Annotated in this window: 127 protein-coding genes and 1 pseudogene (2 of these 128 cut by a window edge); 19 read left to right on the forward strand and 109 right to left on the reverse strand. The window is 39.4% G+C overall.

Translation table 11 applies throughout. From position 1 onward, the window contains the following. Together AC0VXV_RS11540 and AC0VXV_RS11545 are read right to left on the reverse strand one after the other, a co-directional pair. On the reverse strand, positions 1 to 286 hold the 5' end (the start) of the coding sequence (locus tag AC0VXV_RS11540) for an SDR family oxidoreductase (RefSeq protein WP_475528305.1). The gene continues 608 nt to the left of window position 1, outside the view; only the first 286 of its 894 coding nucleotides appear in the window; its start codon is at positions 284 to 286; its stop codon lies off the left edge, out of view. 177 nt (positions 287 to 463) lie between these two features. Continuing rightward, entirely contained in the window at positions 464 to 2,080 is a 1,617-nt protein-coding gene (locus AC0VXV_RS11545; protein ID WP_475528307.1) for a thiamine pyrophosphate-binding protein, read from the reverse strand. 246 nt (positions 2,081 to 2,326) lie between these two features. On the opposite strand from AC0VXV_RS11545, the gene AC0VXV_RS11550 reads away from it, so the two are divergent. The 3 genes from AC0VXV_RS11550 (at position 2,327) to AC0VXV_RS11560 (ending at position 4,347) form a co-directional block, all read left to right on the forward strand. After that, positions 2,327 to 2,752: a hypothetical protein gene (locus AC0VXV_RS11550; RefSeq protein ID WP_475528308.1), complete on the forward strand. Its 426-nt coding sequence runs from the start codon at positions 2,327 to 2,329 to the stop codon at positions 2,750 to 2,752. 402 nt (positions 2,753 to 3,154) lie between these two features. Then, the gene (locus tag AC0VXV_RS11555; RefSeq protein ID WP_475528309.1) at positions 3,155 to 3,550 is read left to right on the forward strand and encodes a phosphatase PAP2 family protein; all 396 of its coding nucleotides are present in this window, start codon (positions 3,155 to 3,157) and stop codon (positions 3,548 to 3,550) included. Between the two features lie 95 nt (positions 3,551 to 3,645). Next, entirely contained in the window at positions 3,646 to 4,347 is a 702-nt protein-coding gene (locus AC0VXV_RS11560; RefSeq protein WP_475528311.1) for a DUF421 domain-containing protein, read from the forward strand. On the opposite strand, the gene AC0VXV_RS11565 is transcribed toward AC0VXV_RS11560, so the two are convergent. The 21 genes and pseudogenes from AC0VXV_RS11565 to AC0VXV_RS11665 all read right to left on the reverse strand — a co-directional run bounded on the left by AC0VXV_RS11565 (position 4,323) and on the right by AC0VXV_RS11665 (position 20,049). Next, positions 4,323 to 4,805, reverse strand: a complete 483-nt coding sequence (locus AC0VXV_RS11565; RefSeq protein ID WP_475528312.1) for a GNAT family N-acetyltransferase — start codon at positions 4,803 to 4,805, stop codon at positions 4,323 to 4,325. The genes AC0VXV_RS11560 and AC0VXV_RS11565 overlap by 25 nt on opposite strands. Positions 4,806 to 4,983: 178 nt before the next feature. Further along, positions 4,984 to 5,280: a hypothetical protein gene (locus AC0VXV_RS11570; RefSeq protein WP_475528313.1), complete on the reverse strand. Its 297-nt coding sequence runs from the start codon at positions 5,278 to 5,280 to the stop codon at positions 4,984 to 4,986. 178 nt (positions 5,281 to 5,458) lie between these two features. Then, positions 5,459 to 5,776 (reverse strand): hypothetical protein, encoded by a 318-nt coding sequence (locus AC0VXV_RS11575; RefSeq protein WP_475528315.1) that lies wholly within the window; start codon positions 5,774 to 5,776, stop codon positions 5,459 to 5,461. A 182-nt stretch (positions 5,777 to 5,958) separates the two neighbouring features. Further along, positions 5,959 to 6,528 (reverse strand): dihydrofolate reductase family protein, encoded by a 570-nt coding sequence (locus tag AC0VXV_RS11580; RefSeq protein ID WP_475528316.1) that lies wholly within the window; start codon positions 6,526 to 6,528, stop codon positions 5,959 to 5,961. Positions 6,529 to 6,554: 26 nt separating this feature from the next. Next, positions 6,555 to 7,067 carry a GNAT family N-acetyltransferase gene (locus AC0VXV_RS11585; protein ID WP_475528317.1) on the reverse strand — a complete coding sequence of 171 codons (513 nt, stop codon included), beginning with the start codon at positions 7,065 to 7,067 and terminating at the stop codon, positions 6,555 to 6,557. A gap of 129 nt (positions 7,068 to 7,196) precedes the next feature. After that, entirely contained in the window at positions 7,197 to 8,852 is a 1,656-nt protein-coding gene (locus tag AC0VXV_RS11590) for an alkaline phosphatase (RefSeq protein WP_475528318.1), read from the reverse strand. A 163-nt stretch (positions 8,853 to 9,015) separates the two neighbouring features. Further along, on the reverse strand, positions 9,016 to 9,801 hold the full coding sequence (locus tag AC0VXV_RS11595) for a sulfite exporter TauE/SafE family protein (protein WP_475528319.1): 786 nt from the start codon (positions 9,799 to 9,801) through the stop codon (positions 9,016 to 9,018). A gap of 92 nt (positions 9,802 to 9,893) precedes the next feature. Then, a complete protein-coding gene (locus tag AC0VXV_RS11600; RefSeq protein ID WP_475528320.1) occupies positions 9,894 to 10,121 on the reverse strand; it encodes a sulfurtransferase TusA family protein in 228 nt (75 codons plus the stop codon). Between the two features lie 54 nt (positions 10,122 to 10,175). Next, a complete protein-coding gene (locus AC0VXV_RS11605; RefSeq protein ID WP_475531457.1) occupies positions 10,176 to 11,303 on the reverse strand; it encodes an MBL fold metallo-hydrolase in 1,128 nt (375 codons plus the stop codon). Positions 11,304 to 11,365: 62 nt separating this feature from the next. Continuing rightward, positions 11,366 to 11,926, reverse strand: a complete 561-nt coding sequence (locus AC0VXV_RS11610; protein WP_475528321.1) for a sulfurtransferase TusA family protein — start codon at positions 11,924 to 11,926, stop codon at positions 11,366 to 11,368. Between the two features lie 53 nt (positions 11,927 to 11,979). Beyond that, positions 11,980 to 12,276: a rhodanese-like domain-containing protein gene (locus AC0VXV_RS11615; RefSeq protein WP_475528322.1), complete on the reverse strand. Its 297-nt coding sequence runs from the start codon at positions 12,274 to 12,276 to the stop codon at positions 11,980 to 11,982. Between the two features lie 13 nt (positions 12,277 to 12,289). Next, the gene (locus AC0VXV_RS11620) at positions 12,290 to 12,631 is read right to left on the reverse strand and encodes a rhodanese-like domain-containing protein (protein ID WP_475528323.1); all 342 of its coding nucleotides are present in this window, start codon (positions 12,629 to 12,631) and stop codon (positions 12,290 to 12,292) included. A gap of 10 nt (positions 12,632 to 12,641) precedes the next feature. Then, positions 12,642 to 13,118 carry a DsrE/DsrF/DrsH-like family protein gene (locus AC0VXV_RS11625; RefSeq protein WP_475528324.1) on the reverse strand — a complete coding sequence of 159 codons (477 nt, stop codon included), beginning with the start codon at positions 13,116 to 13,118 and terminating at the stop codon, positions 12,642 to 12,644. Between the two features lie 51 nt (positions 13,119 to 13,169). Beyond that, the gene (locus AC0VXV_RS11630) at positions 13,170 to 13,430 is read right to left on the reverse strand and encodes a metal-sensitive transcriptional regulator (protein WP_339194770.1); all 261 of its coding nucleotides are present in this window, start codon (positions 13,428 to 13,430) and stop codon (positions 13,170 to 13,172) included. A 627-nt stretch (positions 13,431 to 14,057) separates the two neighbouring features. Beyond that, positions 14,058 to 14,423, reverse strand: a pseudogene (locus AC0VXV_RS11635) (HAD family hydrolase); the annotation flags it as partial. A gap of 189 nt (positions 14,424 to 14,612) precedes the next feature. Continuing rightward, positions 14,613 to 15,044: a GNAT family N-acetyltransferase gene (locus AC0VXV_RS11640; RefSeq protein WP_475528325.1), complete on the reverse strand. Its 432-nt coding sequence runs from the start codon at positions 15,042 to 15,044 to the stop codon at positions 14,613 to 14,615. Between the two features lie 264 nt (positions 15,045 to 15,308). Next, positions 15,309 to 15,731, reverse strand: a complete 423-nt coding sequence (fosM, locus tag AC0VXV_RS11645; protein WP_475528326.1) for a FosM family fosfomycin resistance protein — start codon at positions 15,729 to 15,731, stop codon at positions 15,309 to 15,311. Between the two features lie 485 nt (positions 15,732 to 16,216). Then, on the reverse strand, positions 16,217 to 17,143 hold the full coding sequence (locus tag AC0VXV_RS11650; protein ID WP_475528327.1) for an aldehyde dehydrogenase family protein: 927 nt from the start codon (positions 17,141 to 17,143) through the stop codon (positions 16,217 to 16,219). Beyond that, on the reverse strand, positions 17,098 to 17,604 hold the full coding sequence (locus AC0VXV_RS11655; protein WP_475528329.1) for a hypothetical protein: 507 nt from the start codon (positions 17,602 to 17,604) through the stop codon (positions 17,098 to 17,100). Before AC0VXV_RS11655 ends, AC0VXV_RS11650 begins: the two co-directional genes overlap by 46 nt. Beyond that, positions 17,574 to 18,839, reverse strand: coding sequence for a hypothetical protein (locus AC0VXV_RS11660; RefSeq protein ID WP_475528330.1), 1,266 nt, complete (start codon positions 18,837 to 18,839; stop codon positions 17,574 to 17,576). The genes AC0VXV_RS11655 and AC0VXV_RS11660 overlap by 31 nt, the downstream gene beginning before the upstream one ends. Positions 18,840 to 19,062: 223 nt before the next feature. Beyond that, complete coding sequence (locus AC0VXV_RS11665; protein WP_475528332.1) at positions 19,063 to 20,049, reverse strand: YhdH/YhfP family quinone oxidoreductase; 987 nt, start codon at positions 20,047 to 20,049, stop codon at positions 19,063 to 19,065. A 102-nt stretch (positions 20,050 to 20,151) separates the two neighbouring features. Here AC0VXV_RS11665 and AC0VXV_RS11670 point away from each other — a divergent pair, with 102 nt between their 5' ends. Next, the gene (locus AC0VXV_RS11670) at positions 20,152 to 20,571 is read left to right on the forward strand and encodes a MarR family winged helix-turn-helix transcriptional regulator (RefSeq protein WP_475528334.1); all 420 of its coding nucleotides are present in this window, start codon (positions 20,152 to 20,154) and stop codon (positions 20,569 to 20,571) included. A 114-nt stretch (positions 20,572 to 20,685) separates the two neighbouring features. Here AC0VXV_RS11670 and AC0VXV_RS11675 read toward each other — a convergent pair whose 3' ends face one another. From AC0VXV_RS11675 to AC0VXV_RS11730, 12 genes are all read right to left on the reverse strand, one after another. After that, positions 20,686 to 21,507 carry a MetQ/NlpA family ABC transporter substrate-binding protein gene (locus tag AC0VXV_RS11675; protein ID WP_475528335.1) on the reverse strand — a complete coding sequence of 274 codons (822 nt, stop codon included), beginning with the start codon at positions 21,505 to 21,507 and terminating at the stop codon, positions 20,686 to 20,688. 10 nt (positions 21,508 to 21,517) lie between these two features. Continuing rightward, a complete protein-coding gene (locus AC0VXV_RS11680) occupies positions 21,518 to 22,180 on the reverse strand; it encodes a methionine ABC transporter permease (RefSeq protein ID WP_475528336.1) in 663 nt (220 codons plus the stop codon). Beyond that, complete coding sequence (locus tag AC0VXV_RS11685) at positions 22,173 to 22,919, reverse strand: methionine ABC transporter ATP-binding protein (protein ID WP_475528337.1); 747 nt, start codon at positions 22,917 to 22,919, stop codon at positions 22,173 to 22,175. The genes AC0VXV_RS11680 and AC0VXV_RS11685 overlap by 8 nt, the downstream gene beginning before the upstream one ends. 240 nt (positions 22,920 to 23,159) lie before the next feature. Further along, on the reverse strand, positions 23,160 to 23,684 hold the full coding sequence (locus AC0VXV_RS11690; protein WP_475528338.1) for a GNAT family N-acetyltransferase: 525 nt from the start codon (positions 23,682 to 23,684) through the stop codon (positions 23,160 to 23,162). Between the two features lie 5 nt (positions 23,685 to 23,689). Continuing rightward, positions 23,690 to 24,085: an HIT family protein gene (locus AC0VXV_RS11695; RefSeq protein ID WP_475528339.1), complete on the reverse strand. Its 396-nt coding sequence runs from the start codon at positions 24,083 to 24,085 to the stop codon at positions 23,690 to 23,692. Positions 24,086 to 24,094: 9 nt separating this feature from the next. Then, positions 24,095 to 24,625, reverse strand: coding sequence for a GrpB family protein (locus AC0VXV_RS11700; RefSeq protein ID WP_475528340.1), 531 nt, complete (start codon positions 24,623 to 24,625; stop codon positions 24,095 to 24,097). Positions 24,626 to 24,641: 16 nt separating this feature from the next. Beyond that, positions 24,642 to 24,923 carry a hypothetical protein gene (locus AC0VXV_RS11705; RefSeq protein WP_475528341.1) on the reverse strand — a complete coding sequence of 94 codons (282 nt, stop codon included), beginning with the start codon at positions 24,921 to 24,923 and terminating at the stop codon, positions 24,642 to 24,644. Continuing rightward, positions 24,924 to 25,172, reverse strand: a complete 249-nt coding sequence (locus AC0VXV_RS11710) for a hypothetical protein (RefSeq protein ID WP_475528342.1) — start codon at positions 25,170 to 25,172, stop codon at positions 24,924 to 24,926. Between the two features lie 31 nt (positions 25,173 to 25,203). After that, positions 25,204 to 26,169 carry a M23 family metallopeptidase gene (locus AC0VXV_RS11715; protein ID WP_475528344.1) on the reverse strand — a complete coding sequence of 322 codons (966 nt, stop codon included), beginning with the start codon at positions 26,167 to 26,169 and terminating at the stop codon, positions 25,204 to 25,206. A 140-nt stretch (positions 26,170 to 26,309) separates the two neighbouring features. Beyond that, positions 26,310 to 27,185 (reverse strand): dehydrogenase, encoded by an 876-nt coding sequence (locus AC0VXV_RS11720; protein WP_475528345.1) that lies wholly within the window; start codon positions 27,183 to 27,185, stop codon positions 26,310 to 26,312. Beyond that, complete coding sequence (locus tag AC0VXV_RS11725) at positions 27,175 to 27,669, reverse strand: RNA polymerase sigma factor (protein WP_475528346.1); 495 nt, start codon at positions 27,667 to 27,669, stop codon at positions 27,175 to 27,177. Before AC0VXV_RS11725 ends, AC0VXV_RS11720 begins: the two co-directional genes overlap by 11 nt. A 353-nt stretch (positions 27,670 to 28,022) precedes the next feature. Next, entirely contained in the window at positions 28,023 to 28,523 is a 501-nt protein-coding gene (locus AC0VXV_RS11730) for a DUF1648 domain-containing protein (protein WP_475528348.1), read from the reverse strand. 106 nt (positions 28,524 to 28,629) lie between these two features. Between AC0VXV_RS11730 and AC0VXV_RS11735 the strand changes: the two genes are divergently transcribed. Beyond that, positions 28,630 to 29,283: a DedA family protein gene (locus AC0VXV_RS11735; protein ID WP_475528349.1), complete on the forward strand. Its 654-nt coding sequence runs from the start codon at positions 28,630 to 28,632 to the stop codon at positions 29,281 to 29,283. 41 nt (positions 29,284 to 29,324) lie between these two features. Here AC0VXV_RS11735 and AC0VXV_RS11740 read toward each other — a convergent pair whose 3' ends face one another. Genes AC0VXV_RS11740 through AC0VXV_RS11760 form a run of 5 tightly spaced genes read right to left on the reverse strand, consistent with a single transcriptional unit; the run spans position 29,325 to position 33,465 of the window. After that, positions 29,325 to 29,807: a chemotaxis protein CheW gene (locus AC0VXV_RS11740; RefSeq protein ID WP_475528350.1), complete on the reverse strand. Its 483-nt coding sequence runs from the start codon at positions 29,805 to 29,807 to the stop codon at positions 29,325 to 29,327. 11 nt (positions 29,808 to 29,818) lie between these two features. Further along, a complete protein-coding gene (locus AC0VXV_RS11745; RefSeq protein WP_475528351.1) occupies positions 29,819 to 30,928 on the reverse strand; it encodes a M20/M25/M40 family metallo-hydrolase in 1,110 nt (369 codons plus the stop codon). A 47-nt stretch (positions 30,929 to 30,975) separates the two neighbouring features. Beyond that, on the reverse strand, positions 30,976 to 31,956 hold the full coding sequence (locus AC0VXV_RS11750) for a hypothetical protein (RefSeq protein WP_475528353.1): 981 nt from the start codon (positions 31,954 to 31,956) through the stop codon (positions 30,976 to 30,978). A gap of 42 nt (positions 31,957 to 31,998) precedes the next feature. After that, complete coding sequence (locus AC0VXV_RS11755; protein WP_475528354.1) at positions 31,999 to 32,742, reverse strand: AAA family ATPase; 744 nt, start codon at positions 32,740 to 32,742, stop codon at positions 31,999 to 32,001. Positions 32,743 to 32,772: 30 nt separating this feature from the next. Further along, positions 32,773 to 33,465, reverse strand: coding sequence for an AIM24 family protein (locus tag AC0VXV_RS11760; protein WP_251687110.1), 693 nt, complete (start codon positions 33,463 to 33,465; stop codon positions 32,773 to 32,775). Positions 33,466 to 33,611: 146 nt separating this feature from the next. Here AC0VXV_RS11760 and AC0VXV_RS11765 point away from each other — a divergent pair, with 146 nt between their 5' ends. Next, complete coding sequence (locus AC0VXV_RS11765; protein WP_475528355.1) at positions 33,612 to 34,001, forward strand: YflT domain-containing protein; 390 nt, start codon at positions 33,612 to 33,614, stop codon at positions 33,999 to 34,001. A gap of 219 nt (positions 34,002 to 34,220) precedes the next feature. Here AC0VXV_RS11765 and AC0VXV_RS11770 read toward each other — a convergent pair whose 3' ends face one another. From AC0VXV_RS11770 to mce, 4 genes are all read right to left on the reverse strand, one after another. Further along, positions 34,221 to 34,352 carry a hypothetical protein gene (locus AC0VXV_RS11770; protein WP_475528357.1) on the reverse strand — a complete coding sequence of 44 codons (132 nt, stop codon included), beginning with the start codon at positions 34,350 to 34,352 and terminating at the stop codon, positions 34,221 to 34,223. 46 nt (positions 34,353 to 34,398) lie between these two features. Next, positions 34,399 to 34,890 carry a tetratricopeptide repeat protein gene (locus AC0VXV_RS11775; RefSeq protein WP_475528359.1) on the reverse strand — a complete coding sequence of 164 codons (492 nt, stop codon included), beginning with the start codon at positions 34,888 to 34,890 and terminating at the stop codon, positions 34,399 to 34,401. 235 nt (positions 34,891 to 35,125) lie between these two features. Further along, positions 35,126 to 36,694: an acyl-CoA carboxylase subunit beta gene (locus AC0VXV_RS11780; RefSeq protein WP_008404193.1), complete on the reverse strand. Its 1,569-nt coding sequence runs from the start codon at positions 36,692 to 36,694 to the stop codon at positions 35,126 to 35,128. Positions 36,695 to 36,696: 2 nt separating this feature from the next. Next, positions 36,697 to 37,110, reverse strand: coding sequence for a methylmalonyl-CoA epimerase (gene mce / locus AC0VXV_RS11785; RefSeq protein WP_251687099.1), 414 nt, complete (start codon positions 37,108 to 37,110; stop codon positions 36,697 to 36,699). Positions 37,111 to 37,310: 200 nt separating this feature from the next. Between mce and prli42 the strand changes: the two genes are divergently transcribed. Beyond that, on the forward strand, positions 37,311 to 37,406 hold the full coding sequence (prli42, locus tag AC0VXV_RS11790; RefSeq protein ID WP_008404197.1) for a stressosome-associated protein Prli42: 96 nt from the start codon (positions 37,311 to 37,313) through the stop codon (positions 37,404 to 37,406). A gap of 24 nt (positions 37,407 to 37,430) precedes the next feature. Here prli42 and AC0VXV_RS11795 read toward each other — a convergent pair whose 3' ends face one another. From AC0VXV_RS11795 to AC0VXV_RS11840, 10 genes are all read right to left on the reverse strand, one after another. Beyond that, positions 37,431 to 38,387 carry an aromatic acid exporter family protein gene (locus tag AC0VXV_RS11795; protein ID WP_475528362.1) on the reverse strand — a complete coding sequence of 319 codons (957 nt, stop codon included), beginning with the start codon at positions 38,385 to 38,387 and terminating at the stop codon, positions 37,431 to 37,433. A gap of 77 nt (positions 38,388 to 38,464) precedes the next feature. Then, positions 38,465 to 38,905, reverse strand: a complete 441-nt coding sequence (locus AC0VXV_RS11800) for a BrxA/BrxB family bacilliredoxin (protein ID WP_251687094.1) — start codon at positions 38,903 to 38,905, stop codon at positions 38,465 to 38,467. Between the two features lie 74 nt (positions 38,906 to 38,979). Then, on the reverse strand, positions 38,980 to 40,068 hold the full coding sequence (gene meaB, locus AC0VXV_RS11805; RefSeq protein ID WP_475531458.1) for a methylmalonyl Co-A mutase-associated GTPase MeaB: 1,089 nt from the start codon (positions 40,066 to 40,068) through the stop codon (positions 38,980 to 38,982). Between the two features lie 2 nt (positions 40,069 to 40,070). Continuing rightward, a complete protein-coding gene (gene scpA, locus AC0VXV_RS11810) occupies positions 40,071 to 42,221 on the reverse strand; it encodes a methylmalonyl-CoA mutase (protein ID WP_475528365.1) in 2,151 nt (716 codons plus the stop codon). Further along, entirely contained in the window at positions 42,218 to 43,894 is a 1,677-nt protein-coding gene (locus AC0VXV_RS11815) for a methylmalonyl-CoA mutase family protein (RefSeq protein WP_475528366.1), read from the reverse strand. The genes scpA and AC0VXV_RS11815 overlap by 4 nt, the downstream gene beginning before the upstream one ends. Before the next feature lie 132 nt (positions 43,895 to 44,026). After that, the gene (locus AC0VXV_RS11820) at positions 44,027 to 45,385 is read right to left on the reverse strand and encodes a dihydrolipoamide acetyltransferase family protein (RefSeq protein WP_475528367.1); all 1,359 of its coding nucleotides are present in this window, start codon (positions 45,383 to 45,385) and stop codon (positions 44,027 to 44,029) included. Between the two features lie 72 nt (positions 45,386 to 45,457). Continuing rightward, positions 45,458 to 46,441 carry an alpha-ketoacid dehydrogenase subunit beta gene (locus AC0VXV_RS11825; RefSeq protein WP_339171688.1) on the reverse strand — a complete coding sequence of 328 codons (984 nt, stop codon included), beginning with the start codon at positions 46,439 to 46,441 and terminating at the stop codon, positions 45,458 to 45,460. Further along, positions 46,441 to 47,451, reverse strand: a complete 1,011-nt coding sequence (locus tag AC0VXV_RS11830; protein ID WP_475528368.1) for a thiamine pyrophosphate-dependent dehydrogenase E1 component subunit alpha — start codon at positions 47,449 to 47,451, stop codon at positions 46,441 to 46,443. Before AC0VXV_RS11830 ends, AC0VXV_RS11825 begins: the two co-directional genes overlap by 1 nt. 20 nt (positions 47,452 to 47,471) lie before the next feature. Continuing rightward, entirely contained in the window at positions 47,472 to 48,881 is a 1,410-nt protein-coding gene (gene lpdA / locus AC0VXV_RS11835; protein ID WP_475528369.1) for a dihydrolipoyl dehydrogenase, read from the reverse strand. 55 nt (positions 48,882 to 48,936) lie between these two features. Then, positions 48,937 to 50,031: a Leu/Phe/Val dehydrogenase gene (locus AC0VXV_RS11840; protein ID WP_475528370.1), complete on the reverse strand. Its 1,095-nt coding sequence runs from the start codon at positions 50,029 to 50,031 to the stop codon at positions 48,937 to 48,939. A 401-nt stretch (positions 50,032 to 50,432) separates the two neighbouring features. On the opposite strand from AC0VXV_RS11840, the gene AC0VXV_RS11845 reads away from it, so the two are divergent. Further along, positions 50,433 to 50,666, forward strand: a complete 234-nt coding sequence (locus tag AC0VXV_RS11845; RefSeq protein WP_251687080.1) for a DUF2627 domain-containing protein — start codon at positions 50,433 to 50,435, stop codon at positions 50,664 to 50,666. Between the two features lie 159 nt (positions 50,667 to 50,825). Here AC0VXV_RS11845 and AC0VXV_RS11850 read toward each other — a convergent pair whose 3' ends face one another. From AC0VXV_RS11850 to AC0VXV_RS11860, 3 genes are all read right to left on the reverse strand, one after another. Further along, positions 50,826 to 51,551, reverse strand: a complete 726-nt coding sequence (locus tag AC0VXV_RS11850; protein ID WP_475528371.1) for a glycerophosphodiester phosphodiesterase — start codon at positions 51,549 to 51,551, stop codon at positions 50,826 to 50,828. Continuing rightward, on the reverse strand, positions 51,551 to 53,122 hold the full coding sequence (locus AC0VXV_RS11855) for a DUF342 domain-containing protein (protein WP_475528372.1): 1,572 nt from the start codon (positions 53,120 to 53,122) through the stop codon (positions 51,551 to 51,553). The genes AC0VXV_RS11850 and AC0VXV_RS11855 overlap by 1 nt, the downstream gene beginning before the upstream one ends. 148 nt (positions 53,123 to 53,270) lie before the next feature. Continuing rightward, on the reverse strand, positions 53,271 to 53,705 hold the full coding sequence (locus AC0VXV_RS11860) for a hypothetical protein (protein ID WP_475528373.1): 435 nt from the start codon (positions 53,703 to 53,705) through the stop codon (positions 53,271 to 53,273). Between the two features lie 355 nt (positions 53,706 to 54,060). Between AC0VXV_RS11860 and AC0VXV_RS11865 the strand changes: the two genes are divergently transcribed. Continuing rightward, positions 54,061 to 54,534: a DNA polymerase III subunit alpha gene (locus tag AC0VXV_RS11865; protein ID WP_475528374.1), complete on the forward strand. Its 474-nt coding sequence runs from the start codon at positions 54,061 to 54,063 to the stop codon at positions 54,532 to 54,534. A gap of 794 nt (positions 54,535 to 55,328) precedes the next feature. On the opposite strand, the gene spo0A is transcribed toward AC0VXV_RS11865, so the two are convergent. The 17 genes from spo0A to AC0VXV_RS11950 form a co-directional block, all read right to left on the reverse strand. After that, a complete protein-coding gene (spo0A, locus tag AC0VXV_RS11870) occupies positions 55,329 to 56,120 on the reverse strand; it encodes a sporulation transcription factor Spo0A (RefSeq protein WP_079527582.1) in 792 nt (263 codons plus the stop codon). A 347-nt stretch (positions 56,121 to 56,467) separates the two neighbouring features. Continuing rightward, on the reverse strand, positions 56,468 to 57,394 hold the full coding sequence (locus tag AC0VXV_RS11875) for a SpoIVB peptidase S55 domain-containing protein (protein ID WP_475528375.1): 927 nt from the start codon (positions 57,392 to 57,394) through the stop codon (positions 56,468 to 56,470). Between the two features lie 191 nt (positions 57,395 to 57,585). After that, complete coding sequence (gene recN / locus AC0VXV_RS11880; RefSeq protein ID WP_475528376.1) at positions 57,586 to 59,277, reverse strand: DNA repair protein RecN; 1,692 nt, start codon at positions 59,275 to 59,277, stop codon at positions 57,586 to 57,588. 16 nt (positions 59,278 to 59,293) lie between these two features. Then, positions 59,294 to 59,743, reverse strand: a complete 450-nt coding sequence (gene ahrC / locus AC0VXV_RS11885; protein WP_079527588.1) for a transcriptional regulator AhrC/ArgR — start codon at positions 59,741 to 59,743, stop codon at positions 59,294 to 59,296. A gap of 276 nt (positions 59,744 to 60,019) precedes the next feature. Next, on the reverse strand, positions 60,020 to 60,838 hold the full coding sequence (locus AC0VXV_RS11890) for a TlyA family RNA methyltransferase (RefSeq protein WP_475528377.1): 819 nt from the start codon (positions 60,836 to 60,838) through the stop codon (positions 60,020 to 60,022). A gap of 3 nt (positions 60,839 to 60,841) precedes the next feature. Beyond that, positions 60,842 to 62,740 carry a 1-deoxy-D-xylulose-5-phosphate synthase gene (gene dxs, locus AC0VXV_RS11895; protein ID WP_475528378.1) on the reverse strand — a complete coding sequence of 633 codons (1,899 nt, stop codon included), beginning with the start codon at positions 62,738 to 62,740 and terminating at the stop codon, positions 60,842 to 60,844. 89 nt (positions 62,741 to 62,829) lie between these two features. After that, positions 62,830 to 63,714, reverse strand: a complete 885-nt coding sequence (locus tag AC0VXV_RS11900) for a polyprenyl synthetase family protein (RefSeq protein ID WP_475528379.1) — start codon at positions 63,712 to 63,714, stop codon at positions 62,830 to 62,832. Positions 63,715 to 63,717: 3 nt separating this feature from the next. Further along, complete coding sequence (gene xseB, locus AC0VXV_RS11905) at positions 63,718 to 63,945, reverse strand: exodeoxyribonuclease VII small subunit (RefSeq protein ID WP_008404237.1); 228 nt, start codon at positions 63,943 to 63,945, stop codon at positions 63,718 to 63,720. Continuing rightward, the gene (gene xseA / locus AC0VXV_RS11910) at positions 63,942 to 65,300 is read right to left on the reverse strand and encodes an exodeoxyribonuclease VII large subunit (protein WP_475528381.1); all 1,359 of its coding nucleotides are present in this window, start codon (positions 65,298 to 65,300) and stop codon (positions 63,942 to 63,944) included. Before xseA ends, xseB begins: the two co-directional genes overlap by 4 nt. A gap of 193 nt (positions 65,301 to 65,493) precedes the next feature. Continuing rightward, positions 65,494 to 66,357: a bifunctional methylenetetrahydrofolate dehydrogenase/methenyltetrahydrofolate cyclohydrolase FolD gene (gene folD / locus AC0VXV_RS11915; RefSeq protein ID WP_475528382.1), complete on the reverse strand. Its 864-nt coding sequence runs from the start codon at positions 66,355 to 66,357 to the stop codon at positions 65,494 to 65,496. A gap of 142 nt (positions 66,358 to 66,499) precedes the next feature. Next, entirely contained in the window at positions 66,500 to 66,886 is a 387-nt protein-coding gene (gene nusB / locus AC0VXV_RS11920; protein WP_079527600.1) for a transcription antitermination factor NusB, read from the reverse strand. Positions 66,887 to 67,348: 462 nt separating this feature from the next. Next, complete coding sequence (locus AC0VXV_RS11925) at positions 67,349 to 67,615, reverse strand: aminopeptidase (protein ID WP_475528383.1); 267 nt, start codon at positions 67,613 to 67,615, stop codon at positions 67,349 to 67,351. Positions 67,616 to 67,724: 109 nt separating this feature from the next. Further along, positions 67,725 to 69,215, reverse strand: a complete 1,491-nt coding sequence (glpK, locus tag AC0VXV_RS11930) for a glycerol kinase GlpK (RefSeq protein WP_475528384.1) — start codon at positions 69,213 to 69,215, stop codon at positions 67,725 to 67,727. Continuing rightward, on the reverse strand, positions 69,215 to 70,024 hold the full coding sequence (locus tag AC0VXV_RS11935; RefSeq protein WP_079527606.1) for an MIP/aquaporin family protein: 810 nt from the start codon (positions 70,022 to 70,024) through the stop codon (positions 69,215 to 69,217). Before AC0VXV_RS11935 ends, glpK begins: the two co-directional genes overlap by 1 nt. A gap of 18 nt (positions 70,025 to 70,042) precedes the next feature. Next, positions 70,043 to 71,683 carry a glycerol-3-phosphate dehydrogenase/oxidase gene (locus tag AC0VXV_RS11940; protein WP_475528385.1) on the reverse strand — a complete coding sequence of 547 codons (1,641 nt, stop codon included), beginning with the start codon at positions 71,681 to 71,683 and terminating at the stop codon, positions 70,043 to 70,045. 171 nt (positions 71,684 to 71,854) lie between these two features. Continuing rightward, positions 71,855 to 72,259, reverse strand: coding sequence for an Asp23/Gls24 family envelope stress response protein (locus AC0VXV_RS11945; RefSeq protein ID WP_008404246.1), 405 nt, complete (start codon positions 72,257 to 72,259; stop codon positions 71,855 to 71,857). Between the two features lie 132 nt (positions 72,260 to 72,391). Next, positions 72,392 to 73,465 carry a mechanosensitive ion channel family protein gene (locus AC0VXV_RS11950; RefSeq protein ID WP_475528386.1) on the reverse strand — a complete coding sequence of 358 codons (1,074 nt, stop codon included), beginning with the start codon at positions 73,463 to 73,465 and terminating at the stop codon, positions 72,392 to 72,394. Between the two features lie 116 nt (positions 73,466 to 73,581). Between AC0VXV_RS11950 and AC0VXV_RS11955 the strand changes: the two genes are divergently transcribed. Continuing rightward, positions 73,582 to 73,926 (forward strand): nuclear transport factor 2 family protein, encoded by a 345-nt coding sequence (locus AC0VXV_RS11955; protein ID WP_475528387.1) that lies wholly within the window; start codon positions 73,582 to 73,584, stop codon positions 73,924 to 73,926. Between the two features lie 32 nt (positions 73,927 to 73,958). Here AC0VXV_RS11955 and AC0VXV_RS11960 read toward each other — a convergent pair whose 3' ends face one another. The 17 genes from AC0VXV_RS11960 to AC0VXV_RS12040 all read right to left on the reverse strand — a co-directional run bounded on the left by AC0VXV_RS11960 (position 73,959) and on the right by AC0VXV_RS12040 (position 88,666). Then, the gene (locus AC0VXV_RS11960) at positions 73,959 to 74,954 is read right to left on the reverse strand and encodes a VanW family protein (protein WP_475528388.1); all 996 of its coding nucleotides are present in this window, start codon (positions 74,952 to 74,954) and stop codon (positions 73,959 to 73,961) included. 145 nt (positions 74,955 to 75,099) lie between these two features. Further along, a complete protein-coding gene (locus tag AC0VXV_RS11965; RefSeq protein WP_475531459.1) occupies positions 75,100 to 76,101 on the reverse strand; it encodes a M23 family metallopeptidase in 1,002 nt (333 codons plus the stop codon). After that, a complete protein-coding gene (locus tag AC0VXV_RS11970; RefSeq protein WP_475528390.1) occupies positions 76,101 to 76,868 on the reverse strand; it encodes a polysaccharide deacetylase family protein in 768 nt (255 codons plus the stop codon). The genes AC0VXV_RS11965 and AC0VXV_RS11970 overlap by 1 nt, the downstream gene beginning before the upstream one ends. A gap of 148 nt (positions 76,869 to 77,016) precedes the next feature. After that, positions 77,017 to 78,318 carry an NCS2 family permease gene (locus AC0VXV_RS11975; RefSeq protein ID WP_475528392.1) on the reverse strand — a complete coding sequence of 434 codons (1,302 nt, stop codon included), beginning with the start codon at positions 78,316 to 78,318 and terminating at the stop codon, positions 77,017 to 77,019. Positions 78,319 to 78,630: 312 nt separating this feature from the next. Then, positions 78,631 to 80,169 carry an SH3 domain-containing protein gene (locus AC0VXV_RS11980; protein ID WP_475528393.1) on the reverse strand — a complete coding sequence of 513 codons (1,539 nt, stop codon included), beginning with the start codon at positions 80,167 to 80,169 and terminating at the stop codon, positions 78,631 to 78,633. Positions 80,170 to 80,425: 256 nt separating this feature from the next. After that, on the reverse strand, positions 80,426 to 81,790 hold the full coding sequence (gene accC, locus AC0VXV_RS11985; RefSeq protein WP_475528394.1) for an acetyl-CoA carboxylase biotin carboxylase subunit: 1,365 nt from the start codon (positions 81,788 to 81,790) through the stop codon (positions 80,426 to 80,428). 15 nt (positions 81,791 to 81,805) lie between these two features. Beyond that, complete coding sequence (gene accB, locus AC0VXV_RS11990) at positions 81,806 to 82,309, reverse strand: acetyl-CoA carboxylase biotin carboxyl carrier protein (protein WP_475528395.1); 504 nt, start codon at positions 82,307 to 82,309, stop codon at positions 81,806 to 81,808. A gap of 191 nt (positions 82,310 to 82,500) precedes the next feature. Further along, complete coding sequence (locus AC0VXV_RS11995; RefSeq protein WP_008404261.1) at positions 82,501 to 83,034, reverse strand: SpoIIIAH-like family protein; 534 nt, start codon at positions 83,032 to 83,034, stop codon at positions 82,501 to 82,503. Further along, positions 83,031 to 83,408: a hypothetical protein gene (locus AC0VXV_RS12000; RefSeq protein WP_475528397.1), complete on the reverse strand. Its 378-nt coding sequence runs from the start codon at positions 83,406 to 83,408 to the stop codon at positions 83,031 to 83,033. The genes AC0VXV_RS11995 and AC0VXV_RS12000 overlap by 4 nt, the downstream gene beginning before the upstream one ends. 66 nt (positions 83,409 to 83,474) lie before the next feature. After that, the gene (locus AC0VXV_RS12005) at positions 83,475 to 83,609 is read right to left on the reverse strand and encodes a hypothetical protein (RefSeq protein WP_303047327.1); all 135 of its coding nucleotides are present in this window, start codon (positions 83,607 to 83,609) and stop codon (positions 83,475 to 83,477) included. Beyond that, positions 83,606 to 84,517 carry a stage III sporulation protein AE gene (locus tag AC0VXV_RS12010; protein ID WP_475528398.1) on the reverse strand — a complete coding sequence of 304 codons (912 nt, stop codon included), beginning with the start codon at positions 84,515 to 84,517 and terminating at the stop codon, positions 83,606 to 83,608. Before AC0VXV_RS12010 ends, AC0VXV_RS12005 begins: the two co-directional genes overlap by 4 nt. Beyond that, positions 84,517 to 84,894, reverse strand: a complete 378-nt coding sequence (locus tag AC0VXV_RS12015) for a pyruvate formate-lyase (protein WP_079527636.1) — start codon at positions 84,892 to 84,894, stop codon at positions 84,517 to 84,519. Before AC0VXV_RS12015 ends, AC0VXV_RS12010 begins: the two co-directional genes overlap by 1 nt. A 4-nt stretch (positions 84,895 to 84,898) precedes the next feature. Then, positions 84,899 to 85,105 carry a hypothetical protein gene (locus AC0VXV_RS12020; RefSeq protein WP_008404269.1) on the reverse strand — a complete coding sequence of 69 codons (207 nt, stop codon included), beginning with the start codon at positions 85,103 to 85,105 and terminating at the stop codon, positions 84,899 to 84,901. A 105-nt stretch (positions 85,106 to 85,210) separates the two neighbouring features. After that, entirely contained in the window at positions 85,211 to 86,215 is a 1,005-nt protein-coding gene (locus tag AC0VXV_RS12025) for an NAD(P)H-dependent flavin oxidoreductase (RefSeq protein ID WP_475528399.1), read from the reverse strand. 157 nt (positions 86,216 to 86,372) lie between these two features. Beyond that, a complete protein-coding gene (gene efp, locus AC0VXV_RS12030) occupies positions 86,373 to 86,930 on the reverse strand; it encodes an elongation factor P (protein WP_008404273.1) in 558 nt (185 codons plus the stop codon). A 17-nt stretch (positions 86,931 to 86,947) separates the two neighbouring features. Further along, complete coding sequence (locus tag AC0VXV_RS12035; RefSeq protein WP_475528401.1) at positions 86,948 to 88,006, reverse strand: M24 family metallopeptidase; 1,059 nt, start codon at positions 88,004 to 88,006, stop codon at positions 86,948 to 86,950. Between the two features lie 252 nt (positions 88,007 to 88,258). Beyond that, the gene (locus AC0VXV_RS12040; protein ID WP_475528402.1) at positions 88,259 to 88,666 is read right to left on the reverse strand and encodes a DNA helicase; all 408 of its coding nucleotides are present in this window, start codon (positions 88,664 to 88,666) and stop codon (positions 88,259 to 88,261) included. 229 nt (positions 88,667 to 88,895) lie between these two features. Here AC0VXV_RS12040 and AC0VXV_RS12045 point away from each other — a divergent pair, with 229 nt between their 5' ends. The 3 genes from AC0VXV_RS12045 to AC0VXV_RS12055 all read left to right on the forward strand — a co-directional run bounded on the left by AC0VXV_RS12045 (position 88,896) and on the right by AC0VXV_RS12055 (position 93,461). Then, positions 88,896 to 89,783: a DUF1385 domain-containing protein gene (locus tag AC0VXV_RS12045; RefSeq protein ID WP_475531460.1), complete on the forward strand. Its 888-nt coding sequence runs from the start codon at positions 88,896 to 88,898 to the stop codon at positions 89,781 to 89,783. Between the two features lie 166 nt (positions 89,784 to 89,949). After that, on the forward strand, positions 89,950 to 91,665 hold the full coding sequence (locus AC0VXV_RS12050; protein WP_475528403.1) for an ABC transporter ATP-binding protein: 1,716 nt from the start codon (positions 89,950 to 89,952) through the stop codon (positions 91,663 to 91,665). Beyond that, positions 91,665 to 93,461: an ABC transporter ATP-binding protein gene (locus tag AC0VXV_RS12055; protein ID WP_475528404.1), complete on the forward strand. Its 1,797-nt coding sequence runs from the start codon at positions 91,665 to 91,667 to the stop codon at positions 93,459 to 93,461. Before AC0VXV_RS12050 ends, AC0VXV_RS12055 begins: the two co-directional genes overlap by 1 nt. Positions 93,462 to 93,691: 230 nt before the next feature. Here the strand turns inward: AC0VXV_RS12055 and AC0VXV_RS12060 are convergent, their stop codons facing one another. After that, a complete protein-coding gene (locus AC0VXV_RS12060; protein WP_475528405.1) occupies positions 93,692 to 94,564 on the reverse strand; it encodes a lysostaphin resistance A-like protein in 873 nt (290 codons plus the stop codon). 162 nt (positions 94,565 to 94,726) lie between these two features. Between AC0VXV_RS12060 and AC0VXV_RS12065 the strand changes: the two genes are divergently transcribed. From AC0VXV_RS12065 to AC0VXV_RS12080, 4 genes are all read left to right on the forward strand, one after another. Beyond that, entirely contained in the window at positions 94,727 to 95,431 is a 705-nt protein-coding gene (locus AC0VXV_RS12065) for a response regulator transcription factor (RefSeq protein WP_475528406.1), read from the forward strand. Beyond that, complete coding sequence (locus AC0VXV_RS12070) at positions 95,421 to 96,773, forward strand: sensor histidine kinase (RefSeq protein WP_475528407.1); 1,353 nt, start codon at positions 95,421 to 95,423, stop codon at positions 96,771 to 96,773. The genes AC0VXV_RS12065 and AC0VXV_RS12070 overlap by 11 nt, the downstream gene beginning before the upstream one ends. Then, positions 96,763 to 97,311 carry a PepSY domain-containing protein gene (locus tag AC0VXV_RS12075; protein ID WP_475528408.1) on the forward strand — a complete coding sequence of 183 codons (549 nt, stop codon included), beginning with the start codon at positions 96,763 to 96,765 and terminating at the stop codon, positions 97,309 to 97,311. Before AC0VXV_RS12070 ends, AC0VXV_RS12075 begins: the two co-directional genes overlap by 11 nt. Positions 97,312 to 97,401: 90 nt before the next feature. Next, complete coding sequence (locus AC0VXV_RS12080) at positions 97,402 to 97,977, forward strand: PepSY domain-containing protein (RefSeq protein WP_475528410.1); 576 nt, start codon at positions 97,402 to 97,404, stop codon at positions 97,975 to 97,977. Between the two features lie 55 nt (positions 97,978 to 98,032). Here AC0VXV_RS12080 and AC0VXV_RS12085 read toward each other — a convergent pair whose 3' ends face one another. Further along, positions 98,033 to 98,773: a class I SAM-dependent methyltransferase gene (locus AC0VXV_RS12085; protein WP_475528411.1), complete on the reverse strand. Its 741-nt coding sequence runs from the start codon at positions 98,771 to 98,773 to the stop codon at positions 98,033 to 98,035. A gap of 229 nt (positions 98,774 to 99,002) precedes the next feature. Between AC0VXV_RS12085 and AC0VXV_RS12090 the strand changes: the two genes are divergently transcribed. After that, entirely contained in the window at positions 99,003 to 99,635 is a 633-nt protein-coding gene (locus AC0VXV_RS12090; protein WP_475528412.1) for a heat-shock protein, read from the forward strand. Positions 99,636 to 99,649: 14 nt separating this feature from the next. Further along, entirely contained in the window at positions 99,650 to 100,099 is a 450-nt protein-coding gene (locus tag AC0VXV_RS12095) for a cAMP-binding protein (protein ID WP_475528414.1), read from the forward strand. 58 nt (positions 100,100 to 100,157) lie between these two features. On the opposite strand, the gene AC0VXV_RS12100 is transcribed toward AC0VXV_RS12095, so the two are convergent. The 16 genes from AC0VXV_RS12100 to AC0VXV_RS12175 all read right to left on the reverse strand — a co-directional run. Further along, a complete protein-coding gene (locus tag AC0VXV_RS12100) occupies positions 100,158 to 101,639 on the reverse strand; it encodes a methyl-accepting chemotaxis protein (protein WP_475528415.1) in 1,482 nt (493 codons plus the stop codon). Between the two features lie 157 nt (positions 101,640 to 101,796). After that, positions 101,797 to 102,426, reverse strand: a complete 630-nt coding sequence (kynB, locus tag AC0VXV_RS12105) for an arylformamidase (protein ID WP_475528417.1) — start codon at positions 102,424 to 102,426, stop codon at positions 101,797 to 101,799. 10 nt (positions 102,427 to 102,436) lie between these two features. Then, on the reverse strand, positions 102,437 to 103,783 hold the full coding sequence (locus tag AC0VXV_RS12110) for a sodium-dependent transporter (RefSeq protein ID WP_475528418.1): 1,347 nt from the start codon (positions 103,781 to 103,783) through the stop codon (positions 102,437 to 102,439). A 32-nt stretch (positions 103,784 to 103,815) separates the two neighbouring features. Further along, positions 103,816 to 104,673 carry a tryptophan 2,3-dioxygenase gene (kynA, locus tag AC0VXV_RS12115; protein ID WP_475528419.1) on the reverse strand — a complete coding sequence of 286 codons (858 nt, stop codon included), beginning with the start codon at positions 104,671 to 104,673 and terminating at the stop codon, positions 103,816 to 103,818. Between the two features lie 11 nt (positions 104,674 to 104,684). Then, on the reverse strand, positions 104,685 to 105,944 hold the full coding sequence (gene kynU, locus AC0VXV_RS12120) for a kynureninase (protein WP_475528420.1): 1,260 nt from the start codon (positions 105,942 to 105,944) through the stop codon (positions 104,685 to 104,687). A 109-nt stretch (positions 105,945 to 106,053) separates the two neighbouring features. Continuing rightward, positions 106,054 to 106,941: a signal recognition particle gene (locus AC0VXV_RS12125; protein WP_475528421.1), complete on the reverse strand. Its 888-nt coding sequence runs from the start codon at positions 106,939 to 106,941 to the stop codon at positions 106,054 to 106,056. Further along, positions 106,934 to 107,410, reverse strand: coding sequence for an RNA polymerase sigma factor (locus AC0VXV_RS12130; RefSeq protein WP_475528422.1), 477 nt, complete (start codon positions 107,408 to 107,410; stop codon positions 106,934 to 106,936). The genes AC0VXV_RS12125 and AC0VXV_RS12130 overlap by 8 nt, the downstream gene beginning before the upstream one ends. Positions 107,411 to 107,515: 105 nt before the next feature. Further along, on the reverse strand, positions 107,516 to 107,698 hold the full coding sequence (locus AC0VXV_RS12135; protein WP_008404313.1) for a hypothetical protein: 183 nt from the start codon (positions 107,696 to 107,698) through the stop codon (positions 107,516 to 107,518). Between the two features lie 128 nt (positions 107,699 to 107,826). Beyond that, on the reverse strand, positions 107,827 to 108,537 hold the full coding sequence (locus AC0VXV_RS12140; RefSeq protein WP_079527676.1) for a response regulator transcription factor: 711 nt from the start codon (positions 108,535 to 108,537) through the stop codon (positions 107,827 to 107,829). A gap of 238 nt (positions 108,538 to 108,775) precedes the next feature. Next, positions 108,776 to 109,429 carry a phosphate signaling complex protein PhoU gene (gene phoU, locus AC0VXV_RS12145; RefSeq protein WP_475528424.1) on the reverse strand — a complete coding sequence of 218 codons (654 nt, stop codon included), beginning with the start codon at positions 109,427 to 109,429 and terminating at the stop codon, positions 108,776 to 108,778. Between the two features lie 15 nt (positions 109,430 to 109,444). Further along, the gene (pstB, locus tag AC0VXV_RS12150; protein WP_079527680.1) at positions 109,445 to 110,257 is read right to left on the reverse strand and encodes a phosphate ABC transporter ATP-binding protein PstB; all 813 of its coding nucleotides are present in this window, start codon (positions 110,255 to 110,257) and stop codon (positions 109,445 to 109,447) included. A gap of 16 nt (positions 110,258 to 110,273) precedes the next feature. Beyond that, positions 110,274 to 111,098, reverse strand: a complete 825-nt coding sequence (pstA, locus tag AC0VXV_RS12155; protein ID WP_340718714.1) for a phosphate ABC transporter permease PstA — start codon at positions 111,096 to 111,098, stop codon at positions 110,274 to 110,276. 1 nt (position 111,099) lies between these two features. Continuing rightward, positions 111,100 to 112,014 carry a phosphate ABC transporter permease subunit PstC gene (pstC, locus tag AC0VXV_RS12160; protein WP_340718715.1) on the reverse strand — a complete coding sequence of 305 codons (915 nt, stop codon included), beginning with the start codon at positions 112,012 to 112,014 and terminating at the stop codon, positions 111,100 to 111,102. 21 nt (positions 112,015 to 112,035) lie between these two features. Continuing rightward, complete coding sequence (locus AC0VXV_RS12165; RefSeq protein ID WP_475528425.1) at positions 112,036 to 112,866, reverse strand: phosphate ABC transporter substrate-binding protein; 831 nt, start codon at positions 112,864 to 112,866, stop codon at positions 112,036 to 112,038. Between the two features lie 419 nt (positions 112,867 to 113,285). Then, positions 113,286 to 114,239: an oxygen-dependent tRNA uridine(34) hydroxylase TrhO gene (trhO, locus tag AC0VXV_RS12170; RefSeq protein WP_475528426.1), complete on the reverse strand. Its 954-nt coding sequence runs from the start codon at positions 114,237 to 114,239 to the stop codon at positions 113,286 to 113,288. A gap of 335 nt (positions 114,240 to 114,574) precedes the next feature. Further along, positions 114,575 to 114,928, reverse strand: the 3' portion of a protein-coding gene (locus AC0VXV_RS12175; RefSeq protein WP_475528427.1) for a VOC family protein. The gene runs 9 nt beyond the window's last position; the window shows 354 of its 363 coding nt (coding positions 10-363); its start codon lies off the right edge, out of view; the stop codon is at positions 114,575 to 114,577.

Consider the following 114,928-nt stretch of genomic DNA (forward strand, 5'->3'; position numbering starts at 1 on the left):
ATGCTTTTACTTCATTTGCGTCTTCTTCTTCACCAGGGAAGAACTGAATTGCTACATTTGCTCCTTCGCGTGCATAAGCAATCGCGGCAGCACGGCCAATTCCGGAATCGCCACCGGTAACTAATGCATTTCGTCCTTCCAGACGATTATGCCCTTTATATGATTTTTCTCCACAATCAGGTTTTGGACTCATTTCATTTTGTAGCGCTGGAGTACTCTGTTCTTGATCCGGGAATTTCTCCGTATGAAATTTTTTTCGTGGATCGTTAAGATTTGGGTTTCCCATCAAAAATCATCTCCTATCTAGTTAGTACATTCATTGCGAGGATAAATTCCGTAAGGTTTAAAACTGCTTATCAGATTTTCCTTCACAAAAACTGTTACATTTTTTTGAATACCCTGTATGATTTACTTTAAACAGTTTCAGACTTTATTCTTCAATTAAATCAATTGTGCTCATCTTTTATGTTGTTTCCGGGAAAAATACTTGTGCTGTGCTGATATCCACCAGTGTAGGACCCTTCGTATTGAGTGCTTCTTCTATCACAGAGTCCAGCTCGTTATCTGAAGCAGGTCGTAATCCTTTCCAACCGCAAGCTTCTGCCAATTTCACAAAATCAGGGTTAGTTAAATCAACTCCTACTTCTTCCTTCTTCGCAACTTTCAGCTTATCCCTCTCCATTTGCAGACTTTCATTATTCAAGACAACGACCGTAATATCAAGTTCGTAGCGAGTTGCTGTCAATAAATCTGCAAGCACCATTTGAAGCCCTCCGTCCCCTACAATCGCCACTACTTGTTTTTCTGGCTTAATGAGCTTGGCGGCAATTGCTGCTGGAAGACCAAAGCCCATTGTTCGCCAGTAACCGGAAAATAATACAGATTGATTTTTTTGTTTGAAGTTACGATTCGTCCATACTGTATTATCTCCTGTATCCAGTGCGAGAATAGCATCCGGTGCTACTGTTCGGTCAATGGCACGTATTATTCGGGAAGGATGAACAGGATAACCTTTAATATTGCCCTCCTCCTCATTTTGCGCTGCCCATTTATCTTTTGCTTGCTGTAAGTGGGCTACCCAGTCCTCAGAGCGGGAGAATTCTTGCAGGCTCTCCGTTAAAATTGGAATAATTTCTTCTGTTTTACCCATGATTCCTAGTTCTGTCGGAATTTCTTTTACAAACTTATCAAATTGGCGATCGATCTGAATAATTCGTGCATCTGTTGGCACAAACCCTTCCGGCCACCAAGTCGTGCCCGCAAGAAGTACTACATCTGCCTGCTTAAATACATCAGCAGCATAAGGATTCCCGCCTTCGCCAATCCCTTGTAAAACAAGCGGTGAAGATTCATCAAACAAACCTTTTCCGCCTAAACTTGTTAAAATGCCGGCTCCCCATAAATCCGCCAGTTTTTCCAAATCCGCTGAAACAGAAGTGGCACCTAATCCAGCCAGAATCATTGGTCGCTTCGCTGTTCTCATAATGTCTGCTGCGTGTTTCAGACTTTCATTAGTAAAGCTGGAAGTACCTTCAATTACATCCGGCAATCGACGCGGCTCACCCTTTGCAGGCATCATCATAATATCCTTTGGTATCGAGATATGGGTTACAACCCTTTGTCCGAGAGATGTTCGCGCTGCTTTTTGCAGAACTTCAATCGTCGCATCCGGGTTAGCCAGATTTGCAGAATAAGCTGCAAAAGGCTTCACAAGCTCCTGCTGGTCAATATATTGCGGATATTCCGTTCCAATCTTACTGCTTTCGGCCTGACCGGTGATTGCAAGTACAGGCGCTCTATCTGCATGCGCATCACCAAGACCATTTATAAGATTTGCTGCACCTGGACCCATCGTTGCAGTACACACACCAAGACCACCAGTCAATTTGGCTTCTGCAGATGCCATAAAAGCAGCTGTCGACTCATGTTTGACAGCAATGTATTTAATCTTATCCTGTTTTGCCAGTGCATCGATGAGCCCGAATGTCGCATCCCCTACTACCCCATATATCCGTCTTACACCGAACATATACAATTGATCGAGCATTAATTCAGAAACTGTTCGCTCTGTATTTCCCATGACATATGAACCTCCTTGATAGACTTTGCTAACCTGCCAGTTATAAAGTCTAATTTATATTTTTTGTTCATATTTTTTAACTTTCCCTAAATCATTCGAGTTAATCTTCCTTTTTTCAAACGAGCTTATCTAATATCGCGTTGGAAAATTTAATAAAAAAATATATAATGAATGAACTTATGGAAACATCTTTTCTTCGTGGTTTTTTAGAGTTTGTGCTATATTCAAATTGTCAGGAGTGATTTGATGAAGAAATTTTTAACTGTTACTGTAATTATTCTTGTTTTACTCGGAGCAGCTGGTTATGCTGTGTGGCATTTTGGGACAAATATTGCTTCCGAAAAAATCGTCGAACAAGTAGAAGCTAATTTAAATGATGAAGATAAAGAAGAAGTGAAATCCTATATCGCAAAAGATCCGAAGCTACAGGAAATAGTAAACGAAGCGGCAACTACGGATCCCGATTCTCTCCCCTTCCAAACGAAGGAAGAAGCTACTCGTCTGTTAATAAAAAAAGTAGGCGTTAATCGATTACTAGCGATTCAGGAGCAGGCGCAAAACGGTTCAATTAGTATCGATGAAGTAGTTTCTGAAATGGAAGGTACACTGTCAGAAGATGAAATTGCTGCGTTAAAATATGTTTTATATAAGGAATTGTATAACCAGAATTAGTCGACTCGCAGTCTTTAGCAGCATCTTCAAATTGGTGAACTCAAAAATAAAACTCGATTTCGTTTAAACGGAATCGAGTTCTTTTTAATTCAATGTATTTTTCTTTGCAGATAGCCATAATAAATTATATTTACTTTGCATTATCCTAAATTTTTTTAGTTAGGAGGAACTAATATAAAAAAGTGGTCATACATTTTAGGCATTTTTACTTTCATTGTATTCTGTTTATTATGGATAACGTTTGAAACAGCTTTCATTCAAGCTTTTGACAAAGGCACTTTTGAATTATTGTACGGAAACAAATTCTTTACTCTGTTTCATCATTTAGGTGAAACTAATTTTATTTTTACTGTCGCAATAATTCTTTGTATCATTATTTGGATTCGCAAAAAAGACTATAGATTGATTGGGTTTGTTATTTTTTCCGTAGGTGGTGGATACGGGTTATATCAACTATTAAAGCGCATAATTGAAAGGCCGCGTCCGGATATAACAGATCAATTTTCTACATTTAGTTTTCCTTCAGGACATGCGGTTCATGGTTTATTGTACTTATTTACGATTGCATATGTACTAAACCGTCTTTACACATTAAACAAAGCCTCACTGATTGTTTGGATTGCAGCTATTATCTTAACTTTACTAATTGGAATTTCTCGAATTACAGAGGCACGTCACTTCGCTTCAGATGTAATAGCTGGTTGGTCACTTGGCTATAGCTGGTTTATTCTTTGCGTATGGTTTTATATAAAAAGCCAGAAAGTCGGATGCTCAGAGGATAACCTTTCGGATTCTTAGTTTAGTGGAAACGGTACAGTGTAGGCCCTCCTTCGAATAATTTCAGAAATTTAGGTGAGAATAGAAACAACACTAGGTTCGAAGGATGTGACACAGTGGATTTTTTTTACGCACAAGAATCTCTCACTGCATTTCAATGGATATTAAGGGCAATTATCGCCTTTATCTTCTTATTTTTTGTAGTCAAAATAATGGGATTGCGTTCGTTTTCCCAACTTCGTTTACTTGATTATGCTATGGCAATACTCATTGGCAATATTATTGCCCATCCATTATCAGATGAAGGGCTAGGATTAGAAGGTTCCTTAATTTCCATGACTGTTTTAGTCGTCCTTTATTTAGGTTGTATATATGTAATGAGAAAGTTTATCCCGTTTAGAGAATTTGTAGCGCCTCCACCAATTCCCCTCGTTAAAAATGGAGAAATTAATGTAAAGAATTTAAAAAAAGCAAGAATTACAATAGATGTTATTTTATCTGAAATGAGAAAACAAAGTATTTCGGATATCAATAAAATTGCATTAGCACTATGGGAACCGGATGGAGAGATTTCAATTTTTCTGTCACCTGACCATCAGCCTGTAACAAAGTCAGATCTCAAAATTACATCCCAACCTTTTTCCTATCCAATGACGATTATTAAAGAGGGAAAGATTAATTATGAGGCGTTAAGTAATTCCGTCTATACTGAAGAAACCCTTAAAAGCACTGTAAACAAAACTTATAACGTAGAATTTAATGCGATATTGCTTGCAACAATCGATCAAAATAATCAACTGCAAATCTTCCTCAAATAGTTAGATTCTTTTGCATTGTTAGTGCTGGAATCATCACCATTTTTATTAATGATGATTTCTTCCTTCACGATTTTATATCCTAGTTTTGAATAAAGCGCGATATTATTCTTTTCACTTTTTCGAACTTTGCATTTTGAAACAAATATATTATTTTGCACAGCGTAGTCTTCTAAGTATTTCACCAAGTTAGTTGCTACGCCCTTCCCCTGGTTTTTAGGTAACACAGACAATCTTGAGAAATAAATGAATTCCTCATTTAAAATACATTTCACGAGTGCTATTAATTCATCGTTATCGTATACCCCGAACATTTCTGTCCCTTGTTTTATCTCAGTAATAATGGAGTCTGCAGTTTCATTCAAAGCACTGGACGGTTGTGGATCTGTTTCGTAACGCTTGAACGCTTGATGGATAACTTTAACCGCTATGGCTGGGTCAATACTCATTTCAATTTTCAAATTAACACTCCCCCTAATAATAATAAATTATTAGTTATAATTATACATAAAAAGCAAAATAAGTAAATTGAAAAAAGAACACTTTCCTTATACTATCCAAAACTGTAGTAAATCATATACCCTTTCTTTTTGGAAAGCAACCTATTTATCATAGATAATTTAAATGCGTTTTTATGGATTATCTTTCAATATAGATTACATCATTTGTAGGCTCAAGATACTCTTTATCTCCTAAAGAAAAAGTGGTATGTAAACGTTCAATTTCCGCATACTGAACTGCTTTACCCTCATCGACAAAAACTAAAAGATAAATATCATCTCTTGAATCAATATTGCTTGGATCCGTAAATTTAACGCCGATTTGTTTTTCTATATCTGCTTGTGTCGTATAAGGCTGAACTAAAAACGCCTTGTCCCATTCGAAATCGTCAAATGTGTTTAGATAAGTTTTGCTTGTACTATTATCGGATACCATAATATCGATGAATGGAGTCTTTTTTCAATTTCTGTATTCCGTATAGTATCGCTATTATTACACCCGTTTATCAATAGCAAGGATAACAATATAACTGCAATTTGTTTGATTACCAATATATCCCCTTTTATAAAAATAGACGCGAATTCTTTTACAAGAACCGCTCCTTTCAATTAAGTTATGGAGCAAAATCCATTAGACCTGTAAACAATAAGAATAGCGCTAATAGCCAAAAAATAAAGAGTGATGAGGAAAGAATTAAAGAGAGAACGGGAATTAACTTCTTCTCCTTTTCTTTCGATAGCGCCACAAGTGACAATAAGACCCCTATAAATGTCATGACATAGGTGATATAATCTCCAGTCAAATTCCCAGTGTGGGCTAACCTTGTCGGTGTTACAAAGACGATAAAGAAACAAATAATACCGATTAGAAGTGAACTATAGCTGATTAAACTATGTTCCCTTTTTGGCGCTCTTTTTTCAATATTTTGCAAATAAACCCTCCAAAATTTGTAATTATCTTCATACTACTTTCTTATACAACGTTAAGCAAATATCGGCCTTTAATTAAACCTTAACCATTCTATACTATGCCCCTTTATTGAAATTGAATGAGACTATTTAGGAGCACAACAGTTAACTGATTTAAGCCTGTCACCTGTAATTTACGATGATATTAGTTCCCCTCATAATGATAAATGATTTGTACAACACCGGAAGAGAATGTTCTTGTATTCACTACTTTTAAATTTAACCTCTCTTTAATATCGATAAACAGCGGTTTCCCTTCTCCCAATACGACTGGATGAATGGATAATCTAAATTCATCAACAAGCCCTAAATCGATAAAAGTTGTAATAAGGCTTGCTCCGCCATATAGCCAAATATCTTTTCCAGGTTTATTCTTTATTTTAATCACTTCTTCACGGATGTTATCATTTATAAATATTGCTTCATTACCGGTCCCGTTTTGAATTCTGGAAAACACATATTTCTGTTTACTATGAACCAAATCCCACATTTCTTTTTCGGTTTCGGAGCAACCTTCTTCTGGAATATATTGTCCCCATAAGTCGTAGCTTTTTCTGCCGTAAAAAATTGTATCAACTTGATTCAAAAAGTCGTTAAAGTTCATTTCGGGGTCCATAATGCACCAGTCTATTTCACCATTTTTTCCTTCGATCAATCCATCCAAAGTGATTGCCAAATCTAAAATTACTCTTCTCTTAGTTGTATGATATGCCATAATTTTTTCTCCCTCTTTGATGCAGCTTACTTCCACTCTTCACCCAGAATCGCGTAATAATATTCATCCCACCACTCATCACCGTTTGGAATGCATTTTTTGAAATACCCTTCCACTCTCATGCCGATCTTCTCCATTACACGATACGATGGCGGATTTTGTGGCTGGCAAGTTGCGATCACTCTATGTAGCTTCATTTCTTCAAAGGCATATTGTAACATTGCTTGAGCCGCTTCAGTAGCATAGCCTTTATTATAAAATTTCGGATTGAATACCCAGCCAATTTCATATGTATGGTCGCCAAAATATTTACCGAAAAACATATGCCCAATTAAAGTATTTTCACCTTTCAATATGACCGCGAACTTTTCCGCTTCATCCCCCATATTTTGTTCGATAAATTCTTTTGCAATTTTTTCTGTAAAAACCCCTTCAGGTATATATTTCATCACATTGGCATCGGATGTATATTCATATACCGCCTGTAAATCGTTCCTGTTAAATTTCCGTATTAATAATCTTTCAGTTTCGACGTGCATTCCCTTACCCCCATGTTAAGTCTATTTTCTAGTTTCGACATCGAATGATTGTTTACCTTTAAATAAATGCCCCGACTACTTCAAACAAAAAATCCTCACCAATCGAGCTGGCGAGGATATTTTTAGTATTTACTTCAAATTCTTAATCGTTTCTTTTGAAATATAAAATCCGCTTTCATTGTATACACTGATTGTATTTGTCTGAATTTCACTTGTTGTTACTTTGCCTGATTTACCCGTTTCTTTTTTAATGATTATGTCCTTATTTTCAGGGATTTCAAACGTAGTCGAACCTTTCTTCACTACAAGTACCGCGTTTTCCTTGTCCGATAGGTCGATTGAAGTCGTCATTCCTTTACCATTCAGCGCTTCTTCTGCGTTCGTGTAAAGATCCTTTGTTAATTTATCCAATTTAATCCCCATGAAGCTGGCCATTTCTTTTGCTAAATCGGTATTATCAACTAATCCCGAAATTCGTTTTGGTCCATAAGAGTACAGGAATACGTCATCGCCTGTATGTCCTCCAGTGGTGTATCCTAAATCCGCACGTTTTGATAAAAGATTGACGAATGTACCGGCAAGCTTCTTCGTTTCTGTTGCGTTCAGGGCAGCCGTTTCCTCTGCAGTTAAATTATCCAGTCCGTATAGCTTCGCTACATCCACTAAATTCGAACGATCTGGCTTTAAGTGGCTGAGTGCGCCTTCGACTGTCATCGTTGCCTTCTTCAATGGGTTAATATAATTGGAAATATTTATTTTGTCATATGTAGAGCTCGTATTTTCATTACCAATCGTAATCCCGCTGTTGCCGTGGTCTGTTACTGCTATAACCATCGTATTTCTATCTTTTTTTGCAAATTTCAGCGCTTCATTTACCGCATCATCGAATGACAAAATATCCGTAACCATTCCGATTGGATCATTCGCATGGGCTGCCCAGTCGATTTTACTGCCTTCGATCATAAGGAAGAACCCATCCTTGTCTTTGTTCAGCGTATTAATCGCTGTAGACGTCATTTCTGCTAACGAAGGCTCATTTGGATTTGTTTTCGTACGATCTAGTTCATATGCTAAAGAACTACCGGCAAAACTCCCGTAAATTTTATCGGATTTAGTTGTTAATAACTCATCACGTGTCGTAATGAGGTCATATCCTTTCTCTTCAATCACACTAACTAGATTTTCGCCATCTTTCCGGTTTTCTGATTTTAAATAATCATATCCACCGCCAAGTATCACATCCATATTTTGATACAATTGCTGCTCACCGATATCGTCATAGTTACTGCGAGAGGTTACATGTGAAGAAAAGCTTGCTGGTGTCGCATGTTGAATTTCGGAAGTAGAAACAATTCCTGTTGATTTGCCAAGTTGTTTCGCTCCTTCTAACACATTAGCAACTGGTGTAAATGCATCGTCCGGATTCCCGTTAACACCTGGCATATCAATTACGGATGGCAATACCCCTACATACCCGCTATTTGATTTGTGACCCGTAGCGAGAGCCGTTCCAGCTGGTGCAGAGTCTGTAATCGCTGATTCAGCCGAGTGTGTTGTCACACCACCTGTTAAAATTTCATCCATTGCGAGACTCTCGCCTTTGTACCAGCGTGCCAACGATACCGCATTATTGCTGGAACCGTCCATCACAAGCATGATGACATTTGTCGGATCCTTTTTCGCCTGTTTAGCTTCAGCCTCTGAATTGAACTGCATAACCGAAAATGATGATACTGCTACTGTCCCTGCAAGTGCATAAGTAAACCATTTTTTCTTGTTCTTCATCAATGAAATATCCTCCTAAGCAACCGCTAATTTGTAATTCGATTTCATTGTAAAGTTCTTTTGTAAATCTGGAATGCTAGATTTGTAAAAATGTATTGAGCCAATGTGAAGGTAATAAAAAAGAGTGAAGCTCAACTTGCCGCTTCACCCTTTCCTAATTTAATTATTGTAAAATATCTATCCATATTTTAATAGCTGTAGCACCAATCATGATTGCAAGCAGCCATTGCAGTATTTTAACATTCATTTTCTGACCGACTTTTGCACCAATTGGAGCTGCGATGATACTTGCAATGATCATAATGAAAGCCGGCCAATAGTCGACCTGGCCTGTCATAACTTTACCGACACTGCCACCGATTGATGAGATGAATGTAATCGCCAAACTTGTCGCGATTGTAATACGTGTTGGAATTTTTAACACTGTCAACATAATCGGTACGAGTAAAAACCCGCCGGCTGCTCCGACAATGCCTGATCCGATACCTACGATGAGTGCAAGTATACTCGCCAATGCTTTATTGAATGAAATTTCTGTAGTATCTTCAACTGTTTTCCTCGGTATAAACATCATCACCGCGGCAATGACAGCTAATAGCCCATACACAATATTCACGGCATCTTCAGATAAAAATCCCGAGCCGTAACTGCCAATGAAGCTGCCGATTAATATCGCCACCCCCATATATAGGATAAGCTCTCTATTTAACAATCCGCTTTTCCGGTAAGCCCAAACCCCTGCAAGCGATGCGAATAACACTTGTACGGCACTAATACCGGAAACTTCATGTGCGGTAAATGCGACTAAACCGAACAATGGTGGAATATAGAGCAGTAGCGGATATTTGATGATCGAACCACCAACTCCGAGCATACCGGAAAGAAACGATCCGATAAATCCAAGTGCAAAGATGACCGTTATATACATTAATGATAAATCGATTTCCATATGCTTTCCTTCTTTCAAAAATTCATTTATGCCATTGCTAATACACTGTCGAATAAAGAAAGTGGATAGAAGTCTTTTCTACCCGCTATTTTTTATGCTTTTTGAATATAGAAGTACAGGACACCTGCTTCTTCTTTTTGTTCAACGATTGAATGGCCTCCAGCTCCTGCCCATGCAGTAAAATCATTTAAAGCCCCTTTGTCTGTCACTAATACTTCCAGCACGTCTCCGGAATTCAGAGTATCAATCGCCTTTTTAGTTTTGACAATCGGCATTGGGCAAGCTAAACCTTTAGCATCCAGTGTTTGTTTAATATTCATGTTTATTTCCTCTTTACTTTAAATTAGAATGTTATATTAATAATGTTTTAATCGTTATCTTACTGCACAGCGGTTTGGACCGATCTCCATCTCTGTCTGTTCCTCATCGCTTGGCGTCAATTTCCCCATATTCACGATACGGATTTCCTGATAAGCATTCGGTTGCAGTGGTAAATTGTCCGTTACCATTGAACGGAACTGTTCTTCATTTTTCACATTTAAACCATGGTTTTCAGCGAATAAATCACCTAGTCGTTTTGCCACGGTTCCATCTTCATTCAGTTCATCGATGATCATGAAGTGCGCCGGCAACACGATTAAATCTTCCGACAATGTACGGTAGCGTTTATATAATGTTTCGCGTAAGTCACCTACCCAATCCTCCGTTAAACCGGCTAAGTCCGGACGTCCGATTGAATCGATGAACAGGATGTCTCCTGTTAATAAATACTTTCCGTCAATTACAAATGATGTTGAGCCAATCGTGTGACCTGGTGAATACATCGCACCTACTTCAATCTGCGATGTACCTAAATTTACTGTTAGATCATCTTCAAGTGCTGTATAGTCGAAAACGACTTCTTCTGCGTCTTTTGGAGGCAGGTAGTACGTTGCACCCGTTTTTTCTGCAATATGACGTCCGCCGGAGATGTGATCTGCGTGCAGATGTGTATCGAAAACATGCTTAATCTCGACGCCTTTTTCTTTTGCGAAGTTAGTGAAGATATCCGTGAAGCGTACTGCATCAATAATCGCTGCTTCCCCGCCATTTATTGCCATGTATGAAAGACAGCCCTTCCCTAAACGTACGAACTGATAAAGTTCACCACCATTATCCAAGTCTCCAACTTTAATCGGCACAAGGTACATCGACCAAGACTTCATGCCACCTTCAAGGTAACCTACATCAAGACCCGCATCCGAAAGCATTTCAGCTATCATGATGGAAGAACCCTCTTTAGCACAAACAACCAAAACCTCTTGATTCTTAGGAATTTGCGGTAAAATTCCTTCTACACCATCCAACAGTTCAAAGTAAGGAATATTTAAATGATCAAACTTATGACCTTCGATTTTCCAGTCCATAAATGCATCTGCATTACGAACATCTAAAATAAACAATTCTTTGTTTTCAATTACTTTGCGCGCAACTTGTGCGGCTGTCCTTGCTGTTACTGCCATCATCATTACCCCCATAGGTATAATTTTATATAAATTTTTTTTCAGAACCTTTTTCAAAAAAATTACTCTATTTCTTTCTGTAACGCACCTTCATGACCCATCATACCCGGCAAGACATTGTATACTTTTGTAAATCCTGCTTCAGCCAGTTGTTTAGCTGCCAAATCCGAGCGTGTGCCTGTTCGGCAAATGACATAAATTGTTTCGTCTTTATCGAGTTCATCTATTCGTGTTGTTAATTCGCCCATAGGAATTGATTTTGCTCCCGGAATATGACCGAAAGCATATTCTGCTGCTTCACGGACATCTAAAATCAAGCCTTCTCGTTTCACGGCATCTTCATTTGAAATCGTTGCTTCAAATGTTTTTTCTGCTGTTTCACTCAATTCCGGATTACATTTTCGGATATAGTGATAAAACACACCATCTACTTCATTTGAGCCGATATATTGATGACCGACTGTTTTCGACCATGCGGCTAAATCCGCGACAGAACCTTTGTCTGTCGCCTGTATTTCCAGCACTTGCCCTTCTTCAACATTATTCATCGCTTTTTTCGTTTTGACAATCGGCATCGGGCAAACTAAACCTTTTGCATCAAGTTGTACGTCTGATTTAATCATCGTTATCCTCCATGTATACCGGTAAGGGTATAATTTATTTCAAAATTTTTTACTTACTTAACTTCGTCATTCCATTCAAGCATGCCACCAGTCATATTTGTCACATCAAATCCTTGTGACTGTAAAAAGGCTGTTGCCTGACCACTGCGTGCACCAGAACGGCAAACCATTATATACGGTATTTTTTTATCTAACTCGTGCATACGGAATTCCAGTAATCCTAATGGTATATGGGTAACACCAGGGATATGACCTGCCTCTACTTCCGCTACTTCACGAACGTCGATTAAATGAAGCGCTTCACCGCCTTCTAATTTTTCTTGTACTTCTTTTGGTAAAATAGTTTTCATCACGATTTCCTCCTTAATATGCACTCATACCGCCACGAACATTTGTAACTTGTTTATAGCCTAATTTTTTAAGTTGATTGCATGCTTGCTTTGAACGCATGCCGCTCTGACAAATGACGACAATTTCTATATCCTTTGGCAGTTTTGTCAAGTCCGAACCAAGCGGAATATTTTTAAATTGCTTTACATTACGTGCTTTATACTCAGCAGCTGTACGTACATCAACAAACACTTTATCTTTGTCGTTAATCATTGCTTTTAGCTGTGCCATTGAAATGGTTTTAACACCTTTTACTGGCTTCATGCGCCAGGCAAAAAAGGTCACAATCACGGCAATTAATAATATTGTTTCCATATGTCACCCCCTATATGAATAGGTTTACGTTCCCGTCTTCCGCATCCGCTAAATAGGCCGCTACACCCGCGTATTCAATGCCATCCAGCAATTCTTCTTTTTGCAGTCCCAATAAATCCATCGTCATCGTACATGTCACAAGCTTAATGTCCTGTTCCTGCGCCATTTCTACGAGTTGTGTCAATGTTAAAGCGTTATGGTTATTCATTACATGTTTGATCATTTTTGGCCCCATGCCGAGCATCTGCATTTTTGATAGCCCTAGTTTTTCCGCACCACGCGGCATCATTTTGGCAAACATTTTTTCAAGGAACCCTTTTTTAACAGTTACCGGTTCTTGTTTTCGTAATGCATTGATACCCCAAAAGGTATGAAAAATTGTTACTTCATGATCATATGCGGACGCACCGTTAGCGATAATGTATGCAGCCATTGCCTTATCGTAATCACCGCTGAATAATACGATTGTTGTTCTTTTCTTTTCCAATTAAAGTCCCCCTACCCCTATAGGTATAATGTATTTTAAAAATAAAAAGCCTTATCGACTTTTTACTAGTAAATCTACTGCCTGTTTGACCATAGCATTTTTATCGATAGTATCAGCATCTTCTTTTGAAAGACATTCGACTAAATTATCCGTCACAATGACACCGATTGTACGGTCGACAGCAGACCTGACAGCACTTAGCTGCGTAATGACATCTTTACAGTCCTTTTCTTCTTCCATCATCCGTAAAATACCGCGAAGCTGACCTTCTACTTTTTTCATGCGTGCCAACACTTTTGGATCATATTGCATACGCTCACCTCATTTGGAATGATTTATTAATCACACTATACTACCCCTATGGGTATGTGTCAAATGTTTAATTTTCTAAAATAGCTGGCATGTTTCAACAAACAGTCCAACTATTGCTTTCTACATATTATACCCCAATAGGTATACTGTCAACAAAAAAGGAACTCGCACTATTGTGCAAGTCCCAAAACGAGCGCTCTTGCCTTTCCTCTTCTTCTTGTTTGGTTGAAAAGAAAGGAACGCCTTGTCATTATTACCGGCTCCCAACAGGCAACTCATATTTAATCCGCCATGCCATTTCCAAACGTAAGGATGATCGATGCCTTACAGTTAAATAAGATTACAACGTTGGGAATTAAATTAACAATTCAACCGTCTTTTTGCATCGCTTTTCTATTTATTCCGGCATATTGTAGCGAGGGAAAAAGTTATACACCAAAAATGCACCGAACAGTATGAACTAGGTTCAGATCACTCTTAATTTATTCAATCGTATCCATCCATTCCACATCCACTTTTTCAGTATCCATCCATTCGTAAAATCTTTCTATATGCCACCTATTTTTTAACCTGACATATTGGTTGTCTTCAATCCAATTATGTAAGTCATTATATGCATCCACTGGGTGTTCCGTTTGTGATGAGTGCAAATCTAGCTCGCTGCTTTATCGTATTTAATATATTTAAAGTATTTTGATCTATAGAGAAGCAGTTGGGAAAATTGGTATTCCAAAAATCTTGAATATTATTACCTGGCAATCTATTATATGGTGGGAACTCATCAAAAAATAATTCAAAAACCCCTGTTTTATCACTCTTACCATAGTCTCTGCGATCATATTCTTTGAATTCCTGCAACATTTGATCACGTCGAGTATCTTCTACATCTACATAACATTTATCTAAAATGATAAAAAATATTTTATCTACTGCATCATCCCTGTTAAGTAAAGTATCATCTAAATCGAATATGATTGCTTTATAGCCTCCCATATAAATACACCCCCATAACATTTAAAATTTAGAGATTTCTCTCTTTGCTTATTTATGAAATATTATGAGAATTCATTTGACAATCCGGTCCCATTCATAAAGAAAGACATTTTCTAGATTTCAGACAAACAATCGTTTATTGAACACTTTTACTAAACGAATCAGGTTGGTTAGTAACAAAGAATTTCGTTAAATATTCTTTAAATCTTTTTTCAAGTAATAATGTTTGAACTCCCTTCCTACATTATCTAAACTTCCGAAAACTTGATACCCATTCTTTTTATAAAAATCCAATGCTTGAAAACTCAAAGTATCTACTTTTATGAAATCACATTCTTTTTCCAATGCTATTTTCTCAAGTTCTGTTAATAATTTAGTTCCATAACCTGATTTTCTTAGATCCTCATCTATCATAAAAGTATGAATTTCCAGCCAGTTCCAGCAGATCTCGCTAAGGATTCCACCTCGAACAGTGCCATCGTCATCTTTTAGAAATAGACAGACTTCTTCATATCTGCCGTTTAAATCATCTGGAAAGTGCCTTAAATTAAACTTGTATAGTTCATCGTTAATATATTGCTTATCCTTACTTTCTAATTCTTTAATAATACGAATGGACATTATACATTTCCCCCATTGTTTAATTTATAATTTTTAAAGTAACTATTAATATTTAATCCTGTTTGTATTTTTATATTTTTATAAACATTGGAACCTCCCCAGCGCACCGATTCCTATTTATAGATTTTAGTGAATAATATGCAATTAAAAGCTTTCCCATGCAATGTATTATACTGAACACACTGCAGTAGTTGCGTTTCAATTACATGTGCTTTGTATTGTACATTATCCAGTCTATAGCTAAGTGATGCGTTTTTATCTAGATCAATTGTAAAATTCCATATAAGTTTTTTCTGCTTTATAATAGTCCAGTCTATCTTTCAAAGTCCCCGAATGAAATTCAAATTTATGACCGTCTAAATCGGTAAAATAAATTGATTTTCTATCCCTTTCATCTCTTGGTCGTCCTGATAAAATATTTACGTTTAAGGCCACAAGTTTTTGATAAATCGTATCTAACGCTGTTTCCTCAACTGAAAATGCGATATGTGTATATGAGAGGAAAATTTCACTACGAGGGATATCTTTTTCTTCATTTAGAGCAAGCCAGATGCCATTTAAATCAAAATATGCAGTCCGCCTTCCTTTAACCAATAATTTTGCATCAAATACATTTTTATAAAATTCTATCGATTCTTCCAAATTAGAAACTGAAAACAGGAAATGGTTGACACTTTTTATTTCCACCGATTTTCCTCCTATTATATAAATTATCTATGATAAAAAAAACGTTGCATACAAATCCCTGAAGAGGTGTTTTATAACAACTCATAAAAGATTGTTTTCCAAAAAAAGTACCAAATCTATAAAATAGTGTCCACTTTCTTCTTGAGGTAAGCGCCATTTAGCTGAACAAAACTCTATTTATCATCGTATTGGAAATTTATTGATTGTGGGAGCATAAAACCTCATCAACAATACAGTTTTTTCTTTTCCTGAATACTTTTCAGCTCCTCTTTATGCAATGTAACGTAATCACTCATATTACCATTCAGCATAAATGGCTTTCCTCCTATTTACAATTGAATACTCTTAGTTGATTTTTTCATGCACCTAATCAAAGAGGGAACGCCAAAACAAAAAATAACACTTCCTTTATAGGGAAAAGTGTTATTTTTGCTTCCGCTAAAATTGTTTCCGCTGCGGGGAAGCTTTCGCAGTTCTTCGGAATATCATGAAAGAACTTTATAAACAGCACGCTGATGCGAGAAGGTTTTAAAACCATGAATTCCATGGAAATTTCCGCTTCCCGAGTTATTGACACCGCCAAATGGTAAATGCAGATGCGTATTGTGCATAAATATTCCGTTGATCGTCACCCCGCCAGAAGACGTCGTACGGAGCACCTGCTGTTGGAAATGTTCATCCTCACTATAAATATATAGCGCTAAAGGCTTTGGATTTTCCTGAATATGAAGAATCGCCTCGGACACATCTTTATACGTTTTCACAAATGTGAGCGGCCCGAAGATTTCCTCATCCGCAATCCACATATCGGGCATAATATTTCCTAATAATGTCGGCTCGATTAAACGATTTTCATCATCGAATATACCTCCGCTTAATACGCTTGCTCCTTTATCCACTGCATCCTCGAATAGCCCCTTAATCCGATAATTGTGTGCATCATTGACAATTTGAGTGCGCTCGTTTGTGCGTAATTTACCATTATCATAGAGCATACCTAACGCCATTTGCTGAAAAGCCCGCACAAAATCTGTTACATCGTCTTCGTGAACAAATAAATAATCGGGTGAAATACAAAATTGGCCAGCCATCATTACCTTGCCGAAAACAATTGTTTGCGTCGCTTTGACCGAATCATACCCCTTATCTACAATAACGGGAGATTTTCCGCCAAGCTCAAGCGTTACGGCTGCCAGATGCTCGGCCGCTTCACGCATGACTATTTTGCCGACACGGGGACTGCCCGTAAAGAAGAAATGATCGAATGGCAGCTTCAGCAATTGCTCGGATACATCGGCTTCCCCCTGAACGAACGCGACCTCCTGCTCATCAAATACCGATATAATTATTTCTTGCAAGCACCTGATTAAGGATCGATAATGATGGAAGTATTTAGCCAATATTTGGCCCATCCCTTTCCTTCTGCTCTATTTTCATCCCAGTTGATATAGTACCAGTCGGCAATGATTTTATCCTCCACTAATTTATCCAGCGCCTTTTCAAACCGCTCCCTTGTTCTGATGGGCAGACGATTATTTAGCCCCTGCCCACACACTTCCAACAGCGTATTCACACGGTTTAATTGCTGGTAGTCCCCTTTATATGCCTGCGTCCTCCATCTCCAGCTTAAATAGCGGCATAATTTTTTCTCTAAGTTAAAACGTGCGGCGTGATAATGCATTGCTTTTAGCGGAAGTAATGCCATCTGCCGCTTCGAGGAGACTAAATATTTCGCGAATACTTTATCGACCGTAAATGTAATGGACTTACCGCAAGTCTCCTCATTCACTTCATATTCCTCGCCGTTTGCATGTTTAAATAAAAAGGTTCTGCCTTGGACTTCTACGTGAATTGGCTTGTTATTTTTGTACATACGGTTTTATCAATTGTTAGCCAAAGACTTTGAATCACCTTTAAGGAATGGATGACCTGATCCCTCTGTTTTGTTTCAAAGCCTCCACGTCGCCCGTCACCACTGAGTTTAGGCCGGAGCCCCCTCATTGTTAAAATATCCCTTAATTCAATTTCAACAATATCGTCGAGATTTTTAGCCAGCTGTAAATAAAGATGACAAAGAATATCCAGCACATCCACATCGAGAATGGACATTTGCCGGACTATATTTGACGCAATTTGTTGCATATTTTCATAAGTAGAATTAAAGTTCCGGTTTTCCTTAATAAACGGAATGATTTGAAGATTTCCGCTCGTATTGCCCTTCTCAAAAATATATTTAGGCCAAATACCTTCATCACCTATCACAAATTTCTGTTTATAAATCGCTTCTCTTACTACATGGTAGGCTACATTATTTAGAACATTTGCATAGTTGGACATGTATTTCGGTTGAAGTGCATCACTGCCTGCCCCACCATTTTCAGGCTGTTCGATGACACTGCCGAGTTGTAAAGAGGCGGAAACATTATTATTTATTTCATTGATCAGTCTTCTTTGCCATTCTTTAAGATAATGATCGACATTATGACTAAACTTTCTAATAAATGATTTATTAGCTGCCAGATTAAAGCGCAGTAATTCAAAAAATTTCACATTTAACTCTTCTAACGTCAATTCTTTGATACCTCTGATTCCGTCCAGCAGAATCATTTCCTCTAAAATAAAGGTTTTTAATTGATTCTGGAGCCAAATATAAAAATTATCCCACGTATCTTCTTTACCTATAAATGTTTCATTCTGTATAATTGCCTTCGTTTCCTCAATAGAATTCTCTAGCAATTGATCGTTATTTAAAATTGCATTACTTCCCTGAGTGCTATGGGCTACAATATAAAAGTTAATGGAAATCGCCATCTTTTCAATTATTCTTTTTCGCAGCTGTAACCGAATCTTGTAATATAACTCCTTATTTCTAACATACTCCTCCTCATCAATAATATAGCTTGGAGTATTCGTATTGCCTTCATCCTGTTCCAGATTGACAATGGAGCCCTCCTCAATATGTCTGTCGAAAAAAAGACTGTAATTCATTTTTTCAATAGGAGCATCATTGACCGAAAGAACATAAAAATTTTTTATTCTATGCTTTTCTTCCTCCATTGTACGTTCCAAATACACCTGCGTAGATTCATTTGTTATATAATTAAACATAGCACCCTCCCACCGTACGAAGAAAAAGTAGTATAAATAAGAATAATTTTATCATAATGCAAGAGTTTTCTTAATATTCATATTTATCATATATGACTTTGTGGATTTTTTGACTTATTCTATTGATTTTAAGGGATTTGTTATTCTAGATTGGTAGATGTCTAGAATATAAAAAAGTGCTTCTCTTTCATTGAAGAAAAGCACTCGTTTTATGGTATTCTATTTAAATTTTAATAATTGTTCTTCCCAAATGCTGACCATTTTTAATTGCTTCAATCGTTTGAGGGATTTCTTCTAGTGAAATTTCGCTTATTAATGTGGTTTGAGCAATATTCCATTCATTCGCTATTTTATCCCAAGTATAACCTCGATCTTTAATTGGCACATTTACTGAATCAATTCCTAAAAGGTTAATTCCTCTAAGTATGAACGGCAGCACTGTCGATGTTAGTTTGATTCCGCCTGCATTTCCACACATACTCATACTTCCTCCATAGGAAATTTGCGGGATTATTACAGAAGCAATTTCTCCACCTACAGTATCTAGTACATAATCAAATTTTTGCTTATTCAAAGGTTTATTGAGTTCTCCTAATTCATTTGCAAAAATGACATCAGTAGCTCCTAAAGATTTTGCTACGTCGATCTGATTTTCTTTCCGAACTAAAGCAGAAATATTTTTGTAACCAATTTTTGATAAAATTTGCACAGCTATACTACCTACTCCGCCAGTTGAACCAGTGACCAGAATCCTCGGATCTTTGTTTAAATCCATACCTTTCTCCTCTAATGCCCTGATAGAAAGAGCAGCCGTAAATCCGGCTGTTCCAAAAACCATCGCATCTTTTAAAGATAAATTGTCCGGTAAAGGAACAATCCAATCTGCCGGAACTCTGGCATATTCCGAAAAACCTCCTGTGTGGCTCATACCCATAGCAAAACCTGTCACAATTACTTTCTGTCCTTCTGTATAGCGATTATCTGTAGAATGAACAATAGTTCCGCTTAAATCTATTCCAGGGATAAGCGGATAATTCCTGATAACGCCTCCATTTTTTTGAACAGCCAACATATCTTTATAGTTTATTGAAGAATAGGAAACCTTAATTAAAACTTCGCCATCCGAAAGACTGTCGCGATTAACATCCTCCAAACCGTAAATTACCTGATCTTGTTCTTCTTTTACAATAATTGCCTTGAATTGATCCATAACTATCTGCCCCCTTCTGCAACAAAACATTTCGATACCAAAAATGTTTTATTACAAAAACTAACATGATATGATAGGGAATGTCAATATGGAGGAGATAAAATGGAATTAAAAGATTGCATAAATTTTTTGCTGAGTGCCAGTCAGAATAAGGTTTTTAAATATTTCAGCAAGCTTTTGGAGGATTACGGAGTAACGCCCGCCCAATATGGTGTGCTGAATTGTTTGTGGAGAGAAGGACAATTATCGCCTAAACAAATTGGTGAAATGGTATATTTAGAAGCCTCTACTATCTCGGGAATATTAGATAAAATGCAAAAAGCTGAACTAATAGAACGATCAATTGATCCAAACAACCGTAGAAATGTTTTAGTAATGGCGACTCCTAAATCCGAGGAAATTAGAGATGAAGTGGAAGCTGCAACAATTAAGTTGAATAATCAGGTTCTTGTAAACTTGACAGATAGCGATACACAAGTGCTGAAAAAAGCATTGGAAATAATAGTTAAGTCTGATTTTTAATTATAGATACAATTTTGATGGGGAATCGTTTAAGTGTGCACCACAGATTAATCCATCCAAAAAAACACCGAAACGCAAAATCTAGCCGCGTCTCGGTGTTTTCAGGTTATTCATCTATTCGAACGCAGGAGTAGCCGTTTCATCGTAGTTTTCTGTCAGGAAATTACGTACTTCTTCACTCGTCATCGCTTCTGCAAGCTTTTTGATTGCTTCATCGTCTTTGTTGTCTTCACGTGCCACTAATGTAATGGCAAAGTCGTTTTCCACACCTTCAGTTAACAGCGCATCACTTTTCGGTGTTAGACCAAGTGGTGCCGCATAGGCAGGTGTCATAACAACCGCATCCGCATCATCGTACATACGCGCAAGCATTAACAGATCGACTTCTTTAAACTGAAGATTTTTCGGGTTTTCCTCTACGCTTGCTAATGTGTAATACACATCCGTTTTTTCCTTCAATGTAATGACACCGTGCTGGGCAAGCAGCATTAACGAACGGTCAACATTTGAAATATCATTGGCAATCGCAACAGTCGCTCCTTCTGGCAACTCTTCGATTGAATCATAATTTTTAGCATACACACCGTAATTCGCAAAGTAAATCGGCTGGATCGGTACTAAATTTGCGTCATTGTTACGATTGAATTCCTCCATATACGGTACGTGCTGGAAGAAGTTTGCATCAACTTCCTTTGCAGCTAGTGCACTGTTTGGCTGTACATTATCACCTAATACAACAATTTCCAGATCAATGCCCTGTTCTTCTAATTTAGGCTCGACTAGCTCCAAAATATCTGTCATCGGTGAAATTAATGATGCAACTTTTAAAGTTGTCTCTTCCTTTTTCACTTCTTTATTCGTTTCTTTTTCTTCATTCTGTCCGCAACCTACTAAAGCAAGTACTGCTGCTACACTTAACATCCATCTTTTTTTCACAATTATTCTCCTATCTTTTGTCCAACCATCTTGCTGCAGTCGTCCCAATCATTTGAATAAGCTGCACCAAAACAATCATAATTAAAATCATGTAAAACATTAGATCTGTCTTGAATTGCTGATAACCATAACGAATCGCAAAGTCACCGATTCCGCCACCGCCAACTACACCCATTATTGTGGAATAAGAGATGAAGCTGACAATCGAAGTCGTCAAGCCGAGCACTAGGCCTGACCGTGCTTCCACAAAAAGAAAACTGAAAATAATCCGCCGCACTGAAGCACCCATTGAAACTGCAGCCTCAATTACACCTTTCGGCACATCAAGCAGCGACTGTTCGACAAGCCTTGCATAATGGGCAATGGCAATAATCGATAACGGAACTGTTGCCGCAACCGTGCCGATTGCCGTACCGACAATGAGCCTTGTAAAGGGAATCAAGAATACGACTAGCAGCAGAAATGGAAACGAGCGAATCGTATTCACCGCTAAGTTTAGTATGTTGTAAACGACACGGTTTTCAAGCAACTTTTCTTTCCCGCAAAGAAATAAATATGTACCGATTGGTAATCCGATTAATACAGCAGCTACAATTGACACACCGACCATGAAAAATGTTTCGCTGATCGCCTGCCAAATTTCGGCTTCATATTGACGTAATACATTAGGCATGTCCGATTCCACCTTTCACGAGCTGATCGACGAAGCTTTGAGGATGATGGCTCGTTTCAAGTATGCCACTAGGTGTTAAATCAACTGTTTCGTATATTTGCCCTGCATCCAGCACCGTAGACCGATGACAAATACTTTTAACAACATCAAGCTCATGGCTGACAAGCACAATCGTCACACCGAGCTCAACATTGACCTTCTGTAAGACGCGCAATATTTCCGCAGAAGTGTTTGCATCGAGCGCAGAGGTTGGCTCATCACAGAGCAGGACCGCTGTTTCGTTCGCAAGGGCTCTTGCAATCGCCACCCGCTGCTTTTGACCGCCGCTCAGCTGGGCCGGATATTGACCTGCAAACTGTTCCAGCCCGACAAACTTCAGGCATTCGATTACACGCGCTTTCCGCAGCTTTTTCGGATAGTTTGCCAGGACAAGTGCAATTTCTACATTATCATGGACGGTTTTATTTGCGACGAGGTGAAAATGTTGGAAAATCATTCCGATTGATTTTCTCGCTTCACGAAGTTCTGCATTTTTTAAAGCTGTTAGTTGCTGACCATTGATGACAACAGCTCCACTGTCCGGAACTTCCAGCAAGTTCATCAGACGCAGCAACGTTGATTTTCCTGCACCGCTCGCCCCAATCAAACCGTGAATTTCCCCTTTAGCAATCGTTAACGTCACATCCTGCACAGCGACGAAAGAACCGAATTTTTTTGTGACTTGCTGTAATTGTATCACCTGTTTAAACACCTCCACTGCATACCCAATCGATTTCTAATTATAGTAGATATTGCATCAGCTACCAAGAGAAATGTTTATTGCAAAAATTACCAGGCTTTAAAATGTTTGCAAGGATAGAAGGAGTAAACTTAAGTATCCATTTTTCCCATAAAAAAGGCTGCCGGAAATTAGAATTACTTCTAACATCCGGACAGCTGGTCTTGACGTTGTATTTTATGGGGTATGTATATAAATAACTTAGTAAGGGACTTCATCGAATTTAATCGGCGTTGTTTTATTTTCTTTCCAGTCATCATAAATGGATGCATACAAGACAGTATCTGAGATAGAACCGTCTTCATTTTCCCATGCATTTCGTAAATAGCCTTCTTTTACGAAGCCTGCCTTTGTAAAGCATTTTCTCATCGCTAAATTATCTGCTCTAGTATATCCTTCAATTCGAGTCTTACTTTTTTCACCATACAAATAATCTTTTAGCCAACTTAACGATTTTTGACCGATGCCTTTTCCTCTTGCTTCTTTCGTTACACGGAGATCAAATAAAGGGATTGTATCTTCAATATCATCGATAATTAAAATTCCTACTTTTTGTTCGTTATCAGTAATCCAAAATGTTTCTCTTCCTTCAGAGTAATAGCCATTCTCGATCGCTCTTTTAATCGCTTCCGGCTCTAGCTGAACTTTCACATGAAATGGCCATTCATTGGAACATAATAGATTAATCAATTCTTCATTTTCTAAGTTAAATTTTCTTATTTCCAAGACAGTCACTCCATTTCATTTTGAAGCTGCTTAACAAGTTCTTGAATCAATATAGGACGGCAATTGACCTCCTGTTGTGTCCAAAAGTCATCCCCTTTATAACGAGGTACGATATGGATATGAAAATGAGTCCCTTCATCCATAATCGACCCGTTATTTTGAATAACGCTTATCCCGTCTACTGAAAAATGCGTATCAAAAACATTAACAATCCGTTTCTGCAGCTCAAATAGCTCTATAAATTTTGAATCAGGAAGTTCACGGACATCCATAAAATGCTGTTTCGATATAATCAATAAGTGTCCAGACTGGATTGGGTCAATGTCTAAAACTACTCTATAATTTTCTGTTTGCAGTAGTATTTGTTTCTCTTCAATTCCTTCACAAAAAATACAGTTCATAATAATCCCTCATTTATCCATTTTCATAGAAATTGACTGGACAAATTGCTCTTTATAATTTGTATACTCATTAATCCCTTCCTTACCTGTCTTAAAGAAAGCATCTTTCAAAGTCTCATATTCCTTTTTCGCCGCTTCATTTGCATTCAAATAATCTCGGAAAAAGCGCATCTGATGCCATTTTTTCTTATTCAATTCTACAAGATGGATGAAATGTGTTTTCATTTCAAATGTAGTATCAGTAAATTTCGCGCAAACAATTTCATCGGGTCTATCCACTTGCAAGCGGTAAAAACCGGCTTCCTTGAGTCCCGTGAAAAAAGCTTTATCGAGCGAGTCAAGATTTTCAACACCAATTACAATATCAATTACCGGCTTTGCGTGAATCCCTTCAATAGATGTGCTGCCGATATGTTCTATTTGATTGGGCTGTAAACTTGTGTGGTTTAGTATTTTTTCTTTAGTCTCAGCAAATTCTCTCTTCCAACCCGCTTCATGCGGAACTAGTATAACTTCATCCTTTTTTAATCCGAGTTTCATAATGAAACATCCTTTATCAAGGTTCTGAAGGTGGTTGTTCCTCAATCAGCTCCTGATCAAATGCCCAACGGTACGTATCATTCTCTCCATCATAATAACTTGAATCACTAAATTCGATGACAAAACCGCATTGCTGGCAAATAGCTGTGTTGTGAACAAAAAGCACTTTAATGCCGGGTTTTTCAACATCTGTATACGTTTCGTGTGGGATAAAAATATCGTGTGCGCATATATGACAACAGATTGGTTTTTTAAAAATATATAAACGACTTTTCTCTGCTAAAAAATAATCTACCACTTACTCACCTACCTGCACATATTCAATCGTACTTGCACCATCCCGTAGTTGTTCTTCAAATTTCATTTCATGTGCACATGCATTACAGGTAAAAGATTGCAGGGTTAATTTCTTTTTCTGGACACCTGGCTCATGATTCGTCAATTTCACATATACTTCACGGTGCCTGAATTTCGTATCTTGGCAAAATAAACAAACAAGCGGCTTGCCAATAACGTTTACTTCATATATGCCTCTTCTTCGTACCATTTCATGACCCCTTTCATTTCTAGGTTCACTTTTACTTAAAAAACTGGCCAATAATTCGAGGGAGCAATAACAGCAGTTCTCCAGCGGTAACAGAGTTTTCAATTTTATCAAAAGAATCGGATTCTGCTTTGCTTGCCGAGCTCGGTTGTACAAAATCCCCCTGAATTGGTTCTGCACCGCCATGAAACTGAATACGCAGTGATTTGGCTTGCAAAAAATCTTGATGATCCATTACTTGAAAATGGATATGTGCTTCTGAGGAATTGCCCGAATTCCCGCATAAGCCGAGCAGTTGACCTGCCTTCACCTTATCCCCTGTTTTCACACAAATCGAATCCTTCTTGAAATGGGCAATCATACTGTATTCATTGTGTTCGTGTGCAATAATGCAATAGTTTCCCGCTAGGTTTTCTTCATCCATTTTTCCCGGTATATTATCTTTAATTCCATCATTCACTTCGACCACCACACCATCAGACGGTGCTACGACTTCAGCTCCAAATGCATAGTAGCTTTCATTTTGCTGTTTCGAGTTTTTATAGGTTTCGTTATAGACCATTTTGACTAAATCGTAAGCATAACGCTGCTGTTCATACGGATAGTGATAATTGATAAATTCGTTCGTGCCGCCCCAAAAAACATACCATTCGTCATTAATTGGCATACTGTATGTATTTTTTGTCCATATTTGATCACTGATCGGATAAGTTTCAAACGGCTTTAAATAGATCGCCTGAATAATATCCTGCCCGTCGAACGCGATGACCACTGTTTTGGAATAAGTATCATCAACCCATATATACCGTTCCAGTCCTTGAAATGTATTGGACACGATACACGTATAACTGCTCACATCTGAATTATAGTCTAAAGAAAGCTCGTGAAATTGTTCAAACGATACAAGGTTCTGAAACGACTTTGCTGTTTTCCTGTAGATTTCCTCAAATTCACCGTTTAAAAAATACCGACCGAACTGCTCTTTAAATTGATTATTCACTCAAATGCCTCCTCTTTTTAGCTTCTTAATTTATACGAATTTTCCGACAAAAGGTTTCAAATAAATTCCTTTTTGATTTTGATATGCAAAAAAAATGGCCGCTTCTTTATGAAGGACCATGCATTTTCGTTATTATATATTTACGCCATGACAATCCAAAAAAGGATCAGCAGGACAATAAATAGGATTTTGTACTTTTCGACTTTCAGCATATTCAAGTTTGTCACTTCTTTTTTTATCAGCCACCACATGCTGAATCCATATCCAAACAATAAAAGTAAAAGCATTGGCTTATAAAACGGTCCGATCATGAAATAGTAATATCCCATAAGCGCCACACCGATCAAGTAAATTGTTATAGCAATTCCTAATCCGCGAATTTTTTTCGGCTGTTCAATTTGGCGTCGACTATAATAGCTGGAAGCCGCCAAGTTCATCAGCAGAACGCCCAGCGCAATAAATATTGCAGGAAAGTGTTGTCGATCATGTGCATATTCCAGGTCAGATAAAACAGTGGACGGATATTGATCATATCCAGGATAATACGCATCATTGCTAACGTCATATAAATAGTTCCATGCCAATTCAAATTTTCTCTGGTCTCCGTTTTTATACAACACGACAATATCATAATGCACGTCGCTCTTTGGAGGAGCCATAACAGCAGGAAGCTCAGAAATATTTTCGAATAAAGTGACCATTTCATCTGTCGTCACATTTTCAACACCAACGAAAAGTGTCGACGTTCTGCCCCTAAACCCCTTTTCTCCGTTATTTTCATAAGAAGTAATTTTGGCAGTTTCGCCTGATGTTGCCTGATTATTATGAATATCCGAAGTGAACAGTAAAAATAGGACGATGAAACAAATTGCCGCCATTACGCCTATTTCACGGAATGTTTTCAATGGATGACGTGTTTTCACAGGTTTTTTATGGATGTTCTGATAGATGGATTTTTTTAATGCTTCATTTTCAGGAAATTCATTTAACTGTTTTAAGCGATTATCAAGCTTCATAAATTTCACCTCCTAAAATTTTCTGCAATGCCTGCATCGCACTTCGCTGTGTATTTGCAATCTTCACCGAGGATAATCCCATAATGTCGCACGTTTCCTGAATCGAGAGCTCCTCGATTTTCCTGTATATGATGACTTCCCGTTGCACTGGTTTTAACTTTTGCAGTGCCTCGTATAATCGTTTTCGGTCTTCTTCCTGAATGAGCCATTCATGCGGTACGTAGTGAAAATCCTGCTGCTCCGGGACATTTGTAAACGGAAGCCACTTAATTAATGCTTTCTTCCGATAATAGTCATAAACAAGATTCCTAGCGACTTGCCTAGTATAAGTCTGGAAATTGGTTACTTTGGTCAAATCCGTTTTATAAATTCGCACAAACGTATCCTGCGTTAAATCTTCGGCGACTTGTGCGTTCGATACCATGTAGCGTATGTACTGATAAGTCTTGCGGAACTCCTGCTCATAAAGCTCATCAAAATCCATGTCCATCACCTCTCTTACTTCTATAGACGAATGAAAATTAAAAATATGTAATTTAATGTGAAAGTTTTTAACTGAAAAAAGCATCTCCTTAATGAGATGCTTTCGGTCTTTGATGAGGAATCTGCTTTTTCAATGAAATTTCTACTTTTCAATTGAAGTATTCTACTTTTTACGTGCCATTTTCTACATTTCGAACGGGTTGTTCTACTTTCACTCCGCCATGTTCTAATTTAAATCGTGGTTCTACTTTCTTCGTAAAAGATTCTACTTTTCGACCGAAGTGTTCCACCTTTGCCTATAAAACTTCTAATTTCCCTCCGCAGTATTCCACTTCCCACCTACAAACTTCTACTTTACTTAATCCTAAAAATCTTAATCATCTTCCAAATCAGCACAGCAAACAGCGCTGCCAAAATTACGAAAAACGGCCAGCCAATCGTTGTTGCTTCTTCTAAAGCAATCACAATAGTGCGGTACACGATGTAAGCGAATAATATATTTATAATGTTACGCATATAATTTAGTGTTTGGCGACTATTTCTGTAAAAGACCTCGGCATTCAATTCATTGATGCGTGCTGGATAGTTGTGCGTTTCAGGGAATTTTTCTAAAATCATTAAAAAGAAATGCATTGCAATGCCGATGCCCGGTAAAATTAACAGCTCCCATTTAGAGCCCCAGCGGTCGACATTGCCGCTGCCGTTAAAGTGGGCAGGTACTTCATTTGGCAGTTCGCGCCAGTTCATGAACAGTACAACAAGCATAATCGCTAATGCTATATAACCGATAATATCCATCAGCCATTCGGATTTCGTTTTTGGGATCTCAATTTTGGGGCGTTTTGTCAAACTCATTTCCATCACCTCTTTTAGTTTTTTTTACTTAGCACTTTTTATAACAATAATTTTCCAGTATCCGCTATACTTGAATTTAATCATCCTCTTGATAGGAGAACTACTTATGCTACTTGACATTATTCAATTTTTACGGGAAATCGACCAAGTCATATTTTATTACATAAAAGAGCTCGGACTGTATATTTATATTCTGTTATTTGCGGTTGTTTTCACAAAAACTGCATTTGTAATTTTAACATTTTTACCCGGGGACAGTACTGTGTTCACAAGCGGTACTTTAGCTGCGATCGATAAGCTAGATTTTCTGACATTACTAATTATCTTTATCGTTGCGACAACACTTGCCGACAGCAGCAACTACCTTATCGGAAAATCGATACGGAAAATTCCACCGAAGCGCAATATTTTTATGCGTTTTTTAAATGAGGAAACTACTGAAAAAGCCCTGAAATTCCTGGAAGACTATGACCGGGTTGCCATTACGTTTTCACGGTTTGTGCCGTTGATGCGGACAATGACACCTTTTATTTGCGGATATTCCGGCTTTTCATATGGGACATTTTTACGCTATAACTTCATGGGGGCCGTACTTTGGACAATTGTTTGGCTTGGCGGTGGTTTTATACTCGGAAATATTCCCTGGGTTGAAGAAAATCTCGTTCTGACACTTACGATTATTTCAATCTTCGTATTTAGCTTCACAGGTTATGCGTACGCAAAACAAATCAAAAAAAAGAAAGCGGTTACTGCCGATTGAAAAAATGGAGCCTATCACGTTCAGATGATAAGCTCCTTTTTTCAGTTTGCCTGATTTTCCTGCTGATTCATTTCATGTAAGTATTCGATAATTTCACGGATGCCGTCTAATGAATGCACGAGAATATTCGGGTCGATACAAGAAATCATGCGGTCTTCCAAATTGGCAACCGCTGTAAAATATTTCGTCTTTTCATAATTGACAAGCCCCATCTGTTTTAAAACGCCTTCTTCAAAGTCGATAATTTCTTTCGCATCGGCAACGACCAATCCGTAATTAATCAGCTCTGTCTTCAACACAATGATTTTAGCCGTTTGTGTATTTGTCGGGCGATTGTATAAAATGGTCTGAAAATCGATTATTGGTGTAAGTTCCCCTCGAATTCGCGTAAAGCCGAGCAAGTAGTTCGGTAAATGAGGAATCGGAGTTACACGCTCCAGCTTTTCAATCGAAACAACCTGCTCAACCGGCACAGCATATTGTTCTGTGCCGCATAAAAATACGACTGCTTTTTCAATGCTCATATTGATACCTCTTATTTCGTTGTTTGAACAACGATTTCTTCCAATAAATCAGCCAGTTTTTCCAGTTCCTCAACCGGCATTCTTTCGTTAGTTGTATGAATTTCCTCATAGCCAACCGATAAGTTTATAGTAGGAATACCGAACCCAGCGATAACGTTTGCATCACTACCACCGCCTGAAATACCGAGCTGTGGTGTACGACCGATTGCTTCAACCGCTGCTTTAGCAACTTTCACAACTTGATCTTCTTCTGTCACACGGAAGCCAGGGTATATTAATTTCACTTCTACTTCAGCACGCGCACCCATTTCTTGTGCAACACGTTCAAATGTTTCTTTCATATGGTCAGTTTGGGCATTCAGTTTTGTTTCATCAATCGAACGGGCTTCCGCAAGAATTGATACTTCATCACATACAATATTTGTTGCTTTACCGCCTTCAAAACGTCCGATATTCGCTGTTGTTTCTTCATCGAGACGACCTAATTTCATTTGGGCAACCGCTTTTGCTGCAACAGTAATTGCGGAAATACCCTTTTCTGGTGCAACGCCTGCATGTGCTGTTTTACCGATGATTTTCGTAAATACTTTTGCCTGGAATGGTGCTGCAACTACAATGCCGCCTACTTTGCCGTCACTATCAACCGCAAAACCGTATTTGGCGATGATTTTTGAAGGATCAAGTTCCTTAGCACCGACTAATCCGCTTTCTTCACCTGCTGTAATGATGAACTGGATGGTACCGTGTGCGCTGTCTTTTTCTTTTATACGACGTGCCATTTCGAATAATGCTGCGATACCTGCTTTATCATCCGCGCCAAGAATCGTTGTGCCGTCAGAATAAATATAGCCGTCCTCACGAATTTCCGGTTTAATGCCTTTGCCCGGCACGACTGTATCCATATGTACTGTAAAATAAATCGGCTCGACCCGCTCATCACCTTTTAATGTTGCGATAATATTGCCTGCACCGTGACCATTGCGTGTATGCGCATCATCCTGAAAAACATCAAAGCCCATTTCTTCTAATTTTTTTACTAAAATTGGCGCAATTACTTCTTCATGTTTTGTTTCAGAATCAATTTGTACTAATTCCAGAAACTCTTCTACTACTCGGTTCATGTTCGATAACCCCTTTAAATAACTAGTTTACGCTTTATTGTACGCCTCTATTTTTGAAAAAACAATGATTGATCATCGGCATTTAAAATGCTTTGTTTTTCTACTTGCAAGGCCTGTTCTTTTTCGATTGTTATGCTCAATTTTTGCTTCAAATCGCGAAGTGTATTCGCCACATCATCCTGTACACGCAAGAGTTGATCAATCGCAGTTGTAATTTTGGAATGAACCGACCAATCGGTGAAAATATTATCGAAAAAGTAATCCGTAAACATAACAAAACCATCTGTATGAACTTCCAATGTATTTTGGCGCATCTCTTTAATATCGAGCAGTTCGTTTTGGAAACGTTGCAGGGCCATCTGTGCTTCATGCAAATAGCTGTTCGTTTCTTCCAGTTTGTCGTGCTTTAACGCCGTTGCGATAAAGCCCCCACCTAAAAATGTATCCCATGTTGAATAGGATTTGGCATCCTGCAATTTGTAGCCCGCATCGGTCAGCTTATTAAATGCCTGTTTGCCTGCATCAATCGCTTCATGGATTTCGGTTTTCAGCTGTTTGCAAAAAAGCACCTGTTCAATGATGCCCGTTAATTCCTTCGCTGCTGCAGGTGCATTCGCCATCAGCCACACTTGTTTTTCGTTTTCTACTTTCTTCAGCTCTTCACGGATAGTTGAAACATTTATCTTGCTCAATTGTTGAACTAGTTCATCCTGATCTTCCTGTAAATCTTTATTCGTTAACTGCGCTTCGACCAGCTTCAGCTCCGTAACTGCAACCTGGTCCATATTTTGCTCGATCAGCTCATCCTTTTTCCCTGACCAGCCACGGAATAGATTCACGAACGAAAACCCCTCAAGCTTATTCAATTGTTGGCGCGCCTTTTGCAGAGCTTGTTCATGCTGCTTAATATCCTGTTGGGCATGCTGGATCTGTTGTTCAAGGCTTTCGATTTTCTTGTTCAGTTTTTCCGATTCCAAAAGTTGAATGTGATACTGTTCTGATTGCTGTTGCAATTGCTGCCATCCCATATTCTTCACTCCTTTTTAAATACATTTTAGTTATCAATATCCTTAATCGAGTTCGTCCTCATCCTCTTCAAACAGATCCTGCAGCATTTTTTCACGGTGCTGTAAAAAATACGAGGTTACCTGATAATGCTCGGTTTCTTCATACTTCACCTGCTCGATGCCATGTTCATCAAATTGATAAATGACCGCATCCGGAAATCCGAGTAAAATTGGCGAATGTGTTGCGATAATGAATTGGACATTGCCCTTCTTCACTAAATCATTCATCAGTGTTAGAAACGCCAGCTGTCTTGTTGGGGATAATGCGGCTTCCGGCTCATCCAGTAAATAGATTGCCTGCCCTGTGAACCGGTGCTGGAACAGCGAGAAAAAAGATTCCCCGTGTGATTGGTGGTGAAGTGATCTCCCTCCATATGCTTTATAGCCGTTCTGATCGATCTCATCCAAATGCGACGCAAACTGATAAAATGTCTCGGCGCGAAGGAAAAAGCCGGTCGTTACTTTTGGCCACCAGGAGAGCTTCACATAATCGCCAAGCGCAGATTCGGATTGATCCACATCATATGCCTTATAGTTTTGCGTGCTGCCCCCTGCCGGATTGAAGCCGATCTGATCTGCAATGGCTTCGAGCAAAGTTGATTTACCCGCACCGTTTTCTCCAACGAAAAACGTAACCCTTGCGTCCACATCCAATTCATCCATATGGCGAATAAACGGAATCGAAAAAGGGTATTCGCTATAATCCGTTATTTCTTCTTTTTTAAGTTTGACTGATTTTAAAAACATCTGTTTTCTCCTTACTTTATACCGCAGCCCTTATGATTCCGACGATAAATACACTTCTTCAAATGGCTGAATGATGACGAATCCTTCACCGGAAAAAGCCATTTGGATCGATTCATTGCTGCCGCGTCCAATAAGTGTTCTGAACGTAATATCTGTTACAAACTCCGGCTTCAAATTACCGGACCACGCAACGGTTGCATTTGGGTCAGTATACACTGTTTCACCTGGCTTAACGATTAATGTTAATGGCTCAAAATGGGTTGTAATCGCCACTTTTCCTTTACCGTCCAGCATGACATTGAATAAACCGCCTGCCATCATACCGGCCATTTTGCGCATAAGTCGAATATCCCAATTAATCGATGGCTCAAATGCAAGCAGGTCATTGCCGTTCACGCACAGGCTTTCGTTCTGCAAATCAAAAATTGTAATCTTTTTACCTTGGTCTGCTAAATATAACCGGCCCTTCCCTTTCGCCTTCATTAGCTGCGTACCTTCTCCGGTCAATGCTTTCTTAAACATTTTCGACACGCCATGCTCCAGCATGCGCTCACGCTCAAATTTAATCGAACCGACATAGGCGATCATCGCACCCATTTTCGACCATACTTCCCCGTTCAGATTCACTTCGAGTACACGATCGGTTTCCAATTCAAAATAATCATTTTCATTCTGGTCTTGCTGCGTCTTGTTGACAAAATCGCGAATGGAATAGTTCCCCATAAGTAAAACCTCCCTTTTTATGTTCTACGTAATAAACACTGTATAAGTTTCGAATTTTCTGCATTTTATAATTGTATTGATGTACGATTGTTACCAATCACTACCATCTCAATAAAAATTCCATTACAATAAAAAAATAGGTGATCATGATGGAGTATAGACGTGAAATCGCTTTAGTGTACAGTGTTGAGGAAGCTATGACAAAGCTGAACATTATTAGAGGGCACGGTTTTTCCGAACATGAAATCCATGTGTTTTCAAAAGATATACACCCTTTACAATCACTGAAAATATATACCGACATTCAAGTACATCTTGCCGGCAACTGGCTCGACCAGCTTATCAGCTTTGTCACACGAAAAAATGTGTATGAATTGAGTTTACGAATTTTGCACTTAACTCCTGAAGAAACCGCCCGTTACGGGCATGGCATAGAACTTGGGGCAATCTTCCTGTTTGCGGAGCACGAACACCCGTATGAAAAGGAACCGAAAAAACAGCAAGCAGCATTTAATCTGTCTAGAGCGGTGGATTAATTTTATAAAAAACTGCCGTCGATAATAATAAATTTAAAAATTAACGCACTAACGACTAAATTGATGATTATAAAATTCAAAATGAGAAGAAATCGCTTAGGAAACGTTAAATTCAAAATCGATGCAATGGTCCAGTGAACAACACTGTAAATTAATAGCGCAATAAACGTTCCAAAAGCAATAGAAGCAATAGTCAGCAACCTGCCCGAATTTGAAATATCACGGCGGTGAATCAGCTGCAGAAAACAGCATTGAACCGATAAATAACACCGATAAGAAATAACAGCTGTAGCCGATCATGCTGACCATCGCAGTATAAATGAAGTAGTTTACAATCTTAAAAAGTTTCATCGTATAATCTACTAACTCCGATATTTTTCCGCATTGGATTAATCACTCACTTCCACACTTCATTTAATTTATCACTATAAAATGTAATGGCCTTTTTATATTTCTGAATTTGTGGATCAGACGAAGTGGCTGCTAAATTTTTCAATAGAAGCTCCATTGAACGCTCATGTTCCTTCAAGTTAAACAATGTCATCGCATAAAATACTTGAATCGCTAAATTGTGCGGAAACTTCTCCACCCCTTTTTCTAACGTATGTTTTGAATTTTCGTATTCCCCTAGTGTTCTGTATGTACTGCCAAGACCTAAATAAGCATTCGCTAAATCTTCATCATTCAAATCACCTTGAATTGCCTTTTCATAGTACGGCACAGCATTCGATTCTTTGCCAAGCACATCGAAACTCCATGCACACTGGTAATTTACATAGGCATCGTACGGATGTTGTTCAACTAATCTCAATAGTAGTTGATTGGATTGTTGTAATTCCCCATCGCTTCTTAAATCAATTGCCCTCTGTAGTTGGTTGATTTCCTTCATACTTTGTCCTCCTATATCGTCTTTCCTTTTATCTAGCATAATAGCTTTTTGTAAATTTCACTATAATAAAATAGGAGGATTTACCATATTATAGGTAAATATATTTTAATAACTTTCTAGTATTTTTCCTGCACTATTTCTTTTAGGGCACTATAAAGCAAAAAAACACCTCAAAAACGATTGTATTGTATACAAATCATTTAAGAGATGTTTCTTAGAGTGCTTTAATTAAAAATTATAGCGGAATATTCCCGTGCTTTTTGTACGGACGGTCTTCCTGCTTTGTTGAAAGCATATCCAATGCCTGGATTAGCTTAATACGTGTTTCACGTGGATCGATAACATCGTCAACCATACCGCGTGATGCCGCTACATAAGGATTAGCGAATTTTTCTTTGTATTCTTCAATTTTCGCTGCACGTGTTGCTTCCGGATCAGCCGATTTCGCAATTTCACCTGCATGAATAATGTTTGCCGCACCAGCAGCACCCATTACCGCGATTTCAGCATTCGGCCAAGCGAATACTAAGTCCGCGCCAATCGCTTTCGAGTTCAATGCTACGTACGCACCGCCGTATGCTTTACGTAAAATAACTGTAATTTTTGGTACAGTTGCTTCTGAATAAGCATAAAGGATTTTCGCACCGTGACGGATAATACCGCCGTGCTCTTGTTTGACACCAGGGAAGAAACCAGATACGTCTTCAAATGTAATAACAGGCACGTTGAATGCGTCACATGTACGTACAAAACGAGCTAATTTATCAGATGAATCGATATCTAATCCGCCCGCCAAGAACTTCGGCTGGTTACATACTAAACCAACTGATTCACCCGCGATACGTGCAAAACCAACAACGATGTTTTTCGCGAATTCTTTTTGCACTTCCATGAATGAACCTTCGTCAACTACTTGTTCCACTACTTTACGAACATCATAAGATTTTGTTTGGTCAATCGGTACAACATCAACAAGCTCTGAACGGAAGTTATCGCCTTCTGGAGCAGCTTGTTTCGGGGCTTTTTCTCTGTTGTTCTGTGGTAAGTAAGAAAGTAATTGCTGAATTTGTGCAATTGCAGCTTCTTCGTTTTCTGCACGGAAGTGGGCATTCCCTGAAGTAGCGTTATGCACTTTAGAACCGCCAAGACCTTCAGCAGAAATTTTCTCACCTGTTACTGTTTCAATTACTTTAGGGCCTGTAATGAACATTTGAGATGTTTTATCAACCATTAATATAAAGTCTGTAATCGCCGGTGAATAAACAGCACCACCCGCACAAGGTCCCATAATTACTGAGATTTGCGGAATTACACCGGAATAAATTGAGTTACGGTAGAAAATGTGTCCATAGCCGTCAAGTGATAATACACCTTCTTGAATACGCGCACCGCCTGAATCGTTAATGCCGATAAACGGCGTACCGTTTTTCGCTGCTAAATCCATTACCGCTGCGATTTTTTTCGCGTGCATTTCACCAAGCGCACCGCCGAATACTGTGAAGTCCTGTGCAAATAAATACACATTACGGCCATTGATTTTACCGAAACCAGTAACTACGCCGTCACCAGGGCCCTCTAGTTTATCCATACCGAAATCAACAGTACGGTGTGTAATGAAAGGATTAATTTCAACGAATGACCCGTCATCCAATAACATATCAATACGTTCACGGGCAGTCATTTTCCCTTTTTCATGCTGCTTTTCGATACGCGCATCCCCGCCACCAAGCTGGATCGCTTCTTTACGGTCATAAAGCTCATTAATTTTATCAAACATATCTGGAGTTACTGTCATTGTTGTCATCGTTATTTATCCCCTTTTCCGCTTTTATCGCATAATTCATAAAGTACACCATATGAGTCTTTCGGGTGTAAAAATGCTACTTCAGCGCCGCCAGCACCTGGTCCCGGCTCTTCAGATAATAGTCGTACACCTTTTTCACGAAGTTCAGCCATGCGCTCACGAATACCTGTAACACCGAATGCAACATGGTGAATGCCTTCTCCGCGCTTTTCCAAAAAGCCATGGATTGCGCTTTTTTCACTCATTGGCTCAAGCAGCTCAATTTTTACGTTGCCTGCATCGATAAAAGCAACTTTTACTTGCTGTGATTCTACTTCTTCCATCTTTAATAATTTCAAGCCTAGCGTTTCTGTGTAATATGTAATACGTTCTTCGATATTACGTACGGCAATGCCGATATGATCCACTTTTTCCACGGTACTGACTCCCTTTTGAATAAAATTATTAATACCGCCCCATCTGAATGGTGTCCAGACATTTGTTCGAGGCTTTTTTTATTGGGTGTTTGCACTCCCGATAAAAAAATTAAAATTCCGAAAATGTAAAATCTAATGTACTTGAGAATTCCTTCAAATTTGATAAACTAGTACTAGTTCATATTGAAGGAGCGAAAAGAATGAGCAACAAAAAGTTTCAAAAAATAGTCGTTTATTCAATGGTTGTTATCATGTTAATCTCAACTGTTGCAATGGGTGTCGCAGCAATTATGTAATGGATGTTTATGCATCCATTTTTTTTATTTCATCCCCTTGAACGATTGCTTGATGACCAGGTATTCATCCATTTCCTCGATGAACTGGTACAACGCGGCCATTGCGAGGAAAGTTTCGTGATCTTTTGGCAACGGCATTTTGGCGAACTCTTCTTTTACTTTGTCGAGTTTTTCCAAAAAGCGGCTTGCCGTATTTCCTGAATGGACGTGCTCGCTCAAGTCTTCCATGAAGGCTGCAATTAAAGTAGCCTGCTCTGTCATTACCGGCAGTGTCGTAATTTTCGGCAACACGCGCTCTATAATTTCCAACTGTCTTTCACGCATATCAAAATACAGATAAAATGTATTTTCTTTACGAGTCACATGGTTTTCAACATCTTGGAATGCCAGCGCTTTTCCTGCCTCGACCACTTTAGCCGCCTCAATCAGTTCATGACCGTCCCATAATGTGTCGCCATCTCTCAAATACCCTGCGATTTCCGCAAGAATTTTCTTCAATAACGATTCCATTTTTTCGCGGTGGTAATACAGACCTTGCTGAATATCCGGCATGTACATATTTACGACTAACCCAACCCCGTAACCGATTGCCATTAAGCAAAATTCATTAATGAGCAGATCGACCGTAAAATTGGCGGTCAAATAAATATGCATCATGATTACCGAACTTGAAATAAATCCTTCCACAACTTTTAGTGAAACGATCGTCGGAATGAAAAGAATCATCACGATTCCCAAAACAACCGGCGAATAACCGAATATTTCGAAAAATATAAATGCATAAGCGATCCCGATAAATGTTGAAACAATCCGGGTATACACTGCATGGAGAGATTTACGTTTTGTTGGTTGAATGCTTAAAATCGTCAGAATACCAGCTGCCGTGAAAAACTGCAAATCAAAATATTGGGCAATTGCTATCGCAACAGCAGCACCAATGGCTGTTTTTAATGTACGATAGCCGATTGAAAATTTCTTCATATCGGTTGAACTCCCCCATTATAGGTGTGCAGCGGGTACTTTCAAAACGTACCCGTTACACAATAACTCTAGTAGTATTAGATTTCTTCGCAGTTTTCCTCGAAGTGTCCTTGAAGGTTTGTTACAACACTCATTGGGTCATGTCCTTCGATTTCAAAGCGGCCAACTTCTCCTACAACTTGTCCATCTTTCAATAAGATGAATGATGGTGATGATGGGATATGATCTTCACCGAAATAATAACGTGCAGCTGCTGTTGCCTCTTTATCTTGACCAGCAAATACTGTTACTAAATGGTCAGGACGTTTATCATAATGTACAGCATGTGTTGCTGCAGGACGTGCAATACCGCCAGCACAACCACATACAGAATTCACCATAACAAGAGTTGTTCCTTTACGAGCAAACGCTGCTTCCACATCTTCCGGAGTGCGCAGTTGTTCATAACCTGCTGCTTCCATCTCTGCACGTGCAGTCGTTGTAATTTGTTGCATAAATAAATCATAATCCATGTTCATAAGCTTTTTAGCCCCTTTCTATGTTCCTTTTTATCATAGCAAGGTTACGAAAGATGTGCAAAGACTCTTGATTATCATCTATCTACATTTTTTTCGCCAAATAAAGCATTAACCCCTTGTGTCACCGTTAGCTGGCCATGCAATATTTCTTCCTCAAGTGACCGGACCTGCTTTTTGCGTTCCGGATTTTTATAGAACGAATCTATTAAATGATCGGTAATCATCGTATGGAACCAGTCGCGCGTTTGTTCATGGCGACGTATCGTCCAATAATTGGATTGCTTGATCGTCTGCTCAAACTCCATCAGCATATCCCAAACCTTGTCGAAACCCGTTTTTTCAAGGGACGATACGGTCAGTGACGTACTGAGCCAGCCGGGTGTCGATGGCTGTAGGAAATGAAGGATCTGCTTGTATTCTTGCATTGTCCGGCGAGCAGGGCGTACATTGTCCCCGTCCGCTTTATGGACGATAATGCCGTCTGCAAGCTCCATAATGCCCTTCTTCATCCCTTGAAGCTCATCTCCCGCACCTGTTAAGACTAGCAGTAGGAAGAAGTCAACCATGCCGCGCACATATGTTTCACTTTGGCCGACACCGACTGTTTCAATCAAAATGACGTCATAGCCTGCCGCTTCGCATAACAGCATTGTTTCACGGGATTTTTTATGGACACCGCCTAATGTACCGGCACTCGGTGATGGACGAACAAATGCATTTTCCTGGCGCACCAGTTCTTCCATTCGTGTTTTGTCCCCTAAAATACTGCCGCCTGATAGCGATGAGCTCGGGTCGATTGCAAGAACCGCAACGCGCTTACCCATTTTGCACAGCATCGTACCGAATGCTTCGATAAACGAACTTTTCCCCGCACCCGGTACACCGGTGATGCCAATTCGGATTGAATTGCCCGTATAAGGCAATAATTCCTGCAGTAGCTTCTGTGCTTCTTCCTTATGGGCATTGTTCGAGCTTTCAATGTGCGTTATCGCTTTTGCAAGCGAAGTACGGTTACCTGCACGTACTTCGCTGGCCAGCGTCTGTAGATCAAGTGTTTCCTGCTTTTTTTTCCGGAACTTTTTCGGGTTTGAATAGCTCATTCCATCATGACCACCCTTCACACCATCCATGACAAATAAAGCGCTCTTCTCGTCTTGAGGCATCACTACTCTGCCACTTCCTCATAACCTAACTTTTTATAAATTTCTTCTATAATACGGATTGCCGATACCGGAATCACAGTACCTGGTCCGAAGATAGCCGCTGCACCTGCTTCATACAGGAACTCATAGTCTTGAGCTGGGATTACCCCGCCGCAAATGACGATAATGTCTTCGCGACCTAATTTCTTCAATTCAGCTACAAGTTCTGGCACTAATGTTTTATGACCCGCCGCTAAAGAGGATACTCCAATACAGTGGACGTCGTTTTCATTTGCCATTTGTGCAGTTTCTTCCGGTGTCATGAACAACGGAGAAATATCGACATCGAAACCTAAGTCCGCATAGCCAGTTGCAACAACTTTCGCACCGCGGTCATGTCCGTCTTGTCCCATCTTCGCCACTAAAATACGTGGACGGCGACCTTCTGCTTCCAGGAAGTCTTCTGTCATTTGCTTCACTTCTGTAATCATTTCATCATCCGAGAAGTTTGCAGAGTAGACACCTGAAATTGAACGGATAACCGCTTTATGACGGCCAGATACCGCTTCAATCGCATCCGAAATTTCACCTAATGATGCACGTGCTCTTGCCGCATCCACAGCAACGGCTAATAAGTTTTCGGAGCCGTCTTCAGCCGCTTTTGTTAAACGTGCTAAATGTTTTTGCACTTCCGCTTCATCACGTGTAGCTTTCATTTTTTCAAGACGGGAAATTTGTGATTCGCGTACGATTGCATTGTCGATATCTAAAATGTCGATTGGATCTTCTTCAGCAAGACGGTATTTGTTTACGCCGACAATCGTTTCTGTTTTTGAATCGATTTTCGCCTGACGTTTAGCCGCTGCTTCTTCAACTTTCATTTTTGGAAGTCCTGTCTCAATCGCTTTCGCCATTCCGCCAAGAGCTTCGATTTCTTCGATTAATGTCCATGCTTTTTCTGTCAGCTCTTCTGTCAGTTTTTCAACATAGTACGAGCCGCCCCATGGATCGATTACTTTTGTCATTCCTGTTTCTTCTTGCAGGAATAACTGTGTATTACGTGCAATACGAGCCGAGAAGTCCGTCGGTAAAGCAATTGCTTCGTCCAGTGCGTTCGTATGAAGCGACTGTGTATGACCCATCGCTGCCGCGTTTGCTTCGATTAATGTACGTGTTACGTTATTGAATGGATCTTGTTCTGTTAAACTCCAGCCTGATGTTTGCGAGTGTGTACGCAATGCAAGTGACTTCGAGTTTTTCGGATTGAAAGTAGACATCATTTGTGCCCAAATGCGACGTGCTGCACGCATTTTCGCAACTTCCATGTAATAGTTCATACCGATCGCCCAGAAGAACGATAAACGCGGTGCAAATGCATCAATGTCAATGCCCGCTTTTAAACCTGTACGTACATATTCAAGACCATCTGCCAATGTATACGCAAGCTCGATATCATTTGTCGCACCCGCTTCTTGAATATGGTAACCCGAAATGGAAATCGAGTTGAATTTCGGCATGAATTTCGCCGTATATTCAAAAATGTCTGCAATGATTTTCATCGACATTGCCGGTGGGTAAATATAAGTGTTACGTACCATGTATTCTTTTAGAATGTCGTTTTGGATCGTACCGGCCAATTTATCAGGCGATACTCCTTGTTCTTCAGCTGCAACAATGTAGAACGCAAGAATCGGTAAAACTGCCCCGTTCATCGTCATCGATACCGACATTTGATCAAGTGGAATGCCGTCAAACAAAATTTTTGCATCTTCAACTGAATCGATCGCAACGCCAGCTTTTCCGACATCCCCTGTTACACGAGGGTGATCCGAGTCATAACCGCGGTGTGTGGCCAAGTCGAATGCTACTGAAAGCCCTTTTTGACCCATTGCCAAGTTACGACGGTAGAAAGCATTTGATTCTTCCGCAGTAGAGAAACCTGCATATTGACGTACTGTCCATGGACGCGCTACATACATTGTCGGATATGGCCCACGTGTATTTGGTGCAATACCAGCCACATCTTTTAAATGTTTTGCGTCTTGAATATCTTCTTTGTTGTAGACAGAATTCACTTCGATGCCTTCATTTGTCACGTACGAGCCTGTAGAAGCAAGTTGCTCTTGTTTTAATACATCTTCAATAACAACTGTTGCGAAATTTGCTTTACTCATTGTTGTACCCCCTTCACGCTCATCACGACATCCGATAGCTTTCGGGCGATGTTCTGACCTGCATATATAAAGCCGTTTAAGCCATTTGCAGTCCATGCCGCTTCATCTTCTTTATATTTACCTGCTGCATCCAATACAACCGATTGTTTTTTATTTTCAAGCAATGCCGGCACAATGGCTTTAGTATCTTCATCCGTTGCAGCTACAACTACATAGTCATAGTCGGCACTTGCCAGCCAAGTTGTTGCATCCTCAATTGTTCGGAATCCTGCTGTTTGATATGCTACGATGCCTGCTGTCGCAAAGAATCCTTGTACAAAATCTGCGCGCGGCTTGTAGTTTTTCAGTTCACCGAATGTTAAAATCGCTGTCTTGATTCCAGTTTGTGCGTAAGTAGCACGTAAGTTTTCAAATGGAATGGCAAGACGTTTCACACCTGTAAATTGAGCATTTTCAGTTGTTGATACTGTATCTTGCGGGTTTGCATAAATGTTAGTACCAATTAGTGAATGCTTGCGTGTTTCCACTTGCTTCATGCGTGTCGCATACACTTCCTCGATTTGAGCATTAATACCGTATGCTTCCAATCCGCCAGCAATTTCGATGTCCAAAAACAGTGCCCATGCTTCTTTTACATAGTCTGCTGTTAATGATTCGATAAAGTACGAACCGCCTGATGGATCGATTACATTTGTTACATGTGACTCTTCTTTCGTAACAAGGGAAACATTACGCGCAATACGGATTGACTGCCCCGATACACCTGTCAACACATCATGCGGGTGTACCGTAATAACATCTGCACCGCCGATTGCTGCTGAGAACGCTTCATTGCCTGCACGTAATAAGTTTACATAAACATCATATTTCGAGAAGCTGCGTACCGAAGTTTCCACTACAACCGGGAAAGCGCTTGCTTCATTGCCGAATGCTGAAGCAAACGCTTTCCATAATACTTTGAAGGCACGAAGTTTTGCTACTTCTGCAAAGAATTGTGTATCGACAGCGAACTGTACGAAAAACTTCTGTTCAAATGTTTTAAAATCTTCTACCGTATTCGCAAGTATAGCTGCTTGTGCAAGCGCAATAGCAAGCTCTTGTACCGCATTAGCGCCGTCATTATGGAACGGAATCGTATTTGCACAAAACGTGCGGACGTTTGGATAGTCAGCTAATTCTATTGTTTCAGGAGAAACAATATAGCCTACAACGTCATTGCGTTTAGCTTCGTCAATATATTTGAATACATCCAGCACTGCATCTTCAGTAGAAGCGACGATAAATTTAAATGAAATTTCCGATAAATAAGAAGCGAGTTTTTCGCTTTCTTGTTCAGACCAGTTAAATGCAACCGGGCTGTTGATTGTAATCATTTCATTGCCGCGGGATAAGCTATCCTCTATATTGGCAAAAAAGCTAGCTGCATCATCGCCAGCGATTTGCTGTGCAACAGTGAAGCTTGTCTGTTTTGTTAAAGAACGGATTGTTGATACTTGTTTCTCCAGTTGGTCTCCCAATTTTTCGATTAAGCTTTCTTCTGTATAAAGTGGGTCAAGCGTGATATTTTCAATTGTCTTTGTAAATAAGGATTCAAACGGTTTTCCTTTTAATGCTTTTACCGCTTCTTCCTTCCACTGCTCATAGCTAGCTGTTTGAAATTCGATCTCTTTCATATTCATTGACATGTGGTCGCTAAGTAGCTTCCCCCCTTGTTATAGTTCTGTACTATAGTTTACACGAGAATGTTCTGACAATAAAGAGAAAAAAAACGTGAAAGCCTTATTTTACAGGCTTTCACGGCATTTTTAGTAGACTGACATCTTCTGTTTATCGACATTTTCGAGAATTTCTTTCACACGAGATAAGAATTTACCACAAATCATACCATCTAAAACTCTATGGTCTAAAGATAAACATAAATTCACCATAGAGCGTGGAGCAATCATATTACCCTGTACTATTACAGGTCTTTTTACAATACTTTCCACCTGCAAAATTGCTGCCTGTGGATGATTGATAATGCCCATTGACTGAACAGAACCAAACGATCCGGTATTGTTGACCGTAAATGTACCACCTTGCATATGCTCCAATTTCAGTTTTCCGTTGCGTACAAGATGTGCATATTCATGAATTTCTTTCGCAATGCCTTTGATCGATTTTTCATCGACATTTTTGATGACCGGCACGAATAATGCATCATCAGTAGCTACAGCAATCGATAAATTAATATCTTTCTTTTGAATGATCTTATCTTCCGCCCAAACAGAATTGATGATTGGGAATTCTTTTAGCGCCTGAGAGACCGCTTTTAGGAAAAATGCAAAATACGTCAGATTAAATCCTTCTTTTTTCTTGAAATCTTCTTTTATGCTGTCACGGTATTCAACAAGCTCTGTCACATCGACTTCCATCATCATCCATGCATGCGGAATCTCATGTGTGCTGCGCAGCATATTTTTCGCAATTGCTTTACGCACTTGCGTAACCGGAATTTCAATATCTCCCGCAGCAACAGGAATCTCCTGTTTTGGCTGAGGTGCAGATGCTGGAGCTTGTGTTGTACCTAGTACTGACGCTTGAGAAGAAGATTCTTGTTTTGGCTCCGCGAATGCTGTTGGTTGTTCGTCATTCGAAATATCCTGACTTGTCGGCTTACCTGCAACAACATAAGCTTCAACGTCTTTTCTTGTTATCCGATTGCCGACACCTGTGCCGGTAATCTGGGCCAAGTCGATATCATGTTCATTCGCCAACGCTAAAACAGCAGGTGAAAAACGACCAGGCTTGCGTTCTGTGCGCGCTGGTTTGTCTTCTTTTTTCGCTGCCGGTTTTTCTTCTTCTTTCTTCTGTGAGCCGGCATTTAGAATTGCCGAGCTGACATTCGAGCTTTTTTCAACTGGTGCGGGCGGCATTTCAGAGCCTTCCACTTCAATCGCGCATACAACTGCGCCTACCGGCAATGTTTCGCCTTCGTTTGCGATTAACTCTGTAATTACCCCTGCAAACGAAGAAGGGATTTCGGCATTAACTTTATCTGTTGTTACTTCTGCTAATGGATCATATTTATTTACTTTATCTCCCACTTGGACAAGCCAGCGTTCAATCTTACCTTCTGTCACACTTTCTCCAAGTTGCGGCATGACGATATTTTGAATTGTCATTAAACAATCCCCCTTTAACTAATAGGCCTTTGCTGTTTATTTAGGATTCTTATACAATCCCAATTCTATTAACTAGAATTCAGCGAGTTCGCGAATTGCTTTTTCTACTTTGTCAGGATTAATCATGAAGAACTTTTCCATTGTTGGTGCGTATGGCATTGCAGGTACATCCGGTCCTGCGAGACGCTTGATCGGTGCATCCAGTTCAAATAGGCAATGCTCTGCAATAATGGCTGCCACTTCACTCATAATGCTGCCTTCTTTATTGTCCTCTGTGATAAGGAGGATTTTCCCTGTTTTTCTAGCCGCTTCAATAATGGCTTCTTGATCTAACGGGTAAACGGTACGCAAATCTAAAATGTGTGTTTCGATGCCGTCTTTTGCCAGCCGTTCTGCTGCCTGCAATGCAAAATGTACTGCAAGACCGTACGTAATGACTGTTACATCATCACCTTCACGCTTCACATCGGCTTTTCCGATCGGCAATGTATAATCATCTGTCGGCACTTCACCTTTAATAAGGCGGTATGCACGTTTATGTTCGAAAAACAGTACTGGATCCGGATCGCGAATGGCTGCTTTTAACAGTCCTTTTGCATCATATGGTGTTGACGGAATAACAATCTTCAAACCAGGTGTCCCTGCAAACATCGCTTCAACCGATTGTGAATGATAAAGGGCACCATGAATTCCCCCACCAAATGGAGCCCGCACAACTAAAGGACAGCTCCAGTCATTGTTTGAGCGGTAACGAATTTTCGCCGCTTCCGAAACAATCTGGTTTACAGCAGGCATAATAAAGTCCGCAAACTGCATTTCAGCAATCGGACGCATGCCGTACATCGCTGCACCGATTGCAACACCCGCAATCGCACTTTCCGCTAACGGTGTATCCAGTACACGCGCTTCGCCGAATTGATCATACAGGCCTGTTGTCGCTTTGAACACGCCGCCTTTTAACCCAACATCTTCACCTAATACGAAGACGCGGTCATCTCGCTCCATTTCTTCTTTCATCGCTAAGTTAATCGCATCAATATAAGAAATTACCGGCATTACGCATCTTCTCCTTCCGCATACACAAAACGCAATGCATGTTCTGGCGAGGCATAGGCTGCATTTTCTGCATAATCTGTCGCTTCATTGACAGTATCCATAATTTTTTTATTCATTTCTTCCAATAGCGCATCGTTCGCTATACCGTTGTCTTTTAAGTATGTTTCAAATAAAATAATCGGGTCTTTCGCTTTTCCTTCTGCAATATCCTCAGCTGTACGATATTGACGATCATCATCATCCGAAGAATGGGCTGTCAGTCGGAACGAAACTGTTTCGATCAATGAAGGCCCTTCACCGCGACGTGCACGATCAGCCGCTTCTTTCACCACTTTGTATACTTCCAACGGATTTTTGCCATCTACAGTTACACCAGGCATCCCGTAGCCGATTGCACGGTCTGATACTTGTGCACAGCCCAGTTGACGTTCAACCGGAACAGAAATTGCATATTGGTTGTTTTCTACCATGATAATAACCGGCAATTTGTGCACTCCCGCAAAGTTTGCTCCTTCATGGAAGTCACCTTGGTTTGACGAACCTTCACCGAGTGTTACAAATGTGATAAAGTCCTTTTGCTGCATTTTTCCTGCAAGGGCAACACCGACCGCGTGCGGTACTTGTGTCGTTACAGGAGAAGAACCCGTAAGTATACGATTTTTCTTTTGCCCGAAGTGCCCCGGCATTTGACGCCCGCCAGAGTTCGGATCTTCCGCTTTCGCAAACGCCGAAAGCATTAAATCTTTTGCCGTCATCCCAAAATGAAGCACAACCCCCATATCACGATAGTACGGAGCAATATAATCCTTTGTATGATCAAGGGCAAAGGCAGCACCTACTTGAGCCGCCTCCTGTCCTTGGCATGAAATAACAAATGGTATTTTGCCTGCACGGTTTAACAGCCACATCCGCTCATCAATACGGCGTGCCATTAACATTGTTTCGTACATTTTCAGTACATCTTCATCCGTTAATCCCAATTGTTCATGTGTAATATTAGTGTCCGTCATAAAATACCCCCTTGTCACTGTTAAAAATGAATTGCTTTGCCTTCAATCGCCAGCGCGGCTTCCCCAATAATTTCGCTCAACGAAGGATGCAAATGCACCATCTGCCCAACTTCCCATGGTGAGGCATTTAAAAACAAGCCAAGTGCAGCTTCGGAAATTAAATCCGTTGCGTGCGGTCCGATTAAATGGACACCGACAACGTCATTCGAACTTTCATCCGCTACTACTTTCACAAAGCCTGCTGTTTCACCATAAACAATCGCTTTACCGATCGCTTTAAACGGGAATGTTGTTGTAACAACTTTATAGCCGTTGTTTTTCGCTTGCTCTTCCGTAAGGCCGACACTTGCGACTTCCGGATTACTGTAGACGCCTCGTGCAATATTTGCATATTGCAGTGGAATCGAATTCTGTCCCGCAATATGCTCGACAGCACGAATTCCTTCATGTGAAGCAACATGTGCCAACTGCATTCCACCGATAACATCTCCTATAGCATATATATGACGTTCTTTCGTCTGGAAATGTTCGTTTACTGAAATATATCCATTTTCCAGTTCGATTTCTGTGTTCTCCAAGCCGATGTTTGACGTGTTCGCTACCCTTCCAACTGATAGTAATAATGCTTCTGCTGAAATGGTTTCATCATTCACTTGTAGTGATACATTTTCCTTCGTATCAATTGCTGAAGGATCGAGTTTTACATTGAAATGAACGTTTACCCCACGTTTTTTCAAAGACTTCAGCATTTCCGCGGAAATTGCTGCATCTTCGGTAGGCAGCAGACGGTCACCTAGCTCGATAATCGTGACTTCGACATCGAAATCAGTAAGCATTGACGCCCATTCGACACCAATTACGCCACCACCGATAATAATGGCCGACTTCGGTAGCTTTTCGATTGTCAGGAATTCATCTGATGTGAATACCTTTTTCCCATCAACTTTCAATCCGTCCAATGTTCGAGGGCGAGAACCCGTCGCAATGATGACGTTTTGAGGCACAAGCATCTCATTTTCTGTACCATCATTCATTTCCACTGAAATCGTACCTGGCATCGGCGAGAAAATAGATGGTCCTAAAATGCGGCCAAAACCTTCATACACATCAATCTTTCCTTTTTTCATCAAGTGCTGGACACCTTTGTAAAGCTTATCTACAACGGTAGCCTTTCTTTGTTGGACTCGTTCAAAGTCGATTTTGACGTCATTTACTTCCACTCCAAAATCAAGTGCCTTTTTCGATTGCACATATACTTCCGCACTTCGGAGCAATGCTTTTGTCGGAATACAGCCCGCATGCAGGCATGTACCCCCCATTTTATTTTTTTCGACGATTGCCGTTTTTAATCCGAGCTGTGACGCACGGATCGCGGCTACATAACCGCCTGTGCCTCCGCCTAAAATAACGACATCATAATCTTTCGCCATAACCGACACCCCTTTTTTCCAGTTACAAAATCAATTTCTTCTTTCGTAATCGCTTCTAGCGACCGTTTAAAATATTTTTTTCGTTTTGAAGGAACTGACTGCGGGATTTCGCTACACGAGCAATACGCTCTTCTGCTAAACGGTTTGCCGCTAAATAAGTTGGAATATCTTCTTCTTTTGAAATTGCAAAAATCTTTTCCAAGCTTGTGTAGATCGTTTCAACACGCTTCATTGCACGCTCGCGATTATAGCCGTATAACTCATCTGCTACGTTAATAACCCCGCCTGCATTAATCACGTAATCCGGTGCATAAACAATCCCTAAATCATGCAGTACTTTACCATGTCTTGATTCTGCCAGCTGATTGTTTGCTGATCCAGCGATAACCTTCGCTTTAAATGTCGGAATCGTTTGGTCATTTACAATTGCGCCAAGAGCACATGGTGAGAAAATGTCCACATCTTGTGCGTAAATCTCGTCAGGTGCTACTGCTACAGCTCCAAAGTCAGCAACGACACGGTCGATTGCTTGCTGATTAATGTCAGTTACGATTAGTTTCGCTCCTTCATTATGCAAGTATTCACATAATGTGTACGCAACATTCCCAAGACCTTGAACTGCTACTTTACGTCCTGCAAGCGAGTCATCTCCGAACGCTTCTTTCGCTGCTGCCTTCATCCCTAAAAATACACCATACGCTGTAATTGGCGATGGATTGCCAGAGCTGCCGAATGCCGGTGAAATACCTGTTACATAATTTGTTTCTTCATGGATTAAATCCATATCTGCAACGGTTGTACCTACATCTTCCGCCGTAATATATCGACCATTCAAACCTTGAATGAAACGTCCTAATGCACGGAACATTTCTTCATTTTTATCCTTGAACGGATCTCCAATAATAACTGTTTTACCGCCACCTAAATTTAAGCCTGCCGCCGCATTTTTATAAGTCATACCGCGTGCTAGACGAAGTGCATCTTCAATAGCTGCTTCCTCTGAGGCATATGTCCACATGCGCGAACCCCCAAGAGCTGGACCCAATGTTGTATCATGAATAGCAATAACCGCTTTTAACCCCGATGCCTCATCTTGGCAAAAGACTACTTGTTCAAAATCATATTTCTGCATGTACTTGAAAATTTCCATAACACTATACCCCTCCGCTCAAGAAAGCGCTTACTTTCTCGTATATTATTATTTTCTGTTAATTAAAGATAATAAATACTTAAATTTGTATAATTTTATTATCGTTATTTTTACAATACTTATAAATCTAAAAGGATGCAACTAGAAATCCTTAATTTGATTTAAATTAGAATATTCGGACAATTTTTCCTAGATTTACACTGAAAAATCTTGCGAAAATACTTTTAAAAACACTATTCCAGGATAATATTTTGGTTTTTTTGAGCTATTTCCATATTTCCATTATATGAATCTATACCCGGTTATTGACTTTCTCTGCCTGCATTGTAAAATTAAGTGATACTAAAATAAACTGAGACATTGTTTCAATTACTGCTTTTTTGTCTGGAGGAGGTCTGTAAATGGCACGTATGGCTGCATTTATCGTACTAGTCATTCCCGCAATTTTAATGGCTGCTGGGATAAAATTTATGCGAGATACATTATTCGGTATTTTAATTTCACCATTTCCTTGGATTTGGTTACAATTTGTTGTCGGTGCCATATTTTTTGCCGTTTCATTTTTATTTTTTGCAGGGTTTTTATTGTACCGGGATCGCAAGCGCGGTAAAGTATCGGAGCGCTGGCAGAAATAAAGACAGAAAAAAATCAAATTCTCTTTATAGGGAAATTTGATTTTTTTTCGTATATTCAGTTAATTCTTCACTCAAGAAGAGTAATGTTATTGTGGCATTACACAAAATTATTAAGGTAAAAGTAAACAGGTAATTACTTCCACATGCTATTTATATAAATCAAACTTGCCGATTTTTCTGGGCTTCCTGAACTAAATGCGGAAAATCCGTAATCCACCCTTTTACAATCGAATGGGGATTTTTTAAGAAAGATTCATTTCCCTGGATTGCGTAAAAACGCATGCCGATATTGGCCGTTTTACAAGCCTCTAAATATTGACCTTTATAGTAGCGTTTATGTGCATGAATCGTATCGAAAGAATTTTGCTCCGCTAATGTGGCCCAATAGAATTTTCTCGTAATAATATACGCTGTCTCGATATCCGGGCGTATTTCTTTCACAATTTTTAACAGAGAATCATGGAATGAAGAGAAATGGCTGTTTTCAGGTAAGATGATCGATTGCAGTAATTCCTTCAGAACATGCTTATTCGTTAATAGCGACTCTTTCAGCTCTACATTCAATGCAATATTTTCGGCATTTGCCCACTTCAGTACATCGGCAAAGGCAATCATCCGGTCACGACGAAACAGCCGTTTAAACCGAGGGCCTAATTTATAGTTAATGAGCTCCTCATAAGAACACTGATTAACCATTTTATTAATACCGGCCAGTCTCTTTAAATCGTTGTCATGGAATACCACTAAAATACCATCATTTGAAACTTGGAGATCCAGTTCAATGCCATCTGCCCCAAGTTCTTTGGCTTTTTTAAAGGCAGCAAACGTATTTTCTAAGTGAAAGCTTGATGCCCCTCGGTGGGCAAAAATGGGTATGTTATTCATTATATATTCAACTCTCCATTTTCTATTAAAAATCGTCCATTTGTTATAGACGTCAAAACAGTGGACTTTTTGCCAATCTGTATATATGTACCAGGATTTGCTTCTTTCGTCACATGAATCTCTGCTTTACTAACTTTGCGCAAATCATTCATTAATTGTTTAATTTCCCGATCTAAATTCTGCGCTGTTTCTTTATTGGAAGCTAGCTTTTGTTTTGTTAGCTCCAATGCCGCCGATTGTCGTTGTGTTAACGTATGTATAACAGGTAGGATGCGTTCTATTTGTGCTTCGAGCTGCACCATATCTTCCTGCATTGACTTTAGCAACGATGCCTTGTGTTGGATGTCCTCAAGACCTTGTGCTTTGTTTATGCTATTAATGATTAATTCAGTCGGTCTTTCCAATCGGTTTCCTGTAAACGCTGATACGATTGTACTTTTTGCAATTGCAGTTCCACCTATAATTTTCCCTTTTCGCTCATCTACCAAAATCGAGTGTGCGGATAAATTCGAGCCTAATGAATAAAATCCAATATTCAGATTTTGGCCTGCGACTAAATGCGCGTCATTTACATGTTTAACGAATATATCCCCGGCAGCTTCTACTAGTGTTTCGCCTAACCCGAATATACCTCCCCGAATAAAAATATCTCCGTAAATGGACTTAATCAGTTTTGCGCCGGATACACCTTCTGGATGTTCGATTGAAATGTCACCATTTGCAACAACGGAAAAGCCTGTCTGAACTGTTCCTTTAATCGAGACAGATCCATTAAATTCAATATTCCCTGTTTCGATACCGACATCACAGACAATTGGTAAATGCTGATTCACACTCACCATCCCTTGGTGTTCTTCAACTACCCCGCTAATTTTCGAGCGAAGTACTGTTTTTCCTTCTTCTTCAACTTCATAGGCCGATTTCCTGTCATATTTCAACTGCAAATCTCGCCCCAAAGGAGCAGGAATCGATTCCCCATAAATATTTATTCCTGGAATACCTGGCTGTGCATGAATTTTTTCTCCAAGCCATGCGCCCTCTTCAATTTCATAAATGAAGTTCATATCATAATAATCCGCTTTACCATCTTCTCTTATAACCGGTTTTCGCTCAGGTAATTCTAAATAGGTAATCTGTGCATCTTCCCCTTTGACAGGTGGTGTTCCTTGCGCAATCAATGTTGCCTTCGCTGTGACAATAGATTCCAGTTGTACATTTAATATCCCGTGCGTTATGTTATCTTCAGCTAAAAGCTTCTGAACCTTTTTCTGTATTGATTGCACATTTTCTTTTATATACTCCGCTGTCTCATATACAAAAAGCGATGCCGACATTTTATCGCGGAAAATTTCGATTACAATTGATGGAAGCCATATACCGATTTCAACAGGGGTGTCACTTACTTCATTTAGTCCCTCTTTTAATAATGCAAAATTCGTTAGTTTAATACGAGGATTTTGGCGCACAATCGTTTCGAAGTCTTTTAGCATAAAACCTGGCTGTCGTGTTTTCAAATATACTTTTCCTTCATTTTTTATTATTTCAAAATAGTGATTTTCATGAATAACCATGCCATTCCACCTCCTCATACATTACAGTATATACATATTTTTAATAATTGTTTAGTTAAAAATTGGATTGTAAGGAGGTTTTTTGCATATCCATCAAATCAGTCGAAAAGTATCTATCTCATAAGTTAGAGACATCTATAATATTTTATTATAGTGAACGTTGGAATTGGAGTAAATTATGATACATATCTGACAGGTCTTTTAAATATTTTTCATCCCGTGTTTCAATAGCCCTAAGTGTACGATTGATCAATAAAATATCTAGTTCGATTGAATTGGTTAAGTTTTGATGGTTTATATTATTTTCGATAATCTCATTTCTTAATGTACCCAACTCATTTAAATAATTTTCAAGCTCAATTTCCATCGTTTGAAGCTGTGTGTTACTTAATGTACCGAGCAGCAATATATCGTTATAGCATGTCTCACGTTGAACGTGTAGTTCTTCTTTATATTTTTTTACAACCTCATCCGGAGAATTGGCCGTTGTTGTAGGAGATGCATTAAAGTCTTGCGGTAATCTTACAAGCAGAAAAAAAGTCAGGACGCCGAGAAGGATCAATACGAATTTCCATCGTTTCATTTATCATCGCTCCTTATTGTTGTCCCCCTATTCTACTGCGAAATTATATTAATAATGTGAAATTAATATTAAAATCCTATGACAACAAAAAAAGTGCCCAGCACCAGCTAGACACAAAAAGAACAATACGTTATCAAACATATTATCCAAAGAAAGGAGGTAAAAACGAAGACGAAGAATTTCTTAGCCTTGCTATCTAATTTTACCCATTGTTATTTTTTGTTAAACGTTAATTACAAATTTTTTATACCCGTAATATGATTTACATTAATTATAGTTTCAAATAGTCTAAAAAAACTTCTTTTAGGTTAAAATACTCATAAATTACCAAAGAGTGTAAAAGGATGATTATGAAATGAGTGTAATTGTACTTGATAACAAGAGGCTTTTTCTAAAAAGGATTAAAAATTATGAGTTAAATACTGAAGAGATCTATTATAGAAACGATAAATCAGAGGAAAGATTTCTTTTCCTGTTCCTTATGAATGAGGATGAACTTTGGAGTGAATATAAGTTCAAATATTTATATATTCAGATGTTTGATGGCAGTGAATATAAGTATTTCTCTGATAAGAAATTATATAACATTTTAAAGAAAATGGATGAATACTTTAAAGAAGCCGGAATTAGTGAGATAGAAGACTGTTCTTATAATAGTTCGGAAGACTGTTACTTTGTTAGTGAAAATTTGAAAGAAATACTAGAAAATGACGAGCATCTAGCGCAGGCTGTCGATAGTTATGTAATAATCAAGGATACATTGATATTCGTTGATGAAGACATTTCCATTATAGCTAATAGGATGGATAATTCCTTTGGAACGGTATAAAGAAACCGGTAAAACGCATGTCTAGCCAAATTTCCCTGCGCATAAATGAGATTTATAGTGTAAATGTATCTTAGGTATGGTAATGTTAACCAAACTAAATGAGGTGCTAACTTGGATGAGCTTGAGAGAAGGAAATGTTTAGACGATATAAGGCTCCATAAAGTACGCACTAAAAAATTACGGATATTAATTGCTAATACCAACAATGTTGACGTTAAAAAGCAGCTAACTAAAGGATTGCTTTGGCATATCAAGTGTAAACGGGTGTTAAAACTAATGCTAATCGAAAATATTGAGGAGGATTAATCAGCTAGTGTAGGAAAAGTTGTAGAGAAATTTTAAAGAGGATGCGTCAATTGTTGCTTGGACAACAGACGGAGTATTTTTGTGTAATCCCGTTCTGGTAAACGGGTGTTATCTGCAAAGCACACTCAGTAATAAAAAGGAGTTTCCGGAGCGCTTACCTTAAACGTTCCTCGATTAAACGGATATAAGCTCGAACGTGCTCCGTTATTATTGGCGGAACATCGCCAAGTAACGTGCAGGCAGTTTTAACGACTGTTCATACGAACTCATCGACTTTTTAATAATCCTATTGCGCTACAATCGAGCATGTAACGCTCTATTCCGATTAATAACGGTCATAATCCCCTAGAAAAAAACGCCACCTAAAACAGTCGTAATATAACTGTCTTAGAAGGCTCTATTAATTTCATTATATAATTGATATTTATAATAAGTTTACCGGTCATTCTCCGCCAGCCTGTATGCTACAAACGCAGTCATACCAGCGCTTAACTCGCGACCATCTCAATACGGATCTTGTCCGCAATCATCGCAATGAACTCTGAGTTAGTCGGTTTTGATTTCATATGGTGTACTGTATAGCCGAACAGCTCCGAAATGTTCTCATAGCTGCCGCGGTTCCAGGCTACTTCAATGGCATGGCGAATCGCACGTTCCACACGTGAAGGGGTTGTCCCAAATTTTTTCGCGATTTCCGGATATAAAATTTTTGTAACCGAACTTAGTAACTCAATATCATTGTAAACCATCTGGATCGCTTCACGTAAATAAGCGTATCCTTTTATATGTGCAGGTACACCAATCTCTTTAATGATGCCTGTAATCGTTGTATCCAATAAGCGTGTGTCCATTTTTGCAGGGGTACTCGTTGATAACACCGGTACTCGTTTTTCCTGTTCGACTTTCTTTCCGGCACAATGCAGAATTTTTTGAACAAGCTGCTCAAACTCAAAAGGCTTTAACATGAAGTAAGATGCACCGAAATTCACAGCCTGCTTCATTACATCTTCTTGGCCAAAAGCAGTTAGCATAATGACTTGAGTCTGTGTATGACGCTCATCGTTATACATTTCTTCCAATACAGCCAGTCCATCCAAATGCGGCATAATGATATCCAATAGCAGAACATCAATTTTATGCTCTTCCAACATTTTAATACAGATTTTTCCGTTGGACGCTGTTGCAACAATTTCAATTTGCGGATGATTCGTAAAATACACTTCCATCATTTTAACTAATTCGCGATTATCATCAGCAATCGCAATTTTCACCTTTGACAAACAAAATCCCCCTTTAATAATTTTATCTTATATATATTCATTACAATGGCAAATTGTATGAGCTTTCTTACAAATGTCCAAACTTCTTGTGTAATACAATTGTAACAAAAATGAGCGACAGTTGTCTTTCGATCTCTCTTATTTTGCATTGTCCTTTAGTGAAGTTTCGACAGAATTACTAAATTTCCTTTTCTTTCATAAAAAATAAGTAACAAGTATTATCTTTTCTCTGTTTCTCGACAAGGAAATATATGGTTCATCATTTGTCGATTTATTATCATGTACTATTGTAATGAAAAAAGCAAAAAAAGACTACACTTTATTAAAAAGTATAGTCTAAAGTATTTTTAGTACGGGCTTTTTTTTAGCATTTCAATAACAAGAATACCGGCACCTTTTGTTGGTTCTTCGATAAACATATGCGTTACCGCACCAACGAACTGGTTATTCTGTATAATAGGACTTCCGCTCATCCCTTGAACAATACCGCCCGTTTTCTTTATTAGACGTTCATCGACGACATTGAAAGTAAACGTGTTGTCCGTTTGTTTGTCAATTTCGATATCAAACAAATTGACTTCTTCCCCGTCGATTGCCGTTAAGATTTGTGCTTTTCCCTTTTTTAACTCATTTGCATGTATAATTTCCAGCGGTGGATGCAAACTGTCATGTAATGATTGTTTCCAATTACCAAAAATACCGTATACATCATTGCTTATTACTGAACCGAGTGGCATTTGTGATTTATCTACAACTGAAATTTTGTACCCTGGCTGTCCAGGCGTACTTTTCTTCACTTGTGAGATTGATGCTTCAAAGATTGCACCATCATTGAATTTCGGAGGCTGCTTCATTGTAGAATCTACAATTTGATGCCCAAGCGCTCCGTATTCCATCGTTTCAGGATCGATATACGTTAACGTTCCTATTCCATCTGTTTCACTTTTTAAAAATGGTTTTAAATGCACCAGTTCATGAGCTGATACGTTGATCTCTCGTTGTTGCTTTCCATTTTCAACGGTCAGTGTAAATGATTCGCCTTTGCCGGCAATGTCTTCTAACTGGCTTACCTTTTCACCATTAAGTTCTAAAATATGTTCTCCCTTTTTCAACCACTCACTATTTTCCAATAATACGTCCTGTGCAACCATTACATAAGGCATCTCCAACTGAACGCCAATTGAATGGCCCATTGGAATTAATGATTTCCCCAATACTTCTATTGGTGATAACATAAAAAGCAATGCAACGAGTATCGACCATTTTTTAATCATCCTTCACCTCCTCTATGCGCTTACTATGTGAAAATTTGACGGAGTTATGAACGGAAAAATTTTGTTGATATGAGGAAAAATTAGAATGTATTCGTTGTAATCCTTGCTGCTCCGCGACCTTAAAACTTATACGTTTAAAAAAATAAAAAACCGTCTAAAATTTTTAGAAATTTTAGACGGTTTTTGTATATTTAATTCATCATTTCCTTACGTTCATTGGCCATGTGGATTAATTCTGAAGCATGTTGTAATGTCAGGTCTGTAATTTCGGCCCCGCTCATCATGCGGCTGATTTCCACAATTCGTTCCTTTTCTTCCATTTCCGTAATCGATGTAAATGTACGGTTGTGTTCAACTTGCTTTTTAATGTAATAATGATGATCCGCCATTGCGGCAACTTGCGGCAAGTGAGAAATACATAAAACTTGCGAATTAACTGAAATTGCGGCAATTTTTTCGGCAATAGCCTGAGCGACACGTCCGCTTACACCCGTATCGACTTCATCGAAAATAATTGACGTAATGCCATTTGATGAAGAGAAAATGGTTTTAAGTGCCAGCATCATACGCGAAAGTTCCCCGCCAGAAGCGACTTTAGGTAACGACTTCGGTGGTTCCCCAACATTTGTAGAAATGTAGAATGCAACAAAATCCTTGCCGTTCGCGTCCAGCTGATTCAATGGCTCGAATTTAACGATAAACTGCGCTTTTTCCATATGAAGCATACGCAGCTCATCCATAATGGCATCACTAAGCTTAATTGCATTATCTTTGCGGATTGCCGTCAATTCTTCGGCAATTTTATTTAGATCTGCTTCCATGTTCGCAAGCAATTGCTCATTTTTCTGCAATGTTTCATCACGGTTTATAAGCTGGCTTAACTCTTCCTCGATTTTTTCATGATACGTTAAAATCTCTTCAACTGTCGTACCGTATTTACGTTTCATAGTTTGATATAAAGCAAGACGCTGCTCGACCTCATTCAAGCGCTCTGCGTCATACTCTAAATCATCGAGCACATTTTTCACCTGATATGCTGCATCCTGCAATGCATAGAAGCTCGAAGTGACCGCTTCTGAAGCTTCTTTGAAATTCGAATCAAGTGCTACAATGTCTTCCAGTGCATTCATCGCATTACCGATAAAATCCAGTCCTGTTCCATCATCGGAAATCGCTGAATACGCAATGTTCGCACGTTCAAATATTTTATGGAAATTCATTAAACGGAGGCGTTCTTCATCCAATGCCTCTTCTTCATCAATTTTCAAACCTGCCTGTTCCAGCTCCTGAATTTGGAATTGATATAAATCAATGCGCTGGGCCATCCGCTGCTCGTCCATACTTAGCTCGGCCACTTCTCTTTTTAGTTGGCGATACGCTTCATACGCTTCATCGTACTTCGCTTTCACGGGCTGAAGCTTATTATGTGCATAATGATCCAGTAAATTGATATGGAATTTTTCATCCATAAGCTCCTGATTTTCATGTTGCCCATGAATGTCGATTAAACTGCCGCCAATATCCCGTAAAACAGATAATGGAACAAGTTTGCCGTTCACTCTGCAAACGCTTTTTCCTGAATCGTGCAAATCACGTCTTAAAATAATCGTATCTTCTTCTGATTCAATCCCATGTTCCTCGAGTTTCGCAAAAATCGGATGCTGACTATTATTCACATGAAATAGTCCGCCTAGTTCCGCCTTTTTTTCTCCGTGGCGGATAAACTCGGTAGAGCCACGTCCGCCAGCCAATATATTAACCGCATCAATAATGATCGATTTTCCGGCACCTGTTTCACCTGTCAAAACAGTTAAACCACCGAAAAAACTAACGGTTAAATCATCAATAATAGCAAAATTTCGAATGCTTAATTCTCTTAACAAACCATTCCACCTCGGTTTACAGCATATCTAATAAGCGATTTTTTATTTCTTCACGTTCGTCCTCTGTTCGACACATGATTAAAATCGTATCGTCCCCACAAATCGTACCTAAAATTTCCGACCAGTCCAGATGGTCCAGCAATGATCCGATTGCATTTGCATTCCCCGGCAATGTTTTCATTACTAAAAAGTGTGACGCTCCATCAATCGAAACGAAAGCATCTGCCAACGAACGATGCAATTTTTGAATTGGGTTGAAACGTTGGTCCGCTGGTAAACTATATTTATAACGACCGTCCTGTAACGGTACTTTAACTAAATGCAATTCTTTAATATCTCGTGAAACCGTTGCTTGAGTGACGTTGTATCCGGCATTTTTCAGCTGATCGACTAAATCGTCCTGTGTCTCGATTTCGTTATTTGTAATAATATCACGGATGCGTATATGGCGCTGTCCTTTGTTCACAAAAGTCACCTCATTAAAATGTATAAGAATATATGTATATTTACACTACCATTTGCATAAAGGAAAAACAAGAAAAAACCGTACATATGTTCAAAAATCCGTTTTTTCCGACTGTTTTCTACACAAAAAGGAAAGTAATCAGCTACAAATTTCGCATAAAATTTGTTCACTAGTTTAAAATAAAACTTCAATTTAACACGCTTAATCACAGTCCATTCAACTAAACAAAAATAAAAGCACAAAACAAATCCATAAGAATCTGTTTTGTGCTTTCCATTATTTCAGCTGCATATGCGCTTCTTTTACGACTTGCTCGAAATTTGTGAAGGCTTCTACTTCCTCACCGTCATGCGGATTATATAAATGGAATAAAAATTCAATATTCCCTTCCCCGCCTGTAATCGGTGAAAACGAAGCATCCTTTACAACAAATCCGATTTCCGTTGCCATTTTAGCTGTTTCTTCTAAAACGGCTAAATGGACTTTCGGTTCACGGACAATACCTTTTTTCCCTACGTTTTCTCGACCTGCTTCAAATTGCGGCTTTACAAGTGCCATAACATCGCCACCTTGCACTAAAACAGTTTTTAATACAGGCAGAATCAACGATAGCGAAATGAACGAAACATCGATTGTCGCGAAACTTGGTAAGCCTTCTACTAAATCTTCCGGCTTTGTGTAACGGAAATTTGTTTTTTCCATAACCGTTACACGCTCGTCTGAACGGATTTTCCATGCAAGCTGGTTCGATCCGACATCCAGTGCATAGCAATGACGCGCACCGTTTTGCAGTGCACAATCCGTAAAACCGCCTGTTGAAGAGCCGATATCAAGCATTAGTTTACCTTCTACAGATAGGTCAAAAATTTCAAGTGCCTTTTCCAGCTTCAATCCGCCACGTGACACATATTTTAACTGTGAGCCTTTTACTTGCAGCGGTGCATCGATTTCGATTTTTTCCCCTGCTTTATCAATGCGGATTTCGTTTGAGAATACGAGACCAGCCATAATCGAGCGCTTTGCCTTTTCCCGCGTCTCACATAAACCGCGTTCAACAAGCATTACATCTACTCGTTCTTTTTTTTGCTTTGTCATTCTTTATTTAACCCTATCCGACTGTTTATTCGGTACAAGCTGTGTAATACGTTTTACCGCTTCTTCAGCTGTCACGTTTATTTCTTCTAATAATAAATCAACTTCACCATGCTCGATAAATTCATCCGGAATCCCGATACGTTCGATTTGAACATTGCGGTATTTCTTATCAAATGCAAATTCCAGCACTGCACTACCAAATCCGCCTTGCAGCAATGATTCTTCAATAGTTAAAATCGGCAAGTTTTCCTGCATAATTTCATGCAGCATCACTTCATCCATCGGTTTAATGAAACGTGCATTAACAACACGTACATCAATACCTTGGTATGCCAACTGTTCCGCTGCCTTCAATGCCATTGGAATCGTTGTACCGAATGTCAGAATAACTGCATCCGAACCTTCACGCAACACTTCCCATGAACCGATCGGCAATGCTTTCATTTCCGCATCCATTTCAACACCTAAACCATTGCCGCGAGGGTAACGAAGTGCGATTGGACCATCATTATACTCAATCGCTGTTTTCACCATATGCTGACCTTCATTTTCATCTTTAGGCATCATCAGGACGATATTCGGGATATGACGTAAAAACGAAATATCAAATACACCTTGATGTGTTTCGCCGTCCGCGCCAACAAGGCCTGCACGGTCAATACCGATGAAAACATTTAAATTCGGGCGTGCAATATCATGCAGCACCTGGTCATACGCACGCTGTAAAAACGTCGAATAAATTGATAAAAACGGTTTCATATGTTGTGTTGCAAGACCTGCCGCCATTGTTGTTGCATGCTGTTCGGCAATCCCTACATCAAAGAAGCGATTCGGGAAGTCTTTTTGAATGCCTTCAAGTTTTGAACCGACAGGCATTGCCGGTGTAATCGTTACAATCCGGTTATCTTCCTTCATGCATTTACGAACCGATTCCGCGACTAAGCTGCTCCACGCCGGACCTTTTGTTGAAGATTTTACGAAAGCGCCTGTTTCCATTTTATATGGACCCGTGCCATGCCAAGTACCGATTGTATCGTCTTCGGCAGGTTTGTAGCCTTTACCTTTTTTCGTCAATACATGGACAAGTACAGGACCTTGTACTTTTTTCGCATATTCCAAAGTTTTCTCCAGTGCCTCAAAATCATGCCCGTCAATCGGACCTAAATATTTGAATCCTAATTCCTCAAAGAATACACCTGATACAACTAAATACTTTAGGCTGTCTTTCACACGTTCAGCAGTAGCGGCCAGCTTGTCGCCAACCATTGGAATTTTGTGAATTAATGATTCCAAATCTTCTTTTGCACGTGAATATTCCTTTGCCGTACGCAGACGCCCTAAAACATCATGCAATGCCCCAACGTTCGGTGCAATCGACATTTCGTTATCATTTAAAATAACGATCATATTCGTTTTTTCATGACCAATATGGTTCAATGCTTCCAGTGCCATACCGCCTGTCAGTGCACCATCACCGATAATCGGAACAACAAAGTTTTTGTCCCCTTTAATATCTCTAGCCGCAGCCATACCCATCGCTGCAGATAAAGATGTGGAACTATGCCCTGTTTCCCACATATCGTGTTCACTTTCGACAAGCTTCGGGAAACCGCATAGTCCTTTAAATTGACGCAATGTGTCAAATTGACTTGCCCGGCCTGTTAAAATTTTGTGGACATATGCTTGATGCCCGACATCCCATAAAAATTTATCCTTTGGACTGTTAAAAGCTTTATGCAGTGCAATCGTCAGCTCAACAACACCTAAATTCGGGCCAATATGACCACCCGTAATTGAACATTTTTCGATCAGAAAAGCGCGAATTTCTACAGCCAGCGCTTCCAGTTGCTTTTTATTCAAGTCTTTCAAAAAGGATGGACTAGAAATTTTCGTTAAATCCATCTCATCCACACACCTTTTCATCAGTTTATTCACCGTTGTGATTTTTCTATTATATCAATGTACAACACAAGACAAAAGTTTAACACATTTTAGTTACTACGTCTCACAATATACTGTGCAAATTGTCGAAGCAATGTCGTATCAGTGTCGATTTTTTGCAATGCTTCAATCGCCAGCTCATAATGCTCATCCAGCTTTTGCTTTGCACCGTCTAATGTAAGTAAAGCAGGGTATGTACTTTTTTCGCTTGCAACATCTTTTCCTGCTGTTTTCCCTAGCTGTTCCGAAGTTCCCTCAATATCTAAAATATCATCTTGAATTTGGAAGGCTAAACCGATATGGTGCGCATATTCCACTAATGCTTCACGGTCAGAACTACTTGCATTTGCCAGCACGGCACCTGCTTCAATACTAAAACGAAGTAGTGCGCCTGTTTTATTAACATGAACCGTTTCAAGCTCCTGTAAATTTAATAGACGTTTTTCTCCGTCCATATCAAGCACTTGTCCGCCGACCATTCCTTCAGCACCTGCCGCAATACTTAACAGATTAACAAGCTCAATGCGTTTTTCTGCAGAAAGATTATTTAGACGTGCGATAACACCAAATGCCAATGTGTTTAAAGCGTCACCAGCCAAAGTTGCCAATGCTTCACCATATACAACATGGTTCGTTGGCTTGCCTCGGCGCAATTCATCATCATCCATACTTGGCAAGTCATCATGGATTAACGAATACGTATGGATCATTTCAACAGCAGAGCCTACTGAATAACTTTCCTCAAGAGACAGATTGTACATTTCGCAAACCGCCACAACAAATAACGGACGAATTCGTTTGCCTCCTGCATTTAATGAATACAGCATCGATTCTTTTAAATGTGCAGGTGCTTGTATCGATTCAACGAGTTCATACATTGTCGTTTCCAGCTGCGGTATATTATGATCAATAAACTGCTTTAACGTGTTTTCCATCTGTTAGTCTTCTCCATTTCCTTGTTGGAAAGCTTTCTTTTCACCATCTTCTCCAACGATTGAAATTAATTGCTGTTCTGCGTTTTGCAGTGTATCATGACAAAGTTTTGATAGTTCCATTCCTTTTTTGTAAAGGTCAATGGCTTCTTCCAGTGGAACATCACCTTGTTCAAGCTTACGTACAACTTCTTCTAATTCTGTCATTGCTGTCGCAAATGTCGGTTTTGTCACTTTGCTTCCCCTTCCTTTTGCACATGCTTTTTCTCAATTTTCGCTTCGGCATATCCATCTTGAAACGTCAATTGAATCACGTCGCCTTTTTCCAGCTCGTGAACTGATTTTACTACGTTTTCCTCTTTATATGCCACGTTGAAGCCTTTACTCATTAATGCGAGCGGATTTAACGCCTCCAGCATACGCAGCTGATTTGTAAAAGCGACTTTTTTTTGTGCAAGCTGTTGTTGCATTCGATTTGTCATTGTTTGCGTACGATGTGTAAGCTGCTGTTTGGCTGCGGTTAACTGATGCACCGGCGAATACAGCTTCATCTTGCTGTCTATTGACTGCAGTTTTGATTTTTCATTCATCATATAAAGCTTCGTTGCATTTTGCAGTGATAAATCCACTTGTATTAGCCTTTCAATAAAAGGACGATATAATCGCTCAGGTGTTGCAAGCGGATAGGAATTTTGCAGTTTCGTTAAGCGATTGCGTTCAAAATTAAGCTTTGATGTCATCATTTGATGAAGAATCGACTGATGATGAAGTATTTGCTGGTACAGCTGCTGCTGATTCGGGACGGCCAGTTCTGCCGCAGCAGTTGGTGTCGGTGCACGTAAATCCGCGACAAAATCGGCAATCGTCGTATCGGTTTCATGTCCGACAGCACTAATAACCGGAATACGGCTCTCAAAAATCGCCCGTGCGACGATTTCTTCATTAAACGCCCATAAATCTTCAATCGATCCGCCACCACGACCAACAATGAGTACATCACAAAATTCATGGCGGTTCGCTAAATAAATATTTTCAGTAATATTTGGCGCCGCACCTGCTCCCTGTACGAGCGTCGGATAGATTAAAATTTCAGCCTGTGGATAGCGTCGGTTAATCGTTGTGCAAATATCGCGGATGGCTGCACCAGTCGTCGCTGTTAATACACCGATCGTTTTCGGAAATTGCGGAATCGGCTGCTTAAAATTCGGATTGAATAAGCCTTCTTTTTGAAGACGTTCCTTCAACTGATTAAATGCGACGAATAATCCGCCAATCCCGTCCGGCTCCATCGTTTGTGCATAAAGCTGATACGCGCCGCTTGCTTCATAGACATTCACATCGCCACGTATAAAAACTTTCATCCCTTCTTCAGGCTTAAAGGAAAGTTTCGAAGCCTGCGAACGGAACATCGTCGCGTTAATACGTGAACCGTCATCTTTCAGCGTGAAATAAATATGACCTGAACTATGTACTTTTACATTTGAAAGCTCTCCCGTTACGTACACATCACGTAAATGCGGATCGGCATCAAATTTTCGTTTAATATATTTAGTTAATGCTTTTACGGATAAATAAGAATTCGATGTCATAAACGTATTGCTCCTTTACGGTAGTACTTTTTCTTGTATGTGATTTTTGATGCGAACGGCAGAATTGCCGGTTCATCATTAGATAAAGAGGAAAAATAAACGAAATATTTATCCTTAAGTATTCTTTATTGTGCCCTATAAGCTAAAAATCACGATTTTGATCTACATCAAAATCGTGATTTTTGAAGTTAGATTAATTCTCTTGACGTTCTAACTCTTTTTCAGCTGCTTGTACGGTGTTTTCCAGTAACATCGTAATCGTCATTGGACCGACACCGCCTGGAACGGGTGTAATATGTGAAGCGATTCCTTGTACATCGTCAAAGTCGACGTCACCGCATAAACGGTTGTCTTGGTTGCGGTTAATCCCCACATCAATGACAACTGCACCTTCTTTAATATGCTCACTTGTAATAAAGTTTGCACGACCGACAGCAGCGATTAAAATATCGGCCTGTTTCGTAAAGGCTGGTAAATCCGGTGTTTTGGAATGTGTATACGTTACTGTAGCATCTTTTTGCAACAATAGTTGTCCCATCGGTTTCCCGACGATATGGCTGCGTCCAACGATGACTGCATGCTTTCCTGCAACATCTATTCCCGCATGTTCGAGCATTTTCATAACCCCATAAGGAGTACATGGCAAGTATGTATCCTGTCCAAGCATCATTTTCCCTACACTAATCGGTGAGAATCCATCCACGTCTTTCTCCGGAGAAATCGTTTGGATTACTTTATCCTCATCGATATGTTTCGGTAATGGAAGCTGAACGAGAATACCGTGAATTGAAGCACGTTCGTTTAATTCACGAATTTTTTCAAGTAAAGCCTGTTCTGAAATATCTTCAGGTAGTTTGACAAGTTCCGAATACATCCCAATTTGCTCACAAGACTTTTGCTTGTTTGCTACATATGTTTTGGATGCGGGATTGTCTCCTACTAAAATGACAGCTAATCCGGGTGTGATCCCTTTTTCTTTTAGCGCTTGTACACGAGTAGCGACCCCTGTTCGAATTTCTTGACCGATTTCTTTACCATTAATAATTACGCTTGACATGTTGTTGCTCCTTCCAGTGATTACGACAATCGGAAAGGCTGCCTGCTGCTTGTATTTTTAATAAACACTGACACTTGTTATGACAACCTACCAGTTAAATCTTGATATATTAATCTTTATAGAATTGAATACATTTGTTGATTTATTGCTCAGTAAATTTCGAAAGTACACCATTGACGAACTTGCTTGATTTATCGTCACCGAATGTTTTAGAAAGCTCGATTGCTTCGTTCATAATAACTTTGTTTGGCGTTTCTTCTGCGTATAATAATTCATATACAGCTAGACGTAAAATTGTTCTTTCAATTTTTGGCAGACGGTTAATCGTCCATTTTTCTAGGTTTTTTTCTAGCGCTGCATCAATTGCTTCTAGATTTTCAGTTGTACCACGAACTAATTGCTCCAAAAAGGCATTCGATTTTTGTTCTTCTTCAAGAACATGACCAATCGCCTCTTCTATTGTCAATTCTGTGCTGTCTAACTGAAACAAAGCTTGTAACGCTTTTTGACGCGCCTCTGTTCGTTTCATAAATAATAGCTCTCCTTCATAAGTAGCATTACTTGTTATCATAGCATATTTTGCAAGGCATCGCACAGTTTGACTGAAAATTTTTGGCTGTTAAAAGAGATTTTTGTATTCTTCCTTAAAATGGTGAAATTTGCGATAAAAAAACGACATGTTTGAGATAAATCAACATGTCGTTTATATTAATTCCGTTAATAATATACCAGGTTTTTATATTAGGTAGTTGATTGCCATTGCGGGTCGGACGCTTTCCGCAGGCGTGAGGCCAACAGGATGTTGGTCACAAAAGCGTTGCCACAGGATGTGGCGTTCTTAGCTTTTGTTCCTAGTCTCAGGCATCACGCTATTCCTGCTGGAAGCTTGCTTGTAGCGAAAGGCGCCAGCCGTCAGCTACACTCGCCTTCCCTCCATTTCAATCAACTCGTTATAAAACTTATTAAAGGCATCTTAAATTATAATGTGAAATTAATTATTCTGTAACGGGATCATTAGCGTGCCTGTTTCGCGCTTTTCGTCTCCTGATTCCGGGAACTCAAACAGGTACGTAATTTGTTCAGCTGTTTCTTTTAGTACGTAGAACTGGAAATGCTCCATATTTTCCAGGAAATAACGGATGTCCTGCATCGCCATCAGCTCTCCGACTTCTTCATAGTGTGACAATGCTTGTTTAAAATAAGCGTTAATCAACGTTAAATCTTCTTCATTTGCTGTACGAATATAATCTTTGCTCATATCTTTTAACTCCTCAACTAGATAATGACCTATTATAGCATAATTTCGATAGAGAATAGGAAGCTGCTGCCAAATGGCTTGAAGGTCATTTATTTTCTAGTATATTTTATCACTTAAACGCCTGTGCAGCTTTAACAGCTTTGTGCCATCCTGTGAATAATGATTCGCGCTGCACTTCATCCATTGCCGGTTCAAATTGGCGATTAAGCTGCCAATGCTTTTGCACTTCGTCGAGATTCTCCCAGAACCCTACAGCCAAACCAGCTAAATAAGCTGCACCCAGTGCTGTTGTTTCATTAACCGATGGACGTTCAACAGGCACGTTTAAAATATCCGACTGGAATTGCATTAAAAAGTCGTTCATAACTGCACCACCGTCAACGCGTAATTTTCTCAAGTCGATGCCTGAATCCGATTCCATCGCCGACAACACATCGCGAGTTTGATAGGCAAGTGACTCCAATGTCGCACGGATAAAGTGTTCCTTCGAAGTGCCTCGTGTTAAACCGAATACCGCACCGCGCACTTCACTATCCCAATACGGTGTTCCCAGTCCGACAAATGCCGGTACAACATACACACCATCCGTATCTTTTACACGTGCTGCATACGCTTCACTTTCAGCAGATTTCCGGAACATACGAAGCCCGTCACGAAGCCACTGAATTGCCGAACCCGCTACAAAGATACTTCCTTCAAGCGCATATGTCACTTTTCCGTCATAGCCCCACGCGATAGTTGTAAGTAGGCCGTGCTCCGATTTTACCGCTTCCTCACCTGTATTCATCAGCATGAAACAACCGGTACCGTAAGTATTTTTTACCATTCCTTGTTCATAGCAAGCTTGACCGAATAATGCTGCCTGCTGGTCTCCGGCAATACCCGCGATCGGTACACGATGACCAAAGAAGTGATTCCCCGCAATTTCCCCGTAAATTTCAGAGGACGGTTTTACTTCAGGAAGCATGGAAGCAGGAACCCCTAAAATGTCCAGCAATTCCTCATCCCATTTTAATTCGTAAATATTATACATTAATGTTCGCGAAGCATTCGAGTAGTCCGTTACATGAACAGCGCCTTCTGTCAGCTTCCAAATAATCCATGTATCAATTGTTCCGAATAATAGATCGCCAGCTTCCGCCTTTTCGCGTGTACCTTTAACATTGTCCAATATCCATTTTACTTTCGTGCCGGAAAAATAAGCATCAATAAGCAAACCGGTTTTATTACGGAACAGTTCATTATGCCCTGCTTCCTTTAAAGAATCGCAAATATCCGCAGTTTGGCGCGATTGCCAAACGATTGCATTATATACCGGCTCACCCGTATTTTTATCCCAGACAACCGTCGTCTCACGCTGGTTCGTAATCCCGATTCCTTCAATTTGCGACGCTTGGATATTATTTTCCGATAATACTTTTGCGATTACCGATAAAATTGAACTCCAAATTTCCTTTGCATTATGCTCAACCCAACCCGATTTCGGGAAATGTTGTTTAAATTCCTGCTGCGCTGTATGAACGATATCCCCTTTTTTATCGAATAAAATGGCACGTGAACTCGTCGTACCCTGATCTAACGCCATAATATACTTTTCCATTATACGATCTCCTTTTTAGCGGATTTGGATTGTGTAATAAATGCAATGACACAAATGACAACGAATAACGTTGTAAACAACCAAAATGCCACTGAATTTTCATTTAAAAAGAATTGTTTGTAAAACAGTGCGCCTGTTACGCCACCTATAATCGGTCCGACAATTGGCACAAAGGCATAAGACCAGTCCGAATCACGCTTACCTGGAATCGGTAAGAAGAAATGCGCGATACGGGGTCCTAAATCACGGGCAGGATTAATGGCGTAGCCTGTTGGTCCGCCTAAACTCATACCAATCGCAATAACGATAATACCGACAAGCAATGGATTAATACCATCAGCCAATGAATTACCGCCTAATGCTAAAATCCCTAATAATAATATAAAAGTCCCTATCATTTCTGTTACCATGTTTGCCAAGGGATGACGAATGGCAGGAATTGTAGCAAAAACGGCTAATTTCGCATCTTGATCTTTCGTTTGTGACCAGTGTGGCAAATAGGCAATATATACGATAATTGCGCCAATAATTGCACCTAATATTTGTGCAATAATATACATCGGAACATCCGCCCATGGGAAGTCACCAATTGTTGCAAATGCTATTGTCAATGCAGGGTTTAAGTGGGCACCACTTATTCCGCCTACAGTATATGCCGCGATTGCCACGGCAAAACCCCAGGCGATTGTAATTACGACCCAGCCGCTATTTTCCGCTTTGGAAAATTTCAGCAAGGAACCAGCAACAACCCCGCCACCTAAAATAATTAATATCATCGTTCCTACTAATTCTGCTAAAAATGTAGACATTCCCTTCGCCTCTTTTCACTATGTCATTGTTACGTCCTGTAGTTCCTGTTCTAGTTGATCTGTATGCTGCTGCTTTTCTTCTGCTGTCCAGTTTAGGTAGTCACTCATTTCATCAATAACAAGCTGTTTATATTGTTTGACAAGGTGGATATTAAATAATAGTGCACCGGTACGACGAACGAAAAAGTCGGTAGGAGTACATGCACTTTCCTCGTTTATCGCATAGTACAGCTGACCGTAAACGATCGGCGGTAAGTTCCCTTTTGCCTGTTTAATATAATCGAATACTTTATCAACATTTGTACCGTAGAATTTTGCTAAATAACGGCTCTGTTCTTCCGTTAACCCAAGGTCTTGGCCTTTCACCGTCCGTTTTTCAACAAACGATTCAAAAAACTTCGAGCCGCTCGTTTCCCCGCCCGAAATAGGTAGATTTTTTGTAATGGATTTGCCGTATTTCATCTGGTACTCGTCGTTTAATTGTTTTACGACAAGGTCGACAATTTTTTCCGCCATTTTACGGTAGCCTGTCAGTTTCCCTCCTGCAATCGTAATCAGTCCACTTTCCGATTGCCAAATTTCATCTTTACGTGAAATTTCCGACGGCCCCTTACCTTCTTCGTGGATAAGCGGTCTCACCCCTGCCCAAGCTGATTCAATTTTATCTTCTGTCAGTTGCATTTGCGGGAACATATAGTGAATCGCATCCATAATATATTGTCGATCCTCTTTCGTTACCTTTATGTCTGCAGGATCGCCTTCATAAAATGTATCTGTTGTTCCTACGTATGCTTTGCCATCTCGCGGAATTGCAAAAATCATTCGTCCATCTTTTTCGGTATCAAAATAGATCGCCTGCTGCAGAGGGAAGTCATCCTCGTCGAAAACGAGATGCACACCTTTTGATAAAATAAGATGTTTGTTATTAAGTTCCCCATCTAATTTGCGCACAGCATCAACCCATGGACCTGCCGCATTGACGACTTTCTTTGCTCGAATTTCATATTGTTCCCCAGTAAGCTGATCTTCCACTGTCACTTTAGAAAAGGCAACGTTATTCGCTTCAATACCGACAACCTTTAAGTGATTCATTGCGATTGCCCCGTTGGCAACAGCCGCCTTCATTACTTCGATTGTCAGGCGCGCATCGTCCGTACGGTATTCTACATAAACGCCGCCACCGAGCAAACCGTCCTTTTTAATAAGTGGTTCACGGGCAATCGTTTCATCTGCAGAAAGCATAAAACGTCTTTCATCCTTTTTGACATTGGCTAATACGTCATATACTTTTAATCCAAGCGCTGTCGAAAACGAACCAAATGTCCCTCCTTTATGGAAGGGAAGCAACATCCATACAGGTGTTGTTACATGTGGTCCGTTTTCATAAACAATTGCCCGCTCTCGACCAAGCTCGGCAACCTCTTTTATTTCGAATTGTTTTAAGTAGCGCAGGCCGCCGTGCACAAGTTTTGTCGATCGGCTACTGGTTCCTTCCGCAAAGTCCTGCATTTCTGCCAACCCTACTTTTAACCCACGTGTAGCAGCATCAAGTGCAATCCCCGCACCTGTAATTCCTCCACCAATAACAAATAGATCAAAGGTGTCTTCTATAAATGTTTTTTTCAGTCGCTCTCTTGCATTTGCAGAAAAGTTTCCCATACCGTTTTCCTCCTTACCAAATGAAACTTTAAATCTATACCCTATTTTTGCCTTGTTCATATCCTAAAATTCACAAAAATATGAAAAAAATTTTAAATTAAAGCCTTTGCTCTTGAGAGAACGAAAAAAAACCGAGCCTCAATTAATTGAGCTCGGTTCATGTTTATACGATTATTCTGCGTCTTTTGAAGTTTCGAACTGGATCCCTGTAATGTGGATGTTCACTTCGCTTGTTTCGATGGCTGTCATATTTAAAATGGCTTGTCGAATCGTTGTTTGCACTTCTTTCGCCACTTTTGGAATGGCATAACCATATTTTACAGTACAGAATACATCAATCACGATATTGCCTTCTTCAGACATTGCTGACTTGATGCCTTTCGAATGGACTTTTTTACCGAAACGCTCGGCAACACCTGATGCGAAATTTCCGCGTGTTGCTGCGATTCCTTCCACTTCTGTTGCAGCGATACCTGCGATAACTTCAATTACTTCTGGCGCGACTTCAATCTTCCCTAATTCTTCTTTACCAACCGGTGTTGGTTGTACGAATGCTACTTGTTGTTTCTCAGCCATTTGCGATACATCCTCTCTTATGTAAACTAATGGATTTCTAACGCTTGTTACTTTAAATCCTTATGTTCAGTATACTACAATTATAGACTGGATGTAGAACCGTTACGCCACATTTTCTAAATTTGGCACTGGTCATCCATTATTCCATGCATACTGACCGTCATTCGGATCAACTAGTTTAATGTCATACACTCCACAGTAATGTTTTGCCACAAATAATATTTCCTGACGTACTTGCAGCATAATACCCGTATCATTCGTCTCGACAAAGTATCGGATGAGAATACGACAGCTTGTCGGCATCAGCTCATCCATCGCCACATGAATGATTTTTTTCGAGATTTTCGGATGCAATGAAATTTGCTCACGTACCGATTCCAAAAATTTCACAATACTTTCCTCACTGTTTTCATTGGAAATATGCAGGAAATGCTCCACTTTTCTTTCTGTCCGATTCGACAAATTGTAAATCGGTCGATTGACTAAATACGAGTTCGGTACATAAACAGTCCCTTTATCAGATGTTTGAATGACCGTACTGCGCAAATTAATATCCTGAATCGTCCCGTCGATTTTTTCATCACTCGACATGACCCAATCCCCGATTTGGAATGGTTTATCCAAGGCAACACTCATCCCGCCGAATATATGTGCGAGCGTATCACGAATACCAAATGCGAGCGCAACACCTGTTAGTCCAATCGCAGTTAAAAACCCGTTTAAATTAAAGTTCCACAGAGACGCAATTGTAAACATCGCAATTACCATAACCGCAACTTTACTCATCCGTAAGAAAAACGGCGTTAAGATATCCTGATCTTTCCCAGTTTCAAACCGATGCGGATTTTTCAAATAAAAACCGAGTACATCATACAGCGCTTTAAACGCAAAAAATACATACACTGAATCGATATAAATACCGAGTTTTGCATTATCAAATAGCCATACTTCCACTAATAGAGAGGCTGCCATCACAATCAGGCTGAAAATAATGGCATTCCGTATTGATGGGTACACACTCTTTGTAATGTCACCAAAAACCGGATGATTTTTTTTATTGAACAAATCCGCGATTTTGAATAGCAGCGGCCGTATTATGAATCGAATGACGAGTAACCCAACGACAATTATTGCAGCAGCCGCCAGACCATCCGCTACAGTCGGTGCGGTCACAGACGGAATTAACCATTTAATCGATTCCCACATAACAATCACCTTCTTAAATTCTTCTTTACAACTACAAGACAAAATCATACCATGTAAAGAAACGATTTACATCGAAAATCGTTCCACTGATAGTCAATTCGAATGGAGGGTTATTTATGACTGCACTTAACAATCAATTTCTGCTTTTAGAACAACAGCTGATGTATTACAAAAAGGAAGACTTTATCAGCTTCTTGAGTGAGGATTTTCTAGAATATGGGTCATCCGGAGGCATTATGGATAAACCTTTCCTACTGAATGAAGTAACAGATCAAGGTATTGAAGAATGTTTATTTACCGTTGCGGATTTCCAGGCAATTTCAATTGCAGAACAAATTGTGCAAACACGATTCGTTACTACAAATTGCACGAATGGCAACAGCCAAAACCGCAGTTCCCTTTGGCGCAATGAAAACGGAACATGGCGGATGTTCTTTCATCAAGGCACACCAATAAAATAAAAAACCGCCCTTATGTAAAGAGCAGCAATTCATTACTTTTTAAATAGATCTTTATATTGATGTGATGTCGTGATGGCGATTGTCAGCGCACCTTTACTGTAATACGATTTAATTAAAAACGGAGCCCCGCTCGTATTTTGAAACTTGAAATCGAGCGATCCGTAAGCAACCGTGGCATCCCTGCCTATCGGGACATAGCCGATGTTCAGTGAATGGTGATGCCTTTCCGTAATGCGAATTCCTAACTGGTCGACAGCATTAAATAATGTCGAGGATGTTTGGCAAATTCCACCGCCAATCCCCATCACCAGTTCCTTATTAATAATTTCAGGTGCCGGTTGATAACCTTTTTCCACCGTTCGCTCTCCGACCATTGTGTTAAAAGAAAAATAATCTCCATCCCCAACTAAAATATTATGGATGGCCTTTGAAGAAAGCTCGATATTTTCGCTTCTTCCGCTTTGTGCTCCATTAAAATATGTCGTAAACGAAGCAACGGTCACATCATCTAATGAAGGAATGTCTATTTCGAGATTGGTTTCCAATATATACAGCGGTAAAAAAATATGATTTCCTTTTGGTGAAGCTGTTAAAATTTTTTCGACTAATTCACTTTCCTTTAATAAGATACCGGGATTCCCTTCAACAACGTGCCCGTTTTCGCCGACTTTATGAAGCACCATCGTTTGATCATAGCCGGCCCTTTCTTTCGTCCCTCTGGCTAAATCTCTCGCTATTTTTTTAACATTAGCTTCGTACAGATCGCTATCCGTACCGTATCCTAATAATTGTGGTGTGAATGATTTCACGATTTCCATTGTTCTCGGATCGATCAATGTAATGACAGCTGGATAGATTAGCGGATATTCTCCAACAATTGCTTCACTTTCCGGCAACGGCGCGGTAGTTGAAGCTTCAATTTGCTGTACTTCTTCACCGGTTTCGGAAGCACTTGAATACGACGCTTTTTCACAGCCTGTAAGAATACAAAGACCGATCAGTACTAAAGAAATGAAGTTTGTTTTCATTTTATTTCCCCTATCTATAAAAGCAAAGATCTCATAGCTTATTCAGAAATTTAACTTCTGTTAACAGTAGTAATACCATTAAACGCCCACGTATATTGAATATTGATACCGTCACTTTTATAGACAGCGAGAATGGAATCCATCATTATTGTTTTCTTTGCTTCGCTTCTTTTTCCCATCTTGCCAAGGCTGGGTATGGGTCAAATGCCCACTCTGCACGACCATTAAATTTATAGATGCCATAGTGTAGATGCGGCGGGAATTTACCAGCTGTTCCTTCTTTACCGTATCCCGTGCTTCCAACATAGCCGATAATTTGTCCTGCCTCGACAATATCGCCTTCTTTGAGCCCTTTTTGGAAATAAGCGAGGTGTGCATAATAATGATACGAGTTATGGTTATCACGAATACCGACACGCCAGCCGCCAAATTGATTCCATCCCATCACTTCGATTACACCGTATGACGTTGAATAGACCGGTGTGTTGTACGGAGCAAAAATGTCTGTTCCTTCATGAATTCTTCGGCCACCCCAGCCGCGATTTGCTCCCCATGTTCCTCTGTAGCTGTAATCAGCATGAGTGGATAACGGAAATGTATGATTGTCTAAGTTGATTGTTCCGAATTTCTCATATAATTTAGCAATAACAAGTATTTGATTCACTGATAGTTCATTTTTATAATAGTCCCATAAAGCCAACTTAAAATTATCCTCACCATATCCGTACTGTCTTAAATAGTTCGATAATGTAAACAATACATCCCTATCATCGGAACGATCTGCCACCCCATCTCCGTTTCCATCCATACCGCTTCCATTAAAATAAGCAATCGAAACCGGGGAAGTATCATCTCCCGCCGGATTTAAAATACCTGACCAAAATTCATCCGAAAATTGGATCGCAATTACACTTTCCCGTTTCGGTATGTCCTTTCGCACTTCTTGAATATTTCGTTCAAATTGATCGACAGCAGCTAAATAATACCAGGGCAATAATATATTTTCATGCTGTATATAGTAGTCCATCCTTTTTTGCATTAGCTGTTCTTTTGTCAAGGTGGTGTCCTCTTCAGCTGACGCATCGGCTACCGGCATAAATCCTAAGATAAAAATGGCCGTCATCATCAATGCAATACGGTATTTCATCATTTCTCCTCCTCTACGATATGTTGTTTCCTATCATTTTGTAATCGGATCATTTGTGAAATTGTGATAAATCGGTAGCCTTGTTTTTTTAGCTCAGGCAATATTTTTTCCAACGCTTGAACCGTCTGCTCCCGATTGCCTCCTCCATCATGGAACAAAACAATATTTCCATTTCCAAGACCGTTCAATACCGTATTTACTATTTTATTTACACCTGGATCTTTCCAGTCTTCTGTATCCTGATGCCATGACCACATAACAATTTTATAGCCGTTTTTGACGGATTCTTTAACAAGTTCATCTGTATAATAACCTTCAACCGGCCGAAATAAATTCGGTTTCACTCCAGTTATGCTGAAAATTGTATCGGATGTTTGATTAACCTCTTCCATAATGGGAGAAACTGATTTTGTAAAAGGATGTGTGTACGTATGATTGGCGATCTCATGTCCACTTTCATGCATCCGCAAAACGAGTTCGGGGCTTTTTTCAGCCAATTGCCCCACGATAAAAAACGTTCCTTTCGCCTCATACTGCTCAAGTAAATCGAGTACTTGTTGTGTATACTTCGGGTGCGGCCCGTCATCGAATGTTAGGGCCACCACTTTTTCATCCGTTTTTATATCCCATATAATCTCACCAGTTTCCTCATAATATTCCCGTCCCTTTGCGGCACCGAGACTGTGGAAAACATACATAGCCGCAAACAAAAATAGTAGGATTAAAAATAAAATAAAAGCGATTCTTCTTATTTTTCTTCTTTTCATATGATCACTTCCTTAATTAATTTCCTCTGCATTAGTATTTAGAAAAACGCTAAAAAGATGTATTTAATTTAAAGTGAAAAAAAACCATTTTAAATAAAAAAATAAAGGAGCTAGAGATCCAATGTGATCCCTAGCTCCTTTTTTATCATTAATGCGGTAAGTAGATTAACTGTAATATGAATAGAACGGCGAATACATACACGAGCGGATGTACTTCGCGTCCTCGTCCTTTAACAAGCATAATTAATGGATAGCTAATAAAACCGAGTGCGATCCCTGTAGAAATACTTGATGTAAGCGGCATTGATAAAATTACTAAAAATGCCGGGAATGATTCTTCAATTTCATCCCATTTCATATTTTTAACGACACCGATCATTAAACTACCAACGATAATTAATGCAGGTGAAGTAATAGCAGCAACACCTGATAATGATCCGACAAGCGGTCCGAAAAATGATGCAATGATGAACAGTACGGCAACAGTTAATGCTGTTAAACCTGTACGGCCACCAACTGCAACACCAGAACCTGACTCCAAATATGCTGTTGATGGGCTTGTCCCGAACATCGCACCCGCAGTTGTTGCAAGTGAATCGGAAATAAGTGCCTTACGTGCACGCGGAAGTTTTCCGTCCTTCAATAATCCTGCCTGCTTTGATACACCGATTAACGTCCCTGTCGTATCAAATAATGTAACTAAAATGAATGAAAAAATAACACCGTAAAGACCGTATTCAATCACTTCAGAAATCGCAGTTATTGGATTTAGTACGATCAATCCTTCAGGTAGATGCGGAAGCGCCACTACTTTATCGATTGAAAGCTGTCCTGTAAACATCGCAATGATTGCAGTCACGATCATACCAATAAAAATTGCCCCGTTCACTTTACGTGCCATTAATGCGACTGTAATGAACAACCCGATAAACGTCAATAACGGTGCCGGCTCTGAAATATTACCAAACTTCACTAAATTGGATTCATCAGCTACGACAATACCGGACATACGCAGCCCGATGAACGCGATAAATAATCCGATCCCCGCAGTAATCGCCAATTTTAAGTTTTCCGGAATGGCTGTAATGAGCTTTTCACGGAATGGCGTTAAACTAATAATAATAAATAAAATACCTGCAACAAATACTGCTGAAAAGGCAGTAGTATACGTAATCTCTCCATTTGAAGCTAATACAACAGTATAAGTAAAATATGCGTTTAATCCCATACCCGGAGCAACGGCAATCGGATAGTTCGCGCAAAGCGCCATCCAGCCAGTTCCGATAACTGCTGCGATAATTGTAGCCATAAATACTTGATCAACCGGAACCCCAGCACCTGATAAAATAATCGGGTTAACAATGATGACATAAGCCATCGTTAAAAATGTCGTTAATCCCGCAAATAATTCACGCTTAACTGTTGTCCCATTTTCTTTTAACTGAAACATTTGCATTCCTCTTTTCAAAACACGAACAATTTTTAAGAACTTATATATAATATTCGTTTCTATAGCAAAATGCAATCCATTCTGAGCATTTTTTTAAATAGGGAAAATTGGTTATTTTCAGATATTTATTTCATTGTTCTTATAGCTCTCTCCTTGAGGTTTTTCATCCTTTAAATAAAGAGAAAAATTTCCCTTATCCTCCTGCTAGAATACAGTTCATCTCTTCTTTCATACTTTACCCAAATTAAGATATTTTACAGCTGTAAAATAAGAAAAACGGTTGCTGAGGATGCAACCGTTTTGTAATTTCAATTATTTTTGCTCTTCTACAAATGATTCATATCGCTGTATAAACGCTGATATATGGGCACGTGTTAAAACATCATTAGGCTTGAATTCTTTTTTTGATGGTTGTGTAGTAAGCCCATTCTTGATGAAAAATTGAATAGCTGTGTCTTCGCTTACTGCTTTTCCATAGTAATAAGAAACCATCAGTTGTGCCAACTTCCCGCGTCTGATGCCTTGCTCTGCAAAAGCTCTTGAGGCTTTTGTTTTTTCGCTTGCCAACACAGGCATATTATACTTTTCCGCCAAGTTGTATACGCCGCTTCTACTCCAAGATGATGTGCCTTTTACACTTGCTAACTCATCCTTTTCAGCATAACGGAAGAAGATTGTCAGGAAATGTGCTTCTGTTAATTGATTGTTCGGTAGTAAATGCGTTTCGAATTTCTTTGTTTTTGCATTCCATATTTTACTGTCACCTTTAATTAAACCTTTATCGATTGCCCAGATCATATCATCTTTCCACCAAGCTGTAGCACTGAAGTCAGCATACTGTTTAATATAAGACGAGTAATCCGGTTTAGGTTCTACTGGAGTTGGTGTCGGTTTAGGAGATGGAGTCGATGTCGTATTTGAGTATTCCAAATAACTAGACGCTACATACCCCTCTGACCCGTCACTTCTTTGCACTGGATACCAAACAAAATGGTTTTTCTTAGAAGCCACTTCTTCATATTCAAAAGAACCTGAAATAGTAACCGTTTCACCTTTACTTAAAGTCCCCTTAGAAGAGCTATCCGTAGTAGGTCTTGTTCTAACCGTTACATTCGTTGTAGCACTTACTTTTTGACCTTTTGCAAAAGAATACTTTGATTTTGTTAACGGTAAATCAAAATTATAATCCATCTTTAAAAATTTAATGTTATCTCTGCTGTTAGAGTCATATTGGAAATCTTCGCTTGTAAAAGGCAGCTCTTGTAAGTCGATTAATTCATATTTCTCAACAAACCCAAGAATCTTTTCCTGATATGCTTTTGCATTTCTTTCACCAGTTGCTTTCTCAATTGGACTATTTACTGGCTTCGTACCATTATAAGCCATAATCGCGAAGTACCAAGATTCCAGGTCATCTCTGTCACCACCATTGATTTTAGGTAAATCCGATCGATCAAACATATTATCAAGAATTTTTACACCCGATTCAATATTATAGACAAGGTCGCTTTTCAGTCTTTCTTCATCGTAGCCTGCCTGGTTTGTAATTTGCATTAAGCCAATCCCATTATCAGTAGTCACAATTGCTTTACCGTTGTTATCGAAATGACGCCAATTTCCACTTTCACCTTCCGCTATTGCTTTCACAATTTCAGGCGGGACATTATAATTCAATGCTGTTTCAGTTAATAAGCAATTTGTAGTGGCGTAATCCGGATTTACGTTTGATGCCGCATCATAGTCACATGCAGTTGCTATATCATTCGCGAATACGTTGTTATCATTATTGATAGATAGAGAAATCGCACCAATTGCAATTGCGCCAATCAATGGTTTAAATATTTTTTTCATATGTACCTATTACACTCCCTTTTATATTTTCTAAAATTAAAAGATTCAGATATATGTTAACATATACCAAACTTTTCAGATAGGGGTAACATTCCGGTTACTATAATCCCTGAACAGCTATTTGCCTCTTTGCCCCCTCCCTTAGTCTTTTAATAGCTATCCCACGTACAGACGGTAAAACTGTAAAATAGTTTCAAAAAAATATAAAAAACCCTCTAATTTAAAATTAGAGGGTTAAATCGTGAGTAAAAGCCGATTAAGACTTCACATTCACGCCTAAAATATCGTTCTCTTCCAGGAACTTCGTGTTGAATTTCGCTGATTTGAATACGTCGTTGTTCATTAAAGCTTGGTGGAATGGAATTGTAGTATTAATTCCAGGTCCAGCTACTTCAAATTCTGATAACGCGCGGTTCATTTTCGCGATTGCTTCTTCACGAGTGTCAGCATGAACGATCAGTTTTGCGACCATTGAATCGTAGTATGGTGGAATGGTATAACCTGCATAAACTGCAGAATCGATACGGACACCATATCCGCCTGGTACTACATACGTATCTACAGTACCTGCTGAAGGCATGAAGTTTTTGTATGCATTTTCGGCGTTAATACGGCATTCAATTGCCCAGCCGTTAATTTTGATGTCTTCTTGCTTGAACGGCAGTTCCTGACCAGAAGCGATTTTTAATTGTTGTTGTACTAAGTCAACACCTGTGATCATTTCTGTTACAGGGTGCTCAACTTGAATACGTGTGTTCATTTCCATGAAGTAGAAACGATCTTCCTGGTAATCGTAGATGAACTCGATTGTACCAGCACCTTCATAGTTACAAGCTAATGCTGCTTTAACAGCGGCTTCGCCCATTTCTGCACGGCGCTCTTCAGATAGTGCCGGAGATGGCGCTTCTTCTACAAGCTTTTGCATACGGCGTTGAACCGTACAGTCACGTTCGCCAAGATGTACAACATTACCATGGCTGTCCGCTAATACTTGAATCTCGCAGTGACGGAAATACTCGATGAATTTTTCTAAGTAAACACCAGGGTTGCCGAATGCCGCTGCTGCTTCTTTTTGAGTAATTTCGATTCCTTTTACAAGATCTTCTTCTGTGCGTGCAACACGGATTCCTTTACCGCCACCACCGGCAGTTGCTTTAATGATGACAGGATAACCGATTTTCGCAGCCCATTCTTTACCTGTTTCGATATTCGGTACAATGCCTGTACCAGGAACTAACGGAACGTTTGCCGCTTCCATTGTGTCACGTGCAACGTCTTTAATCCCCATGATTTTAATCGCATCCGATGAAGGACCGATAAATTTAATACCCGCGTTTTCACAAGCTTCAGCAAATGCTGCGTTTTCCGCCAAGAAACCATAACCTGGGTGGATCCCGTCAGCACCTGTTTTTTGTGCTACCCCTAAAACTGCCGGGAAACTTAAATACGAATCTTTCGATAACTTTGGTCCGATACAGTATGCTTCATCCGCTAGCTTTACATGTAATGCATCCGCATCTGCTTCAGAATATACTGCGACCGTTTGAATACCTAGCTCTTTACATGCACGAATAATACGTACTGCAATTTCGCCACGGTTTGCGATTAATACTTTTTTCATTTGTATATACGCTCCTTATTCAGCTTTTACTAAAAACAATGGTTGACCGTATTCTACTAATTGGCCATCTTGAACTAAGATTTCTACGATTTCACCTTTAACTTCAGCTTCGATTTCATTGAATAATTTCATCGCTTCTACGATACAAACGATTGACTCTTCGCCTACTTTATCGCCCACTTTTACATATGCTGGTGATTCCGGGTTTGGAGCTTGATAGAATGTTCCAACCATTGGAGACGTGATTTTATGTAAATCAGCCGTGTTTTCTACTGGTGTTGCTGGTGCTTCTGCTTTAGGAGCTGGTGCAGGTGCCGCTTCCACTTGTACTGGAGCAGGTGTTGCTACTGCTGCTGCAACCGGTGCTGCTTCTTGTACTTTTTTAGGAGCCGCTACTTCTGTAACACCGTTGTTTTTCTTTAGTTTAACCTTTGCGCCGTCCGCTTCATATACAAACTCGTCGATTGATGAAGCATCTACTAATTTAATAATTTCTCGGATTTCTTGAACTTTGAACATCTTTAACTCTCCCTTAAAAAAAGTAATAACAATACAACCCTATTTTATAATTTTTCGGACTATTTTGAAACAAGTAATTTTAAATAGCTCAAAAATAGGCATAAAGCAGAACAATAGTATATTAAGACAAAGATTCTTTTTCCTAACTGCTATATAACACATTTACTGCTTTACTATAATATGACGCGCTTTTAATTAAAAGGTTCGAATTCTACACTAACATTTACATAATCCTTAAATTCAGAGCGCACAACGTATAAAATTTCATCTGCCAATTTTTCAGATACTTCATCTGACATAACTCGTACAGCAACTTTATCTCCTTCAATACGGACAAGTGCATCTGAATAGCCAATTGATTTAATAAGCATTTCCAGCATCGCTTCGGAAGATTCTAATTTGATTAGTTCATCCATTTCATTGAATGCCTCATTCTTTTCTTCTGCTGTAAATTCATCAGCAGCAATCTTTTGTGTCAACTGCTCTTTTTGCTGGCTGCGTTTGTTTGCTAACTCTAAACGTACTTCTTGGAATAAGTCGCTTTCTGAGTTAACTGGTTGTGTCAGGTTTTGATTAACCCCTAAAATATCTGTTTCATCAATCGTTTCATCAGAGAAGATCGTTAAAATATTCGGCGTATTGTCTTCAAAAATGTAAAATACAGAAATTACCGCAGCTAAACTTACTACTGTTAAGAACCATACTGTTCGCTTTTTCACTTTCACTTGTTTTCCCCCTTAATTTGCATTGGCACTACCTGAATACGATGCGACGGAATTTGCAGAACATGCCCAACTGTTTCCTTTAGCATGGTTTTCACGTCGGTGTTATTCGCTCCTTGTGCCACAATGATGACACCGGATAGCTTTTGCTGTTGTGAGACAGACAAAAATTGCTGTTCACTTTGTTGATCATAGTGAAAATAAACTTGGACTTGTCCGACTGACTGAATCTCACTTAATAATTTGGCAAGCTGTTCCTCATTTGAGTTATAACTTTCTCCTTTCTCCGATTGTGATAGAAACATGAATAAAAAAATAATAAATACAGCGGCAATGACAATTAATAAGATAGGACGATTCGCTTGTTTCTTTTCCACATTGTTAAGCGTATACGCCCCCTTCTCTACTAGATTTCAACATAATGTATGAACGAAACAAACCGGTTATGCAAAGAATGAAAGAATTGTGCTTGTCACGAATAAATACAGTGCGAGCTTTACGTATACTTGCCATTGCCGCTCATCGGCAAAGATGAGAAGACTGCTACCCAGTAAAATAAAAAGAAATAATTGGATCACGTTTTTCCCCCCATGGACATCTGCATAAAGAAAATAAATAACAGTACGATAAACATAATTGCGAAGCCAAGCAAAAAAGCAACTGCACATAATACAAACAACGTCTTTCCAACATCATCAAACAGACCGCTCATACGCATATTTGTAAACGGTTCAATAATGGCACCAATAATTTTAAACAGCAGTGCGTGCAGCAAAAGCACCGTCGCCGGATAAAAAGCCGCACCCCAAATAATCGTTAAAAAGGACAGTCCGACAAAGGTCGATACGGTTGACTGGGTTTTTTGGAAAAAAGACAGTCCCTCAACAATCAAACTGCCGATTAGCGGAATATTTTGCTCGATTAATTTTTTAATAGGAGATTTCAATGCGTCATTCAGCTGGATAAAGGCGATACCGGAAAGCGTCAAAATCGAAGTCAATGCTACGACCGACGCAATCATGACGCTTAATATGGAGGAACGTATAAGATCTGCAGCTTTTGAAAAGGAAATGGCCGGATATATTTTTGTGCATACATCAAATACTAATGCGAGGACAAGAGCAGGTATTGTTACGTGTGTACTGACAAATAAAATAACTTGGACAAATAGGATGATAATCGGGTTCCATGCGATCGCCGTAAACACGGTTTGAATCGTCAACAGCATAAATGACATGATCGGCAAAATAGCCATAAAGAAATTTTGAAGTATGGCAATGAGCTCATACAACACAACAAAGGCATCGACGACATTTTGCGCAAATACTACGATAAACAAAATGATAAATAACTGTTCAATCAACACGGTTTCATTCGGTACTAAAGCAAGTAGCAGTAAATACATCAAAATATAAATCGCTACAAGCAGCAAGGAAAACAATAAAGATTGAATGGGTTCTGTAAAAATCGAATAAATTGTCTGCATTACTGTAGCCTTTCTAATAATTGGATTAATAGCTGAAATTTCGGTTGTAGCAGATTGATCCAATATAACACTGCGGTCATGCGAATGGACAACGTCACTAATGTCGCAAAAGCTTCATATTCAAATTGATCTAATAGCTGACAGATTAATTCATTCAGCAAAAAAAGTAGTGCCGTGAAAAGCAGTCCCTTACTGTATGGAACATTATTGAAAATAACTGCGAGTCGCTGCCAAAGCGGGATGAGTTGCTCTCGGACAACAAATTGGAAAAAAATAAAGAAAGCGATGACGACAATGATTGAATGCAGCTTGTCCATCGTCTGTTTTAATATTAAAAACAGAACTAAATAAATGATACTTGCAAATAGCGCAATCATTTAGCTAGACGGCCGTCAACCATTGAAAAAATACGACAATTTCTTGAAAGAACAAGCGCAAAAATCGAATTAATTCAATCGTCATGTATAGGTACGCAATGAAAAACAAGAAAAACGAAAACTCTTTTTTTCCTAAATGCTCGAAGAATAAATGAAGAAGTGCAATAATCAACCCAATCCCTGCAACCCGAAGCACATCTTGTAATTCCAATAAAGCCCTCCTTCCTTAACGAAACTATATGCAATATCCAAACAATTAAGCACAAAAAAACACTAACGAGAAAGTTTTTATCCTTTGTCGTCAGTGTAAAAATTTTTACGGTAAGAGAGTTTCGATAATCTCTTTAACGGATGCTTCTTTAGCCAAATAGCTATTTTCCCCCATCCAAAGAGACATATATTCACGGTTGTTCTGGCGGGCACTTTCTTTTCGGATCGGTTGTGTCAAATAGTGTTGGACCGGATATGGAGCAGTAGTCGCTTCTTTTAATTGCTCGGTGAACCTGTTTTTCAACCCGCGCGCATATTTGCCGGTAAATGCCTTTGTCAATGTCGTCGCTTGTTGACCGGAAGTTAAAATCGCCTCTTTATGAAGTTTTGGAGCCGCACATTCTGTTGCTGTCAATAACGCCGTTCCGATTTGCACATACGATGCCCCTATTTTAAGCATGTCACTAACTTGTGGCTTTGTCATAATTCCGCCTGCTGCAATGACAGGGATTGAAACATTTTCTTTCGTAGCTTTCAACAGATCAGCCGTTGAATGAAGTGCCATGGGTTCTATAAATGACCCCCGGTGTCCGCCAGCTTCTTTTCCTTGGACAACGACTGCATGCAGCCCTGCTTGTTCAACTGCAATCGCTTCTTCCACTGAAGTTGCTGTGCCGATTAAGTATACGCCCTTTTGTTTAAGTGTTGATAATGTGTCGTTATCGGGTAAACCAAATGTGAAGGAGACGATCATTACGTCTTCTTCCAGAATCGCCTGTACTTGATCTTGAAAAACATCGGATGTTGGAATAGCTGCCGGAATATTGATGTTCAACTCATCACAGATAGGCTGTAATGCTTCTCGTGCATGTTGCAGTAATTGAGGATCTGTTTTTGGCTGTTCCGGTACAAACAGATTCACGCTAAAAGGTTTTGCAGTTAATGCTTTCACTCCCTGTATAAATTGCTTCGTTTCTGCGCCGTTCAAATACCCTGCACCAATCGAACCTAATACACCTGTCTCACAGCATGCCGCTACAAATTCAGCGGTTGTAATGCCTGCCATCGGTGCCTGTACAATCGGTTTATCAATCGGTAATTTTGCCATCATAAACAATCCACTCCTTTCTTCGATTATACCTACCCTTCCATTATGTAGCTATAATTTGGGATATTTTTCTTTGTTTTCCTAAAGCAGCACAACAAAAAAGACAGGAATATTGTATTGCTACAATATCCCTGCCTTCATCACTTTAGCTTCAGTGCAATTATGCGCGTGAAACGTAAGTACCTTCAGTTGTGTTGATGATTAATTTGTCGCCTTGGTTAACGAAGAATGGTACGTTTACCATTAATCCTGTTTCCATTTTAGCTGGTTTTGAACCGCCTGAAGCTGTATCGCCCTTAATGCCTGGCTCTGTTTCAGCAACTTCTAAAGTTACTGTGTTCGGTAATTCAAGACCTAACATTTCACCTGAATATGTTTGGATATGAACTTCCATGTTCTCTAATAAGTAGTAAAGTTCGTCTTCGATTTGAGCAGCAGCTAATGTTGTTTGGTCATATGACTCTAAGTCCATGAATACGTGCTCATCACCTTGTGCATATAAATATTGCATTTTGCGGTTTTCGATCATTGCTTTTTCTACTTTTTCACCAGCACGGAAAGTTTTTTCTGTTACGTTGCCGTTACGTAGGTTACGTAATTTAGAACGTACGAATGCAGCACCTTTACCTGGTTTTACGTGTTGGAATTCTAGTACGCGGAATAAGTTACCGTCAACGATAATTGTTAAACCTGTACGGAAATCGTTTACTGAGATCATGAATTATTTCCTCCAAATTATAAAATGATTAATTCTTTAGTCGAATGTGTTAGTACTTCATTACCCGTTTTTGTGATTAAAATATCGTCCTCAATTCGTACGCCACCAATTCCAGGAATGTATACTCCCGGTTCAATTGTTACAACCATATTAGGCTCCAGCACCGTATCGGAACGGAATGATAACCCAGGTCCTTCATGCACTTCAAGGCCGATACCATGGCCAGTCGAGTGACCGAACGCTTCGCCTAAGCCTTTTGATTTTAAATAATCTCGTGCTACAGCGTCCGCTTCGATCCCTGTCATACCAGGACCAACTTTTTCAAGCGCAAGAAGCTGAGACTCGAGCACAGCATTGTACATTTCTACCAACTTCTCTGATGGTTGGCCTACAGCGATCGTACGTGTAATGTCCGAAATGTAACCATTATAGTAAGCACCAAAATCAAGTGTTACAAAATCGCCTGTTTCAATAATTTTGTTTGTCGCAACACCGTGCGGCAATGCAGAACGTAATCCGCTTGCAACAATAATATCAAACGAAGAACTTGTAGCACCTTGTTTACGCATGAAAAATTCTAATTCATTCGATACGTCAAGCTCTGTAATGCCAGGCTTGATGAAATTTAAAATATGTGTAAATGCATTGTCTGCAATTTCACATGCAACCTTAATAATATTAATCTCTTCTTCAGTCTTAATCAAGCGAATTTTTTCAATTAAACCTGAAACTGGCACGAAATCAACATTCACTGCCGAATTGTATACTTCATATGTACCATATTGCATGGCATCTTTTTCAAATGCCAATGATTTTACACCCATTGCCGCCACTTGTTTTGCCACTTCTTCATGAATCGGACCGCTATGCTGAACTACACGGAATTCCTTTACTTGCTCTGATGCTTGTTCTGTATAGCGGAAATCTGTGATAAATACAGCATCTTGCTGTGAAACAACTGCAACCCCAGACGTACCCGTGAAGCCTGTCATATAACGGCGGTTGTATTCATTCGTAATGAGTATTGCTTCTACATTGTTTTCGATTAGTGCTTGACGTAGTTTACTAAGTTTCATCTGTTTCATTCCCCTTTTGTTTGTTGTAATAACTTGCAGCTGGCATTAAATTGCCGGATCTGCAAATTTGTCCTGCATTCATTCACAGAAACTTTGGCGTCACGCGATGCAATACTCCTATATCTTAAGCCCCTGAAAATACACTTTTCAAGGTGGTAAAAGGGACCTTGAATACAAGCAGCTTCATTGTGAACGCTTCTTTTTATACTGTCCCTATTTTATCACAGACTTTTCAGACATCAATACTTTCGACTAACGAAATAATGTGATTGTCCGGTATCTGGCCGTTTCGACGATTAGGCGCATCGAAGTCACCACTACAACGAAAAATGGGATGGAGAATTTTTTGAAAGATGACCATTCAATAGGTAGATTTAAAATTTGCCACTCCAGTATCGCTGCAATGACAACTCCTAAAATAACTGAAAGTAAGAAAGGCGGTACCATAACGAGCAGCTGTGTTACAACCAACAATAAATAAGCAACAATGGCTATAATTAAAAATAAAATGACCCATCTCTCGAAAGCCGTCCATTCGAACCATTCAAGTTTTTTCAGAAATGAAACCGGATGCCATTTAATAAAATCAAATAAGTGCAAGCCTTTTAAGCTTACTGTCACAATTAATGATGTAAATAATGCCGTGACAAACAAATGCATGACAAAAACTCCTTTTTTTGTCTCAGTATGACCGTTTGTAAAAAAACTATTCGAATGGATAGTGCTTTTCTCCAAAATTTAGTACAATATGAGGGTATAACAAAGAAAAGAGATGGATAGATTCCATTCTCCAGACTAAAAATAGATTGAAATTTTATAAGAGAGTGGTGTCGAGCAAGTGAGTAATAATGCGCCAGTATATGGTGGGCAAGCGCTTTTAGAAGGTGTTATGTTCACTGGTCAAGATCATATGGTAACGGCTATCCGTCGAAATGACGATTCCATCGATTATTTCCATGTAAAAAAAGAGAAAAAGCCTATTTTTCAAAAGCTGAAGAAAATTCCGTTCGTACGCGGGGTTGTCGCATTAATCGAATCGGCAGGCTTTGGGTCGCGTCATTTGCAATTTGCTTCTGACCGCTATGATGTTACACCAGGCGAAGAAGAGGAAAACAGTGGTGAAGAGCCATCGAAGTTAATGATGATTTTAGGAGTAGCCGTTATTGGTGTGCTTTCATTTTTATTCGGTAAGTTCGTCTTCACATTAGTGCCGATGTTTTTGGCAGAATTTTTAAAACCTTGGTTCCCGGGAAAAACGGTTCAGATTTTTATCGAAACGGGCTTTAAATTAGTTTTGCTTCTTGCCTATTTGCAAATTATTTCGATGACGCCGTTGATTAAACGCGTATTCCAGTACCATGGTGCCGAACATAAAGTAATAAACTGCTATGAAGCAGGTCTTGACTTAACGGTCGAAAATGTTCAAAAACAATCACGACTTCATTATCGTTGCGGTTCAAGCTTTATTTTATTTACTGTAATTGTAGGTATGTTTACATATTTCTTCGTACCTGTTGATCCACTTTGGGTTCGTCTTGTTAGCCGTATTTTATTAATCCCGGTTGTCATCGGTATTTCTTTTGAAGTGTTACAGGCGACAAATGCCGTTCGTGAAATTCCGGTTTTACGTTTCCTAGGCTACCCTGGATTATGGCTGCAACTATTAACAACAAAAGAGCCGAAAGACGAAATGGTGGAAGTAGCAATCGCATCTTTCAACAAGCTGCATGAAGTCGAGAAAAATCCAGCTGTTGCACAAACATTAGTACATGATTAATTGAAAACTCGGGGAGTTATGTAGAAGGAATTTCACTTTTACGATAACTCCCCTTTTTTTGATGTCTACAATATATTTAGAGTCTCGAAATATTTCCGTTGAGTTCCAATAGATGAAATGGCATAATAGAGTTAAAATTCAGTGAATTTATATAAGGAGTTAACAAATGAAAACGATTTTCCAATTTATCAGGCGCTATAAATGGCCTGCAGCAATCGCCTTTTCCCTAATGCTAATGGAACTAGCGAGCGATTTAATCCAGCCGCTATTCATGGCAAGGATGATTAATGAAGGACTGCTTGAAGAAAATTTACATAATGTCGCGTTTTGGGGTGGCTGTTTATTTGCTTTAGCCCTATTCTCTTTCATAAGCGGAGTACTCAACTCCTTCTTCTCTGCGCATGTCGCCCATAGTTTCGGTTTCGATCTACGCAAAGCATTGTATAGTAAAATACAATCACTGACGATGGCGACCTACCTGACATTCCCTACTTCCGGACTTATTACTCGTCTGACAAGCGATGTTACACAAACGATGAACATCGTCTTTATGATGCTGCGGATTGCGATGAAAGCACCGTTAATGACGGTTGGTTCGCTAATTATGGCGTTTGTCATTAATGCAAAACTTGCGCTCATTTTATGTGTCAGCTTTCCGTTTCTGCTTATCTTCCTTGTATGGATGGTATCAGTCGGCATCAAGCTGTTCGCACAAGTACAGCAGCGACTTGATTTTGTAAACCGCCAGCTTCAGGAAGGACTGCAGGCTGTCCGATTGATTAAAGCATATATGCGTGGGCAATATGAAGAAAGCCGCTTTTTATCGGTTGCAGAAAACTTGAAATTTGATACGATCAAAGCGACACGTGTCATGGAAGTTGCATTGCCTGTTCTTCAGTTTGTTATGAATATTAGTTTGCTGATTGTCATTTGGGTTGGTGCAGATGCGATCCGGGACAATGATATTCTTGCCGGTGACTTGGCCGCTATTATTAACTATGCATTCCGTATGACGGCATCATTTTCTATTTTTTCATTTATCATTATCGCTTATGCACGCGCGAAAGCATCTGCTGAGCGTATCGAAGAGATTTTAAATGTCGAGGAAGGCATAGAGGAAGTACAGAAAAATGAAGCCCCTGTCCTTGAAAACTTCTCGATTCGTTTTGACAATGTCTCATTCCGTTATCCGACAACGGAGCAATATACGCTTCAAAAATTGTCATTTTCAATTGAAAGCGGCGAAAAAATTGCCATTATGGGGGCAACCGGATCTGGAAAGTCGACTATTTTACAATTGGTTGAGCATTTTTACGAACCGAACAGTGGTGATATTTTTATTAATGAACAAAATATAAAGGATATCCCATTGCAGCAGTTACGCCGCTCGATTTCCTATGTTCCGCAGCAATCCCTTTTATTTTCGGGTACAATTGTGGACAATTTACGCTGGGGGCAAAATGATGCAACAATTGAGCAAATTATTGACGCAACGGAAAAAGCGCAAATTCATCACTCAATCGAAAGCTTTGATGAACAGTATGAGACGATGATTGGACAGCGCGGTATTAACTTATCCGGTGGTCAAAAACAGCGTCTAGCGATTGCCCGTGCCCTGTTAAAACCAGCATCATTATTGATTTTAGATGACAGTACTTCAGCGCTCGATGTCTCGACAGAGCAGAAATTATGGGAGGCACTTGATCAGGAGGCCATTACAATGCTCGTTGTAACTCAAAAAATCCAGACAGCACAAACGGCCGATCGTATACTGCTTATTGATGAAGGCCGACTACATGGGTTTGGCACACATGAACAATTAATGGCAACGAACGATCTGTATGCTAAAATTGTTGCTTCACAGCAGGAGGTGCTTGCCTAATGAAGTTTTTCAACTATGAACCGATCATCACAAAAGAACAAATCAAAAACACAAGCGGCAAGAAGAAAAAAGGTGAACGTGCCCAAAACTGGACGTATACATTGAAGCGTATTCTCGATTTTGTAGCAGAACAGAAAATGTTACTGTTTATCGTTCTGCTGCTGGTCGTGTTAAGCTCAGCGTTCGCGTTGATCGGACCATTCATCATCGGAAGGATGATTGACAAGTTTATCGATGGCAGTTCACTTAGCCAGCTCTCATATTGGCTATACGGGCTGGCTGTCGTTTATTTACTTTACAGTTTGGCGAGCTATTTCCAGAACTATTGGATGGTCGGCATCGCCCAGCAAACCGTATTTCGAATTCGTACACAGCTATATGGTCACTTTTTCAAACTCCCTCTCCGCTTCTTCGATAAACGAAAACACGGGGAATTAATGAGCCGTGCGACGAACGATATTGAAACAATCAGCTCGACATTAAACAGTGCCTTTATCCAAGTTGTATCAAGTATTTTGACATTAACAGGTACTGTTGCCGTTATGCTTTGGCTCAGTCCGTTATTGACACTGATTACAATGCTCATAGTACCGCTTATGTTCTATGGGATGCGCTGGATTACAAAACGCACAAGCCTGCTATTTAAACAGCAGCAGGCCGCAATCGGTGAAATGAACGGATTAATCGAAGAATCCATTACCGGTCAGCATGTCGTTAAAGCCTTTTCACAGGAAACGGAGATGCTGCGGCAATTTGACGAGAAAAATTCTCGCATTCGCACAGTTGGTTTCTGGGCATTAACGTATTCAGGGTTCATTCCGAAAGTGATGAACACATTGAACAGTTTAAGCTTTGCGATTGTTGCATTGGCCGGTGGTTTATTTGCCTATTACGGTCATATTTCAATCGGAACTATTATTATTTTCACGGAGTATGCACGACAGTTTACCCGTCCGTTAAATGATTTGGCCAATCAGTTCAACACCGTTCTTTCAGCTTTGGCCGGAGCCGAACGTGTTTTCTTGATCATGGATGAAAAAGAAGATCAAATTGACGGGGAAAATGTGGAACTGCTTGGGAATGTTCGTTTCCAAAATGTTTCGTTCCAGTATGATGCACAAGCTTCTTCCCCTACCCTGTCTAATGTATCCTTTGAGGTGAAATCCGGGCAGTCGGTTGCACTGATCGGTCAAACCGGTGCCGGTAAAACCACGATCATGCAGCTGTTGACAGGACTTTATGAAAAAACCGACGGAAAAATTGTATTTGACGATATGGAAATAGAAGAGATTTCGAAGGCGAGCTTGCGCAGTCAAATGGCATTCGTCCTGCAGGATCCGTTCCTATTTGAAATGTCGATTAAAGATAATATCCGCTACGGAAAGCTCGATGCAACAGATGAGGAAATTTATGAGGCCGCGAAAAAAGCGAATGCCCATACATTTATCGATAAGCTGCCGAAAAAATACGATACGATTTTAAGTGCAGACGGCAGTCAGATTTCTCAAGGACAAAAACAACTGTTGTCAATCGCCCGTGCCTTTGTGGCAGATCCGAAAATTTTATTATTGGATGAAGCGACAAGCAGTATCGACACTGTGACGGAGCTGCATATTCAGGAAGCACTCGAAAAGCTGATGGAGGACCGTACGAGTTTTATCATCGCCCACCGCCTGAATACAATTCGCAAAGTCGACTATGTCATCGTTTTAAATCAAGGGAAAATCATCGAACAAGGAAAACGCCAAGAACTAATAGAAAACCAAGGCGTGTTCGGACAAATGCTTAACGTTTAACATAAAGAAAGATTAATTGTATGAAACAGACATTTAAGAAAATTGCTTGGAATGAAGGGCGACTCCTGCGGGAACAGCACGACGCCTGAGACTACAGGCTCAGGCCGTGCCCGCGGAAAGCGTCCCGAAACGGAAATCAATTTTCATGCACAGCAAAATGCCAATTTTCTCTCTGAGAAAATTGGCATTTTTAGGTTATATCTCAGCTGATTTTTAATGTACATTATCACCTAAACCGTTTCGATATCCGTTTGCTCCTCCAACTTCGGTGCCGGATTTTTTAGCTGACGGAAGTTTTTATAGTATTTGACGAGTAAAAAGATAATTACTGCCGTCAAAATGAAAAAGTACGCTGCATTTATTAACAATCCTTGCCGGGCTGCTTCTGTTGTCGGTAAATCAATTTCTGTCGTTTGATTTGTATAAACAAACTGGATAAATGCCAGGAAATTATTAAAACTATGTAATAGCATTGGTATCACGATATTTTTAGTTTTAAGGTAGGCATAGCCAAGTACACAGCCTAATGCAAAGGCAAATACGACATTAATCGGATTGAGGTGGATAATACCAAATATAATAGAAGAAATAATAATACTCTTTTGCGGACTCCATCTCAATGTGAAACGACGAAGCAAGATTCCTCTGAATAACATTTCCTCATAGATCGGTGCAAGTATGCAAATATTAATAAAAAACAGGACGTATACGAGTAGTGATGGCCGCACTTCTTCTAAATCAAGCATCGGAAAGAATGAAAACAGTTCCCGTATATGCTCTTCGAAAACAAGATATATGATTGTTAATAAAATTGTTGTAAACACAACGGTGATCAATTGGAAGCATGCTGTAATCGATAAATATTTTGCCCAGCGCCCTTTTGACATCGTAGTATGAATCGGCTGTTCATTATATGTGAAATTCCATTTTTTTGTTTGATGCATCAAGTACATTAAACAGCTGACCGAAACAAAAAATGTAATCCACTCTTCACTGGCCGGGATATCGGTAATAAAAAACAAGATAAAACTTGCTATGAATATACCAATCACAAACAATATAAAATAACGCAGCTTGAAATTTTTCAATTCAATATAATCCATTATTTTACACCCCCTATAAATAGAGTAACATGAAATGGAAGTTTTATCCTAAGCATCGCTACCCCTTTTCGATCATTTTTCAACGAATAACATTTCTCCATTGCCAATACCGCCTCTTTTACAATACGATGAATACAAAACAGATAGAAGTAGGTGTTTTGCATGTCAAAAATTTTAATTGTGGAAGATGAACAGCAGATTGCACGTGTATTACAGCTGGAGCTGGGATTTGAAGGCTATGAAACAGCTATCGCCCATACCGGTACGGACGGTTTGCTGAAATTTCATGAAGACGAGTATGACTTAGTGTTGCTTGATGTGATGCTGCCGGAGCTGAATGGGTTGGAAGTACTGAAAAGAATTCGCAAACATAACGAAACTGTTCCGGTCCTTTTACTGACCGCTAAAAGTAATATAGAAGATAAAGTGACAGGGCTTGACTACGGGGCAAATGACTATATAACAAAACCGTTTGAATTCGATGAGCTGCTTGCACGCATTCGAGTGGCATTGCGATTTTCACACAAATCCGTTCCCGAGCCAACATCATCGACTTTCCACACATTTCAGGATTTATCATTAAATGAGCAAACACGTGAAGTCACAAGACAGGCACAGCAAATCGATTTGACTCCCCGTGAGTTTGACTTGCTGCTGCATTTTATGAAACATGCTAAACTTGTGCAGTCACGTGAGCAGCTGCTGAATGCGGTTTGGGGATTTGACTATTACGGGGATACAAATGTAGTTGACGTATATGTACGATATTTGCGTCAAAAACTAGAGGTAAATCTGAATTTACCGTCACTACTACATACAGTTCGCGGTGTCGGCTATGTATTAAAGGAAGCGACAAATGAAACTTAATACGAAAGTAAATCTGTTTTCTATGTTATTGACTTCGGTTATATTGATCGGCAGTTTTACAGGTATTTATTATTTGTATAAAGAGTTTGCCTTTTCAACAGAGGCGGAACAATTGCAGGCACGGGCAAATGAGCTGACGACTGCTATTAGCGCACTGGACACAACTGATGGAATCGATTCAATTTTCGGAGCATATCTCCCGACTGACGGAGCGATCTTCGTATACGACAGTGCAGGTAATCAAATAAAGAGGCTTCAGAAAACATTCGAGCAAATAGATTATGAACTTAATCCGGCAAAGCATTACACGGAAAAAACAATACGTGATATCCCTCATATCGCGCTTGCTGCACCACTCATTTTACCGAATGATGAAATTGCCTCGGCTAAGCTGATACAGCCATTGCCTACAATTACTGAAAATATGAACCGGCTATTAATAATATTAGTTCTGATGACACTTGTTGCACTCATCCCGATTTACTTAGCGAGCCAGCTATTTGTTCGGCTGATCGTAAAACCCGTTCAGCAACTGACAACGACGATGGAAAAAAATATTCAGCAATCCAGCTATGAGCAAATCCCGGTCCGTAAGCAATCAAACGATGAAATTGCGCAAATGGCTACGACGTACAACCATCTGATGGCACAGTTGGAAGATGCTCATGACAAACAGCAGCAATTTGTCGGCAATGCCTCACATGAACTGAGAACACCCTTAACCGTCATCGAAAGCTATACGAAGCTGTTAAAACGCCGCGGTACACAAGACACCAAAATTACGGAAGAAGCATTGGAAGCAATTTTAAAAGAAACAACCAACATGAAGGCAATGATTGAACAAATGCTCGCACTGGCAAAGACGAATGAAATGACGAAGATCAATATGTCGACATTTGCATTACGCCCTTTTATCGAACAGATTGTGCAAAGTATAAAAGCTGCCTATCATCGTGAAATTCTCGTTAACATTCCTGATGTTGAAATTACAACGGATGAAGCAAAATTAAAACAGCTGCTCTTTATATTTATCGATAATGCACGAAAATACAGTGACGATGTCATTAAGATTCATGCTTCTGTAAAAAATGATCTGCACATTTCCATACAGGATTTTGGTGTCGGAATTCCTGAAGAAGATCTCCCGAATCTGTTCCAGCGATTTTATCGGGTTGATAAAGACCGTAACCGGAAAACTGGTGGCACCGGCATTGGTCTCTCGATTGCAAAGGAACTCGCCGATCGTTTAAATGCCGAAGTTTCTATCGACAGCGAACTTGGAAAAGGAACGACGATTTTACTCATTGTTCCACTTTCAGGAGGTGCACAGCATGAAAGCTAAATGGATTATACTATGTATCGCCGTCATCCTAATCGGATTTTTCATTACACTGACAGTCAAGCAGTTATCAACACCGAATGAACTGAACACGAATGAACTGGAATTGAAAATTAAAGATATTTATAGTGCTGAAGTCCAGACATTGGTCAAAGAAAAAGATCATTTTGTCGCTTCTTTCAATAAAGATGGTTCAATTTTTGAAGTGAATGTAAATGCCGTAACAGGTCAATTTTCCGATTTGAAGCTTATTCATAAAAATGAAAATAAGCAATCCGAGGAACAAACTAATTCGGAAACATCAAAAGAAAATCAAGCCGCAGCAAATAAGCCAGTTGAAAATGCTACAAAGCCGTTGCTTTCAAAAGAGCAAGCGGTAGATATTGCGTTAAAGGAAGTGCCTGGTGAAGTCGATTCCGTTGAGTTTGTAAAAAATGCAGAAGGCGGCATCTATTTTGTTGAGATCGATCAAGAAGATGATGTTACTGTTCAAATACATGCCATTACCGGCGAGATTATCGTGATTAAATACGATGATTAGTTTTCTCATCAAATTCTAATAATTCTCTCAGACCGTTTTCATATTCGCTCGTTATACTAACATTACAAACAAGAAAAGGAGCGAGTGAATATGAATAAAAAATTTTTAGCAATCCCGGCATTACTAGTAGCAATTGGTGGAGGTGCTGTATTCGCACAATCTGATTTATTTGCGCAAGCCGAAAACAACCCAAGTATTTCAGCAGGTGAAGCAAAGAAAATCGCGTTAAAACAATTAGACGGTGAAATTATCGGATTTGAATATGATGGAGATGACCGCACACCACATTATGAAATCGATATCGTGAAAGATAATGAAAAAATCGATGTTGAAGTGAATGCAGGTACAGGTAAAGCTGTTGTAACGGAACGTGAAAATATTCGTACAGTTAAAGCGGAAAATACAGTAAAAACAGATGATACAGTAAAAGCAACAGATTCAGCGAACAATTCTGCTATCATTACTGAAAAGCAGGCAATTGAAATTGCTCAAGCTAAAGCAAAAGGAACAGTAACAGACATTGAATTGGATGAAGATGATAATCGTCTGATCTATGAAATCGAAATCCGTAACGGTAAAATGGAATACGATTTTGAAATCGATGCAAAAACTGGAGACATTATTAAGTACGAAGAAGATTTAGACGATGACCGTTTTGATGATTAATTGAATGACAAGCAATAATTAAAAGAAGCGCAGATTTATTTCTGCGCTTTATTTTTTATATTGTTTTTCTCGCCTTCACGATTAAAAATGAAGGGCGATGCTGCTCTTTTTGGAGACTAGGGAGTAATACGATTGCTTCGTCTGTCGGCATTGGCTCCACTATTTTCTCGATTTGCAGCCCATTAATGATTAATGTATTTATAATCGTTTCAATTGTACGATGATACATTACTACATTATCTACTAGCCAATTTTCTGTTCGTCTCCCTTCATCCCGGTAACGGGCAACCGCAAAATGAGAGATTGTGCGCTTCTCGTCCAAAATCCATTGCTCCACACCTTTATTTGCGGTCGATATCGGGTGCTCAACGGAAAACAGAAATACCCCTTCCGGACATAATGCATGACTTACCTTTTCAATTACCCCTTCAAAATCCGCCACATAATGAAGTGCCAATGCGCTCGTTATTAGATGATAATGCGATTCCTCTAATAGAATATCTTCAATTGAAATGTTTTGAAACTGGAGACGATCACTTTTATAGCGCTCTTTTGCTGCGGTAATCATGTTATCCGAAATATCGATTGCATCAACTTGCTGCGCCCCATTTAAAACACAGTCATTTGCAAACTCCCCTTTTCCACAGCCTAAATCTAATAAGACTTTCCCTTTTACATCCGGCATTAATGCTAAAAAATTGGGCCGCTCCAATAAATTATTATAATTGAACTTCCGGTTACGAATTTCTTCATATCCTTTAAAAAATAAGGCATTATCATAAATGTTTTGCTTCACTGTTCTCCTCGTTTCACCATAACGTTATGACTTTTTTGCGCAACTTCATTATCACATCTTACTAAAATTTTAAATAGACTTATATTTCAAATTTTAGTAAGATGTAGATAGAGGCATGTCTAGTTTTACTAATTTAACTTTTTTATAAAAACTATGCAGATTCCTTAGCGATTTGCATAGTTTTTGTTTTTATGTCTCCGTCACACTCTGTCGGAACTGGGGAAAATTTATGAAAAACAATGATTCGAAAAGCATGATACTCTTTTTACTATTCGCTTTTATCACCAATTTAGCCTATGTCGCCTCTCAACGCATAGAACATCTGGAACTGCCATTAGCGCTCGTCACATTTGCTTTATTTATTTTATTTATTGTGCTTATTTTAAAGCTCAACTTAAGACCAATAGTCATTACACTGGCAACGATCTTTGCTTTGATCGATATTAATTCAATCTTCTTTTTGACCCTTCCTGAATTTTATACAATCTGCTTTACAATCGGAGTCCTTGTCTTTCTTGGTTTTTATTTTAAAAAGTCTAAAGATGCCATAGTGGCCGCGATTGGTTTTTGTATAATGAACTTACTGATTAATATAGAATTTTTCATACAATGGGAATGGGTATACCTTGTTGTGTTACATAGTATTCTATTTATCATCGCCAGCAGATTACAATTTATAATTACGAAAAGAATATATTTAGGATTATTCAGTGTGACTTTCATTTTCCTAGTTATCGGAATGTTGGTTGATCACAATTATTTAGCCACATTTGGACTTTTCCTGTATTTGGCGGTACTTATTTCGATTTATTTCGTTATCCGAAGACAACTTGAACAACAATCTATATATAAATTGCATTGAGGTGAAACATCCAGATGAAAAATGTAAATCGTTTATTTCTCATTATCGCCGTCATTATCCTTGTTATAATTGGCCGCTATTTTATGGCACAAAATGAAGTAAAAGAAATTCCGGATGTAACCGCAGTAACGAATGAAATGACGATTGAAACGGTTCGCGGGAGCTATTGCTGGCATTCAGCAGGTGAAGCAGAGTGTGTTGATACTGCTGCCCCGCATGAAATTATAAGTGCTCAAAATACCCCTTACGTAAAAGTACAGCCAGGGGAAGTACTTGAGTTTCAATATAGTCAGAATGTAACGAGTGTATCCATTCAACAATGGATTGAAGATTACGATTATAAAGAAATTGCTACATCGACACGCTTTACTGCCCCAACCGAAAAAGGGCAGTATATCATTTCCAGTATGGCGCGCTTCAGCAACGGTGATGTAACAGACAGTATTGCGATAGAAGTAGAATAACAAAAAAGGGAAGTGTCCGTTAAGTTTGGACAGTTCCCTTTTTGTTTGCGGTATATGCTTATTGACGTTTCGTAATGTCAGCCAATTCGCTTTGTAATTGCTGAAGTTCATTACTCGCATCTGCAATCGATTTCATCATGACATGCTCTTCATGTATTGAGCTCGCGATTTCTTCAGTCATAGCGGCATTTTCTTCAGAAATTGCGGACAGATTTTCAATTTGATTCATTACTTCTTCAACAAGTTCGTTCGTATGCGTAATGGTCGACATGTTTATGTGAAGCTTTCCTTGAATACCATTGAATGATTGCTTAATCCCATCAAATGAACCGGTAATTTGGTTCAATGTGCCAACACTAGAATGGACTGCTTCTTTTCCTTCATATGCTTTTAACTGGGCAGTTGTTGCTCGCTCAAGTAGCTGCTGTGTAACAACGGTAATACTCGTTGCGATATTCGCACTCTCTTCCGCCAGTTTTTTCACTTCTTCTGCAACAACGGCAAACCCTTTCCCGTGCTCCCCTGCTCTAGCCGCTTCAATTGAGGCATTTAAAGACAGTAAATTCGTTTGATCAGCAATGGCTTTAATACCATTTAACAGGTCATTTACATTTGCAAGGCTCTCTTGCATATTGTCAATCGTAGTTGTCGTTAAATCGATAGAGTCACTTAATGTTGCCATATCAGACGTCACATCATGTACCTGCTTCCAGCTTTGTTCAATCGCTTCCTGCACTTCATCCGAATCCTTTACAGTCGATTCAGAGGACTCTTTCATTTTCACCATTTTATCATGTGATAAAATCATTTGTTCATTAATCTGCTGAATCATCTCAGCTTCATTATGGATAGCTGCTGCCATTTGATTCGACGACTGTAATATAGTCTCGCTCGCAATATTCAATGTACCCACATTATCATTTACATTTGTAATGCTAGATGCAAGCTGGTTCGAACCTTCCTCAATTTTATCTAAAATGGATGATAAATTTTCCAGCAGTTCTTTCGCTTCCCGCTCTTTTTCCTGGGCATCCTTTATTAGTTTGTTGCCCCATTGTGTCAATCGGTAAAGCAAAAAGTTACAGCCTGTCATACTTGCAAAAATCGTAATAAATACCGGGAAATTTGCATTTATCCCTAATAAACTTTCCGGCACTGCTATGTATAATAAAATATAAAAAATACTGGCAATCAGTAAAAATATTTTGATCATCCGTTCATTAAAATACATTGCACACATAATGAATGTTACTAGCAGCATGTAATGTTTATTAATAGAATATCCATCTAGATAAAATAATAAAAATACAACAAATGCCGGTATCAGTACAAAAATTAAACCTTTGGCGAAGTTGGATATATTCAGGAAATAAGTGACCGTCGATAATAAGATGACACCGCCTCCTGCAATCACATAAGGGATGGAATTACTAAAACCATTTGCAATGACAAGCGGTGAAACAATTAAAATTGCCAATACTATCGTAATAATTAGATTTAGTTGATGAATCCAATTAACTTTTCCGTTGCGTTTCTTCAAGCTGTCTCCCTCCTAGGAACATTAGATTATTTCCGTAATAGTTTATAGGTATATATTACAATCCTTTTTTATACAATACAATGGACTTTTGGATTCATATGGGGAAATTCCCAAAAAAAAAGAAGCTCACGAATATTTAATCGTAAGCTTCTCATCATTATTCTGCTTTATCAACTTTTTTACGAACGACCGCACGAACAGGTGCACCGTCAGCACCTGCTATTTTTAGCGGCAGTGCGATCAGTTCATATAGACCTTGCTGAATATGCCTTAAATCGAGCCCTTCCAGTATATGAATGCCATGTTCGTACAGCTTGTGATGTGCCAATACTTCCTTACTGTCCAACGGGTCAACGGAAGGATTGTCAATACCAAGCAATATTACACCGCGTTCCTTTAAAAACGGAGCGACATCCGGATGAATGACTGGAATAGTTTCCGGAAATGCTGTACTAAGCTGATCAACTGTTTTAAGCAGTACACGTTTTACATTATGGAAATCCAACGATGCCAGCGATTGAGCTGTAATTACTTCATGCCCAATACAATCCACGATTACGCAGTCACCGATATATACATTTACATCCAATTGCTCGATTGTCTCAGCTTCACTGTTAAAATGAAAGGGTGCATCTGCGTGTGTACCTGTGTGCAGCGAAGTTTTCATCCGTCCGATATTGACCGAGCCCGTCTGTTGTTTCGTATATCCTACTTCAAAAGAAAACGGTGTATCCCCCGGCCAGTTCGGCATTCCGTTTTGCATCGTTTGTGTAATATCAATCCACATGGCTTCACCCCTAATATTGAATGACTAAATATGCAAGCACAACGACAATGACTGTCGGTACAACGAAAGTCATTAAAAAGCGATATGTTTTGTAAAAGCCTTCACCCATTTTACTTCCTTGCAACAACTCGCTTTTCACGAGGTTTTTATCCATAATATGAATAATGAAGATCGCGATAAGCAAGTTGCCGATCGGTAAAATGATATTCGACACTAAAAAGTCTGTGAAATCAAAAATATTGCGTCCAAAAATCGAAACATCACCTAATGTACTGTACGTCAATGTCGAAGGAATCGAAGCGATAAATACAAAGATACCAATGATGATTGTAATTTTCGCGCGGCTAATGTTCCATTTTTCTATAATAGCAGCAACGATAATTTCATACATACTAAATGATGACGTTAATGTTGCAAATAAAAACAGAATTAAAAACAGCGCTAAAAACAGTTCACCAAACGGCATTTGCGAAAACGCTGCAGGCAATACCATGAACAATAATGGCGGTCCGCTCGCCACTTCCATATCAAAGGCAAAAACAACCGGAAAAATCGCCAGTCCTGCTAAGAATGATACGAAAATACTTAATCCTACAACAGAACCTGCTGAATTCGGTAAGCTCACATCTTTCTTTAAATAAGAACTATATGTAACTAAACATGAGAATCCAACAGCCAGCGCAAAAAATGATTGCCCTAACGCATATAAAATTGATTCACCGGTAATGTTCGAAAAGTCCGGATACAGGAAAAACTTAATCCCTTCCATTGCTCCGTCCAATGTTACGGCTCTTACAACTAAAATAAAGAACATAATAAACAGTAACGGCATCATGAATTTATTTGCCATTTCAATCCCGTTTTGAACACCAAGCGCAATGATCACAACATTCGCCAATGTAAACAATCCCAAACCGAGTAAAGCAATCCATGGTGTACCTGTTACTTGTCCGAAAAATGCCCCTGGTTCCACAGTCGGCGCGATAACTTCTCCAACAACCGAAACCCCGCTGTAAACAAAAATCCAACCGCCGACTACACTGTAAAACGATAATAATAAAAAACAGCCAATAATGCCGAGCTTACCAATCCAAGCCCAAGCCTTCGTATTCGGCGCCAATACCTTATAGGCAGTAACCGCCTCTTTTTGTGTGGCACGCCCGATAATATATTCCGATAAAAGCATTGGCAGCCCGATAATTAATGTCAGCAGCACAAAAATCAGGAAGAATGCGCCACCTCCACTTTGACCGGCTACATAAGGCATTTTCCAAATTGCCCCGAGCCCAATCGCTGCACCAGCTGACGCTAATACAAATCCTAACTTACTTGACCACTGTCCTTTACTCTTCTCCATCTGTCTCACTCCACTCATCTGTCTAACCTATGCTATAGTACTGTCCGCAAATCCCAAAGTTCCGGGAAAAAGCGGTGATCGAGCACTTTTCGCAAATAATTGACCCCTGATGAGCCACCTGTGCCCACTTTAAAGCCAATAATGCGCTCGACCGTTTTCATATGACGGAAACGCCACTGCTGCAAGGAATCTTCAATATCGACAAGCTTTTCGCCAAGCTGGTATAAATCCCAATACGTATCGATATTTTCATAGACGGTTTTCCATGCGGCCGCAACAGAATCGTCACCACTATATACTACCGAAAAATCACGGTTTAGCAAAGCTTCAGTTATTGGCAATCCTGCTTTAGCCAATGCCTGAATGGCAACATCATAAATACTTGGCGCATCATACGCCTCTTTTAAAACTGCAAGAATGTCCGGTTCTTTTTCATAGATTTTAAGTATATACGGTGTTTTATAGCCAAGTGCAAACTCGATCAAGCGATATTGCCAGCTTTGAAACCCCGAGGCTTTCCCCAGCTCATCCCGAAACTCCAAATATTCCGCCGGAGTCATCGTTGCTAATACATCCCATGCCTGAATAATCTGCATTTGAATTTTCGATACACGTGCGAGCATTTTAAATGCCGGCTGCATTTCCCCTTTTTCAATCGCTTGTATCGCACCGCGCATCTCATGAATGATGAGCTTCATCCAAAGCTCACTCACTTGGTGAATAATAATAAACAGCATCTCATCATGATGGTCGGAAAGACGGTTTTGGCTGTTTAAAAGAGGGTCCAGACTCAAATAATCGCTGTACGTCATCTCTTCACGAAAATCCGTATGAATCCCCTTTTCATCCTTCAGTTTGTGCTGCAAATCCGAAATTGATTGTTTATCCACTGAACCACTCCTTATGCAATGATATTCCGTTTATTTTCGTGCTTCTCATAAGTTTTGTTTGTGACAATGTCTTTTAAAATCTGTACAGACTTCCATACTTCCTCAAAGGAATTGTAAAGTGCAACCGGCGCCAGGCGGATGCCATTCGGTGCACGGAAATCAGGAACAACACCATTTTCTTTTAACGATTTACAAATTCTAGCCGCCTCGTCATGCACTAGAAACAGATGGCCCCCACGTGTGTCATCAAGCGGATTGCCGAATGTAAACGTATTTGGTAACTCTTGTTCAATACAATCCATCATAAATTGTGTCAACGCGAGTGATTTTTCACGAACCGCTTCAATGCCCGCCTCTTCAAAAAGTGATAGTGCGCCTTCAACCGGTGCCAAGCTTAATATATGCGGTGTACCAATCTGGTAAGCCCCTGCATGCGGTGCAGCTGTAATTGTTACATCCAGATCAAACTGTTTTTCCTTAGCGGAACCAAACCACCCAGCCAGTCCCGGTGCTGTTCCAAAGTGCTTTTCATGAACGTACAAACCTGCAACTGAGCCCGGTCCACCGTTTAAATGCTTATAATTGCACCAAAATGCAAAGTCCGCACCGATTTCATGAAGATGATGAGGAACGGAACCGATCGAATGGCATAGATCAAATCCGACCAATATGCCGCGTTCATGTGCTGCTTCCGTAATTGCCTGCAGATCCAACACCTGCCCACTGCGGTACAGGACTGCCGGCAGAACTGCAACCGCCACATCATCGGTCATCGCTTCAATGATGGCTTCTGATGTAATCGTTTGCCCGTCTTCACTTTTTACCAGCTGCATACTGCTTTCCGGCAAATTGTGCAAAGCAATTTGACTGGCAATCGCATACAAGTCCGACGGGAAGTTCAGTTCGTCAGCCAAAATTTTATAGCGTGCAGCAGTCGGTTTGAAAAACGTAGCCAACAGCTGGTGCAAGTTCGTTGTTGTCGAACCAGTCAGCATTACTTCTTCACTTTTGGCACCTATTAAAGGAGCGCACATTGCCGAAAGCTTTTCGGAGAAATAAAACCAAGGATGCTCCCCATTTGTCCAACCGTCAATCCCGAAATCTTTCCACGAATTAAGCAGTGTATGCACCGACTGTTCCGCCCGCTTAGACAGCAACCCGAGCGAATTGCCGTCCAAGTATATCTGTCCTTGTTTTTTATAAAATTCATCTGCATATTTCTGCAGACCATCCAATTCGTCGAGCTGTCTTGCTTTTTCAATCGTCGTCATGCTTCCACCCCTTCTAGTAATTTATTAATATCGTAATGGGGATAGTAATGGTTGTCAAAGTATTCTGAAATGTTACGTGCGTATTTTATTTTATACCAATAACAATGACTTATAGAATATTCCATAGAACTATATATAAATAGATTCCTACCAACAGTTTGCTCATTAAAAATTGCATCATCCGCCATTTATTGTTGTCATGCCTTGCTTCTAAAATAATCTTAATGAGCGCGGACAACAATAATGTCGCAATGACTGTGAATAGATGAATTTGCGGAAATAATATGATCATAATCAGAATTAAAAAGGAAAGTATTTCAACAGCACTTTGCCAATGGGTGGAGTGCATGGGGATTTTTCGTTTCGCATCATAGGGATCCCGCAACTTTTTCCCAAGTTTACCATTCACAAAAAATGCTATTGCAAAGAACACAACACTGATAATTAATTGCCTTTTCTTATTATCTTTTTCATACTGACTAATTATATTCTGCAGCGGATTCTTGTTTAGTGAGTATACTTGCCCAGTATCCACATCTTTGAAATAACTTACATTAGAACCCCAATATTGTTGAAGTCGTAATACACTATCATTTCCAAATTTTATGCGATAACTTTGATAAATGAGTGCTTCATCCAAGCTTATGTTTTTCGGTTGTAGTTGTTTCAATACTCCCTCAATAGCCAGCAATGTATCTCTATTTTTCACTTTTCTCACACCAGCCCACAATGTGGTACTAGGATCTCCTTCACCCTCTACATAATAAACGGCTTGAACTGATGTCACATTCAAATCAACCGAAGTATTAAGCTCTTGTGGTGGAAATGTACCGACTAAAAACAGCGTGATGCACGCAATCGCTATAATTACTGCCGGGATTTGCCAATGAAAAGGTTTAGAATTGAGGCGTTGCTGAATTTTATTGAAGTCCTCTTCCTTTTTTTCTGGATCGACTTGAATCTTTCTGAGCTGACTTAACTTTTCGTCTTCAAACATCCTCTTCCCCTCCTAACAGTTCCCGTAATGCTTTTAAACCGCGCGCCGTATTATTCTTCACTTTCACTTCACTGCAGCTCAAAATCATCGCCGTTTCTTTTACCGAATACTCTTCTATGTAGCGCAGCACGATTACTTCACGATAATTCCATTTGATTTGCTGGAGGGCTGCATACAGTTCTTCATTTTCCGCATTGCGCTCGACTACTGCTTCCGGCAAATCTCCAACTGCAACGGGCTCCGTTTTCAACTGAAAAAAGCCAATAATCTTTTTCCTGCGATAATGGTCGTATACGAGATTTCTGGCAATTTTCATTAAATAAGTCCGCTCATATTCGGTATAATTTTTCTGATAAAAGCGGTAAAAGGTTTCTTGCAGTAAATCATGTGTTAAGTCTGTATTATTCGTTAAATAGCGTATGTATTTATAAACAGCGTCGTAATGCGCTTCAAAAATTTCTCGTCTCAACTTTAACAGCCCCCCTTCCTCCTTAAAGACGATCGACCATTCATTTGGAATCACTTTGACAAAATAAAAACCCGGGCAAATTTTCGTTTGCCCGGGTTTTCATCATTACACGCCCATTTTACGACGGGTATTGCTCGTTTTCTTTGTTTGTTGGCTCTTCATCTTTTTCGTTGATGTATCACCTTTTAAATTACCTTTGTTGCCAGCTGCATTGTTTTTCTTCGCTTCCAGCTGTTGCTTCACTAATTCCTGAAGGCTTAATTTCTTTTTTTCATTTTGTTCAGACATATTCAGACCTCCTCATCTATCTACTTTTCTAAGTATAATCCGTTGCCGTTACATTTGTAAAAGAAATGATGTAAATTACAGCATAAAAAACATCTTGAAACTTGCAATCGTTCCAAAATGTTTTTTACTTATGAACTGTACGTCACTTCCTGTGATGAAAGATTGAAATAATAACCTAACCCACTTTTTGTTTTAATCCACTTCGGTGAGCTCGGCTCTTCTTCAATTTTTTCACGAAGCCTGCGTATATGTACATCGACTGTACGGCGATCCCCTTTTGTAAAGTCCAGTATATCAATAATTTCTTCACGAGATTTAATATTGCCGGGCTGCTCCAGCAAATGAAGCAGCAATTTAAACTCGCGCTTTGTCAAAGGAATTTCCACTTCGTCTTTATACACTTTGAACATGACTAAATCTACACGAAACGGTCCGATCAACATTTGTGAGACACGCTCTTGCTGCTGTAATTCTTTTTCGTAGCGTTTTAAATGAATCCTTAAGCGTGTCAGCATTTCTCGGAATCCAAACGGTTTTCGGATATATTCCGTCGCACCCATTTCAAGCGCCAGTACAATATCCAATTCATCCGTACGCGCACTGATCATGATAATCGGAAAATCATGCTTGAAGCGGACTTGACGGCAAATCTCGATTCCTTCCATATCCGGAAGCATCCAATCGAGCAGTATCGCATCCGGTTCGAATGTCTGAATTGCAGCCAATGCCTCTTTACCAGTTCGTACACTATGGACTTCATAGCTGTCCTTTACTAAATAAATATGCAGTAAATTCACTAAATTTTCGTCATCTTCAACGACTAATATTTTTTTCGTCATTAATGATTCCCCGCTTCTCTAATCAATTACGCCTCGGCGTAATTGTGTACAGATTCGGTTTGCGCTCGCGCAAAGAATTCCTTACCGAATCTGTGACATCCGCCGGAGGCATTAACTTCTTTCAGCAGGCATTTGAACACCCGATGAATATTGACCAAAAATTATATTAACCTCTATCTATATATAGATTGACTCTGTGCCTACTGCTTCGCCTAAGCATAAAACGTGCTGAAGGAAGTTAATTTAAATCAAATAGCTGTCCTTTAATAAAGTAAGCTGTTGATTCTGCCATATTTGTAATATGATCCGCTGCTCGTTCAACAAAGCGGTTGATGAATAACAATTGCAATGTTTGCTCAATTTCTTGAGGACTTTCTTTTAAATACTCTGTTAAAAGTGCATAGTTTTCATGATTATTGCGATCTACGATATCATCAAGCTCGCCCACTTCTTTCGCCAATGCGATATCCGCATCGATAAATGCCTTCATTGATTTTTTCAGCATATCCATCGCAACATTTTTCATTTCAACTAATGATGTTCTGTCTAAAATCGTTTCTGCTTTGCTAATGCGAATCGTTGCTTTTGCTGTATTTACCGCAAAGTCTGCAATTCGCTCAATATCCGACGACATTTTAATGACACTGATAATTCGGCGCATGTCGCGGGCTACAGGCTGCTCTTTCGCCATCAGCCAAATCGCCATTTGATTAATTTCATTTTCCAAATCATCAATGTAATTGTCCTCTTCAATGACATCCAGTGCCAACACCATATCCTGCTCCTGGAGGGCTTTAAATGCCTTTTCCATTGCAACAACTGTCATGTCGACCATTTCACCCATTTTGTCCTGCAGTTCAAGCATGTTCTTTTCGAAATTTTCGCGAATCATTCCCAAATCCCCCTTTTATCCGAATCGTCCTGTTACGTAATCTTCTGTACGCTCATCTTTTGGCGTTGAAAAAATAACATTTGTGTCATCATATTCGATGACTTCACCATTTAAGAAGAATGCCGTCTTATCGCTAATACGCGCTGCTTGTTGCATGTTGTGCGTAACAATAACAATTGTATAGTCTTTTTTCATTTGTGTAATCAATTCTTCTACTTTCAATGTAGAGATCGGGTCAAGTGCCGAAGTCGGCTCATCCATTAAAATAACATCCGGCTTCATTGCGATTGCACGTGCGATACAAATACGTTGCTGCTGACCACCAGAGAGGCCTAATGCTGATGACTTTAGACGATCTTTTACTTCATCCCAGATCGCTGCACCGCGTAAAGACTCTTCAACAATTTCATTCAGGATTTTTTTGTTTTTAATTCCTTGCATACGTGGACCATAGGCAACATTGTCATAGATGCTCATCGGGAACAGATTCGACTTTTGGAATACCATTCCGACTCTTGTACGAAGCTTAATAACATCACTTGATTCATATACATTTTCGCCGTCTATGTGAATGTTCCCGATAACGCGTACACCGTCGATTAGATCATTCATGCGGTTTAATGTACGTAAAAATGTTGATTTACCGCAACCTGACGGACCGATTAATGCCGTTACTTCTTTTTCTTTAATGTCCAGATTTACATTGAACAACGCTTGTTTTTCACCATAATACAGGTTTAAATCATTTACTTTAATTTTTGTTGGTAAAGCGCCCGTAGAAGTAGTCGTTGATTTAAAAATTGATGCTTCAGAAATAGTCATAGTCATATAGGTTTCGCTCCTTTTAATAGTCCGCTTTGTTTAATTTTTTCGAGATATATGTTGCCGTTAAATTCAGTACTAAAATAATAACGATTAAAACAATTCCGATTGCTGCTGCAAGTCCGATATCGCCGGCTTCCTGTGTTACTAAATACGAGTGAACCGTCAATGTGCGGGCAGACGAGAAAATACTTGAAGGCATTGCCGCCACTGTCCCTGCAGTCAGGAAAATCGCTGCCGATTCACCGACAATACGGCCGATCGATAAGATGATTCCTGATAAAATCCCCGGCATTGCACTTGGCAAAATAACTTTAATTAATGTTTGTAATTTTGTTGTTCCTAATGCCAGTGAACCTTCACGATATGTTGCAGGCACTGTTTTCAATGCTTCTTCTGTCGTACGAATAATGACCGGTAATACGATAATTGTTAATGTTAACGATGCTGCGATAATCGACATTCCCAACTTTAAAATCGCAACGAAGAATACGGCACCGAACAAACCATAAATAATCGATGGAATCCCTGTTAAACTTTCTGTCGCATAACGAATAATCCGTACAAGACGTCCTTGTTTTGCATATTCGTGTAAATAAACAGCTGCTAAAATTCCGATTGGTGTTGCGATTAAAAGTGAAATGACAATCGTTAAAATTGTTGTGACGATCATCGGGAAAATCCCGCCGCCACCTGTTGGCGAATAATCACCGAATATGAAATCAAAACTGATATATGAAAAACCTTTATAGAAAATATAGCCAACGATTACAACTAATACGGCTACTGATACAAATGCGGAACCCCAAAGCAAGCCGCGAAACATATTATCTTTAAATTGTCGCATGTTACTGAGCTCCCTTCGCTGTAATACGTGCCAATACAAAGTTTAAAATTAAGATGAATGAGAATAATACTATCCCTGTTGCAAACAGCATTTCCTGATGTGTTCCTGCTGCATAGCCCATTTCAAGTGCAATGTTTGTCGTCAATGGACGCACACTGTCAGTCAGGCTTGTCGGGATGATTAACGAGTTCCCTGCAACTAAAATTACGGCCATCGTTTCACCTAATGCACGGCCTAATCCAAGAACGATTGCTGCCATAATACCTGACTTCGCAGCCGGTACAACAACTTTAAAAATTGTCCCGATTTGTGAAACACCTAAAGCAAGTGAACCTTCACGATATGTTTTCGGCACTGCACGAATCGCTGTTTCGGCAACTGTAACAATTGTCGGTAACATCATGATCGCCAATACTAAAATGACTGCGATTAAACTTTGTCCACGTGCTAATCCTAAATTATCCTGTAAAAACGGAACGATAATCGCTAAACCGAATACCCCGTATAGTACTGACGGAATACCAGCCAATAGCTGAATTGCCGGTGATACGATTTTAGCTACTGATTTCGGCGCAATCTCCGCCAAGAAAATCGCTGTTAATAATCCGATTGGTACCCCGATAACAAGTGCTCCGATCGTTGCATAAATGGATGCAACAATCATCGGGAAAATACCGAATTTATCTTCTGATGGTACCCAATCACTGCCAAAAAGGAAGTCGAAGAAGCTATAGCCGCCTGTTACGAATGGGTTTGCACCTTTATAAAATACGAATCCTACGATTAGTAGTAAGCTCACAACCGATAGAAGCGCACATGCTAAAAATATTTTCGATGATAAGCTTTCTAAAAAGTATTTTCGCTTATTGCCTTTGCTTATTTGCTGTTCTACTTCGTTTCTGTTTTGTGTGTTCACAAATTTATCCTCCAGCACTAATTATTTCGTTAATGGAATCGCTCCTGCTTCTTCCACAATCTTTTGTCCATCAGCAGTTAAAATGAAATCCATAAACTTTGTTGCTGCTTCCGGAACGCTCTCTTTATAAACAAATAGGAATGGACGAGATAACTTATATTTACCTTCCAATACATTGCCCGCTTCTGCCTTTACGCCATTAATGTCCATCGCTGAAACAGTTTCATCGATATATTCAAATGAGATGAATCCTATCGCATGTTTGTTCATAGCAACCGTTGTTTTAATATTTCCGTTTCCGCTTGCTACGATTGCATTACGAATCAGTTGTCCTGATTCATAGCCGACGATTTCCTGGAATGCATCACGTGAACCAGATCCGTCCTCACGTGAAACAACGACGATTTCCATATCTTTTCCGCCGACTTCTTTCCAGTTGGTGATTTCGCCTGTAAAGATTTGTTTCACTTGTTCCATCGTCAAATCTTTAACTGGGTTTGATGGATGTGCCACAACTACAATCCCGTCATAAGCAATGACCAACTCCTGAATACCGGAGTCGCTTTCTTCCTGCTTCAGATCACGTGATGACATCCCGATTTGTGAGACATCGTTGATCGCATTTGTAATTCCTGCTGATGAACCGATTTGATTTATTTCAATTTTTACGTCTTCTGTTTCTTCATATTTTGCTGCTAATTTCTCTGCTAAAGGCCCAACTGATGTAGAACCTGAAATCGTTACTAAGTCTCCGTCTCCAGAAGATGACTCCGTAGAATCTTCATTACTGCAAGCTGCTAATACTACCATTAGAATTGTTAACCCAATGAAGTAACATGTTTTTTTCAACATACTTCAATCCTCCATCAACATGAATGTTTTCTACCTGCTTTAACAATACATTCACAAAATTAATGTCATGTATTAAACATGTAAACCTTATGTAAATTATGAAGATACGGTCTTTTTATTATGTAAAATCATTCAGTTAAATCTGAAAATTTAAAATAATAGGATAGATTTGTAAATATTTATGAGATTTTTTAATATATTGGAGGGATTTTTAATGAGGAATTTAATCATTAATTCAAATAAAAAATGAAATATGTCGATATTATGTTCAAATCTTTAATTGAACATGTAACTAAGGCAGAAATTAGACGATTTGCAATGAATATTTAGAAAAATCTATTTACATTGCATTTACAATAGGATGTTTTATTTACAAAAAAGAAAAATGCATCCCTGTTAAGAGATGCATTTAAAATCTTTTATACTTTGGCTCCAGCTTCTAACAATTCAATCGCTTGTTGTACTTGCTCTTCTGTTAAGTTATGACGGACAATATAACGATTGCGTTCATGTTTTGTACATTCAATTGTACAGCCACCTAAATGCTTCGCCTCGTTTTCCTCTGATGCAATAATTTGCTCATTACATTCAGGGTTAGCACAATTAACGTAACGTTCACATGGTGTTCCATCAAAGTGGTCACGTCCAACAATAACATGTTCCACCTGGTTGATCGGCACTGTCAGACGCTCGTCGAATACGTACATTTGACCATCCCATAGCTGACCTTTAGCAACAGGGTCTTTACCGTATGTCGCAACGCCGCCATGTAATTGACCAACCTCACCGAAACCTTCACGCTTCATCCAACCTGAGAATTTTTCACAGCGGATTCCGCCTGTACAATATGTTAATACATTTTTACCTTCAAATAATTCACGGTTTTCACGTACCCATTGCGGTGTATCACGGAAGTTCTTTACTTCTGGACGAATTGCGCCGCGGAAGTGACCGACATCATATTCATATGTGTTACGTACATCTAGTACGACTGTATTTTCGTCTTGCATTTCTTCGAGGAATTGCTCCGGAGATAAATAGCGACCCGTTAATTCATGCGGGTTCACATCTTCTTCTAAACCTAAATTTACAAGCTCTGGACGTGGACGTACATGCATTTTTTTGAACGCATGCCCTTCTGCTGGATCAATTTTGAAAACAATCCCTTTGAACAATGGATGTGCTTCCATCATATCGATATAGCTTTGTGTTTGCTCAATCGTACCTGAAACCGTACCGTTAATCCCTTCATAGGCAACTAAAATACGTCCTTTTAATCCAATTTCTTTACATGCAGCTAAATGCTCTGCTGAAAAAGCAGCTGGATCTTCAATCGTTGTGTAATGATAATACAATAATACTTGATAATTCATTTTTTTCACCTATCATTCAATATATTTGCAGGATATACCTGATAGTTTAAAACTACCTTACAATGATACGTGATTTCTGATTAAATTTCCATCATTAATTAGGCGGAGGTTTTTAGAAATAATTAACTATTCTTTTTAATATTAGTATAATAGATGAAATACTAATTTGAATGGAGGAATTGTTGTGGGCTTTTTCAGCTTCGCATTACTAATCATCATTACCTTTACCGCATTAGCAATCGAAAGAATCCTCAAAGACATACGATCACAGAACAAAGAAATTATTGAGCTATTATCAAAAACTGATGTGGACAATAATAATAGACTGCAATAAGTTAGATTTGTTGAATCATCTCCACTCTATTTCCGAAAGGGTCTCTAAACTCAAACCGTTCATAATTAGGAATTGGTACGGAGTCCAAAATCTCAATTTCATTTTCCCTCAATACGTTTCTCCAATAAGAAATATCTTCAACTTCGTAGGCTAGATGCGCTTTAGTTGTGAGCCGATTAAAGCCATCTTCTGTCCCTACATGTACTTCCTGACTTCCTACTTGCAGCCAAAAGCCTCCTCGCCCCTGCAGTACAGAAGGTTTTGAAATTTCATTTAATCCTAATACTTTACAATAAAAATCTTTCCCTGCTTCCTCAGTACCTTTGGGAATTGTTATTTGTGCGTGGTGTAATCC

It is taken from the genome of Solibacillus sp. iso_87, from assembly GCF_056173085.1.

What these genes read in the sequence shown, in the direction of transcription:
- accB (WP_475528395.1), bottom strand. Translation starts at nt 82,309, where the DNA reads ATGTTCAAAGTTCAAGAAATCCGAGAAATTATTAAATTAGTAGATGCT.
- AC0VXV_RS11950 (WP_475528386.1), bottom strand. Translation starts at nt 73,465, where the DNA reads ATGTGGGAATCGATTAAATGGTTAATTCCGTCTGTGACCGCACCGACT.
- AC0VXV_RS11760 (WP_251687110.1), bottom strand. Translation starts at nt 33,465, where the DNA reads ATGGGGAACTATTCCATTCGCGATTTTGTCAACAAGACGCAGCAAGAC.
- AC0VXV_RS11630 (WP_339194770.1), bottom strand. Translation starts at nt 13,430, where the DNA reads ATGCAATATGATCCAAAAGTGTTGGCACGCATGAAAAAAGTAGAAGGT.
- AC0VXV_RS11945 (WP_008404246.1), bottom strand. Translation starts at nt 72,259, where the DNA reads ATGGCTGAGAAACAACAAGTAGCATTCGTACAACCAACACCGGTTGGT.
- AC0VXV_RS11620 (WP_475528323.1), bottom strand. Translation starts at nt 12,631, where the DNA reads ATGGAAACAATATTATTAATTGCCGTGATTGTGACCTTTTTTGCCTGG.
- AC0VXV_RS11585 (WP_475528317.1), bottom strand. Translation starts at nt 7,067, where the DNA reads ATGCACGTCGAAACTGAAAGATTATTAATACGGAAATTTAACAGGAAC.
- AC0VXV_RS11925 (WP_475528383.1), bottom strand. Translation starts at nt 67,615, where the DNA reads ATGAGCAAAGATTATATTCGTACAGCAAATGAAGAAGATTTAACGTTG.
- AC0VXV_RS11720 (WP_475528345.1), bottom strand. Translation starts at nt 27,185, where the DNA reads ATGAAGCTTGATAATCGCTTAAAACAGTTAAATGAATTTCCTGAAAAT.
- AC0VXV_RS12090 (WP_475528412.1), top strand. Translation starts at nt 99,003, where the DNA reads ATGAAAAACAATGATTCGAAAAGCATGATACTCTTTTTACTATTCGCT.
- AC0VXV_RS11730 (WP_475528348.1), bottom strand. Translation starts at nt 28,523, where the DNA reads ATGAGTTTGACAAAACGCCCCAAAATTGAGATCCCAAAAACGAAATCC.
- AC0VXV_RS12025 (WP_475528399.1), bottom strand. Translation starts at nt 86,215, where the DNA reads ATGATGGCAAAATTACCGATTGATAAACCGATTGTACAGGCACCGATG.
- pstB (WP_079527680.1), bottom strand. Translation starts at nt 110,257, where the DNA reads ATGACTATGACTATTTCTGAAGCATCAATTTTTAAATCAACGACTACT.
- AC0VXV_RS11980 (WP_475528393.1), bottom strand. Translation starts at nt 80,169, where the DNA reads ATGAAAAAAATATTTAAACCATTGATTGGCGCAATTGCAATTGGTGCG.
- AC0VXV_RS11745 (WP_475528351.1), bottom strand. Translation starts at nt 30,928, where the DNA reads ATGAACCGAGTAGTAGAAGAGTTTCTGGAATTAGTACAAATTGATTCT.
- AC0VXV_RS11825 (WP_339171688.1), bottom strand. Translation starts at nt 46,441, where the DNA reads ATGCCGGTAATTTCTTATATTGATGCGATTAACTTAGCGATGAAAGAA.
- AC0VXV_RS11775 (WP_475528359.1), bottom strand. Translation starts at nt 34,890, where the DNA reads ATGAAGGAAATCAACCAACTACAGAGGGCAATTGATTTAAGAAGCGAT.
- AC0VXV_RS12010 (WP_475528398.1), bottom strand. Translation starts at nt 84,517, where the DNA reads ATGCAGACAATTTATTCGATTTTTACAGAACCCATTCAATCTTTATTG.
- AC0VXV_RS11780 (WP_008404193.1), bottom strand. Translation starts at nt 36,694, where the DNA reads ATGACAACAATGACAGTAACTCCAGATATGTTTGATAAAATTAATGAG.
- kynU (WP_475528420.1), bottom strand. Translation starts at nt 105,944, where the DNA reads ATGACGACGATTGAAAAAGCAAGACAGCTCGACGAATTGGATGGTCTG.
- AC0VXV_RS12040 (WP_475528402.1), bottom strand. Translation starts at nt 88,666, where the DNA reads ATGCATTTGTTTGTCACGGCATTATTTACATCATTAATTGTGACAGTA.
- AC0VXV_RS11800 (WP_251687094.1), bottom strand. Translation starts at nt 38,905, where the DNA reads ATGAACATGGATTATGATTTATTTATGCAACAAATTACAACGACTGCA.
- AC0VXV_RS12045 (WP_475531460.1), top strand. Translation starts at nt 88,896, where the DNA reads ATGTTCACTGGTCAAGATCATATGGTAACGGCTATCCGTCGAAATGAC.
- AC0VXV_RS11595 (WP_475528319.1), bottom strand. Translation starts at nt 9,801, where the DNA reads ATGGAAATCGATTTATCATTAATGTATATAACGGTCATCTTTGCACTT.
- AC0VXV_RS11605 (WP_475531457.1), bottom strand. Translation starts at nt 11,303, where the DNA reads ATGGCAGTAACAGCAAGGACAGCCGCACAAGTTGCGCGCAAAGTAATT.
- AC0VXV_RS11865 (WP_475528374.1), top strand. Translation starts at nt 54,061, where the DNA reads ATGAGTGTAATTGTACTTGATAACAAGAGGCTTTTTCTAAAAAGGATT.
- scpA (WP_475528365.1), bottom strand. Translation starts at nt 42,221, where the DNA reads ATGAGTAAAGCAAATTTCGCAACAGTTGTTATTGAAGATGTATTAAAA.
- AC0VXV_RS11735 (WP_475528349.1), top strand. Translation starts at nt 28,630, where the DNA reads ATGCTACTTGACATTATTCAATTTTTACGGGAAATCGACCAAGTCATA.
- AC0VXV_RS11700 (WP_475528340.1), bottom strand. Translation starts at nt 24,625, where the DNA reads ATGAAACTCGGATTAAAAAAGGATGAAGTTATACTAGTTCCGCATGAA.
- AC0VXV_RS12035 (WP_475528401.1), bottom strand. Translation starts at nt 88,006, where the DNA reads ATGAAACTTAGTAAACTACGTCAAGCACTAATCGAAAACAATGTAGAA.
- AC0VXV_RS11755 (WP_475528354.1), bottom strand. Translation starts at nt 32,742, where the DNA reads ATGTTTTTAAAATCAGTCAAACTTAAAAAAGAAGAAATAACGGATTAT.
- xseA (WP_475528381.1), bottom strand. Translation starts at nt 65,300, where the DNA reads ATGACATCGAATTCTTATTTATCCGTAAAAGCATTAACTAAATATATT.
- AC0VXV_RS11570 (WP_475528313.1), bottom strand. Translation starts at nt 5,280, where the DNA reads ATGGTATCCGATAATAGTACAAGCAAAACTTATCTAAACACATTTGAC.
- AC0VXV_RS12060 (WP_475528405.1), bottom strand. Translation starts at nt 94,564, where the DNA reads ATGGATTATATTGAATTGAAAAATTTCAAGCTGCGTTATTTTATATTG.
- AC0VXV_RS12065 (WP_475528406.1), top strand. Translation starts at nt 94,727, where the DNA reads ATGTCAAAAATTTTAATTGTGGAAGATGAACAGCAGATTGCACGTGTA.
- dxs (WP_475528378.1), bottom strand. Translation starts at nt 62,740, where the DNA reads ATGGATTTAACGAAAATTTCTAGTCCATCCTTTTTGAAAGACTTGAAT.
- prli42 (WP_008404197.1), top strand. Translation starts at nt 37,311, where the DNA reads ATGAGCAACAAAAAGTTTCAAAAAATAGTCGTTTATTCAATGGTTGTT.
- nusB (WP_079527600.1), bottom strand. Translation starts at nt 66,886, where the DNA reads ATGAAACGAACAGAGGCGCGTCAAAAAGCGTTACAAGCTTTGTTTCAG.
- lpdA (WP_475528369.1), bottom strand. Translation starts at nt 48,881, where the DNA reads ATGGCGAAAGATTATGATGTCGTTATTTTAGGCGGAGGCACAGGCGGT.
- AC0VXV_RS12055 (WP_475528404.1), top strand. Translation starts at nt 91,665, where the DNA reads ATGAAGTTTTTCAACTATGAACCGATCATCACAAAAGAACAAATCAAA.
- AC0VXV_RS11750 (WP_475528353.1), bottom strand. Translation starts at nt 31,956, where the DNA reads ATGGGATGGCAGCAATTGCAACAGCAATCAGAACAGTATCACATTCAA.
- AC0VXV_RS11550 (WP_475528308.1), top strand. Translation starts at nt 2,327, where the DNA reads ATGAAGAAATTTTTAACTGTTACTGTAATTATTCTTGTTTTACTCGGA.
- AC0VXV_RS11545 (WP_475528307.1), bottom strand. Translation starts at nt 2,080, where the DNA reads ATGGGAAATACAGAGCGAACAGTTTCTGAATTAATGCTCGATCAATTG.
- AC0VXV_RS12095 (WP_475528414.1), top strand. Translation starts at nt 99,650, where the DNA reads ATGAAAAATGTAAATCGTTTATTTCTCATTATCGCCGTCATTATCCTT.
- AC0VXV_RS11580 (WP_475528316.1), bottom strand. Translation starts at nt 6,528, where the DNA reads ATGGCATATCATACAACTAAGAGAAGAGTAATTTTAGATTTGGCAATC.
- AC0VXV_RS11610 (WP_475528321.1), bottom strand. Translation starts at nt 11,926, where the DNA reads ATGATTAAATCAGACGTACAACTTGATGCAAAAGGTTTAGTTTGCCCG.
- AC0VXV_RS12165 (WP_475528425.1), bottom strand. Translation starts at nt 112,866, where the DNA reads ATGTTGAAAAAAACATGTTACTTCATTGGGTTAACAATTCTAATGGTA.
- AC0VXV_RS11815 (WP_475528366.1), bottom strand. Translation starts at nt 43,894, where the DNA reads ATGAAAGAGATCGAATTTCAAACAGCTAGCTATGAGCAGTGGAAGGAA.
- AC0VXV_RS11655 (WP_475528329.1), bottom strand. Translation starts at nt 17,604, where the DNA reads ATGTACAAAAATAACAAGCCAATTCACGTAGAAGTCCAAGGCAGAACC.
- AC0VXV_RS11765 (WP_475528355.1), top strand. Translation starts at nt 33,612, where the DNA reads ATGATGGAGTATAGACGTGAAATCGCTTTAGTGTACAGTGTTGAGGAA.
- AC0VXV_RS12125 (WP_475528421.1), bottom strand. Translation starts at nt 106,941, where the DNA reads ATGTTTGAAGACGAAAAGTTAAGTCAGCTCAGAAAGATTCAAGTCGAT.
- AC0VXV_RS11660 (WP_475528330.1), bottom strand. Translation starts at nt 18,839, where the DNA reads ATGTTTAATTATATAACAAATGAATCTACGCAGGTGTATTTGGAACGT.
- AC0VXV_RS11770 (WP_475528357.1), bottom strand. Translation starts at nt 34,352, where the DNA reads ATGAAACTTTTTAAGATTGTAAACTACTTCATTTATACTGCGATGGTC.
- AC0VXV_RS11650 (WP_475528327.1), bottom strand. Translation starts at nt 17,143, where the DNA reads ATGGGCCAAATATTGGCTAAATACTTCCATCATTATCGATCCTTAATC.
- AC0VXV_RS11940 (WP_475528385.1), bottom strand. Translation starts at nt 71,683, where the DNA reads ATGGGAAACTTTTCTGCAAATGCAAGAGAGCGACTGAAAAAAACATTT.
- AC0VXV_RS11590 (WP_475528318.1), bottom strand. Translation starts at nt 8,852, where the DNA reads ATGAAGAACAAGAAAAAATGGTTTACTTATGCACTTGCAGGGACAGTA.
- AC0VXV_RS12015 (WP_079527636.1), bottom strand. Translation starts at nt 84,894, where the DNA reads ATGATTGCGCTATTTGCAAGTATCATTTATTTAGTTCTGTTTTTAATA.
- folD (WP_475528382.1), bottom strand. Translation starts at nt 66,357, where the DNA reads ATGTCAAGCGTAATTATTAATGGTAAAGAAATCGGTCAAGAAATTCGA.
- glpK (WP_475528384.1), bottom strand. Translation starts at nt 69,215, where the DNA reads ATGGAAAAGTATATTATGGCGTTAGATCAGGGTACGACGAGTTCACGT.
- AC0VXV_RS11850 (WP_475528371.1), bottom strand. Translation starts at nt 51,551, where the DNA reads ATGAATAACATACCCATTTTTGCCCACCGAGGGGCATCAAGCTTTCAC.
- AC0VXV_RS11830 (WP_475528368.1), bottom strand. Translation starts at nt 47,451, where the DNA reads ATGACGGACACTAATATTACACATGAACAATTGGGATTAACGGATGAA.
- AC0VXV_RS11965 (WP_475531459.1), bottom strand. Translation starts at nt 76,101, where the DNA reads ATGAAATACCGTATTGCATTGATGATGACGGCCATTTTTATCTTAGGA.
- AC0VXV_RS11670 (WP_475528334.1), top strand. Translation starts at nt 20,152, where the DNA reads ATGGAATTAAAAGATTGCATAAATTTTTTGCTGAGTGCCAGTCAGAAT.
- phoU (WP_475528424.1), bottom strand. Translation starts at nt 109,429, where the DNA reads ATGATTCGCGAAAATTTCGAAAAGAACATGCTTGAACTGCAGGACAAA.
- AC0VXV_RS11960 (WP_475528388.1), bottom strand. Translation starts at nt 74,954, where the DNA reads ATGAAAACAAACTTCATTTCTTTAGTACTGATCGGTCTTTGTATTCTT.
- AC0VXV_RS11890 (WP_475528377.1), bottom strand. Translation starts at nt 60,838, where the DNA reads ATGACAAAGCAAAAAAAAGAACGAGTAGATGTAATGCTTGTTGAACGC.
- AC0VXV_RS11710 (WP_475528342.1), bottom strand. Translation starts at nt 25,172, where the DNA reads ATGGTACGAAGAAGAGGCATATATGAAGTAAACGTTATTGGCAAGCCG.
- AC0VXV_RS11955 (WP_475528387.1), top strand. Translation starts at nt 73,582, where the DNA reads ATGACTGCACTTAACAATCAATTTCTGCTTTTAGAACAACAGCTGATG.
- AC0VXV_RS11615 (WP_475528322.1), bottom strand. Translation starts at nt 12,276, where the DNA reads ATGAAAACTATTTTACCAAAAGAAGTACAAGAAAAATTAGAAGGCGGT.
- AC0VXV_RS11680 (WP_475528336.1), bottom strand. Translation starts at nt 22,180, where the DNA reads ATGCCTAATGTATTACGTCAATATGAAGCCGAAATTTGGCAGGCGATC.
- AC0VXV_RS12075 (WP_475528408.1), top strand. Translation starts at nt 96,763, where the DNA reads ATGAAAGCTAAATGGATTATACTATGTATCGCCGTCATCCTAATCGGA.
- AC0VXV_RS12080 (WP_475528410.1), top strand. Translation starts at nt 97,402, where the DNA reads ATGAATAAAAAATTTTTAGCAATCCCGGCATTACTAGTAGCAATTGGT.
- AC0VXV_RS11695 (WP_475528339.1), bottom strand. Translation starts at nt 24,085, where the DNA reads ATGAACTGTATTTTTTGTGAAGGAATTGAAGAGAAACAAATACTACTG.
- AC0VXV_RS11640 (WP_475528325.1), bottom strand. Translation starts at nt 15,044, where the DNA reads ATGTCCATTCGTATTATTAAAGAATTAGAAAGTAAGGATAAGCAATAT.
- AC0VXV_RS11975 (WP_475528392.1), bottom strand. Translation starts at nt 78,318, where the DNA reads ATGTTTCAGTTAAAAGAAAATGGGACAACAGTTAAGCGTGAATTATTT.
- kynB (WP_475528417.1), bottom strand. Translation starts at nt 102,426, where the DNA reads ATGTGGATTGATATTACACAAACGATGCAAAACGGAATGCCGAACTGG.
- AC0VXV_RS12140 (WP_079527676.1), bottom strand. Translation starts at nt 108,537, where the DNA reads ATGACGAAAAAAATATTAGTCGTTGAAGATGACGAAAATTTAGTGAAT.
- AC0VXV_RS12135 (WP_008404313.1), bottom strand. Translation starts at nt 107,698, where the DNA reads ATGTCTGAACAAAATGAAAAAAAGAAATTAAGCCTTCAGGAATTAGTG.
- AC0VXV_RS11795 (WP_475528362.1), bottom strand. Translation starts at nt 38,387, where the DNA reads ATGAAGAAATTTTCAATCGGCTATCGTACATTAAAAACAGCCATTGGT.
- pstA (WP_340718714.1), bottom strand. Translation starts at nt 111,098, where the DNA reads ATGCGACAATTTAAAGATAATATGTTTCGCGGCTTGCTTTGGGGTTCC.
- AC0VXV_RS11725 (WP_475528346.1), bottom strand. Translation starts at nt 27,669, where the DNA reads ATGGATTTTGATGAGCTTTATGAGCAGGAGTTCCGCAAGACTTATCAG.
- AC0VXV_RS11600 (WP_475528320.1), bottom strand. Translation starts at nt 10,121, where the DNA reads ATGAATATTAAACAAACACTGGATGCTAAAGGTTTAGCTTGCCCAATG.
- meaB (WP_475531458.1), bottom strand. Translation starts at nt 40,068, where the DNA reads ATGCCTCAAGACGAGAAGAGCGCTTTATTTGTCATGGATGGTGTGAAG.
- AC0VXV_RS12110 (WP_475528418.1), bottom strand. Translation starts at nt 103,783, where the DNA reads ATGGAGAAGAGTAAAGGACAGTGGTCAAGTAAGTTAGGATTTGTATTA.
- AC0VXV_RS12070 (WP_475528407.1), top strand. Translation starts at nt 95,421, where the DNA reads ATGAAACTTAATACGAAAGTAAATCTGTTTTCTATGTTATTGACTTCG.
- efp (WP_008404273.1), bottom strand. Translation starts at nt 86,930, where the DNA reads ATGATCTCAGTAAACGATTTCCGTACAGGTTTAACAATTATCGTTGAC.
- trhO (WP_475528426.1), bottom strand. Translation starts at nt 114,239, where the DNA reads ATGAATTATCAAGTATTATTGTATTATCATTACACAACGATTGAAGAT.
- AC0VXV_RS11900 (WP_475528379.1), bottom strand. Translation starts at nt 63,714, where the DNA reads ATGGAAAACACGTTAAAGCAGTTTATTGATCATAATATACCGCAGCTG.
- AC0VXV_RS12050 (WP_475528403.1), top strand. Translation starts at nt 89,950, where the DNA reads ATGAAAACGATTTTCCAATTTATCAGGCGCTATAAATGGCCTGCAGCA.
- AC0VXV_RS11855 (WP_475528372.1), bottom strand. Translation starts at nt 53,122, where the DNA reads ATGGTTATTCATGAAAATCACTATTTTGAAATAATAAAAAATGAAGGA.
- AC0VXV_RS11820 (WP_475528367.1), bottom strand. Translation starts at nt 45,385, where the DNA reads ATGACAATTCAAAATATCGTCATGCCGCAACTTGGAGAAAGTGTGACA.
- AC0VXV_RS11935 (WP_079527606.1), bottom strand. Translation starts at nt 70,024, where the DNA reads ATGTCTACATTTTTAGCAGAATTAGTAGGAACGATGATATTAATTATT.
- AC0VXV_RS11665 (WP_475528332.1), bottom strand. Translation starts at nt 20,049, where the DNA reads ATGGATCAATTCAAGGCAATTATTGTAAAAGAAGAACAAGATCAGGTA.
- AC0VXV_RS11875 (WP_475528375.1), bottom strand. Translation starts at nt 57,394, where the DNA reads ATGATTAAAAAATGGTCGATACTCGTTGCATTGCTTTTTATGTTATCA.
- AC0VXV_RS11970 (WP_475528390.1), bottom strand. Translation starts at nt 76,868, where the DNA reads ATGAAAAGAAGAAAAATAAGAAGAATCGCTTTTATTTTATTTTTAATC.
- AC0VXV_RS11840 (WP_475528370.1), bottom strand. Translation starts at nt 50,031, where the DNA reads ATGGAAATTTTCAAGTACATGCAGAAATATGATTTTGAACAAGTAGTC.
- accC (WP_475528394.1), bottom strand. Translation starts at nt 81,790, where the DNA reads ATGAAAAAAGTATTAATCGCAAACCGTGGCGAAATTGCAGTACGTATT.
- AC0VXV_RS11740 (WP_475528350.1), bottom strand. Translation starts at nt 29,807, where the DNA reads ATGAGCATTGAAAAAGCAGTCGTATTTTTATGCGGCACAGAACAATAT.
- AC0VXV_RS11860 (WP_475528373.1), bottom strand. Translation starts at nt 53,705, where the DNA reads ATGAAACGATGGAAATTCGTATTGATCCTTCTCGGCGTCCTGACTTTT.
- AC0VXV_RS11845 (WP_251687080.1), top strand. Translation starts at nt 50,433, where the DNA reads ATGGCACGTATGGCTGCATTTATCGTACTAGTCATTCCCGCAATTTTA.